Genomic DNA, 81,161 nt, shown 5'->3' with positions numbered 1-81,161 from the left:
TTTGCCAGTGTTGATCTGTCAGCATGGTACGAGGCATAGCGAATAGTAAAATTGGGTTTGGCGATTTGATTTTACTACTTCGCTATTTTTTTAAGCTAAAAGTGTCAACACACCCTAAATAAAACGACATAAAATTAATATTTAGAGGATAAATAAATGCCTTCTATCGGGTTAAATGTAAACTATGTCACAAGTTTGTTAGGTTTTTTGTTAGCATAATTGCATAGTGTTACAAAGCAGCATAATAACAATGAAAATATATGCTATCCCTGTTTTTGCCTTAATGATCAGTTTATTAGGATTTTGTGTCCATAAACAGTCAGAAATCAGAAAATATGAAAAGATCCGTCATGTCTTGAACGATGGTCGTGATTCAAGCAAATTGCTGGAATCCAATCGGCATCGACATTAAGCAGATTATATATCTTCCTCCCGCTAATTGGGCTGAATTAATAAAATTAAACCAATAATAAATATAATAAAATTTTCTAAATATTCATCTGGAATATATTTATTTCTAATAAAGTGTAAAATCAAATAAGCAATAAGAAATCAATGTGTTATAATTTGCCAACGATCAGGATGAAGCAGAATTCATCTTGTTAAGCATTTGATTTAAATCAAGAAAATAAAGCTGCATAAATGTTATGCAGCTTTTTTGTTTAGATTTTTTTTGGGTTTTTATAGCATAGCCCTGGGGCTGTAAGCTGTTCCAACATTTTAACCCGTCAAATGGCTATGCTGGCATATTCGTTGCTAACACATCCTTAAAATTGATGAATTTTTTTATAAAATTTCATTTATTTGACGGCTTGCTTAAAGCATAAAGTTTACTCAATAGGGGCTAGGTCATGACGACTCCTAATCCATCTTCAGAAAGTATGCTTGAACGTCTGTTTAAACTGAGTGAAAACAAAACCAGTTTCCGTACAGAAGTTCTTGCCGGTGTAACTACATTCTTAACGATGTGTTACATCATTATTGTCAATCCAATGATTTTGTCCGAAACGGGGATGGATCATGGGGCTGTCTTTGTAGCAACCTGTCTTGCAGCCGCGATTGGCTGTTTAGTCATGGGCTTGATTGCAAATTATCCAATTGCACTTGCACCAGGCATGGGCTTGAATGCCTTCTTTACCTATTCCGTATGTTTGGGAATGGGTGTGCCTTGGCAAACAGCACTTGGGGCTGTGTTTATCTCGGGTCTTGTGTTTATTGCGATCAGCATGTTCAAAATCCGTGAAGCCATTGTCAATGCGATTCCAATGTCGCTGAAACTGGCCATCGGTGGTGGTATTGGCTTATTCCTGGCGCTGATTGCTTTGAAAAATGCCGGCCTGATTGTCGATAATCCCGCTACGTTGGTAGGTTTGGGTGATTTAAAGCAACCATCGGTTTTGCTTGCATTATTTGGTTTCCTTCTAGTCGTTGTAATGCATCACTTTAAAGTGCGTGGTGCGATCATCATCAGTATTTTGGTGTTAACCGGTATTTCAGCAGCATTGGGTCTGAGTGAATTTAAAGGTGTGGTTGGCGCAGTGCCATCGATTGCACCCACATTTATGCAAATGAGCTTTGAAGGTCTGTTCACTGCCAGTTTAATTGGCGTGATTTTTGTCTTCTTTCTGGTTGATCTGTTTGACTCAACCGGTACGCTCGTAGGTGTTTCACACCGTGCAGGCTTGTTGAAAGATGGCAAACTGCCGCGTTTGAAAAAAGCACTTTTTGCTGACTCTTCTGCAATTGTTGCAGGTGCAGCGCTGGGTACATCTTCAACTACGCCATACATTGAATCTTCTGCGGGCGTAGCAGCCGGTGGCCGTACAGGTCTAACTGCTGTTGTAGTCGGTATCCTGTTTGTTGCCTGTTTGTTCCTTGCACCATTGGCACAGTCTGTACCAAGCTTTGCAACAGCACCAGCGCTGTTATTTGTCGGTGTCTTAATGATTCAAGGTATCGTGCATATTGACTGGGAAGATATTACAGAAGCAGTTCCTGCATTTTTAACCATTGTATTTATGCCATTTACCTATTCGATTGCGGATGGTATTGCGATGGGCTTCATTAGCTATGCACTGATCAAATTGTTAACCGGTAAAGCATCAACTGTACCGTATATGGTCTGGATTATTGCAGTACTATGGACGCTTAAATTCGCACTATTTGGCGGCTAATTTTTCTAGATTTGGAAAGGGTGTAAACTCAGTTTGCACCCTTTTTTTATTATTTTAGGTTTCATGAGGAGAAGCGATGAACCGTCTTGAGTTGATTCGAGCTTTGCCAAAAGCCGAGCTTCATGTTCATATTGAGGGCACTTTTGAGCCTGAGCTAATGTTTGCGATCGCTCAGCGTAATAAAATTGCCATCCCGTATAAATCTGTTGAAGAAGTTAAACAGGCCTATAACTTTCATAATCTTCAGTCCTTCCTGGATATTTATTATGCTGGTGCTACTGTATTGATTCATGAACAGGATTTTTATGATCTGGCCTGGGCGTATTTTGAGAAATGTGCTGAAGACCGGGTCGTGCATACTGAAATGTTCTTTGATCCACAGACCCATACCGATCGTGGCGTTGCTTTTTCAACCGTGATCAACGGCTTGCAAAAAGCCTGTGATGATGCCAAAACTAAACTTGGTATCAGTTCACATCTGATTATGTGTTTCTTGCGTCATTTAAGTGAAGATGCTGCATTTGCAACACTGGAACAGGCCTTACCTTATAAAGACCAGATTATTGCGGTCGGTCTGGATTCAAGTGAAGTCGGGCATCCACCTTCAAAGTTTGAACGTGTCTTTGCTAAAGCGCGTGAAGCAGGTTTCTTGGTTGTAGCACATGCAGGTGAGGAAGGTCCGGCAGCTTATGTCTGGGAAGCTTTAGATTTGCTGAAAGTGAATCGTATTGATCATGGGGTTCGTTCGGAAGAAGATCCGGAGTTAATGCAGCGCCTGATCGCAGAAAAGATGCCACTGACAGTTTGCCCATTGTCAAACCTGAAACTCTGCGTCGTGGATGATATGCAGCAGCATAATATCCGTCGCCTCTTGCAACAAGGCGTGCACGTTACAGTCAATTCAGATGATCCATCTTATTTTGGTGGTTATATGAATGACAATTTTATTGCCATTGCTGAAGCACTGGATTTAAGCAATGAGGAACTCAAGCAGTTGGCCATTAACTCATTTGAAGCCTCTTTTATTACCGATACTGAAAAAGAGCAATGGATCAACCAGATCCGTGCCCTGGTTTAAGTTTTTAAATAAAAGGCAGGGTTCGCTCTGCCTTTGTTTTTATAGATGGATATGAAATTGAAAAATATAATTCTGCTCATCAGTAGCGTGTTGATATCTGCCTGCTCAAATGCAGATATGACTTTGACACAGCGTACTTTAAAACCCGTGATTGAATACCAATGTGCAAAAGAATTGAAAGCATCTAAATTCTGGACTGCCTCGACCTATTTTATGCAGGACAAAAATAAAGCTGAACTTGAGCAAAATGTCTGTTCATGTGTAGGTGAGCATGCACTCAAGGATATTCCGGCAAGCACTTTACTGAAAGCGACTCTGGATGAAGAAGTAAAGTCAAAACTCACGCAACAGGCTATTGCAAACAGTCTGAAAGGCTGCATGACCGAGTTCTTAAAATAAAATCAGCTTTGCAATGAAAGCTGATTGAGTGTGGTTTTGCAGATTATTTTTTAGAAGATTTGGATTGTCGGGTCATGCTGTTGAGTACATGATCTTTATCGATAAAATGATGTTTCAGTGCTGCGAAAATATGTCCAACTAAAAGTAAGCCAACTGCCCAGGAAAGCCAGATATGCAGGGGTTTTACGATCGCGGTTACAGCCGGATTTTCTGAAATCAGTGCCGGCAGGTTAAATAAATATAGCACTGGTGCTGGATAGCCCAGACTCCAGCTATATAAACAGCCGGTGACAGGTAGGGCAATCAGCATAAAATACAAAGCCAGATGACCTGCATGTGCCAAAGTTTTCATCCGGGGTGACATAGTGTCCGGTAGTTCAGGGGCAGGGTGGGTATAACGCCAGAAAATTCGCACAACCAACAGGAAAATAATGGTGGTGGCGATATTTTTATGCAGGATGATGACATCGCCTTTAAAGCTGCCATCGACTTCATAACTTAAAAAATTCCCACTATAAAAACCAATCAGCCAGGCCGCAATAAAGATAACTGCCATGATCCAGTGCAACCATTGTGCCGTGCGCGTCTAATATTGTACTTTTTCCATGTGATTTTCGATTGCCCTCAAAGATGGATGCACCTTAGCAAAGGGCGAATCAGCCCAGCAATTCCAAATCTGCAACGCTATGGTGGCTTTCATGCAACATCCATTGAAATGGCTGGGTGCAGATTAAACATTCAGGATGATTTATAGATTTCTTATTCAGGTGAATTTCGGCACAATAGCGTCACGCTTCATATATGAATAAACAAGGAACAGATCTGTGAAAAAATTATTGGCTGCACTTGCTCCGCTTACTTTGGTTTTATCGGCTTGTGCAACAACAGGCAGCCCTGAAACGCAAACCACGACTCAACAGTTGGGTGGGGCTGCGCTTAAAATCGCGATCAATGCAAAATGTACGGCTGAGCTGAATAATATTCCAGCATGGCAAACAGCTACACGTCTAATGACTACGACCCAAAAGCAGAATATCCAGACTGAAATTTGTGGCTGTGTCAGCGAAAAAGCACCCCAAAGCGTAACAGCAGTAGATTTGGCGACTGCAGCGATTGACCCGGCAGCACGTGCGACGATTGTCGGCAATGTGGTTGCAAAAACCATTAACGCTTGTGTAGCTGAAGCTGTAAACTAAGCCAAGATTAAATTGAAATAGGCTGACTGGTTCAGCCTATTTTTTATGGAAAAATAGACATGAAGATTGCTGGTGTAGATGAAGCAGGGCGTGGGCCATTAGTGGGTTCGGTGGTCGCTGCGGCAGTTATTTTGGATCCGAACAACCCGATTGAGGGTTTAAATGATTCTAAAAAACTCACTGAAAAGAAGCGTGAAAAACTTTTTATCGAGATTCAGGAAAAAGCGCTGGCATGGGCCATTGCTGAGGCTTCTGCGGCAGAGATTGATGAACATAATATTTTGCAAGCTTCTTTGCTGGCCATGCGTCGTGCTGTAGAAGCTTTGCCAGTTCAACCAGAGCATGTACTAGTCGATGGCAATAAAGTCCCTCAAGGCCTTCGCATGAGCTGTGATGCCGTGGTGGGTGGTGATGCACTGCATGCTGAAATTTCAGCAGCCAGTATTCTGGCGAAAGTAACCCGTGACCATCAGATGATCGAGATGGATCAGAAGCATCCGCAATTTGGTTTTGCCAAGCACAAGGGTTATCCGACCAAAGCACATTTTGAAGCAATTGCCTTGCATGGTGTCATTGATGAGCATCGTCGCAGTTTTGGGCCGGTAAAAAAGGTGATTGCAGCATTACAGCAGGGTGCAGAACTTTAAGTTTTATTTTAAATTATCTAAGTATTTAATATTTTTGTATAAAATTTAGACAAATTTAAAGCGGCTCAAAAGCCGCTTTATTCTTCGCACAAACATTAACGGTTAAAGTTATTTTGTGTCTGGCTATCGTCTTCATAAGAAGGTTGGTAATCTTGATCGATATGTTGAAGATGTTCATGCATTGCACGTTCATGCTGGATACGCTGGTAAATCTCTTCACGGTGCACAGAGACTTCTTTCGGAGCATTTACCCCGATACGAACCTGGTTACCTTTTACACCAAGCACAGTCACACTGACTTGATCACCAATCATTAAAGTTTCCCCGACGCGTCGAGTCAGAATCAGCATGTTTTTCTCCTTGCAAAATGCAAAACCTGCAATCTATTGAATGTAAAACAAAAAGCACAACCAAAAATTACAAAATAAGATCTGGATAGAAATTCTGTCATCTGGGTGAAAGATTTTAATCTATCTCAGCTGGTTAAAAATCCTCAGGCTTAATATAACAGAGCCACTATAAAAAAAACTATAGTGGCTCTGCATTTTTGTAGACTTTTATAAAATACTGTCAAACAATGACAATATTCTGTCTTAACGATTAAGCGCGTACGCTAGATTCGCCTTGTTCACGGTCTAAACCGAATGCGGTATGCAATGAACGAACAGCAAGTTCAAGATAATTTTCTTCAATGATCACAGAAATCTTGATTTCAGACGTCGAGATCATCAGGATGTTGATGCCTTCATCTGCCAATGCTGTAAACATTTTGCTCGCTACACCTGCATGAGAACGCATACCTACACCCACAATCGATACTTTTACGATATCTGAACGGGTCGCAACTTCACGCGCACCAATTTCTTGAGCAGTCGCTTCAAGAATGGCTTTGGCTTTATTTAATTCGCCACGGTTCACAGTAAAAGTGAAATCAGTTGTACCATCTTCTTCAACGTTCTGGATAATCATATCCACTTCAACATTGGCATCACCAATCGGGCACAAAATTTTAGAAGCAATACCTGGTTCGTCAGGCACACCTAAAATAGTTAATTTTGCTTCGTCACGGTTAAATGCGATACCGGAGATAATTGGCTGTTCCATGTTGTCTTCCAATTCAGTCGTAATAAGTGTACCAACGTTTTGCTTAAACTCTTCGTCGAATGCGCCATCGTTGTCATTGTCGAAGCTTGATAATACGCGTAAAGGCACCTGGTATTTACCAGCAAATTCAACTGAACGAATTTGCAGGACTTTCGAACCGAGTGACGCCATCTCAAGCATTTCTTCAAATGAAATACGATCAACTTTTTTTGCTTTTGGTGCAACACGTGGATCGGTGGTATATACACCGTCAACGTCGGTATAAATCTGGCATTCATCTGCTTTGAGTGCGGCAGCAATTGCAACACCTGAAGTGTCAGAACCGCCACGCCCTAAAGTGGTGGTATTACCATGTTCATCAAAACCCTGGAAACCAGCAACGACAAGTACGCGGCCTGCATCCAGATTTGAGTTCAGGACTGCAGTATCAATGGATTCGATACGTGCCTTATTGAATGAGCTGTCGGTTTTCATGCCAACCTGGCGACCTGTTAGTGATTTTGCTTCAACTCCAATTGAGTTCAGCGCCATTGCTAACATAGAAATCGTAACCTGTTCACCCGTAGATACCATTTGGTCTAGTTCACGTGGGTCAGGGGTTTCGGTAATGGCCTTCGCTAAAGCAAGTAGACGATTGGTTTCGCCACTCATTGCTGATACCACTACCACTACCTTGTGGCCGTGGTCATGCCAGCGCTTTACACGACGAGCAACATTTAAAATGCGCTCGGGAGTACCCATAGAGGTACCGCCATATTTTTGAACGATTAATGCCATAGTTGTTCCATATAAGCCATGACCCTGATGTACCTATCAGGGTCAGTTACACAAAATTGAAGTTTTATTTTGCTGCAAGCCAGGCAGTTAAATCTGCCATCACTGGAGCAAACTTCTCGTTAAGTGGCGCGCCACCTTGTGCCAAGTCAGGTTTACCACCACCTTTACCACCTAGCTCAGTTGCCAAATGTTTGATGATGTCACCTGCTTTAATAGAAGCAGTAAAGTCTTTTGCTACAGATGCGATCAAGCTCACCTTGTCACCCTCTACACCTGCCAGAACAATCACTGCATTTTCTAATTTTGATTTCACACCGTCGTGCAGGTTGCGTAGTGCTTTTGCATCCATGTTTTCAACAGTTGTAATCAAGGTTGCACGACCTGCAATGCTTTGAACTTGGCTTAGAAGTTCACCAGCTTGCAGGCTAGCAAGTTTTTGATTGAGTTGTTCGATCTGTTTCTGCAAGCTCGATGCAGTATCAACCAGTGCTTCAACTTTTTCTAAAGTCTGGTCTTTTTGCGCTTTGAGCAAACCGTTAATCGTATTGATATCGCGATCGGCTTTTTGCGCAACTTCAACTGCTTTAGTGCCTGTTACTGCTTCAATACGACGTACACCGGCTGCCACACCACCTTCAGAGGTGATTTTGAACAGACCGATATCACCGGTACGTTTTACGTGAATACCACCGCAAAGTTCGATTGAGAAGTTTTTCTCTTCAATCACTGAACCCATAGACAGTACACGTACTTCGTCACCATATTTCTCACCAAACAGCATCATCGCGCCTTTAGCCTTCGCAGACTCGATATCCAGAAGTTCAGTAGACACCGCAGTATTGGCAATCACTTCAGCATTGACCAAGCGTTCAATTTCTTGCAGCTGTTCAAAGCTTACAGGCTGGTCGTTGGCAAAGTCAAAACGTAACACGTCAGATGCAACCAATGAACCTTTTTGCTGTACATGTGAACCTAAAATTTGACGTAATGCAGCATGTAGCAGGTGAGTCGCAGAGTGGTTACGTGCCGTTGCTGCACGAATGTCTGCTTTAACCGTTGCTTCTACATTTTGAGTAACTTTCAAGTTACCCATAGTCACGATACCTTGGTGTACAAATGCACCACCAGATTTCTTGGTATCTTGAACTTCGAAAATACCAGTATCGTTTTTGAAGAGTCCTGTATCACCGATTTGACCACCGCTTTCTGCGTAGAAAGGTGTTTGGTTAAGTACGATCAGTGCTTCGTCGCCTTCAACCACTTCGTCAACTTGCTCGCCATCTTTGTAGATTGCGATGATTTGACCTTGACCCGCAGTTGCATCGTAACCTTCAAACTGAGTTTCACCTTCGACTTTCACAACAGAATTATAGTCGATTGCGAATTTGCCTGCATCACGTGCGCGTTGACGCTGTGCAGCCATTTCAGTTTCGAAACCAGCTTCATCAATGGTTAAGTCACGTTCACGTGCGATGTCAGCAGTCAAGTCAGTCGGGAAACCGTAAGTGTCATACAGTTTGAACACCACTTCGCCCGGAATTACAGAACCTTTTAACTGCGCCAATTCGCCTTCAAGCAATTTCAGACCTTGCTCAAGTGTTTTAGCAAATTGCTCTTCTTCTTTCAGAAGTTGCGCTTCGATACGTGCCTGGTTGGCTGCAAGTTCAGGATATGCTGCACCCATCACTTCAATCAGTGGTTTCAACATTTTGTGGAAGAACGAACCAGTCGCACCTAGTTTGTTACCGTGACGTACTGCACGACGAATGATACGACGCAATACATAGCCACGACCTTCGTTCGATGGGTTTACGCCATCAGCAATCAGGAAGCAGCATGAACGTGCATGGTCAGCAACAACTTTAAGTGAAGCAGGGTATTCAACTGGTTTGTTTTCTGCTTGTGCTTTTGCTTCAAGTTCAGACGTATCTAAACCAATAATTTCAGCAGCAGCTTTTAGCAAGTGCTGGAACAGGTCGATTTCGTAGTTTGAGTTAACGTGCTGAAGAACAGCTGAAATACGCTCCAAGCCCATACCTGTATCCACAGAAGGCGCTGGAAGAGGGTGTAATACGCCATCCGCAGTACGGTTGAACTGCATGAAAACGTTGTTCCAGATTTCAATGAAACGGTCGCCATCTTCTTCAGGAGAACCCGGTAAGCCACCCCAGATATGATCGCCATGGTCAAAGAAGATTTCAGAACATGGACCACAAGGACCGGTGTCACCCATTGCCCAGAAGTTATCAGATGCGTATTGACCGCCTTTGTTGTCACCAATACGAATAATGCGTGAAGCGTCTAGACCGATTTCTTTGTTCCAGATGTCAAAGGCTTCATCATCGGTGTGGTAAACGGTTGCATAGAGTTTATCTTTAGGAAGACCAAGCCATTCTTCGTTAGTCAAAAAGTCCCAGGCAAATTTGATCGCATCACGTTTGAAGTAATCACCAAATGAAAAGTTACCTAACATTTCAAAGAAAGTGTGGTGACGTGCTGTATAACCCACATTGTCCAAGTCGTTGTGCTTACCACCTGCGCGCACGCATTTTTGTGATGACACTGCACGTACATAATCGCGTTTTTCTAGACCTAAGAAGCAATCTTTAAACTGGTTCATACCAGCATTGGTGAACAGCAAAGTTGGGTCATTGGCAGGTACTAGAGAACTCGACGCGACACGTGTATGCCCTTGCGATTCAAAGTAACGCAAAAATGCTTCACGAATTTCAGCTGATGTCATAAAATGAGTACTCACAACCAAGTCACTCCATAATTTCCGATTTGGCTAAAACACCACAGTCTGACAAGCATACAAGAGCTCTGCTGCAATGCGGGGCTTAAAAATTTAAAACGCCAAATTATAACGGAAAAAGCAGTAGGCACCAATCATTTTAAAACCAATTGCGAAGGATTTATTTACTCAGGTTTTTTGCTGAATAATTAAAATGAATATTCCCGAAGTAGAATCTGTGGATATCCATCACATTAAAAAATAACTGGAATTTTAAATGACTCAAATACAGACGGATGGATCAGAAATAAAATAATCGAAAATCAGTATTTTCACTGAAGTTTTTTAATGTACGGCGCCAGAAATCCTTTAACATAGAAGAGTTTTAAAATAGGCATATAAAAGGTTGAGTCATGCAACGAGTGGCAATCAATGGATTTGGGCGTATTGGACGGAATGTACTGCGCGCATGGTTTGAAAATCCGAAAGATTTTAATTTTGAAATCGTTGCCATTAACGATATTGCCGATGTTGAAACCCTGATTCATCTATTTAAATATGACTCGACCCATGGCCGTTTTCCGGGGCAGGTAGATCTCAGTTATGATGCTGAACATATCTATATGCATATCAGCTATCAAGATGCCGCTTTAAAAGTGCAGGTTTTGTGTGAGCCGCAGCCGGCTAAGTTGTCTTGGCAAAACCTGGCGGTAGATGTGGTACTTGAATGTACCGGACTGTTCCGTTCCCGTGAAGCTGCGACCCAGCATATTGGCGCAGGGGCAAAACGTGTGATTATCGGCGCGGCACCTTTTGATACGGTCGATGCCGCGATTGTCTATGGTGTCAATCATCATGAAGTCAAAGCATCGGACCAGATCATTTCCAGTGTTTCTTGTACTACCCAGGCTTTGGTGCCACTGGTCAAAATTGTCGATGATGCTTTTGGCATCAGCAGTGCGTTAATGACCGAAATCCATGCGGTGACCGCAGATCAATCTGTGCTGGATCAGGCGCATCGCGATCTGCGTCGTGCACGGGCAGCAGGACACAATATTATTCCCACCACATCCAGTGCGCTGGGTGCATTAAAGCGGGTTATGCCAAAAATGGAAGATCGGATTGACGGTTATTCAATTCGGGTGCCGACCATTAATGTCGCAGCAATTGACCTGACCTTTGTTTCCCAGTCACCGATTACCGATCATAAACTGAATGAAGTGTTAATTAAGGCGGCGCGACAGGATTTTGCCGAAATCATGTCAGTGACGGATGAACCTTTGGTGTCGAGTGATTTTAATCATTCCCCTTATTCCTTGATCGTTGATCTGACCCAAACCCTAGTGGTGGGGCAACAGGCCAAGGTCTTTGCCTGGTATGACAATGAATGGGGTTATGCCAACCGCTTGCTGGATTTATGTGAATCTTTTCATTAAGTTTGACTTTGCTAAGCCTAAAAAGTGCCGATATACGGTGCTTTTTTTGCTTTAAACATTCTTGATATGCGTTGTTTTAATAGAATTTGCGCGTAATTGATCGAAAAGCAGCGTGAGTGCTTGAATTATTTGCATCATCTGCATGATTTTTCGTTAAGATAAAGTCAATAAAATGAAATAAGAGCAAGCATATGATGTTGGTTTGGGGATTTATTATACTGCTCACATTGGCAGTGATTTTTCTAATCTGGCTGCAGTTCAATCAGAATGATGGTTCAGGTGTCGTGGAGGGCGTGCCGGTAGAAGAGAAAGTCGCGCATCTGGAAGAAAATTTAAAAAAGACCCTGGAAATCATGCAGGATTTGGCTAAAAAAATGCATGTACAGCAGGAAGTGCTGGATCAGACTACAACCAAACTGCAGCAGGTCGAGTTGCAAAATGCAGAGCTGGTCAGCCTGCTCACCAAGGTCGTAGACCCACAGAAATAAACAGAATCCCTTTAGAAATCATATAAAGGATTCTGTTTGAGGGCTAGACAAGAAAAGTTCTTAAGACGGCTGCAGACACCATGCTGATGGCAACTGTGGGGAGCAAGCCAAAACGCGTAGCGGCAAACAGAGTTAAAGCCAAAGCGATCAGATCTGCAGGGTTGTCGCGTACAAAATACGGTGCAATGACTGAAATCAGGACACAGCCGGGCACAACGTCCATGATTTTACGCTGACGTTGTGTCAGCGTTTTATTTTTTAATAAGACATAGCCCAGAATCCGGGTCAGATAGGTGGTTGCCGCAATCAGCAGGATGGCCAGCAATGTACTCATCTCAATCATGCTTCCTCCTCACCAATCAAGAAAAAAGCAGACACAATGCCGGCTAGGGCACCTATCGGCACATACCAGCCAGCAGGCAAATATAAATAAGCCAGAGCAGCACAGATCAGGCTCACTAGCCATGGCCGGGCTGCATTCAAGCCTTTCCACATGCTTCGCATCAACACCAGAAATACAGCAGGAAAGGCCATATCAAAGCCCCAGCGGTTGATATCGCCTAAAACAGGTCCAAGCATCGCGCCCAGTGTGGTAAAACCGACCCACATCAGATAAAGACAGAAACATAAACCGGCATAGTAGGGCATGCTAAAAGCAGCCCGATAGCCCTGCTGGGCCTGCTTTCTTTGCGCATCCGCCAGACTTAAGGCCCAGCTTTCATCAACCATAAAAAACAGGGCCGGCAATACTTTGCGATTCGGGAGATGTTTTAAATACGGAACTAGGCTTGCACCCATCAGCAAATGCCGGCTATTCACCAAAAAGGTAATAAACAGCAGCATGAACAAATTGGGTGGACTGGTCCAGACTTCCAGAATGGCAAATTCAGAACCGCCGGCAAAATTGAGTCCAGTCAGCAAAGGCACTTCCAGCACACTGAAATTTTTCTGAATCGCAGTCGCACCTAGCACCAAAGCAAAGGGAATAATTCCTAAAAGCATAGGAATAGAATCTTTCATGCCGCGCTGAGATTCGCTGAAATCTGTATGTGCGAGCGCGGGCGTACTGCTTTGTCTGAGCAAAAGCATGTCAGTGGCCTGAGGACTTTAATATTGAGCCGTATTTTATAGCGATAATCGGGCTATTTGCTGTTGTAGTGCATGCAATTTAAATTTGATTTGGAATTAAATTGCGCTAAATTGGCTTCAAGGGGTTTTAAATACTAAAGTAACAAGATGGATCAAATTGATAAACGCATTTTGCATGAACTGCAAAAGAACGGAAAATTGCAAAATAATGAACTGGCACAACTGATTGGCCTGTCTGCATCTCCATGTTTAAGAAGAGTCAAGCAACTGGAAGATGATGGGGTCATTGAACAGTATGTCGCCTTACTCAATCCGCAAAAAGTCAATCTGGCAATGAGTGTATTTGCACGGGTTTGGCTTAAATCTCAAGAAGCCGCCGTGGTCGATCAATTTGTTGAAGCCATCAAGGAGATGCCGGAAGTGGTGGAATGCCAGTTAATGGCGGGGGATTGTGATTTCTTTTTAAGAATTGTAGTGGCCGATCTGGATGCCTATCGTAAATTTCAGATTCATCATTTGACTCAAATTCCCTGCATCCAAAGTGTAAAAACCGAAATTCCATTGCAAACGGTAAAAAGCACCACCGCATTGCCATTGGTCTAAAATGATTTTTTGTTTATAGCGCGTGCTGGTCATACACGATAAAACGCTGATAGTTGACGCAATTGTGGCTCATTGCATAAGAGAGTAAAAATTATAAAATTTTGCGATGCACAGCCAAAACTATCGTGTTAGACTAGGAGAAATCGGGTGTGCTCCCGATTTTTTTATGCGGATTCGTTCCGCGCTGACAAGAATTTAGGTTTACAACATGCCCATTTCAGAGACATGGTTATTACCTGATGGTGTAGCTGATGTATTACCAGAACAAGCGCAAGTCATTGAAAGTTTGCGCCGTAAATCACTGGATTTCCTTGCATCTCGAGGTTATCAGTTGGTGTACACGCCATTCATTGAATACATCGAATCTCTCTCTTCTCTCTCAGAATCGAATCAAGATTTAGACTTAGCCACTTTTAAAGTCATCGATCAGCTTTCTGGTCGTTTGCTTGGTGTGCGTGCCGATATGACACCACAAGTGGCGCGTATTGATGCACATGTACATCCAGTGGAAGGTGTGGCGCGTTACTGCTATGCAGGTACCGTTCTGCATACCAAACCACGCGGTTTTAATACCTCGCGTGCGCCTTTGCAGTTAGGCGCCGAACTGTTTGGTTCAGACAGCATCGATGCCGATGTAGAAATGGTCGATTTAATGATCAGTCTGATTCAGGAAACAGGTCTGGCAGACGGAATCCATCTGGACTTGGGTCATGTCGGCTTATTTCGCAGTCTGGTGGCTCAAGCAGGTTTGAACAAAGTTGCTGAACGTAAACTGTCTGATTTATATCAACGTAAGGCCTTGCCAGAGTTGGAAGAATTTACGGCAGAACTAAAATTTGGTCAGGACTTTTATGCATTGGGCCGCTATGCCAGCGATCTGGACGCATTACAGGCGAATTTAAGTGCTGAAGTGTTGACGAATCCAGCCTTCAAGCAAGCTTTTGATGCCTTACAAATTACCAAAGATCAGGTTCAAGCCCGTTGGCCAAACTTGAGTATTGGGATTGATGTGGTTGAATTGCGTTCATACCATTATCATACTGGTCTGATGTATGCAGTCTATGCACCGAATCGTGCAGCAGCACTGGCACAAGGCGGTCGTTATGATGGCATTGGTGAACATTTCGGTCGTGCGCGTCCTGCCACAGGTTTCTCTTGTGACTTATATGCGTTAAGCGCAGGTCAGTTTGACGCTGTACACGTGGTAGTTGCACCTAAAGGTGTCGATGCAGAACTTCTGAATGCGATTCAGAGTATTCGAGCACAAGGCTTAAGTGTAATTCAGTTACTCGGTAATGATGATTTAAACTCAATTCCATATGCGACGCACCAGCTGGTGAACGTAGATGGTGAGTGGACAGTCAAAACGATTTAAATTGCTTGGCTCAGTGTTCATGTCACTGAGCGGGGCTTTCAACTTTAACAGCATGATGCAATGAGGCTATTATGGGCAAGAATGTTGTGGTACTTGGTACCCAATGGGGCGACGAAGGTAAAGGTAAAATCGTCGACCTGCTCACAGATCAAGCGGCAGCGGTCGTTCGTTATCAAGGCGGACATAACGCAGGTCACACTCTGGTGGTGGGTGGTAAGAAAACTGTCTTACACCTCATTCCATCTGGTATTTTACGTGAAAACGTATTGTGCTTAATTGGTAACGGTGTTGTTCTTTCTCCTGAAGCGCTCATCAAAGAGATGGACATTCTTGAAAAAGAAGGCGTTCCTGTTAAAGAGCGTTTACGTATTTCTCCAAACTGTCCACTGATCCTTCCAAACCACATCGCACTGGACCAAGCACGTGAGAAAAAACGTGGTAATGCGAAGATTGGTACAACAGGTCGTGGTATCGGTCCTGCATACGAAGACAAAGTGGCGCGTCGTGCAGTTCGTGTTGCTGATCTGGTACGTGGCGGTGAACATCTTACTGCCCAGTTAACTGAGCTTCTGGATTACCATAACTTCCAGCTTACTCAATACTACGGTGTTGAAGCAGTTAAGCTAGAAGACGTACTGGCACTTTGCGACGAATGGCGTAAGGTTGTTGCGCCACTGGTTGTGGACGTAACAACTGAACTGCATAACTACCGTAAAAACGGTGACAACATCATGTTTGAAGGCGCGCAAGGTTCACTTCTTGACGTTGACCATGGTACATACCCGTATGTGACATCTTCAAACACCACTGCTGGTGGCGTAAGCTCTGGTTCAGGTCTGGGTCCTTTGCACCTTGATTATGTACTGGGTATCACCAAAGCCTATACCACTCGTGTCGGTGCAGGCCCATTCCCAACGGAATTGGTTTATGACGCTGCAAACGATGTGGGTGATGCGGTTGGTAAACACCTTGGTACCATTGGTAATGAATTTGGTGCGTCTACTGGCCGTCAACGTCGTTGTGGCTGGTTCGATGCTGAAATTCTACGTCGTTCAGTAGATGTAAACTCACTGTCTGGTATTTGCCTGACTAAACTTGATGTTCTTGATGGTTTAGAAGAAGTGAAAATCTGTGTCGGTTATGAAGCTGCAGATTCTGGTTGTGTCGGTTCTTCTGATGCGCTTGCATTCGAAACTTTAAAACCAATTTACGAAACAATGCCAGGTTGGTCTGAGTCAACTTTCGGTGCAAAATCGCTGGATCAGTTGCCACAAGCTGCATTGAACTATGTAAAACGTCTTGAGCAACTGATTGAATGTCCAATCGACATCATTTCAACAGGTCCAGACCGTGAAGAAACCATTGTTCTTCGTCACCCGTTTGATGCTTAATCTTGATTTGATTAAAGCTTAAATGATAAAAACCCATCTCCGGATGGGTTTTTTTATATGCTGAATTTATGCAGGTATTTCAAGACTAAAGTTGCATCGGTAATACCACGTGATGTGCTTTAACATAGCGGTATATAAAGAAAGAAAAATGAGCAGCAGGATGCAAAAAAATATATCGGCGACCATGTTTTATTCATTGTTATTCGCGATGGGCGGGGCGCCAACAATTGCCATGATGATTATTCGTGCGCAAACCCAAAATCCCGAGGTGATTTATGCGGCACTGATTGGTCTGAGTGTCATTATTGCCTGTGTTTTAGTGCCTATTATTTTATTGCAAAATGCTTTTTTATATTTCAAACGTAAAGATGAAATACTTGAACAGAAAATAAAACCACTGAGTCAGATTTATTTGGGTCTCAATATTATTTGTCTGATTTATTGGTTGGCGATACAGTATTTGGCTTAAAAATTACATAATTTATAAGAAGATGAATGAATTAAGCGTTTAGCTGCTGCGCGCTTTCACTTATAATTTTTACAATGTAAATTGCCCTTGAGCCAAGGCGGAGTAAATTATAATGAAGAATAAACTTTTATTGAGTATGGCGGCTGCTACAGTCGTCACATTATCAGGTTGTACCACCATTGCCGATATGGCAGGGGCAGATACTGCGACCTTAAATGCATCTGCGAGCCAAAGCTATAATGCCATGGTCAATGATGCGAAAAACAAAGGTCAACTGGATACCAGTTCAGCGACCTATAAACGGATTAATAATGTATTTAACCGTTTGAAACCGGTTGCTAACCAGATGAATCAAACCGGTACGGCATTCCAGTGGCAATTGGCTGTGCTCAAATCTGACCAGGTTAACGCCTTTGTTGCGCCAGGTGGTAAGGTTGTATTCTATACGGGTATCGTGAATAAACTGAATCTGACCGATGCTGAAATTGCAGCGATTATGGGTCATGAAATGGTGCATGCTTTAGAAGAGCATTCTAAGCAGAAAATCGGTGCTCAGGCCCTGACTGATCTGGCCTTGGGTATTGGCTTAAATGCAGCAGGTGTGGGTCAAGGTGGTGCTGCAGCCGCACAATTGGGTAGTCAGATCGGGATTGGCTTGCCATACTCGCGTAATCTGGAAAGCCGTGCTGACCAAGGCGGTTTAATGCTGATGGCGCGCGCAGGTTATAACCCAAATGCAGCCATTACCTTGTGGGAAAAAATGAACAAACTCGGTGGCGGCAGTGGTGCAACCTTCCTGTCTACGCATCCATCGAATAGCCAGCGTATTGGGCAAATGCGTCAACAGTTGCCAGCAGCCATGCAGATTTATAACCAAAACAAATAATCTAGTGATCATCCTGTAAAAGGGGATCTTGATCGGATTGAAAAGGCAGGGCAATGGCTCTGCTTTTTTTATAGTTAATTGGATGGTTAATATTTTACGGGCTATTTTCAGACAATAAAAAAGGCAAAGTCAGACTTTGCCTTTTTTCACTCAAGATCAGAAGATCTTAGTGTTGGTGACCGCCTACACCGTGTACGTGGCCGTGATCTAATTCTTCTTGAGAAGCTTCACGAACAGATACGATTTCAACTTCGAAAGTCAGGTCTTGACCAGCAAGTGGGAAGTTAGCATCAACAACAACATTGTCGCCTTCAACTGCTTTAACAGTTACGATTTGCACGCCGTCATCAGTTTGAGCTTGGAACTGCATACCTGCCTGAATGTTGTCTACGCCTTGGAACATTTGCGCAGGAACTTCTTGAACTAGGTCAGGGTTGTATTCGCCATAACCTTCAGCAGCAGGAACGTTTACAGTGAATTTTTCACCTACAGTTTTGCCTTCTAACGCATTTTCTAAACCTGGGATGATGTTACCTGCACCGTGCAAATAGGCAAGTGGTTCACCTTGAGATTGGTCGAGAGTTTCACCCTCTGCGTTAGTCAATGTGTAGTGGAAAGAAACCACGAGGTTATTTGCAATAGCAGTCATGTTAATTGATCCATTCAATTTTTTAAGGGTACATCATAAAGTGAAATTGCATTTTTGTAGACTAAAATTAGCAAAAAAACGCAATTTGACAATTTTGTTGACGATTTTTTCATTGATTGGGCCAAATTCTGGAATTTCAATGCAATTTCAGCTTTGGAGAAATTTTTCGTGTAACAAAATCTTTTGCAGTCAGAATGCCGGCATGCGCATAACCATGAATGGTCGCCTGATGAATTCGGTATAAAGAAACGTACATTGACTTGGCAACAAAGCCTTGAACATTCACCTGACCGAGCAACTCGCCGACGGCTTTATTCTGGCTTAAGGAAATCAGTGAACCTTTGTCAGAAAATTTAAACATCGGTAAATAGTTTTCTTCATTGACACGCGCTTTCAAGGCATTCGCCAGAAAATTGGCCTGTTGGCTAGCCACTTGTGCACGTGGACCCAAGACTGGTTCATCTGCAGCAGGCTGGCAGTGTGCACAGTCACCAAAAGCAAAAATGTCTGGATCAGATTTGGTTTGCAGGGTGGAGTAGACTTTCAACCGGTGAATATTGTCTTTTTCCATATCTTGCAGTTGTGCCAAGACTTCAGGTGCTTTGATGCCTGCAGCCCAGACTTTAATCTCGGCATCCAGACTTGAGCCATCTGCAAAATAAATCTTGTCTTCATCAACCTTGGCCACGCGGTGACTGGTCAAAACCTCAATGCCAAATTTTTCCAGCTGTTGCATGGTATGTTCAGCAACTTTCGGCGAGAGTGCAGTCAGAATACGATCCGCCGCTTCAATCAGGGTAATTTTGACTTTATTTGGGTCGACCTTGTTTAAGCCATATTTAAAGAAATTGTGTTTGGCTTCCACCAGTTCAGCTGCCAGTTCTACTCCGGTTGCACCGGCGCCAATAATCGCGATATTCAGTTCACGGCTCGAAGCTTCATGTTGAGCATTCAAGTAGAGATGCAACAGATCCTGCTGAAAGATATCAGCTTGTGGACGGCTGTCGAGAAAATGACAGAACTGTTTGACGCCTTCGGTATTAAAGTCATTCGAGGTAGAACCCAAGGCCAGTACCAGGGTGTCATAGTCGATGCGCTGGTTCTTCTTGGCTTGGGCTTTTTTGGAGAAATATTCTGTTTCTACCACAATCTGTTTCGCTTCACGATCCAGACCGGTAAATGTCCCCAAGACAAATTCATAATGATGTGCGGCTGAATGGGCAAAATAATTAGTTTCTTCTTCATGTGGATTTAAGGTGCCTGCGGCAACTTCATGCAGCAGCGGTTTCCAAATGTGTGTCAGTTTTTGATCGACCAGAATAATCTGGGCTTTACCGCTTTTACCCAAGCTCTCACCCAGCTGAGTCGCCAGTTCCAGACCACCGGCACCACCACCCACAATCACGATTTTATGTGCTGTCATATATGATTAACCTGTTTATTTTTTTAATAAAAATAAGAGAAATAGAGAGAAAATATACTATGGCATGCACTAAAACGCGTCTTGATTAAAATTGTTATACAAATTACAAAACGTAGCAATTCTGTGAGAGCAGGTAAGTATCGCTGCTTTGAGGAAGCAAGGGGAGAGCGAGATTGATAAAGGGAATCTGCTAGAAGATCAGAGAGGAGATCTTCTAGCTTAAAGAAAAGTGACTTGAGATGTAGCGCTATTATCTATCTAAAGGATAAAGCTTTACGCTTGGCGTATTGTCTGAAAATAAACCGAATAAGCTTTGTAGCCAGCTAAAGAATTTCTGAAATAGATTGGCTTCTTCAATTTCGACATGATCTTCAATTTGAATGGTGCGAATCAACTGATTATTCTGATAAACCTGAATGGTCGCCAAAGGCATCATGGTCGCCAAAGGTGCAATGAGTTCAGACGCTTTCACTTCAACATTGATATGAGTCTGAGTTTCCTGTAATGGCTCGATACTTTTTAAAACGCCATCACCAGTATTCAGCATGACACGCTGATTTGTCTGGTCAAACTGATTCAGGTCAATACTGTAGCCCTGATCATATAAAGAAGTGGTAATAATCTGCGGTTGCTTGGTTTGCACCTTAAACATTTTTAAGGTGGATTTAATTACAGGCAACTCAGCCAGTAGCTGTTGATCTTTGATCGCTACTTCATTGCGAGTATAGGTATAAGCCAGATTCATCAGCTTATGTGATACTTCAGCGCGTTTTGCTGCACTTTTAGTACCCAGCACCACCACAATCAGACGGCGATTTGGCATTTCAAAATCTGCGGTGACGCGATTGGCGGTTAGTGCCAGATTATAGCCCGCTGCACGGGTAAAACCGGTTTTTAAACCATCTACTGTAGGATCGACCTGAAGCACACGGTTGGTCGCACGATGAAAATGCTGGTTATAAGTAAAGCTTGGCTGTTTGGAATAATACAGATAATCCGGGGTTTCATTCACCACCGCCATAGACAGTCTGGCCAAATCGGCGGCAGTCGAATAATGCTCAGGCATGGTAATACCGGCCGGATTCTGGAAATTGGTATGCTGCATGCCCAGCGCTTTGGCTTCCTGATTCATACGTTCAACAAACTGCGGAATACCACCCGAAATTTTCTCAGCCAGCGTGACTGCGGCATCATTAGCAGACATGATAATTAAGCCCGCCAGAAGCTGATCGACTGAAATCAGATCACCTTCTTTCAGGTACATCTGTGACTCATCCCACATCACGGTTTTAACCACAGAGGTCGCGGTTAACACTTCATTTTTATTTAATTTTCCGGCCTCAATTTCCTTTAAGGCAATATAAGCCACCATCATTTTGGTCAGCGAAGCCGGAGCACGCTGAACGTCGGCATTGTGCTCTGCAATGACTTGACCAGACTGTGAATCCAGAATGGTCCAGGCTTCAGCTTCAACGCTTTCAGGCACAATATTGAGTAGGGCAGCATGTGAAAATGCAGAAATAAATAAACTGAAAACCGTAATCAGTGAGATGATGTATTTCAATGGTGTTCCTTGATAACCCGGCGGGTGTTGAACGATTTAATTTTCACGCATGCTATGCCTTTTTTATACAGATAGCTAGTCGTAAATGTAGACAAATAAGACAGCTAAACCATACTGGCTTAAAAAATGCTAAGCTAAGCTATATCTCATTTATTTTAATTTTATATCGTTCATTATGTTGCATTATCAAATTGAATTTGACGATTATCGTCAGCATCTTATTCACGTGACTGTTCGTTTTCTTGCGGACCCCACCCAAGTCCTGTCATTGCCGACCTGGATTCCAGGAAGCTATCTGATTCGAGAGTTTTCCAAGCACATTGAAGCGGTCAAAGCCTATGATGAAGATGGGCGCCAGTTACAGATCCAGAAATTTGAAAAGAACAAATGGCGTCTATTTAATACCGATCATGAACTGATTACAGTGGAATATGATGTCTATGCCTATGACCTGTCCGTTCGTGGTGCATACGTGGATCAAAATCGTCTCTACGTGAACCCGGCTTGTGCATGTTTAGGTCTGGAAGGTCAGGAAAATAAAGAAATTGAACTAGAAATATTTTTACCAGATGAATTAAAGCATTTCCAATTGGCAACCGGCATGCAGGCCAAAAGTCTGGTCAAAGGCCGTTTCACGCTCAAAGCCAAAAACTATGCCGAATTGATTGATGCGCCATTTGAGCTGGCAGAGCAAACCCGTTTCCGTTTTGAAGCAAATGGTATTCCGCATGAATTTGTGGTGTCAGGCAAACATGCCATGAATGCGGCGCGTATGCAGCAGGACATTGAAAAAATTTGTGCCACAGAAATTTCAATGTTTGGTTCGGCGCCGTTTACAGACTATACCTTTATGACCATGGCAACCGGTAATAGCTATGGTGGTCTGGAGCATCCGAACTCGACTAGCCTGATTTCACCACGTGATGACTTGCCTAAGGCCAATGAACCTGAAGAACCTTCAAAAGATTATCAGCGTTTCCTCGGCTTATGTAGCCACGAATATTTCCATTCATGGTTGGTGAAGTTTATTCGCCCTGAAAACTTCGTTAACTATGATTTAAACAGAGAAGGTTATACCTCTCTGTTATGGATCTTTGAAGGTTTCACCTCTTATTACGATGATTTGATTTTGCTGCGTAGCGGCGTGATTAATCAGGAATCGTATATTGCTTTGTTAAAAGCACAGATTGACCGTTATTTGCAAAATCCGGGACGTGTGATTCAGTCAGTGTCTGAATCCAGTTTTGATGCCTGGGTGAAATTCTATCGTCAGGATGAAAACTCGAATAATGCGGGTACCAGCTATTACAACAAAGGTTGTTTAGTTGCACTGTGCCTGGATTTGGGTCTGCGTTTACGTGGTTCAAGTCTGGATGCTTTGATGCGCCGTTTGTATGAAAATGCCCAGAAAGGCGTTCAGGTGCATGAACGGACGATCTTTGAATTGTGTAAAGAATTGACAGGAGATGATTGGTCAGAACAGATTAATCACTTGATCAATACCACAGATGAATTGCCGCTCGATCAGCTATTCCCTGAGTTTGGTATGGCTTATAGCCTGAAAAATGACAAGTCTTTGCCATTCGGTTTAAAACTGGTAGATAAGCCGGAAGGTGTTCTAGTTCAATCTGCGCGTCGTGATGGGGTTGCTGTACTCGCTGGCCTTTCTGCCAATGATGTCATTATTGCAATTGATGGCTTAAAAGCAACGACCAAACTTGTTGAAAGCTATGCAAAACAGCAAGGTACTTTTACAGTGTATGCATTCCGTCGTGATGAGCTGATGAGTTTTGAAGTTCAAGCCGCGGGTTCTGAACTGACCGAAGTTGAACTGAAAGTAGAAGATCAGGCTAAAGCCGAGAAATGGCTTAAAGTTTAAATCCGAAATTATTCTTAATTTAAAAAAACCGGTGCATCGTCACCGGTTTTTTTATTGAAGTGCATGTTGAAAGAAAATCTATTTAATGATCAGTCGTGATGTACCACGGAATTCTGCCACGATTTGATTATGTTGATTCATCACTTGAATGTCATAAATGCCACTACGGCCACTGCTGGTTTTGTGTTCGGCTACAGCAGTCAGCGTGTCGCCAAGCAATCCCGGTTTTAAATAATGAATACCGCAATGTTGACCAACTGCCGGATGTTCACCAGTATTGCAGGCAATGGCAAAAGCTGCATCTGCCAGTGCGAAAATCACGGCACCGTTACAGGTCTGATGACCCTGTAAATGCTGTTCAGTCACCTTTAATTCGATCTTTGCATAATTATGGTTATAAGAAACTAGATGAGCACCTAGATGCTGAATTAACCGGTCCTGATTAAACATCTGGCTGACTTGCTGATCCATTGCAAAACTCCCTTTTAAGATACGTTTTATTTTAAAAAATAAATTATATGAATCATAAATAGCATTCCAGCAGGAGAATAACAAGGAAAAACTAAAAAAGTAGCTAAAAGCTTAATTTGCATACATAAGACAAGTCATGTAAAAAGTGCTTAGATATCAGTATTTATTAGAAGAACATGAATCAGAAAAGTTTAAATTGTGGCATTGGAATTACAGTAATTTGGCTTGCTGTAATTACTTCTTTTTGGATGTTTGGTGGATTGAGTTCGCCTACTTCATTAAATGAACTTGGAGATTTTCTAGCGGGAATATTTGCGCCAATTGCTTTTCTCTGGCTGATTTTAGGTTATGTTCAGCAAGGTAAACAGTTAGAGCAAAATACAAAAGCATTAGAGCAACAGGAAAAAGCATTACAACTTCAGATTGATGAGATGCGGGAAAGTGTTAAACAACAGACGATTTAGTTTCTTTACAAGAACAACAGCTAAAATCAGCAAGAAAAGCAGTGCGACCTCAGTTAAATTTAAGTAGAACTACTTTTTTTGAACACGAAGATAGGTACGAAGATCGTGATAATGATGGAAATATTATTGATGTTTTTGATATTTATATTGTTTGTATTTATTTAAATTTAAAAAATTATGGTGAAGAAGCTAAAAATATATATTTTTTTGATGAGGATTTTAAAAGATATGAATCACTTTTAATAAGTCTTAGTAAAAATGAAGAACAGAGAGTTCAAATTAATTTGCTCAAAGAACAATATACAAAGTTATTTGCAGACAAGGAGTTAATGATAAGGGGTAAAATAGGCTACGAAGATAAATATGGGAATTTATATGATTTTAAAGTCAAATTCACCATCACTACACCTAGAAAAAATCCTCGTGTAGGATTTCAAATATCTCAAGAGTCGATATAGAAGTTTAATTCCCCCGATACGTTGAATAGCCATAAGAACTTAATAACAGTGGAATATGGTAATGCTCCAACGTGCCATCAATCACAAAAACTACCGGCACTTCAGGGAAGAACGTCCGTTGATTATTGGCCTTAAACCAATCACTCGTTTTAAACGTTACTTTATAAACGCCTTTTTGTAACGCGGTGTCTTTAGGATAAAATTCTTTAATACGACCATTACTGTCTGTCTTGGCTTCATTGAGCTTGACCCATTTCTCACCTTGTTGAGCTTCTAGGGTGACCGTGACATTAGCAGAGGGTAGGCCGGTTTCCTGATTAAGTACATGCACACTCAGCGGATTGGCAAAGCCAAAAGTTGAAAGGGAAGTCGCAGCTAAAGCGAAAATTATTTTTTTCATGAGACTCACATTAAAATGAATACTTTAATTAATTCTAATAGATTGAAAAATAAAAAATATTTAAGTTATGTAATAAAAAAAGCCCACCGAAGTGAGCTTGATTGAATCTATTCAAACTTAGCCACGACCGCGGCCGCGACCACGTGGTGCTTTGGTATTTGGACGAGTTGTGCCATTGGTCTTACGACGCGGCTTTTCACTTTCATCCATTTGCCAGATACGTTTGGTGCCAGACTTTTTCACAGAACCATCTTTGTTCTTGCGAACCATTGGCTTACCACCCGTACCACCCGGCTTTTTCACATAAGAACGTGAACGGTATGGTTCTTCCGCAGGAACATTCTGGAAGTCCGGATATAATAATGGTTCAATTTCTCTGGTTTCGCCCGGTTGCAATCCCATACGAACCAAATCAATCTCACCAATTTTGGTACGGATCAAACGCAATGTAGGGAAGCCGACAGCAGATGTCATACGACGAACCTGACGGTTACGACCTTCACAGATCGAAATCTCAACCCAAGACGTTGGAACAGAGGCACGGAAACGTACAGGAGGATTACGCTCCCACAGCCATTCCGGTTCAGACACTTTTTCAGCACGTGCAGGAAGCGTTATGCCATCTTTAAGTTCAACGCCTTTACGAAGCTGTTCAAGTGCTTCTTCGGTCACATCACCTTCCACTTGCACCATATAAGTTTTAAACTTTTTATTGGCAGGATTGGTGATATATTGGTTGAGACCACCGTGATCGGTGAGGAAAACCAGACCTTCTGAGTCCATGTCCAAACGACCCGCAAGACGTAAATCTTTGTCGTTGACAAAATCAGCCATGGTTGGGTGCTTTTCATCCGCACGGAATTGGGAGAGGACGTCATAAGGTTTGTTTAGAATGACGATTTTCATAGGAAATAACTTCTATAATTACATTAATTTAAAAAATGTAGAGGTTTATTTAAAAGGGAAATTTAGTTATTTCCCGTATAAATCTCAAAAACAACAAATCTGGATTAGAATATTATGCGTTAAGAACAGTTGAAAGTATTGCCTAATCGGCAATTATTTTAGATTTGTCAGCGGCATCCGGGAGAATACTAATAATGGGATATCAAAAAATCGTAGTACCTGTGGATGGTACCAAAATTACCGTTAATGCAGACCTGTCACTCAACGTACCAAATAATCCAATTATCCCATTTATCGAAGGGGATGGAATTGGTGCAGATATTACACCAACAATGCGAACTGTGGTAGATGCTGCTGTGCAAAAAGCATACGCCGGGAAGCGTTCCATCGAATGGATGGAAGTCTACTGCGGTGAAAAAGCTGACAAAATTTACGGCACCTATATGCCTGAAGAAACTCTCGAAGCGCTGCGCGATTATGTAATATCGATCAAAGGCCCACTGACCACGCCAGTCGGTGGTGGTATTCGTTCCTTGAATGTGGCCCTACGCCAGGAACTGGATTTATATGTTTGTGTACGTCCGGTGCGCTGGTTCGAGGGCGTGCCTTCGCCGGTACATAATCCTGAACTGACCGATATGGTGATTTTCCGTGAGAATTCAGAAGATATTTATGCCGGTATTGAATGGAAAGCAGATTCTCCGGAAGCGAAAAAGGTTATCAAGTTTCTGAAAGAAGAAATGGGTGTAACCAACATCCGCTTTGAAGACAATTGTGGGATCGGGATCAAGCCTGTTTCCAAAGAAGGTAGCCAGCGTCTGGTGCGTAAAGCCATCCAGTTCGCCATTGAAAATGACAAGCCTAGTGTGACGTTAGTGCACAAAGGCAATATCATGAAATATACCGAAGGGGCGTTTAAAGAGTGGGGTTATGAAGTTGCGCTGGAACGTTTTGGCGGTGAGCTTTTAGATGGTGGTCCGTGGGTTAAAATCAAAAATCCAAGAACGGGTAAAGACATTATTATTAAAGATGTCATTGCAGATGCCTTCTTGCAGCAAATCCTGATGCGTCCAGCAGAATATTCTGTGATTGCGACACTCAACTTAAATGGTGACTATATTTCTGATGCGCTGGCCGCGGAAGTCGGTGGAATCGGAATTGCACCAGGTGCCAATATTGGCGGTTCGATTGCAGTCTATGAGGCAACCCACGGCACAGCGCCTAAATATGCCGGACAAGATAAAGTAAATCCGGGTTCGATTATTTTGTCTGCTGAAATGATGTTGCGTGATATGGGCTGGACAGAAGCTGCCGACCTGATCATCAAGGGGATTTCGGGTGCGATTGCGGCAAAAACGGTGACCTATGATTTCGAGCGTCTGATGCCAGGGGCGACCTTACTTCGTTGTTCCGAGTTTGGTGAGGCGATTATTGCTAATATGGATACCTGAAATTGCGATGCAATTTATGAATAAAAAAACCCGCAATTACGGCGGGTTTTTTTATCACTTTATTGGGAAGCAAAGGCTGAACGGTTTAAGGTTAAACGTTAAAATAAGTATCAGGCTGCAAGATCATGTAAGAAGTGTAATGAGCCTAGAAATGATTCGTTCTAAGCTGAATAACTTAGTAAACACTGTATTACATTGACGTATTTGGATACAGCTCAGCGATTGGCTTATTTTGTATAAACGTTACAGTGATGAATGGAACTTCCAGTGATATAGAGACGTTTCTCCAAAGGAGTAAATCATGGCTAAAGCTAAAGCGAGACATAAGCAGGTCCAACAAAAAGACAAGCAGGACAATGCTCAGAATGAAGAGCAGCAACAGCAACAACAGCAACAACCATCGAAACCATCTCGTGCTAAAAAACGTAGATAATCTCCTATCCACCTAAAATAACAAAACCCTCATTTGAGGGTTTTGTTATTTGAACGCTTGTATAAAATCATCACTAAAAATAACAGGATTGTGACTTTAAATTAGGCGGTTGTGATTAAGATAAAAGTCATCTATTTAATTTAATGCGAATATTGGTGAAATTTCTTCGGATTATAAGCTTACTGTTATCTATAGGTTTTCTACTAACTGCCTGTCAGCCACCGCCTTCAGGTGAAGCAGCAGGTTGGAAAAGCCCTTATCTGTATTGGCAATTACAGAGAGCCCAGTTAGAAGCTCCGCTACAGATTCCGGTTGAAGGCGTCAGAGTTGGTCAGATTAATGATACTTGGGGAGCAGCGCGTAGTGACGGTCGTAAACACGAAGGTACGGATATTTTTGCCAAACGCGGTACGCCAGTATTTAGCGCGACCCCAGGTATTGTGCGTAGGATTGGCACCAACAATCTGGGTGGAAAAATCATCTGGGTGACCGGTCCAAATATGAGCCAACATTATTATGCACATCTGGATGACTATGCAGAACATATTCAGGAAGGCGACTGGGTCGAAGCGGGTGAAGTCATCGCTTACGTGGGTAATACGGGCAATGCCAAAAACACCCCACCGCATTTACATTATGGGATTTATTTGGGTGGGCAAGGAGCAACCAATCCTTATCCTTATTTAGTTCCTTCTCCATGAGCAGACGCCGGCTGAGTTTGTTGTTCAGGCTTGAGTTTGGCAGGACGTGTACACCAGGATAATTGCAATGTTCCTAACAGAAGAACGAATGTAGCTAGTACGAACTGTTGATGATAGCTCAATCCAAAATATTGTAGCGTACTAAAACTGAGGCCACCGATCAGCTGAACCGAGGCGAAACACAAGGTGGCAATACTCCAGAGTTTTTTATAAGCCAGTCCATACAGTTGCAAAATGGTATAGGAGGTCAGGAACACCACAGCCGGATTTAACATCCCAGTGAAAAAGGAAGAGCTAAAAGTGAGCAATGGACTGGCATCTAGAGTCGCAATAAAAATAGCCATAATATAAAGACTATAAAGAATTTTCAGGGCAGCAAAATTACCCCATTTTCTGGCCAGTGCATAAGCACTCAAGGCACCTAAAGCACTACCTAGTCCATACAGAATCCAGTTGAAATTAATCCAGAACAAGCTCAATCCCAACTGCTGGCTTAAATAATCAATCCAGAAGAGTGAATGTGGTATATAGGCGAAAGCACTACAGGCGTAAACCGTCAATAAACTATAAAAGACGCTATTCAAAGATAGAGTAGAGATAACCGAAGGGGCTTGTGCGGACAAATACGGCTTAAATTTCTGAATCAGTAAACTTAAAACGATACAGATAAGCAAAGCAAAACCACATAAGATTAGCCAGGCCGTCTGTATGGAAATTTGATCCAGATAAGGCAGAAACAGGGTCGCAATTAAAACGCCTAGTCCAATTCCGCTAAAACCAATAAAGTTGATTTTAAGACGGTCTTGAAGTTCACAGCACTGTGCAACCACACTCGGCGATAAGATCATCATCAGTCCACCGCTGATCCCGGAAATAATCCGCCAAGCGATATACCATACTTCAGAAAAACCAGAAAATGCACAGCACATCAGGCTGAGCATACCGGCAAAGGCTGAAATTTGAATATAGGTACTCATGCTGCGGTCTTGAGGCAGACGCATGGCCGTAAATGCACCGATTAAATAACCCAGCAAATTGGCACTGCCCAAGAGGCTGGCAAAATCTGTACTCCAGCCAAAGGCTTCGCGTGTACCAGGTAACAACGCGGTGTAAGAGAAACGAAGAATGCCAATGCCCAAGCACATACTAAGACAGAGAAACAGGCTGAGCTTGATTGTGTTTGAGGACATCCGTGTACTCATAGAATTTTATATTTGATCAAAAAATAACATGAATCTTCATGATTGAGGGGAAATTGCCTGAGAAGAAACCATTGAGTGCAGAAATTTGCTCAAAGAAACCGGTATGATTTTTAAGATTTCATCAGTCAAAAGCCTGAATTTTTTCAGAGAAATAAAAAACCGCGTATCAACGCGGTTTTTTATATTGTCTATTTCAAGAATTAACGCATCTTGGCCAGGAAACGGCCAACACGGGTAATGGCTTCACGCAGTTCATTTTCAGCCGGCAGGAACACTACACGGAAATGATCCGGTGTTGGCCAGTTAAAGCCTGTCCCTTGAACCAGAAGTACTTTCTCTGCACGTAACAAATCCAGCATCAGTTTTTCATCGTCCTGAATTGGATACACATTCGGATCCAGTTTCGGGAAGCAATACATTGCGCCTTCAGGTTTGACACAAGACACACCTGGAATCTCGTTCAGCATTTCCCAGGCAATATTGCGCTGTTCATATAAACGCCCACCCGGACGAATCAGGTCGTTAATTGACTGATAACCGCCCAGTGCAGTCTGAATTGCATATTGTGCCTGATGGTTGGCACACAGACGCATCGATGCAAGCATATCCAGACCTTCGATATAGTCTGCTGCACGTGCTTTATTGCCGGTAATGGCCATCCAGCCGGAACGGAAACCAGCAATACGATAGGCTTTAGATAAACCGTTAAACGAAACACAGAGCTGATCGCCAGCCAGAGCTGCTACAGCAACATGCTCAATCCCATCGTAAATAATTTTGTCGTAGATTTCGTCAGCAAATAAAATCAGGTCATATTTCTTCGCCAAGTCGACGATTTGTTGCAACACATGACGTGGGTAAACCGAACCGGTCGGGTTATTCGGGTTGATAATCACAATACCACGCGTATTCGGCGTGATTTTGCTTTCCATATCAGCAATATCTGGATACCAGTGATTTTCTTCATCACATTTATAGTGAATCGCTGTACCGCCAGATAGATTCACTGCCGCCGTCCAGAGTGGATAATCTGGCATTGGAATCAGCATTTCATCGCCATCATCCAGCAGACCCTGCATGGCCATCACGATCAGTTCAGACACACCATTACCGATATAGACGTCATTGACGTGCATATCTAGAATGCCTTTTTGCTGATAATACTGACAGATCGCCTTACGCGCCGGGAAAATCCCTTTGGAATCCGTGTAGCCAATCGCATTCGGCAGGTTTAAAGCCACATCGTTGATAATTTCTTGTGGTGCTTCAAACCCAAATGGGGCAGGGTTGCCAATATTTAATTTGATAATTTTGTGACCGGCTTCTTCCATCTCGATGGCCGCTCGTAACACAGGTCCGCGAATGTCGTAGCACACATGCTCGAGCTTAGATGATTTCTTGATCTCGCGAGGGGTTTGGAAAGTGTTCGGCATTTTGATGTTCTCGGAAGGAGTGGAGGTCACTTTTGCATAACGATATAAATAACTTTTAAATGTCTCAGTTGTGACTAGATCGAGATCATGTTCATCTCGAAGTAGTGCAACAATTTTTTCATGCGTAAATCCAAGCTGCTGATATTGTTTGATCACAGGCAGCAGATTTTTAAAAATTACGCTCTTTTTTTGCGACATTTTTTAATCCTGAGCAAATTTAGAGCTAAGAATACCATTAAATTTGCTCACTAAAAAACATTTAATGTAAAAATTGCTTACTTTTATTTTTATATTTGCTTTCTTTTTGCTTTTTTAGGCATTATATGTCTTTTGTAAAATGTTGAATAAAGACTAGAATTTTTAAAATGAATCACGTAAATATAGGATTATCCTATTTTAAATAGCAAGATAAAAAGGTATGTGATCATGGGAAAACTCAATAAATCAGACCGGGAATGGCAAAGAGAGTTATCACCTGAGGAGTTTCGCATTACGCGCGAGAAGGGAACCGAGCCGGCATTTACTGGAAAATACTGGAATACCAAGCAAGATGGCACCTATGTATGCCGTTGCTGCGGCACGCCACTGTTCTCGTCTGAGACCAAGTATGACAGCGGCTGTGGCTGGCCAAGTTTCTACCGTCCCGTCAGCAGTTCGGTGGTAGAAGAATTACCTGATACTTCACACGGAATGGTCAGAACTGAGATTGTTTGTCATCATTGTGACGCACATTTAGGGCATGTTTTCCCGGATGGTCCAGAGCCGACGGGCTTACGTTATTGTGTCAACTCGGCTTCTTTGGACTTAGAAACACAAGAAAAAAATGATGAGGAAACCTATCCATGACTAACATTTATCAGTTTGAAGCTGAATTGTTAGATGGCAAAAGCAAGCCACTTGCAGATTACGAAGGCAAGGTACTTTTGATCGTCAATACAGCGAGTAAGTGTGGTTTTACCCCACAGTTTTCAGGATTAGAAAAACTTTACGAAAAATATAAAGATCAAGGTCTGGAAATTTTGGGATTTCCATGCAATCAGTTTGGTGGTCAAGATCCAGGTTCCAATGAACAGATTGGTGAATTTTGCCAGAAGAATTACGGGGTATCTTTCCCGATGTTTTCTAAGGTGGATGTCAAAGGCCCTGAAGCGCACGCCATTTTTCGCTATTTAACCAATAATTCCAAAGGTATTTTAGGCAATGGAATTAAATGGAATTTTACCAAGTTTCTGATTGGTCGTGATGGCAAGGTGTTGAACCGTTTTGCACCAACCACCAAGCCTGAAGATCTTGAAGATGAAATTGCCAAAGTGTTGTAAGAGTCAGCGTCATTTTCTCAGTATGAGATAAAAGTAGAGCTCATCTAATGTTAATTAAAAAACCCACTGATCTACAGTGGGTTTTCTAATCATGATTAAAACTTAGAGAATGGTTTTCAGTCGTTGAATAACTTCTTCACATTGCGCCAGATCGGCTACGAGTGCCAGACGTACATGATTTTCACCCGGATTACCTTGTTCGGTATTGCGAGATAAATAACGACCCGGAAGAACTTTAATATGTGCTTCTTCCATCAGGCGTTTGGCAAAGGCTTCATCATTGTCAACTTTTAACCAGTAGTAGAAACCGGCATCCGGTTTTTTGAGTGGCAATAAATGTCCGAGTTCCTGTTGAAATAAATCAAACTTGGCACGATATTGCACCCGGTTTTCTTCCACATGCGCTTCATCATCCCAGGCAGCGATTGAAGCCAGTTGATGTTGTACCGGCATTGCTGCGCCGTGGTATGTACGATATTGCAAATAAGGTTTTAACAGGTTCGCATCACCGGCGACAAAACCTGAACGCATGCCTGGGAGGTTAGAACGTTTAGATAGTGAATGAAACACCACACAGTTTTTATAGTCATCCCGGCCGATTTCAGCACAAACTTCCAGTAAACCTACAGGTGCTTGGTCAAACCACAGTTCCGAATAGCATTCGTCTGAAGCAATCACAAAGTTGTATTGATCCGACAGGGCAATCAGTTTTTTAAACTGTTCTTTCGACAGCACTGCACCGGTTGGATTGCCCGGGGTACAGACAAATAGCAGTGCAGTTTTTTCCCAGACTTCTGCCGGAACAGCATCAAAATCACCAAGGTAATTATTTTCCTCAGTACAGTTGATGAAATAAGGTTTTGCCCCTGCAAGCAGTGTTGCACCTTCGTAAATCTGGTAAAACGGATTCGGCATCACCACATAAGGTGCATCTTCACGATTCACCAAAGCCTGTACAAACGAGAAAATCGCTTCACGTGTACCAGAAACAGGCAGGATATTGCTGTCTGCACTGATGCTATTTAGCTGAAAACGGTGCGTCAGCCATTGGGCAATACTTTCACGTAGCTCCGGCAGGCCTTTACTGTTTGGATACGTCGACAAATGTTTGAAGTTATCGATAATTGCTTGTTTCACAAACTCTGGTGCAGGATGCTTTGGTTCACCAATCGATAGGGGAATTAACGGCATATTTGCAGGCTGGATATCCGCAAAAAGCTGATTTAACTTTTCAAACGGATAAGGATGCAGTAGAGACAAGCTAGAGTTCATGAATAAGTAACCGCGTTTTAATGTGAGTGTTGACTACAAACCTGATGAGAGGCTTCATCCAGCGCAGTTTTAAGTGCAGCTGCAAATTCAGCAGATTCTCCAGGTGTCATAGGGTTGCCATCTTTTTTGGTGACAAAGAATATATCTTCGGCACGTTCGCCCAGTGTGGCAATTTTGGCAGAGTGGATATCCAGCCCTTGCATCATAAATAAACCACCGATTTTGGCAAGTAAACCGGGATGATCGAGAGTGGCAATTTCGACCATATTCTGATTCAAGGCCGCATTCATCGTAATATCGACTGTATTTTCAATATCGAAATGACGTAATTGACGCGGAATCCGGCGTTGCATCAAGCCCGGATATTCATCTGAATGGCTCAAGGCATCTTTCAGGGCTTCAATCACTGTGGCTTCGCGTTCCGGATCGGTCAATAAGGTACCAAAACGGTCCAGTACCACATAGGTATCCAGACTGAACGCTTTAGTGGCAGTAATAATTCGTGCATCTTGTACATCCAGATTCATGCGATCCAGAATAGCCACCGTGGTAGCAAACAGGTTGGGTTGATCCTGCGTATAAATAAAGATCTGTACCGCATCCTGGGCATATTTACGGTGTGCCCGCATTAACACCAGTGGGGCAGGATTGTCGCCGTGCTGTAAAATGGCACGAGTATGCCAAGCAATTTCATCTGCTGTTTCTTTCAGGAAATAGTCATCACCAAGTTCCTGCCAGACTTTTTCTACTTCATCCAGTGAAAAATCCTGAACCAGAAGTTCGCTGGCCACAAATTTGGTATCTTCAATCAGCATTTGATAATCAACCGGACGACCCAGACCGGAACGGATCACGTCGCGTGCCTGAGTATATAGTTGACGCATCAGCGAGGCACGCCAGGTATTCCACAGCTTCGGATTGGTGGCGTTAATATCGGCGACTGTCAGGGTGTACAAATAGTCCAGATGTTCCATATCACCCATTTTTTCTGCGAATTCTTTGACCACATCCGGATCGGAGATGTCTTTTTTCTGGGCGGTGACAGACATTACCAGATGATTCTGGATCAGCCAGGCTACCAGATTACTTTCGCGTTCAGTAAAGCCATGGCTACGGCAAAATTTAATCGCATCACTGGCGCCAAGTTCACTGTGATCACCACCACGGCCTTTGGCAATATCATGGAAAATTGCTGCCAGATAGACTATGTCACGACGGGTCAGACGCTGAAACACTGAACTGACCACCGGAAATTCCTTGGCAAATTCAGGTTCTTTAAAGCGGTTTAAATTACGCAGCAGCAATAAGGTATGTGCATCGACCGTATAGATATGGAACAGGTCATATTGCATCAGTCCCAGAATCTGTCCAAAGGCCGGGATGTAATTTCCAAGCACACCATAACGCTTCATCGCGACCATAGTATCGTAGAGTCGATGCGGTGAACGGATAATCGCCATAAATAGCGCCTGATGCACCGGATTATCACGAAAATCCTGATCAATGCGTTTTCCAGCCAGGGTCAGCAGGCGTAAAGTACGCGCACGAATACCTTCGATCTCAGGACGATTGGCCAGCAGATAGAAAATTTCCAGAATCGCGCTTGGATTTTCCGAGAAAATCTTGTGATGCTGCACAGCCAGTTTGCCGTCAACCAGTTTAAAGTTCTGGTTGATTTCCTCGATCTGGCGTTCATATTGCGGTAAACGTGGCGTAATGACCGATTCATTAAAATAGGCCAGCAGCATTTCGTTCAGCGTGGATACTTGCTGCGCACTGCGATAATAGCGCTTCATGAATTGTTCAATTGGATAGTTCGGATGATGCGCCTCTTCACGTACATAGCCGAATTTGGCGGCAATATCACGTTGATAATCGAACAATAAGCGGTTTTCATCGCGTTTGGTCAGGCGGTGCAGGTGATGACGGATTTCCCAGAGAAAACTTTCAGCTTCCTCAAGCACACCGAGTTCAAATTCTGAAATAAAACCGAGATGTACCAGATCATAAATCCGGTTCACACGGAAATGCCGTTTAGCAATCCAGCCAATCTGATTAATATCACGGATGCCACCCGGCGCATTTTTAATATCTGGTTCCAGATTGCTTTCGGTATTGTTGTGCTGAGCATAGCGTTTATGCTGCTCATCCATCTTGGCATCAAAAAAGGTTTTGTCGGTCCAGGTACGTGACACGATGCGACGTGGCCATTTGCACAGGTTTTCATTGCCAATAATCAGGCGGGCTTCAATCAGGGTGGTGGCAACGGTCAGATCACTGCTGGCCTGATTAACACATTCATTGATGGTGCGGACACTGATACCGGGTTTGAAATTCCCTACATCCCAAAGCGATGAAATAAATGTAGAAATCAGTTGTTCCTGTTCCGGGTTAATCTCGTCTTCTGACAAGATCATGATATCGACATCAGAATAAGGCAGCATTTCACGACGGCCATAACCCCCGACAGCAAACAGGGCCAAATCGGTTTGATCCAGTTCGGCATGCTGCCAGAGAAACTGCAGGGCTTCATCGATCAGATTGGAACGCGCCAGAATAATATCCCGAATCGACTGGCCATTTTCAAAACTCTCCTGAAGCTGATTTTCGACATCACTGCGCCATTGATTGATGGCTTTAATGTCATGGTTGCTTTTAGCGTAATTCAGCAGTGGATGGGTGTTGATCATATACAGTCGTCCGTTGGTATTTCAGCTTAGTTTTGGTTGACGCTAACTTGGTTGGCGACCTGGAGGGCCAGTTCACGTGCCTGTTCAATGTTTTCCGCACGTGCTGTGGCAACGCCCATACGACGACGTTTAAAACCTTCAGGTTTGCCAAACAGGCGCAAATCGGTATTGCCGTCTGCTAAAGCAAGATTCAGGCCAGAAAAGGAAAGATTGCGATCATCTACCCCAGCATAAATTACCGCACTGGCAGCCACACTATGTCGTGCAGTATTCACCGGCAAGCCTAAAATAGCACGTGCATGCAGCTCAAATTCACTTTGAAATTGGGAGGCTAAAGTCACCAGTCCAGTATCGTGTGGACGTGGGGAAACCTCACTAAACCATACTTTTTCGCCTTTTACAAAGAGTTCCACTCCAAAGATTCCGCAGCCACCAAGTGCTGTAGTGACCCTGTTGGCAATGCGCTTGGATTCTTCCAGCGCGGCTGGAGTCATCGGTTGAGGCTGCCAGCTTTCCACATAATCACCTGAGTCCTGACGATGTCCGATCGGGTCGCAATAAGACGTTTCGATTTCGCCGGTTTCTGGATTTTTTGCACGAACAGTCAATAAGGTAATTTCAAAATCAAAGTCAATTTGTGATTCTACAATCACAGTACCCTGATTGACCCGGCCACCGGTTTGCGCATATTCCCAGGCAGCATCGACTTCATCAAAACGGGTAACACGAGACTGACCTTTGCCTGAAGATGACATCACCGGTTTCACAAAGTTTGGATAGCCGACATCGTCACAGGCCGCGCGGAAGGATTCTAAACTGTCGGCAAAACGGTAAGCTGAAGTTGGCAGACCGAGTTCTTCCGCAGCCAGACGACGAATACCTTCACGGTTCATGGTCAGATTGACGGCTTTAGCAGAAGGAATGACTGTAGCAATGTTCTGGGCTTCTATTTCAAGCAGAACTTCGGTCGCAATCGCTTCAATTTCAGGAACAATTAAATGTGGCTGGATTTGATTGATGAGTTGTTTGAGTTCTACAGCATCTGCCATATTCAAGGTATAGGAATAATGCGCAACCTGCATGGCAGGGGCATGATCATAACGGTCAGCAGCATGAACTTCGACTCCAAGGCATTGTAGTGAAATCACCACTTCCTTGCCCAGTTCACCAGAACCCAATAATAGAACTTTATAGGCAGAAGATTGAAGGGGAGTACCAATAGTCACGCTCATGTGGATCATCCATGCTTGATTTTATGGACTTTTAGCATAGCAGAACTGAGCCGACAGTTAAGCCAAGATTCATACAAAATTGTGATATTGACCAACAGTTTTATTTATAAAGTTTTTCTAGATTTTAATAAGGAGGCGCTGTCATTTTCACATCGCTGTCAGACTGCGTTTGCAGAAGATAAATCCCGCTTTGAGACTTGAGCTTTTCTATTTGTGCAACTTGTTCAGTATTGATATTTAGCATCTTTAACAGACGTAATGTACGAACATGCAGGAAATACGCATAGGGCAATACAAAAGGCAGTACAAAGCACAGCAAAAATAACAGTAGCCCAAAAACTGTGAATTGAATGCGGTCTCGCAAGATGGTGGTGAGCTGGAACTGATCTGCTGAAAAGGCGGTAGCTGAAAAAAGAATAAAAAGGAGCGCAAATAAACCAGCAAAAATTTTTAGAGTATTCGGCAGGACACGATGTCTGAAGCTCCATTTACCCAAAATCAATGTCAAAGGATGAAGATGCAGCACGTATTGGCTCTGATTAAGCATAGCAATAATTTGATGGGTGCTATTCTTTTTAATATAAACCACCCGAACTTGATCTGCTGGTTGAGCATGTATTTCGACAAAATGTCCGGTAAAATTTTGAGCATTGATAAAACATTCAAAATATTGTGCCGGCACTTCATGTCGATGGAATACGGTTAACATTTCATCGCGCCGATGATGAATAAAGATTTTGCCTTCAATCACCTGTTTGACCTCAAACATGCGCATCCTTCCTTGTTTTTATTGTTATATAAAAAAGACCTATACTATGAGTTTAGCATAAGTCTTTGTTTCGATTGATCAACGAGTTAAAGCTTAAAAGGGTACTGGAACATAGGTGTAAACCAGGCCATAGGTGAGCGCTGCGGTCAGAGTCGCCATCACGATACGTTTAAACTTAAAATACAAAACCGTGAGCACAATAAAGCCAACCAGCATCGCAAAACTTTTATTCGGCGTTTCTAATAAAGGTGGCAGGGTAGCAACTACCAACATGGAGCTGATCGCAGCGATGCCAATTGAACCCAAGGCAATTTTTAGCCACAACGCTCCGCGTTTTTGCGAACCTTGCTGAAATTTTTGAATGACAAAAAAAGGACCAAAGCGCGAGGCAAAATTGGCAATCCCGACTAAAATCCCGACCAGAATAATCTCTAGATTCATGCTTGATCTCCTGCGTGTTCAGGATCTGGCTGTTTCAAAATATAGTGCTTGAACAGGCCTGCGAAAATACCAGAACTTATACCGATAAAGATCGCGGCAGACAGGTCGATAAAATAACAGGCAATCGCAGACACCAGAATTGTGACAGCTACAACAAAAGTATGTTTTTTCTCAAAAGCGGCTAACAAGAAGCTCAGGAACAGCGCAGGTAACAAGAAATCCAGCGCAGCCTGTACGAATTGCGGCAGGTTGCTGACCTGATCGGCAAACAATCCACCGAGGAAAGATCCGAGTGCCCAGGACATCCAGCTAAACAGGCTTAAACCGAGCATCCAGGATTCTGACCATTCCTGTCGCCGTTGCGAGAGCTTGATCATGCCGGAGGCAAAAACTTCATCGGTCAAACCCCAAGACCAGATTGCCGTTTTCTTTAAATTCAGCCGGTCTTGAATCAGATTTTGTAACGCAGGGCCATAAAGCAGATGACGAATGTCTAAGGCAATCACGGTTAATGCCGTCATCCAGATAGATGTTCCACTACCTAAGAGAGCGACCACCAGGAACTGGCTGGCACCTGCATACATCGAGCAGGACAGGAACAGTGCTTCCCAGGCGGTAAAGCCAAACTGAGTGGCTGAAACACCAAAAGCAAACGACACTGGTAAATAAGTGAAGATAATCGCTTGGCTATCTTTTGCACCTTGCCAGAAGCCAGCAGGTTGCGTAGCGAGTTGATTCGGTTCAGACACGACACACCTTGAAGGAGAGTTGAACGATGGGTCAAATGAAGATTGTGTATTCTACGTGAATTTAATAGCATAGTGCCGAAATGTTTAAATTGGCGAGCCTGATATGTGGATGTTCAAGACACGTGCGATGCTGACTGCTGCTTTAATAAGCACGGCAATATTGTTACAAGCGTGTGGGAATGACAGTCAATCGACTGATAAGCCAGAAATTAAACCGGCACCTAAACTGACTAATGATGCGACGACTTATGCCAATGCCGCATGGCAACTGATCAATGAAGTGGATCCTCTGGTCTATAATAAAGAAGTGGATCAGCTGGAAACACAGGTACGTCAACCAGCACGTAAATTGAGTACAGACTGGCGGATTAATGTCAAAATGACTGATTCGGTGACCGAAGGCAAATATGCCCTGTGTCGTAAAGCCTTGACCAGTCTGGAAATATGGGCGCGGACGACTATGGAAAATGGCAACAGCCTGCAACAAAAACAGGCAGATTATGAGCGGGATAAACTGCAATGTCAGAATGCCATTGCCCATCCTGCACTCGGAAATACTGATCCTAAGCAAAAAGGTACTGCAATTGCCAATATGCAATAAACCTTTGTCCATTTAAATGTACCTATAAAAAGCCAGTCTGAATGACTGGCTTTTTTAGCAAAATAAGCTTTAAAAATAGGGCATCCACATATGTTCTAATAAAAGTACCATTACACCGCAGATCAGGAGTGTGCTGCCAATCATGCGTTGAATCAATGTACGTGTAGACATGGTCGATTTCCTCAAAGATTTAAAGCGCGTTCAACGCTTCCAGATAACGACGATTTACTTCTTTCCAGTTCACGACATTGAAAAAAGCAGAGATATATTCCGGACGACGGTTTTGATATAGCAAATAATAGGCATGTTCCCAAACATCCAGACCTAACAGGGGAATATTGCCATGCATCATTGGAGAATCCTGATTAGCACTACTTTCCACAATAAGCGTTTGATCTGGCGCCATACTTAACCAGGCCCAACCACTACCAAAACGGCTAAGCGCTGCTTGGGTAAACGCTTCTTTAAATGCCTCGAATCCTCCTAATTCATGTTCGATCGCCTTGGCAATTTCACCTTCGGGATGACCACCGCCGTCTGGACTCATCACTGTCCAAAACAGGGAATGATTGGCATGTCCACCGGCATTGTTGATCACGTTCTGTCTGAGTTGCTTGGGCACTTCATTGAATTTGCTAATTAAGGCTTCGACCGATAAATCCTCCCATTCTGTGCCCGCGATTCCTGCATTGATATTATTGATATAGGTTCGATGATGCTTACTATGATGAATTTCCATAGTCTTGCTATCGATATGAGGCTCTAGCGCATCATAAGCATAAGGTAGTGCAGGCAAGGTGTAGCTCATTGGCAGGATTCCTTGGGAAGAATAGAGTTAGGTTATTTTTCATTAGATTTAAGATACGCTCTAATTTAATATTTATATATGAGAATAGTTATCATTATTGTTAATATGTGTTGATCTTATACGCTTCCAGGAAGCCTGTTATATGTATGAATCCTCTTTTTATAAGCAATAAAAAAAGCCCCCAAAAGGGGCTTTTTCAAACAGCAACGACTTAGACGTTAAAACGGAAGTGTAAAACATCGCCATCCTGAACGATGTAAGTTTTACCTTCTAGACGCCATTTGCCTGCTTCTTTTGCACCGGCTTCGCCGTTGTACTGCACGAAATCATCATAAGCGATACATTCTGCACGGATAAAGCCTTTTTCAAAATCGGTATGAATCACACCAGCGGCTTGTGGTGCAGTTGCACCAATTTTTACTGTCCAGGCACGAACTTCTTGTACGCCCGCGGTGAAGTAAGTTTGTAGGCCAAGCAGTGAATAACCTGCACGAATCACCACGTTTAAGCCAGGTTCTTCCATGCCCATTGCTTCCAGGAATTCAGCACGGTCTTCATCTTCAAGCAATGAAATTTCAGCTTCAATCTGATTGCAAAGTGGAACCACAATCGCATTTTCTTCAGCAGCTAATTTTCTCACTGCATCTAAATGCGGGTTGTTTTCAAAACCGTCTTCAGCAACGTTGGCAATATACATCGTTGGTTTAAGCGTCATTAAACCAAAGCCACGTACCAGCTTGCGCTCGTCATCATCTAGGTCCGCTGCGCGAGCCGGTTTACCTTCATCCAGTAAAGGCTGGATTTTTTCCAAAACTGCTTTAGTGGCCAGCGCTTCTTTGTCGCCACCTTTGGCAGATTTAGTCAAACGCGTAATCGCTTTGGCTACAGCGTCCAAGTCTGCAAGCGCAAGTTCGGTATTAATCGTAGCGATGTCATCTAGTGGATCAATACGACCATTCACATGAATGACGTTTTCATCTTCAAAACAACGCACAACGTGAGCAATTGCATCAGTTTCACGAATGTTGGCCAGAAACTGGTTACCCAAGCCTTCGCCCTTAGAAGCACCCGCTACCAGACCTGCGATGTCTACAAATTCCATAGAAGTCGGAATAACACGTTGCGGTTTAACAATTGCAGTCAATTTGTCTAAACGTGGATCAGGAACCGGTACAATCCCGGTGTTTGGTTCGATCGTACAGAAAGGGAAGTTTTCTGCAGCAATAGCAGCTTTGGTTAAGGCATTGAAAAGTGTAGATTTACCAACGTTCGGCAAGCCGACAATACCGCAATTAAAACCCATGAAATAACTCACAAAAGCGTTATATAAAAATTGCTCCCGATTTTACATGAAAGCACAGCTAAAGTCAGGTCATGCGCTTGTGGTTTATTGCAATCAAATGCTTCTGGCGACCTAAAATGACTCGCTGAGCTTTCCGGGATGTGTAGTGAGTCCACCAACCATAGAGGAATAATCAGCCAGTATTTTACTTTTGAATAAAAATCACATTGTTTTTCTAAAAGTGAGTGACTAAAGTATCTGAATAAAACAGCGGCCTACACGCCCTGATCCAATAACGATAAACATGGAGCATACATGCGAACTTTATACCAGTTTCCTTTATCTCACTTTTGCGAAAAAGCACGTTGGATGCTGGACCATAAAGAGCTGTATTATGTTGCTCACAATCTGATACCCGGGGTACACCGCGCTTTTGCTCGCCTGAAAACAGGACAGAATCGTCTGCCTATTTTGCGTGATCAGGACCGATGGATCGCAGATTCAACCCAGATTGCTTTATATCTGGATGATACTTATCCAGAACATCGTTTACTTCACGCAGAAGGATATTTTCGAAATAAAGCTTTAGAAATTAATGAAATTACTCTGGAATTGGGTCGTCATGTTCGTCGCTGGATGCTATCTCAAGCACTGACTTCTGATCATGAATCTCTGGATATTTTAATTGGTGAGCAGGGCTATCTGCGCCAGTTTGAAAAATTTTCTAAACCTTTATTGAAAGCGATGGTGGCCAAGGGTTATGCATTGAATGAGGAAACCGTGGCGGAATCTAAACAGCATATTGATGTTGCTGTACAGCAGCTCAATCAGATGCTGGTCAGCCAAGGTGGGCATTATTTTGTTGGAAATCGTTTAGGTCTGGCGGATATTGCGGTCTGTTCCATGTTGGCACCGCTTCTGGCGATTCCAGGTACGCCGTGGGAAAAAGAAAATTTTGAAACCTTGTCCGAAGAATATCGCGATTATCAGCAGTATTTGAATGAGCTACCCCTAGGTGAATATATTTGTCGTATTTACCGAACCGAACGCAATGCACGGGTAGACTGGCGTGGTGTATAAGTTTAAATGCTACTCTCAGAATTAAAAAACGCGCATGAAGCGCGTTTTTTCGATGAGATTATAATTAACCCCACGGATTAGTCTGGTCGATATCAATATTTTTAGTAAAATTATTGAGGAGTGAACCAAAATCAAAGCCAGATGAAGAACCACCACTGCCGATATTTTGAATCGTATCTTTAATGCCTGGCAGGATAGCAGACAGATCAATATTGGAATCAGTCGTACCCACACCTTGGATCAGATCACCGAGGTCAGGCAGTTCAATCGAAGAGCCACTACCAACCAACTGACCAACACCTTCGGCAATATTGCCTAAGTCAAAGCCGTTTGAAGCAGAGGAAATACCTTCGATCATACCACCCAGATCCAGATCGCTACCGAGATTCAGATTACCCAATAACCCACCCAAGTCTATGCCATTTGAACCATTCGCAATCAGACCGCTCAGTAAGTCAGTGAAGCCACCGACATCAAAACCACCCGTTGCATTTCCGCCTATAAAGCCGCTAATTAAATCGGTAATGGCATCAAGATCAAAATCACTGCCTGCATTACCGTCAATCAGGTTGCCAACCAGACCTGCAATGGCCCCAATATCTACGCCGCCTAAACCGCCAGAACCACCAATCAGGCCACCGACCAATTCAGCAATTTGCGCGATATCAATCTCACCATTTCCGCCAATCAGGTTGCCGACCAGCCCTGCAATCGCACCGATATCTACGCCACCTAAACCGCCAGACCCACCAATCAGACCACCAACGAGCTGAGCGATTTGTGCAATATCAATTTCGCCATTACCGCCAATCAGGTTACCGACCAGACCCGCGATCGCACCAATATCTACACCGCCCAATCCGCCAGAACCACCAATCAGGCCACCAACGAGCTGAGCGATTTGTGCAATATCAATCTCGCCATTGCTACCAATCAGGTTGCTGACCAGACCTGCGATTGCACCAATGTCCACGCCACCTAAACCGCCAGAACCACCAATCAGGCCACCAACGAGCTGAGCAATTTGTGCGATATCAATCTCGCCATTGCCGCCGATGAGGTTGCTGACTAGACTAGCAATCGCACCGATATCAATATTGCTTGAACCACCGATTAAGCCAATAACCAGTTGAGCAATTTTCGCGATATCGATATCACCATTACCACCGATGAGGTTGCTGACCAGACCCGCAATGGCACCAATATCAATATTACTTGAACCGCCGATCAGGCCACCGACCAGTTGAGAAATTTTACCAATATCAATATTGCCCGTACTGCCGCCCAATAAGCCGCCCACCAGTTTAGAAATAGCCTCAAGATCCAGGCTGCTGCTATTGCTCCCCATTAAGCTCTTTAATAAGTTGGTGACCTGGGTAATATTAAAGCTACCGCCATTGGATTGGTTTAAGCTACTGATCAGGCTTTGAATATTTAAACTTGAGGCATTCGAACCAGAAAATTGAGTTAATAAATTGCTGAGATTTGTCGTACTCAGGCTGCTTCCAGAAAGGAGATTATTTAATAATGAGCTGACTGAAGGTTGAGTATTGGATCCGGTGAGATTGCCAATAAGATTGGTGAGGGTACCTGATGTCGTTCCACCGAATAAGCCGCCCAATAAGCTCTTCGTTTTGGGTTTCGACGGTTAAAACAGGACTCACTTTTGTTTTTATCAAGCTTAAAAGTTTAGAAGCCATGACCGTTCCTTGTGTAATATTTTTGAAATGCGCTATTTTTGTTTTTAAAGCGCCTTTGTTTTAATCTATTTCTATACACTTGTAAAAGATGGACGGCTAAGTCGTGTAGGGGCTGACAGGAATAGCCTATCTGTTGCCATGTTTACCCAATTTAAATAATTTAAAAATAAAGATTTAATCAAAAATACCATTGGTCATGTTTTTAATTTATGCGATTAACGGTCATTTAAACCCTCCTGAAAACCGTATTTATAAAATGAAATCCCATTTGGAAAAAAATTTCAGAATATGAAAATTTTGTGAAAAATAAATAAATATTGTATAACAGAGATGGCGCAAAATTTTCTGCATCTATTGATTATTGATATAAGAGTATAAAAATGGAACTGGATCGTTTCGATAAACATATTCTAGAAATATTGACCCATGAAGATGTCAATCTGAATGAACTGTCCGAGCGGGTGAATTTATCTGTCAGTTCGGTGCATCGTAGGATCAAACACTTAATCGATCATAATATTATCAGTGGCTTAAAACGTGAAATCAATTACCAAAAATTAGGTTTCAGTCTGCATGTGCTGTTGCAGGTATCCTTAAGCAAACATGATAGCGATACTTTTGCCAAATTTCTGGAAGAACTGGAAAGTATTCCCGAAGTAATTAATGCTTTTTTGGTCACCGGTCAGTCGGCAGACTTTATTGTTGAAGTCGTGGCAAGAGATATGGAAAATTATAGTGAAATCCTGCTTAAGCGGATTGGAAAAATTGAGCATGTGGTGGCACTGCATTCCAGCTTTGTGATTAAAGAATATAATGTCTTTAACTGTAGCGGATTACTCAATAAAGTTTAATCAAAGCTAGGTTGGTGGACAGCCATAAAAAAACGCACCCTAAGGTGCGTTTTTTGAATCAGACATATTTAAGCATCAAGTTCTGCTAAAACTGCGTCTGAGAATTCAACGTTGGTATAAACGTTTTGTACATCATCCAGATCTTCAAGCATATCAATCATTTTCATGATTTTTTTCGCTTGATCGATGTCTGTGATTTCTGCTTTGGTTGAAGGACTCATCACTACTTCAGCATTGTCAGATTTTAAACCTGCAGCAGTTAAAGCATCTTGAACTTCACCGAAGGCTTCAGGTGTGGTAATGACCAAGATATCATCTTCAGTGACTTCGATGTCTTCAGCACCTGCTTCTAATGCCACTTCCATGATTTGATCTTCCAAAGACACATCTTCAAAAGTGATCTCACCACGTTTCGTGAACAGGAATGCCACCGAACCATTGGTGCCTAAGTTACCATCAGTTTTAGAGAAGCAATGACGTACGTCAGGCACAGTACGGTTCAAGTTGTCAGTCATGGTTTCAACAATAACCGCAACACCACCTACACCATAACCTTCGTAGGTCACTTCTTTCAGGTCATCGTTATCTTCGCCACCAGCACCACGTTGAATGGCACGGTTGATCACGTCACGTGTCATATTCACTGATAATGCTTTTTCAACCACAGCACGTAGACGAGGGTTGCTTGCAGTATCTGGACCACCAAGCTTTGCAGCAGTGGTTAATTCACGAATGTATTTGGTAAAAACTTTACCACGACTCGCATCTTGTTTTGCTTTGCGATGCTTAATATTGGCCCACTTGGAATGACCCGCCATGCGAACTATGCTCCTTGTAGATTGGCTGTATGCCTATCAGAATGCCGAAATTCTACCATAAGCGTTTTTTTAAAAAAAAGTGTCTGGATTTGAGATTTCAGGATAAAAGCAAAAAAAAGCGCTAAATTAAGAAAGAGTGGAAATAGGATGGGGCATTTCTGATTTTGTTTTTATACATTTATATAAGTAGATGAACAAGACATGAACAGCAGGATTTCTGTTCATGTCAGTGCTTTTAGAGAAGCTTATTCTGGAATAACGATATCCAGACCAACCTTGTCTTTATACAGTTGTTTGATCAAAGCCAGGTCATGCGCAAGGTCTGTCGGATAGATCTTGCCAAGAATGCCACCTTGCTTGGTTTTGGAATTGGCGTATAACAACACGATCGGTACATTGGCAGCCTTGGCAATATGCCAGAAACCGGTACGGATCGGTTTGCGTGCTTCACCCTGTTTGGCTCGTGTCGCTTCGGGTGCAATCACCAGATTGAACTTTTCATTCTTCTGAAAATGTTCCACCATCTGGGTCACGATATCTTTACTGGCCTTGCGGTCAACCGGAATACCACCCACAGCGTTCAAGAGCGGTTTGAACGGTCCTTTAAATAATTCTTTTTTGATCAAGGTATGAACCTTGAGGTCGTAAATCTGGAACAAAGCAATTGACAGTACTGCATCCATCATTGAGGTATGTTCAAACCCGATAATGACCTGTTTATCTTCAAGTACATCTGGTTCGACATGATATTGCCAACCTGCAAGTTTAAATGCAGATTCGCCAAGGAATTTATTTAGCATAAGTACGGAGAAGTAAAAGCTGTATGTAGAGAACTGCATAATTTCATCTTGTTCGTCTATACAGTCAATAGGCTTTTAAATAAAATCAGCAAATAATGTAAAAATCTATAATTTATTCATCTTTTTAAGCTGCAAGATTAAGAGTTAAAATATATAAATAAAATAATATTAAGATCTTAAAAATATCAGTATATACAAAAAAAGTCTTAAAATGATGAAAAAATGACTATTCAGAGCATACTTTGGTTATTAGACTTTTGTCGAAGAAGAAGACTGATCTAGGTCTTTTCTATTTTCTTACTCTTTCTACTCTGAGATTGAAAAGTATGACGTACATGACAGCCTTCGTAGTCTCCCTATTGATTTTTGCGCTTATAATTGTATGGTCTTTGATCGAAATTAAGCAGGATTTACATAAAGACGAAGAAATGAAGTCTGAATTCTAGTCATTCTATCTTCTTTAGTTCTAGGCTATTCCTTTAACATTGCTGCCTGAGTAATAAAGAATTTTGATACCTTATAGATATACTAAGACCTTAAATCTATCAGTTTTACGCTTAGTAGACCGGATTAAATTCAAGATACAGGCTCATTTATCTTAAATGATGCAGCATGTATCTCATTTTTCTATATGCCTCCTATACTGAAGTCTTAAGTAACTGAATTTTGACTAAGACAAGTCGCCCATGATTGCTGCCTAAATGTTCAAGCAGTTATAAAAGCACTTGTCTTTCCAAAAAATCTTAGCTAGTATTCATGACGCCTGAACTTATTGATAATTAAAGTTTTCAGCATATAGGGCCTATAGCTCAGTTGGTTAGAGCAGCGGACTCATAATCCGTTGGTCGACAGTTCAAGTCTGTCTGGGCCCACCAAATTTTATAATCATATGCACTCATATGATACTTAAACCCTTAATTCTAAAAGAGTTAAGGGTTTTTTATTGCTTTGTTTAAACTTATATAACTTCGTATGGGAACACGCTCTGTGTATCCTTGTTTGTATCCTAAATTTAAAATATAACTCAGGGATACACCAAGGAAAAAATCACTGGAGATTCCATAAGTTATGAATGTTTTTGATGTTAATACTCACGATGATATTCGTCTAAGATCTGTATCGCAGAATACAAAGGTTCGCCGAAAAAAAAGTGTTGAAGAAATTTATAAAACACTTAAACCCAAAGCGAAAGAATATCGTGAGCCTACTGATATTCCAGGTTTGTATTGTAGGGTTAAACCGAATGGCAAAAAACATTGGCAATATCGATATAAGAATGATCAAGGAAAATGGGCATGGATAGGATTAGGTAGTTATCCATCTGTAAGTTATGCGCAAGCACGTGAAAAAGCAGAGGCCATGACGCTAGGTGAAATACTAATTCAAACACAGGTTGAGATTAAGAAAATTCAGCTTGAGGAGGAAAAGGCTTTATTCTCGCATCTTATTTATGAGTGGTTAGAGCGAAAAAAGCAGACTTGGGCTGCTGATACTTATAAAAAGGAAAAACAATCGGTTGAACGACATTTAATTCCTGTCTTTGGACATCGACCATATAAATCAATTACACCAGCAGAATGGTTGGAGTTTTTTACTAACAAGCAAATGAATGAAGGAATTTATAACAGAATTGAAAAGCTTATTTCATGTTGCTCAGGTGCTTATGGTTTAGCAAAATTTAAAAAAGGTATTTTATATAATCCATTGGAAGGGATTGGTGATTATTTAGCGAAAGGGGAATCTCAAAGTATGAAGCATGTAGCTATTCAACAGCTTCCAGAAATGATTTCATTAATTCGAAATTCCTCATCCAGACCGATTGCAATAGGCTTAGAACTTTTAATACATATGTTTCCTCGTCCAGGGGAATTGCGACAGGCGAAATGGGAGCAATTTGATTTTGATGAGGCGGTGTGGATACGTCCCTCAAATATAATGAAAAAAGGTATCGAACATGGGATTCCTTTGTCCAAGCATGTCATTAAATTATTGATGGAGCTAAAGAAAATTTCACCTGAAAGTGAATACTTATTCCCAAGTCGCGATAGCATTAATAAGCCAATTTCGAATTTAACATTTAATGCGGCATTGAATCGATTAGGTTATCGAGGAAAACAAAATCCACATGGATTTAGACATATTGCATCCTCCAATTTGAATAAACGCTATAGTGACAAATGGCAGGTGATCGAATCAGCATTGGCTCATTTAAAAACTGGGGTCAAGGGAGCATATGATAAAGAGGCACACTTAGAAGAACGATATGAAATCATGGAGTGGTGGAGTGGTTATATTGAGTCTTTACTTAAGCATTAACACAAAAACGTGATCACTTTTTTTGTGTTTTAGGACGGATGGGATTTGAATTATTTTTTTTTGATAGCATGGTTTCTCTATTATTAAACGAGGATCCTCAATTGGATCATTTTAGAGCACATACATCACATACTCGTCGTAGTATTGTACGTACTGTTAAAAATTTTGATGATTTAGATATACCAGTGGTTTGTCACAATATGAAGCCATTTCGCTTAAAATACAACCAAGTTTGTGAGTTGCTTAATGTAACACGAGATTGCTTACGTAAAATCATCGAAAATGATCTTTCATTTCCAAGACCATTGAAAGAATGTAGTACTCGTCAAGCAGCAGTATATTTTGATACAGCTGAAATTGAAGAGTGGTATAAAACTTACAAAGCTAAATGTAGGAGTGAATAATCACTATTTAAACAACCATCTAGGCAATACTAGATCATCAATTCCACATAGCAAACACACAATGTGTTTATATCCATTTCGGGGCTATGCAAAAAAACCACGTTAGGTGGTTTTTTAATTTTCAAGTCGTCAGATTTTATATGCTGGGTCGAATCTAATTATGACCTAAAGAAATAACGAATTTCTCAATCATTCTCCGCTCTACCTCAGGTAATTTTTGCAGGGTGCTCACAAGGGGATCAACACCTAACGCACTCATATCTTCACTTCGTCCTAGGATGTAGTCTGCTGATATATTAAGTACGACAATGAGCTTATAAAAATTTTCTAAAGAAGGTTTACGTGAGCCCGACTCAAAATGCGCAATAGAGGTTACGGGTATTCCCGTTTTTTCCGCCAGTTCTTGCTGTGTCAGCTTTCGTAGCTTTCTGACTTCTTTCAATCGAATCTTAAATTCATTCGAGTCTAATTCAAGTGTCATTATTACCGCCAAATAGACAATAAAAACTTGACGTTTTAGTCATGTTTTTATATAAATATAGATATAGTTTAGATGTTTACTTGTTAAACGAGAAGCAACTAAATCATTACTTGATAAAAATCTAAATCAATTGAAGGCCAAACGATCATGATGGATTATTCTTCGAGTCGAATTGTGACATCGATGCATCCTAGTATTCGCCATCTCAATATTCGCAATGTAGCTAAAATTGTAGCCTCAAAAATTATTTGTAATACGCAATTACAGTTGCAATATAATCCTGACTTTTGTCGGCAACTGGGCGTATCAACCTATCTCAACACGCACATAGGATTAGCTTATTTCATTGATGATCGCTATTTTGACCATTATGGTTTACAACCAGAAAACTTAATAAATTTTTCAGATGTCTATGCTCAATTGTTGCATGACTTTTATGAGTTTTCAGGTTATCAGCCAGATCAGCTATGATCTAGGTTGCGACGGCGTACACAGGATCAGTAAAACCAACATGCAATAGCGTAAGACGGTTAGTGCTTTTCCATTGTTTTGGGATACTAGCTCAAACTTAAAAGAATTATTTAGACTGCTGTTCATGCTGCAAGATAGAAATTTAAACTGCAGTCGTTCCATGAGCTTTTCCTCAGAGATTTCAGAAGATATAGCAATCTGCCAATATTTTTCTGGAAATAAAGAATAAATTCCTGTCAAAAATCGATTTGCTAGCCTTATATCAGCACTATTAAAGATTAATCCAGCATGTGAAATGTTGGCTTTCATTTCAAAAATATGTAGTGCATTTAAGATGTTTGCATCATCACTTTTCAATTTATTAAGCCGTTTAAAAAAATACTCTAAGACTATTTTTTCTTCCTTGGTTTCAATATGTGGAAGTATGCGTTGTGATTTATCAGCATCAATAATGAAGCGAGGTCGGTTCTTGCGATTTTTGAGTTGTTTGAGCTTAAGTATATTTTGTTGCCACAGCATGAGTGTCTTAATTGGAAAGTCATACTTTTGAGACAGAAGCTCAGGTGTATAAGATTGATCTAATGCTTTGAGTATTTTTATGATCAGTGCAGACGGATATTCTGATCGAGCAGTACCATAGATGCAATCATCAGTAGGTTTTTGCTGAATTTCTTTTTTATTGATTGGCATACTTGATTGTTTATCTATGCCTAATGGTATTACATGAGTCGCTTGAAGCATTTGAGTGTCAAAACTGCTGAGGTGGATCTCTTGAGCATGTTTCAACGGCGTTATTAAAGTTGGACAGATTTTTTGAATAATTTGGGTGGAAAGCATCAGATCAAATTGACGTAATTGAAAACCTGCCATCACATAGCTGAGATGGATATAGCTTCGGAAGGTCTCGTTTGGTTCAATATGACCGAGCAGGTGCGCAATTAAATACCAGCTGTCTTGTGGTGCTTTAGAGCGTAATAGATGACTTCTGATGAGGTTGTAATGATCGTTTGAATAGTCCGTGAATGCAACTACAAACTCGTAGTCCATAGTCAAAATTATAGCGAGGTTATTCGCTGCAGTATGCCGTAAAGAATGAAAAGAATAACGATGACCAGGCAATATTGCATCTAGGATGCGTTGAAAAGGAAGTGTCACCATATTAGGTTTAAGGCGTTCAGTACTGTTCCACATCGTGAACAAGTATTGACTGGGCCTATAAGCACGGCGCCGTACTTGACAGTAATGTTGAAATTTAAGATGCTCCTCTTGAGTTAGTAGAATTTGAACGTTGAGATTGCGTTCAGCACTATCTGTTTTAAGTAAATGTTGTTGATGCTTTGCACGATATGGACGTATCCAAATTGAACTGGCTTGAATACCTTCAACATCCTTGATTCGCATGCCGAGTATTTCATTAATCCGCATGCCCGTACGAAACGCTATCGTATATACGATACTGAGCATTTCTAAATCATGGGCTGTATAGCTTGGGCTTTTATAGTATTCAAGTCGCGCAAGCATCTGTTGGAATATTTTTGCAGAGATGATTTCGGCTTTCGGTGAGCTTAAATGAAACCTTTCATTCTGCATTGGGAACACATCAGCATCAAATATGACACGCTGAAAGTGATGAAAACGTTTTAAGAGATCAAATTTTTGTGATTTAGATTTACCGACGCCGTTTAACATACGCTTGTAGATCACTTCTAGGTGATCATTGAGATTGCATTCTTCTATAAAATCGGTGCTATGTAATAACCATGACTCGGCAAGTTTAGTGTAATAACTATAGATTGAAGAATGACGAATCTTCTGCTGATGATTGATATAGAGTAAGTACTTGTTTTGATCGAGCTGATAAAGCTCTGTGATTTGCTTAATATCTTCTGTAGTCGGACGAAATAAGCTAAATAGCCAAAGCCCAAGCCGTTTCGCATTTTCTGGAAGATAGGCATGTTGGCTGTGCAGCAGGTTACATAGATCCGAGGTAGTCTTATGCCTATTTTTAAAGAACGTCAAAATTTGTTTATGCAAAGCAGTAAGTGCCTCAAGAGGATCTTCAGTGTGTAATTTTTCCTCTTTTACTCTGTTGTTGATATTTTGGGGCTGTGGTTCTTCAGTTTGATCGGAGTGGTCAAGTATTAGCTGAGGTGAGAGATAGCGTTTAAAAGCACTTGGACTTAAGCCACAGCTTTCTATTTCTTCAGTTAAACACTGTGCAAGCGCAGGGCTTAATTTGACCTTGTCTAGTTGCATAAATGAATGACTGGAGGTTTGTAAAAGCTGATTAAATTTCTTCTGGTTAAAAGAAAGCTCTAAGGCATTAAAAACGTAACGGATATAAGTGTAACAATCGTGTTGGATATCTATTAATTGTGTCTTAAATCGAGTAATCCAGAGCTGTGTTAGCCGGTCTGGTACAAAATTTCGAGATTTCCTTAAGGTTTGTTTAGGATCATATAAATCACCATATTGCGGCGATTGAGGTTCTAAGAATAGAAGCGGAAGTTGTAAGGTCTGAAGATGGTAGATTGCTTCATCAGATTTGAGATGTTCAAGTAAAGCATTCAAGCTTGAATGATGTGAAAGTCCGCCGTACAGGATTGCACTTATAAGAAGATTGCCAACAATTTCATCATCCGAAAAATATTCTACAGTATGCCAATAACGCCAGAGTCGCTCTTTTAAATATGTGAGATATTTCGAATTCTCTAACCAAGATTCATTAAAGAGTAAAGAGGCTCGTTGAATAGAAGCGAGGTGCTGCGTAGGCAGTGGTAAGTCTGCATCATTGGTGCGATTGTATTGAATGATGTGTTTGCGGAAGTGCTGATAAAAGCTCTTTTTTAAAGAAAAGCTTACTTTTTGTTGCTCTAAGTGCTGAATCACTTGGTTATAGAGATCTGGGAAATTTTGTGATTGTTGTGCCTGTTGTAATTTTTCTTGGGAGAGAAACTCCTCAATAATCAATTGAATATGTAAGCGCTCTTTCATTTGTTTTTTATTTCTATCTTTAGCACGGCGCTCATGTGCATAATGTTTTTGTTTAAGCATGTTCATACATCCCATCAATTTGGTAAGCGTGCTGCATATCGTTGAGGCAGTTGGCGAGTTCTTTATATTGTTGAAGCGAAAGACTTGAGAATTTTTGCCCCATTTCTTGTTGGTTTTGCTCATGCCCAAACAAAGCCAGAATGAAGTTTTCATCTGCTTTTTCGGTGAGATATGCACGAGCTGTGTGCCTAAGCCAATTGGCATGATCAAGTTGCATAATACGAGTGAAACTGTTGACTAAATGAGGGCTGAGGGCTTGCCATTGACCATGTTGATAGACACTGAGAAGGGGTCTTTTACTGCTTAAAATTTCTTGAATATACGGTTGATGCTCTGGGTGTAGTTGTTTAAATTCATTTAAGTAGGTAATGAATAAGCGGATTTCCTTCACAACAAAATCACATAATGGGATTAAACGCCCATCATCCGTTCTTGAGTGAATTTCTTTATCAGAAATCCAAAGCCACTGTTGTTTTAAATCGAAATTTTTTAAGAAACCCGGGAACTCGCTGACAGGTCGAGCAGCACTGAACAATAATAAAATATGCCACAGCCAGACATTGTAATGATTGAACATCTCAAGCATTTGCCCATGGTGTTTAGCTTGAATAATCTGATGTTGTAAATATGCAAATATCGCCGTCACTGTTGCAGGTTTCGGCGCTTTACAGCTACCAAATCTTTCTCGATCATCATCAATGACATGGATTTCTTTTGCTAAATCATTTGATAGTTGTTGTACTGTACCCTGATAGCTTTGCTGCAAACGGTAGATTGGATACGAACAATATGAAATAGAAACTGATCGATTTGCATCGATGCCTGTAAGAATGTCGGCTAGTTGTTCATTTTGAGTGTAATGGTAAATACAGTGATGTAATAAAACACTTATTTTTTTAGTTGATAACGACGGAATGAAGAGTTCTTCACGGCATTTTTTTAATGCATGTGCGACCTGTTCTTGCTTCACTGTTGGCGGTTGTCTTAAACCCTCTACCAGCTCTTTTACTAAAGGCAAATCGAAATGGGTCACCTGATTAAGCAATTGGTCTTTGTATTCAAAAGCAGAGTCCTCAAACAGTGTGAATTTGGAACGTAGAAAATATTGATCGTTTTCAAAAATGACCTTCTGTCGTTTATTGAGTGCATAGCGTTGTCTGGATTGTAGATATAGCCATTGCTCAATAGGAACACCACTCAAGAAACTGAGTAAGATAAAAAGATATGCTTTGTTTTTTTCTGGATGATTTAAATAGAGTTGATGACAATGTTGTACAAGTAAGCTCAGGCTATTGAAGTCTGGATAATGCTTGCTACACATAAAATCATGCTGCTGTCTAATAATGTGTTGTTGTGTGAGCTGGCTAATTTTATGTTGTAAAAAACTAGATTGGCTTGTTAATGGCGATACCTGTGCTGTATTGATGGAGTATTGCTGATTTGGCTGTTCATCCTGTAATTTCTCGTAATATAGAGCAGGATCTTCCTTTTGTAGTATGTCTTGTGGGCAGCATAAAATTGCGCCGTACTCATCTAGATAATGTGGTTCATCTATGTGTTTGGGCGGTGCTGAATAATTTTTTTTAGGTTTCAGTGCCAACACATAATCATAAAAACGCCGTAGATCAAGAATCAATAAATATTGAAAACGGTTCAGATTAGAATTGGTTTCTAAGCTGCGTAAGCTCTTTACAAACTCAGCTAATGGTGTTTTATCGCTAGGAAGTTGTTGCCATAGCCATAAATATTTTTGTTGAGACTTACTGAGCTGTGTTGCTTGCTGCGATGCAGCATAAGCTTCATTTGCTAACCTAAATCGATCAAGTACTTTAATAATCGTTGTTTGATGGTCTTTTTTACCTGCATTTGGAATAGATTTAAGAATGCAGACAGCATGTAAATTGTGGACTGACCATCGCTGTATAACAGAATGCTGGGAGTGCTGTTGTACTGAATAAATATACGCACAAATAGGATGTGCTGAAACAGAAGGTGGAGCAGGTAGAAACAGTGATTGGTGATTCTGCTCTATCTCATTATCGAGCTTTAATAACTGCTTCAGTTCAGGAATATCAACTGTGCGATTTAGGTATTGCTCAAGTACTTCAGCATAATGATCGTGTATGAACTCTTGCTCTAAAAGGCGCTGAATTAATTGCTTAGCCTGCATGTTGCGCTCTCCAAAAAAGGTTTGGGCTCGGTTCAGAATGTTTGAGTGCTTCGCATTTTTCAGTGAGTTGCTGGATTTTTTCGGTGTAACTAGAATGGATTTTTTTTTGTTGATACAAGAGCTGATTACGACTACAGTCGATAAGTTTTGCGAGCAAATCGAGCGATAACTCACACCGTGGTTTTTCATGATGAAGAGCGTTTAAATCGTAAATTGCTTGTTTTGAGAGTGATGTATTGAGTGCACTTAATAAGCTATTTGGTTGGATAAGGTTAATCTTAATTTTAAGCTCAGTGATTAATTTGAATAAGTGCCAGCTCAATTGATATTCAAGCTTGGGTAAATCAATGTCGGTGAGCACAACGTAGCTTGCGTCTATACGCAGATTTTGCTTTTTGGAGGCGTATACAAGCAGAAAGTTATCTAATACACAGAATTCACTCCCTGAAATTGTTGAGAGACAAAGTAACTTGATATCTGGCTGAATAATTGAAGGCAGCCGTGCCGCCCTAAATATTTGTGCATAGCAATTGTAAATTCCACTTAAAGGTGGATATGGAGCAAGGATGACCTGATGTGAGTCAAACTTTGCTTTAGCGTTTTTCTTCTGACCTGATTGTTTAGATGCCATATTCATGCTCCTTATTTTTTTAATGTATATAGAGACATGCTTAAAAAGTTAATTTCAAAAAAAAGATCAAGAAAATGGTTATAAATGTGGGTGGTTTTTGATGAATTTGAATTTTTTTTAAAACTAGGCTAAGGGTTACTTAGATAGATTTTTTTATTTAAGTTATTGATTCTTTGTTTTTGAATGTGGCTGGTTTAACTGTGTTTTGTATTTTTCTTATTTTATTTATACGGAAGAACAGCCAAGATTGCGTCCACCGGAAACTGATGATAGGACGTTTATTATGTTCAATTTTAGCTAGGGGTAAATGCTCATTTAGTTAGGCATAGATATTAACAAAGAACTGGCAACTAACATGAGAGCTGTGCCATATTTGGATCTAAAGATTTTGGTGTTTGACCTGATTTTTATATGACGGTGGGCACAACACATAGCTAGATGAGGATAATGAATAATGAATTATTCCGAAAATGATAGTCCGCTATATATTGCGTCAGTTATCGGTGAGCGCTTAAAACGCATCCGATTGAATCAAGATATGACACAAGCGGAGATTGCTAGTAAAGCTTGGGTTAGTCGAAGAGCTGTCCTCCAAGCGGAAAAAGGTGATGTTCGACTAGCCGAGCTGATCGCTATTTTAGGTGCGCTCAATATGTTGGGTAATCTAGATCAATTGATACCTGAAGTATCATTTTCACCGATACAGTTGCTTAAGCTCAAAGGTAAAGTTCGCAAAAAAGCCTCAGGTAATAATAAGCGAACTCAAAAACTGGTTATAAAGACCGCAAAGCCAGAATTAGATTGGTGATATACCTTCACGATAAAGAGCTTGATAAGTTTGAGGGAGTACCAAAATGGTATGGACAGACGTGAAGGGCTTACTAGAACAAACTTTTAATGATCGGTGTATTTTATATCAACCTTCAATCTGGCCCATTGCTCATTATTGAGCATAAAGCTAAAAATTTCTTTATTTTCAATAATACTTAAAAAACTCATAGGCATACTAATTAATATTCTTTTGTACAGTCTATCTCTAGCAAAACATGTTGTAAATCAGGCACAATGAAACTATAAATTTCAAGTTTTTATAGCCTGAGTGCTAGCGGTATTTTTTAATGACAAATAATAATTTTTCACAAGTAGCAGCTTTTATCTGGTCGGTTGCCGATCTCCTGCGTGGTGACTTCAAACAATCGCAATACGGTCGTGTGATTCTCCCATTTACGCTGTTGCGCCGTTTAGAGTGTGTACTTGAAGCCAGTAAAGCAGATGTATTGGCAGCCAATGAAAAAGTGAAACTCATGCCACTGCCAGAGGAAGCTAAAGAAAAGATATTGCTCAGAGCCACAGGTGGTTTGTCATTTTTCAATACCTCAGAACTGGATTTAGGCAGCCTGGGTCAAAAGGACATCCGTTCAAACCTCAATACTTATATTCAAAACTTCTCCAAAGACGCACGTGAAATCTTTGAACACTTCAAGTTCGACGAATTTATTGGTCTTCTGGATGATGCCAACTTGCTTTATAAAGTCGTTCAATATTTTTCAGATCCTAAAATTGATCTCAGTCCAAAAAATATATCTAACCATGAAATGGGCTTGGTGTTTGAAGAGCTGATCCGCCGTTTTGCCGAAGGTTCAAATGAAACTGCAGGGGAACACTTTACCCCGCGTGACATCGTTCGCTTAACCACAGGTCTGGTATTTAGCAAGGATGATGATGTGCTGAGTGGTGACGGTATTATTCGGACCATTTACGATCCTACGGCGGGTACGGGTGGATTTTTATCCTCAGGTTCAGAATATGTGTATGAGCATAATCCAGATGCGGTGATGCGCGTTTTTGGTCAGGAGTTAAACCCTGAGTCTTATGCGATCTGTAAAGCAGACATGCTGATTAAAGGTCAGGACGTGCGTAATATCAAACTGGGTAATACGCTGTCCAATGACCAGTTGGCCTATGAGAAGTTTGACTACATGCTATCGAATCCGCCATTTGGGGTGGACTGGAAGAAGATCGAATCAGATATTAAAGACGAGCATGAGCAAAAAGGCTTTGAAGGTCGTTTTGGTGCAGGCTTGCCACGTGTATCTGATGGTTCATTGCTGTTCCTGATGCATCTGATTAGCAAGATGCGTAATAAAGACGACAGCACGGCGCAAGGCAGTCGTATTGGTATTATTTTGAATGGTTCGCCGTTGTTTACAGGTAGTGCGGGCAGTGGTGAAAGTGAAATCCGCCGTTATATTTTAGAAGCAGATTTGTTGGAAGCGATTATCGCGCTACCCACCGATATGTTCTATAACACCGGTATTGCGACGTATGTTTGGGTACTCAGCAATAAAAAAGAGACTCAACGTAAGGGCAAAGTACAGCTGATTGATGGTAGTAACCTGTACAGCAAAATGCGTAAGTCGCTTGGCTCTAAGCGTAATGAAATGGGCGAAGATGATATCGCAATGATTACCCGCAGTTATGGTGACTTTGAAGTGACGGATGCACGTGAACTGGATAAACCTACAGAGGTTAAATCTAATCGTGGTCGTCAATCGGCTAATCCTAAAAATGAAGCTGCTAAAACCTTTTCTAGCAAAATCTTTAATAGCTACGAGTTTGGCTACCGCCGTGTGACCATTGAGCGTCCATTGCGTTTATCTGCTCAGGTAAGTGATGACGCCGTGGCATCCTTACGTTTTGCCCCGAAGCCGTTTAATGCAGTGATGCAAAAGGTTCATGAGCAATACGCTACGAACTGGACAGAAGACAGCTATGGTCAGCTTGATGAGTTTGATGTGGAAATCCGTGCGCTGATTAAAGCGGAATTTAGCGAGCTGAAAGAAAAAGATATCAAGACCGTGCTTGAATCAAAATTGTGGTTAGAACAGCGTTCATTAATGCGCAAAGCTGAAAACCTACAAGCGAAGCTTGGCACGGCGCAGTTTGATGACTTTAATGCCTTTGATGATGTCCTCAAACAAGCACTCAAAGATGCCAATGTGAAGCTTGAGACCAAAGAGAAGAAGCAATTTATTGATGCGATCACCTGGAAGAATGCCGAAGCTGAACCTTTCATCAATAAAGTGGTGAAAGGCTCAGAAAATCCGCTTTATGGTCAGTTTGCTTATAAAGGCAAAGTGGTTGAGTTTGTGCAGGATGGTGATTTGCGTGATGCAGAAAATATTGCCTTAAATCCAAATGTCAGCACCACCGATTTAATCGAGTCTTACTTTAAGCGTGAGGTGCAACCTCATGTGCCTGATGCGTGGATTAATGCCGATAAGCGTGATGCTCAGGATGGTGAAATTGGCATTGTGGGTTATGAAATTCCGTTTAACCGTCATTTTTATGTGTATGAACCGCCACGTGATTTAAGAGAGATTGATGCGGATTTGGATGCGGTCAGCCGTGAAATTATGGCACTTCTGCAAGAGGTACATTCTTAATGGCGAAGTATCAGAAATACGCGGAATATAAGGACTCAGGAGTTGAGTGGTTGGGGGCGATTCCTGGTCATTGGGGAGTTACTCAATTAAAGCGGCTAGGGAAATTTATTACTGGAATGACTCCATCAACTGCGGTGGAAGCTTATTATTCTGATGAAATAACAGAATATGGATGGATAAGACCTGAAGATATTTTGGAAGAGTCTGAAAAAGTGGAACCTACGAAGTTTTTAACAAAGCTTGGATGGGAAACACAGCGTACTATTCCTGCTCAATCAACGCTAATTTGTTGTATAGGAACTATTGGAAAATTAGGTTTTTTAGGAAAGAGAGCAGTTACGAATCAACAGATCACAGCACTTGTTCCTAATGTTAGGGGCTTTTCTAAATATTATTACTATTTATTAACTGCTAGTCGGAATCAACTAGAGCACTTGGCTACAGGGAATGTGGTTAAGATTCTGAATTCTGAACGTTTAGGTTCTTTATGGTTACCTTTACTTAGTAGTCAAAATGAGGCAAGACAAATAGTACATTTCCTCGACCACGAAACTGCAAAAATTGATACTTTAATTGCTAAACAAGAAAAGCTGATTGAACTGCTTAAAGAAAAACGTCAAGCGGTCATTAGTCATGCAGTGACCAAAGGTTTAAATCCAAATGTACCGATGAAAGATTCAGGTGTGGAATGGTTAGGGCAAGTGCCTAAGCATTGGGATGTTATAGCCATATCCAAGGTCACACAAAAAATTACGAATGGTTATGTTGGACCTACTAGAGATATTTTAGTGGAGGAAGGTATTCCATATGTACAAGCAACGCATATTAAAAAAGGTAAAGTGAATTTTGATAATGCCTATTTTGTACGAGAAAAATGGAGTAATGACCACGCTAAATCAATCTTGAAAAAAGATGATGTATTGATTGTTCAAACTGGTGCGGGCACTGGAGATGTTGGGTTAGTATCAGAATCTGAGGAAGGTTTTAATTGTCATGCTTTGATTATCCTACAACCAAAGAAACAACAATTATCAGGTAGTTATTTAGCTTATTGCCTTCAATCAGATTATGGATATGCAACTTTATATTCAATACGTACAGGTGGTATGCATCCACACTTAAATTGTGGAGAAGTGCAATTTGTAAAAATATCAGTACCTCCTTTAGATGAACAGGTAGCGATTTCTAAATTTATTGAGAAAAATATTCAAGACTTTGATCAACTGATTGAAAAGGCTAAATTAGCTATTCAACTCATGCAAGAACGCCGTACAGCCCTTATTTCCTCTGCCGTGACAGGTAAAATAGACGTTCGGCATCATGCCTCACGCCCTTCGGGCAACGACAAAAAACAAAAGGAGGGTATCTAAATGACACCATCACGTTTTTGTCGTTGTCCAAATCGGCTATCCCTGCCGATTTGTGACGTACGTGATTGGCAACATCCCAATGAGGCGAAAATGGGGTTAAGCTCATGAGTATGTTGAGCTGCCTCAAACCAATGCGTACTCCAGCAGATACAAAAAATCATTGCATAAATAATTGCAATGATTCACTATATGCTCAACAACACCCGACAAGGCTAGGCAAGCAATTGCATCCTCAAACTGTCGGGTTACTTGTTTCTGGAGCCCTAAAAAATATAACAATCCGGGCAGGCCATCTATGAAATCTTTTAACAAGCCTGCCAAAACCTTTGCTGAACAAATTGAGCTATTAAAAGCGCGTGGTATGCAATTTGCCAATGAGCAAGATGCACAATTTTACCTAGAGCAAATCAATTATTATCGCTTAGGTGCCTACTGGCTTCCGTTTGAATACACCCATTCACCACATTGCTTTAAACCAGATACCAGTTTTGAACAGGTGTTAGCGCTGTATGTATTTGACCGTGAATTAAGGTTACTTATCCTGGATGCCATAGAACGCCTGGAAGTTGCCGTTCGTACCCGTTTTGCCTATGAATTGGCACATCGGCATGGCTGTCATGCCTATCTGCAAGGGCAATATTTTAAACCCGCCTTTAGATGGCACAAATTATTAGAATCACTTGAAGGTGAAGTAGACCGAGCAGACGAAGTCTTTATCGAACACTATAAACGTACCTATGATGATCCTGAATTACCACCGATTTGGGCAACCTGCGAAGTCATGAGTTTTGGGCAACTGTCCAAATGGTATCAGCTCTTGGCACCGATTCAGACACGTAAAGCCATTTCCAGTCATTTTGATTGCGATGAAAAACAGTTTGAAGGCTTATTGCAGCATTTTGTCTACTTAAGAAATACCTGTGCTCATCATTCAAGACTATGGAACCGCAAATTTACCAAAACCATCGCCAAGCCGCGCAGTAAGCCGATGGGGCTTCGGGTGCAATGCAATTTTGAAAATACCAACGCATCAGATCGAAAAATTTATAATAGTCTGGTATTTCTACTCTATTTCATGGACAAAATCGCCCCGCAGCATACATGGCGTAAACGTCTGGTTGATCTGCTTTTGATACATCACAACATATCAAAAACAGCGATGGGCTTCCCTGAAGATTGGCAAAGCTATCCAGTTTGGCAAATAGAACAGTAATAAAGAAATTTGAGTATTTAGGGGGAGGGGAAACATGAGATCGGATGCAACTTTAGAAACTATCTTCCAGCAAGATATTATTGCGCAAATGCAATCGCATGGCTGGATTGTGGGTTCTGGGCAAGGCTACAATTGTGAAAAAGCCCTGTATGAACAAGACGTAATCGACTTTGTACAAAAGACCCAACAGGCCGAGTGGCAGAAATTTAAAAACATCTTCCCCAATGATACCGAGCGCCATTTTTTAGATACCGTGGTGGCTCAGCTTAAAAAAGCCGATATCAATGCCACCGATGTTGAATCCCGCAGTTATGGCACATTGGGCATACTACGTCATGGCATCAAAACCCGCGGCACACGCTTCTCATTCTGTCAGTTTAAACCTGAACATGGCTTAAACCCCGAACTGAATCAACGCTACCAACAAAATATCTGCCGTGTCGTGCCTGAACTGGTGTATAGCCCATACACATCCAAAGCTGAATTAGAGGCAACTGGCAAACAAGCCAAAAAATGGCGCATCGACCTGGTGCTGTTTATCAACGGCTTTCCTGTGGCAACTCTGGAGCTCAAGTCCGAATTTAAACAGGCTGTGCAAAATGCCATGACACAGTACCGAAAAACCCGACTGCCCAAAGACCCTGAAACCAATAAGCCTGAACCCTTGCTGATGTTTAAGCGTGGGGCATTGGTGCATTTTGCCGTCAGTCAGTATGAAGTCTATATGGCGACGCATTTGAATGGTGACAGCACCTACTTCCTGCCATTTAACAAAGGCACCAAAGATCAAGGTGCAGGCAATGATGTGCCTGAAGATGTGAACGAATACGCCACAGGCTATTTATGGAATGAAGTCTTAACCCCAGATAGCTTGCTGAATATTTTGGGTAACTTTATTCATTTACAGATTGAAGAAAAGGAAGACTGGGAAGGGCGTAAATATAAAAAAGAAAGCCTGATCTTCCCCCGTTATCACCAATGGAAAGTGGTGAATAACCTGGTTCAAGATTCATTGGCAGAAGGCACAGGGCAAAAATACCTCATTCAGCACAGTGCCGGTTCGGGTAAATCCAACTCGATTGCATGGACGGCGCATCAGCTTTCTAGTCTCTACGATGCCAATAATAAAAAGATGTTTGATTCGGTGATTGTGGTGACAGACCGAACCATTCTGGATGCACAGCTTCAGGATACTATCTACCAGTTTGAACATGCCGATGGCGTGGTGGGGCGGATTAACAATAAAGAAGGTGATGGCTCTAAATCCGAGAAACTGGCCAAAGCCTTGGAAATGGCCCAGCCGATTATCATCGTCACCATTCAGACCTTCCCGTTTGTACTGCGTGCGATTGAAAACAGCACCAGTTTAAAAGAACGTAAATACGCCGTCATTGCCGATGAAGCCCATTCATCCCAAAGCGGTTCCACGGCGCGTCAGCTCAAAGAAACTTTGATGATTGAAGAGCGTGATGAAGATGAACAGCTTTCTTCTGAAGATGTACTCGATGCAGTGATGGCATCACGTAAGGGCAGTGCAAACCTAAGCTTCTATGCCTTTACCGCAACCCCAAAGGATAAAACCTTACAACTGTTTGGACGTTTGCCCGATCCAAGCATGCCGCCGTCTAAAACCAATATTCCTGTGGCATATCATGTCTATTCAATGCGCCAAGCGATTGAAGAAGGCTTTATTCTGGATGTGCTGAAGAATTACACCAACTATAAAGTGATCTATAAGCTCAAGCAGAAGATCGAAGAAAAAGATGCTCAGGTCGATGCCAAGAAAGCCAAGACCAAGCTGAATCAGTGGGTACGCTTACACGACCATAATATCTCGCAAAAAGTGCATATCATCATTGAGCATTTCAAGAAGAATATTATGGGCTTGCTCGGTGGACAAGCCAAAGCCATGGTGGTGACCAGTTCTCGTAAAGAAGCGGTACGCTATAAACAAGCCTTTGATAAATACATTGCTGAACAGAACTATGCCAACATTCAAGCCATGGTGGCATTCTCAGGCGATGTAGAATTTAATGCCAATGATGCAGACAGTAGTCATCTGTTAGGTCAGAAATTTACTGAAAGCAATATGAACCCGAATATGAAAGGTCGTGAGATGCGTAAGGCATTTGATAGCGATGACTTTCAGGTGATGATTGTGGCGAATAAATTCCAGACCGGCTTTGACCAGCCAAAACTGTGTGCAATGTATGTCGATAAGAAATTGGGTGGCGTGGAATGCGTACAGACCTTATCGCGTTTAAACCGGACCTATCCTGCGAAAGCTGAAACAGGCACCTTTGTGCTCGACTTCTTTAACGATCCACAAGACATTCTCGATGCTTTCCAACCGTATTATCAAACGGCAGAACTGGCGGATGTATCCAATCCCGATCAGGTTTATGATCTGTTTGAAAAGCTGAAAGCCGCAGGTATTTTCCTCTGGACTGAGGTAGAACAGTTCGTTGAGGCCTTCTACAGCAAAAATAAATCCAGTGCAGCCCTCGCGAACATCTGTAAGCCCGCTTTACAACGCTGGCAGCACCGTTATAAACAAGCCATCAATGATTATGACGTTACCAAGAACCGTTTAGAGCGCTGTAAGCAGACAGGTGACGCCGTATTGATTGCCAATGCTGAAAATGAATTTGCAGAAGCGAAGAAAGCGCGTGATGCTCTGGAAATCTTCAAAAAGGATTTAGGCAGTTTCACCCGTTTCTATGAATTTATGTCTCAAATCGTGGAATATGATGATCAAGAACTTGAGAAGCTCAGTCTTTTTGCGCGTAACTTACGCCCGATGCTGCGTGAACAAGCTGCGGACGAAGATGAAATTGATCTGAGTAATGTAGCAATGAGCCATTACCGCTTGTCTAAGCTTCGTCAGCAGGATATTCAGCTTAAAGCAGACAGTACTGAGCATAAATTGGAGCCTGGGAATGATTTGGGTACAGCCAAGGCGAAAGACAAGAAAGAAGACTTCCTGTCGGTGATTTTAAGCCGTGTGAATGAGATCTTTATCACGGATAAGCTGACCGATAAAGACATGATTAATTATGTGCATACCGTCGCAGATAAGATGTCTGAGAACACACGCATGATGAAGCAGATCCAAAACAATACCCGTGAACAGGCGATGCTGGGAGAGTTTGATACGGCGCTTGATGACGCCGTATTGGATAGTAATGCAGCGCATATGGAGCAAATGACACAGTTGATGAGTGATCCTGCGAAGATGAAGCAATTTGCGCATATTATTTATGATGTGTTGGTGAGTAGACAACGTTAGGTTTTTTAACAACAAATTTTTTATAAAGATTGAATGAAATATAAAGAGGGTAATGTGAATACAGCTTCTAAGATTAATCATGAAGAAAGAGAAACTCTAGTACAACAAAGAGAAATATTACTAAAAAGGCTTAAAGACCTGCAATTTAAGCTTTTTGATGAAAGTTCTCCAGAAGTCGTTGAACATCTTAATCAGCTTCAATTAGAAAAAGTAAAACAACAATCATTGTTAAAACAGGCTCAATTTAAACTCGAGCAACTGGAGCCGCAATTAAAAAATTTTAATGGGGGTGCTGAGAAAACTTTGTTGGAAGCAATTAGTAAACAGGGATGGTATAGTTTTAAAAATAAACCAGAAATACTATTGGACAGTAAAACAGGGTTATTGTTTCCAAATTTTGAATATGTTCCACATATTCAATACAACAATTGGAGAAAAGAAAAGCTTAACTATGCTCCAGGAAATATTGGGCTCGGTAAATGGACTTCATTAGATAAGATTAATTATAAGGATTCAGATTTTTATCCATTGTTATGGGAGCGTTATTATAGGTTAGATAAGTCTATCATAAATAGATATCCTTTTAAATTTGCAGGAAATAAAGCAGTTAATATTTATGTGTATGATGATAAAGATTCACCATCATATGGTTGTTATAAAGAGTTTAGCAATAAGAGCAAAAAGTATAACACAGGGTATTTCCCTACGCAGCCCGAAGCTTTAATGACTTTCCCTACGTTATCAATTTTCTCTACGCCAGCGCTTGCTTTAAATTATTTGCGCTTTTCTCCAAATGAAAAGGCAAAAGGTATTTTAAATTTTTTTATTGAGCAAGACTGGATACCTAATTTTGAGCCTTTTATAGAGGCATTACATGATGATGCTAATTTTCAACACCGTTTTGATGAAGCTCAAAAGCAATGTGATGAATATAACCGTATCTTTGATGCCTATTACCAACGGATACAAATACAAAAACAGCTAGTTAGCTTGGAATCACAACTTGCAGATATACCTGCTCCAGCACCTATTAAGGTAATTACATCAGACTTTAACTATCGCCTAGATCTAAATAATTACGACTTAGATATAGTTCAAAAATCTGTCTGGCAGTATAGCCAAGCGAGCCAGAAATGGATTAATACTTTATTAAACCGTATTGATGAGTGGGAAAATGGGCATCTCAACCTCGTTAAAAATACAGTTGAACTCAATCAAGAGTTAGATAAAAAGCTACCTGTAAGTATTAATGTGACCCCTGAAGAAAAGCAGTTGCTTGAAGCACAACTACAACACCTTAAAAAACGTCTTGATCTAGGTTTAACGCCGTTGCGCTCTCATTTAATTAACCTTTTATCAGAAGCTAAGCAGATATCTTCTAATTTAGAACAGACGAATACCTTGATTGGACTAGCTCAGCTTGAACAACAAATACGTCCAAGCTTTGAATTGCTTGCAGAACACACCGCAACACTTTGCACCAAGACATTGAAAGAAATGGAATGGCTGGATCAGTCACTTGATTTTGTAAAGGTAGTTGTAGGTGTTCTGCGCAAATCAGCAGAAGACTATTTCATTCTCATTGATAAATATCAGCAAGACCTAATGCAGATTGGTCTAGACAATAGCATTGAAGCTGAAGAAATCACGAAGTGGTTTGCTGAATGGCGTAGTGAACGGTTATCCCTTTTAAAACAGATTCAGCCTTTGTTGGATGCTGGCTTAAATAAAATCATAGATGAACAAACTGTTCTTGATGTATTGCCATGTATTGAACAGTATCAATCAGGATTGGACCAGTTCTATCTACAAAAACGTTTAGGTATTCATACGACGTATGCATTCCAAGCGAATGGGCACCGTCAAGAGAAGCTTGAAAAAGAACAAGAGCTAACAAAATTAGTTCACCAGTTCATGCAACAGTTGGAAAAGATCATCTTTAATACTAAAACAACGGCGCAAAAGATTTGGCTTATACGATTCAGTGAGGTTTGGCAACAAGGCGTAGTAAATGAAATTACAGAATTTGTAGCTAAAGAACAGCTAATTGAACGTGATGATATTGTTCAAATCATGAGTGAAGAATTACGTAAAGTGCAACAACAGAACTTAGCAGCATGTTTGCAGGATGCGCAAAGCTATAGCGAAGCATTGGCACAACGAGAAAAAGACGTAAATACATTGATATTTAAAATGCGTAAAGCATTAATGAAATAAGAGGGGAATTATAATGGGGTTGTTTAGTTCTATTGGTGGCTTTGTTAGTAAGGCTGCAAGTGCAGTAGGAAGCTTTTTGGGGGGTGCTGCATCAGGTAGTGGTAATGGAGGGAGGGATCGTGATTATGGTGGTGGTTCATATTCCACATCTACATCTACGAGTTCGACAGTAACTAACTATGATCCAGATAAAATTGAAGCTGCTAAACTTGCAAATGAACGTGTTGAGCTCGTCAAAAATGCTCAGCTTGAGTTGATGGAAGTAAATGCACGTCTTGAAGCAGTGATGATTGAAGCACGATGTAAAGGTTTTCAAGCGATGCAAGGTTCAATGATGCAAATGCTTAAAGAGGTGAATCATTTAGCGGAAGAGCGCTTGGTTCTATTGGAGAACGGTAGCCAAGAGCAAATTCAGAAAGTTGAATCGATGTATGCTGATTTAAGTAAAGACATGGATAATGATGATTTCATGTTTGCTAAAGTTCCACAGATGCTAGAACTAGCGGATAAATTCCCAGAGGGGTCGGATAGTCGAAAGCTTTATATGAGTGGGATTGATCGTGAAATGGCAAAGCATTTTGACTTCAAAACCGAACAGCTTAAGAACTTAAATACACGTTGTCAGATTGTGGTTGCATCAGTGGTTGCCAGTAAAGAGAAAATGCAACATCACATTGATACTGTTATTTCAAAGCGTATTGAGCATATCGAGCAAGTGATGCAGGTGAATTCACAGCTTCCTTATAATGCTACGGCACAGATTGGTGGTGGTGATTCATTAAAACTTGAACAGAAGTCTTAAATCAATGGTTAGCAACAAAAAGCTAGGTGATGTACCTGGCTTTTTGTGCATTGTTGAAGGTTTTAATTAAATCAGGGGTAAAAACTTGGCTATAAAGAGATAAAAACTATGAATCAAAATGGGATTAAAACTGTCAGAGCACAGTAATTCACAGATAAACATCATGTACTTGCAGAAAGAATTTTAGATGTGGTGGGTCGTATATACGATGGATACATTAGGCTTTACGGTATCTTAAAAGAAACAGACCAGTAATTTTATGACCTGACGGAGTTTTGCAGACGTATTTGGGTAAAAGAAAGTAAAGCTTGGGTAGCATTGGCTGGGGCTTGGCGGAAGCTATAAAGTAATATTCTGATCAGTATTCATTTCATTAAAAGATATTTGGGGCATAACGTGTCAGTAGAGCAACAGCAACTATTACTTTGGGATCAATTTTTAGCACTTTGGCCAGTCGAAAGAGTTAGGAACATGACACTCGAAGCATATTCTCAAGCTGGAAATAAAGACAATTTCACCTATTGGCTGGAACGTGAGACTAAACCAATTGCTAATATTTTAGGCGGTTCGGCATTTAAATTTGGTATTTATCACCGCAGCGCGACTGAAGATAAGCAAGATGGCAAAGGAAAAATCTATCAAGATGGTTATGCATGGTTAGAAAAATATGGTTCAACCAAAGAACAAGCTTTTTTAGAGGTAAAGAAGCGAGTTATTGAAACCATTGAATATGCACAAGCTGGTAATTTAGAAGCAATTGATGCACTAGATTTTTCACCTGTCGTTAAGTGGAAGATTGCCTTCTTATATCAAAATCAACAGCAACCAAAAATTATTTCAATTTTTTCAAAAACAATGCTGGATTTTCTGACTGAGAATAAGAAATTTAACTATGCTGAAGCCTATCAGCATTTGATAAATGCCAAAGGGGAAATGTCTTTACTCGAATATGGCAATCAATTGGTTCAAGAGTATATAGAGGCTCATCCTAAGCAGACCTATCTGACACCAACAGAAGCAGATGAAATTTTAAATGCAAAATATCCTGATCAATATATCAGTCGTCAAAAGATGACTGTTGTTACCAATGAGGTTGGACGTGAAATTGCATTGGTGCTGACGGGTTCAAAAGCAAGTTTCTTTATTGAAATAGATCCTGAAGGTTGTACGGATTATAGATTTCAATTCAAATCCACGAAAGAAGTTCCTAACGGAAAATACTCTGAGCATGATGGGCGGCATAGTGGATTAAAATCACAAAGTAAAAACTTGTGGTTAGGTAATAGAGCTTATTATATCGAGATAGAATCGGCTCAAGAACTTGAGGAATTCTGTGATTGGTATGAACAAGAAATACATCAATCTCACGCTACGGTGCTTGAGCGCAAAGTAAAGGAATTTTTAAAGTTTTGGCCAATAGACCGTTTAAAAGACCTTACACTTGAGCACTACCACCAAGCTAAAAATAAAGAATGTTTTATTACGCAAATTGACAGCTTTGATCCAACACAAGGCGATCCTACCTTTGCTTGTTATTTTGATATTTGGGAGCCTATAGGCCTAGGAAATAACGACAAATATCATAATGAAAAGCCGTATTCATGGAATAAACGGCTTGGGGATGATGCAAGTCTCGCATTTGAAACACTCAAGCAAGAAATACTTGAGATTGTAGATGCAGCTCAGCGCCGTGACTTAAAGGCAATTGACCAAATTCAGTTTACTAAAGGACTGAAGTGGACGATTGCATTTTTATATCAGGATTTTAACGATCCTTTCATCATTCCAATTGTGAGTAAAGTGAATACAAAACGTATTGGCTATGATCATCTATACCCTAAATTACCACTTCCAGAGTTTTTACCTCTTTTATTGGCTGATAAGGGAGAACAGCAATTTTTCCCTTATGTAGAAAAGCTTTTTGCGATGGTAAGAAAAGGCTACCTGGATAACAAACAAAAGAAACAGCAAACTGAAGAATTAATGGATGAAGTCATGACTCAACAACCTTTAAACCGTATCTTATTTGGCGCTGCAGGTACAGGTAAGACATTTCATACAATCAACCATGCACTATCCATTATTGAAAATAAAACCCTTGAATCATTAGAGGATGAAGATCGCACGGTGCTCAAAAAACGGTTTGATGAATATAAATCTCAAGGGCAAATCAAATTTGTCACCTTTCATCAAAGCTTTAGCTATGAAGATTTTGTAGAAGGGATTCGTGCTGAAACGGATGATAAAGGAAATTTAAAATATCCGGTTAAAGCAGGGGTATTTAAAGAAATCGTTGAGTTGGCTAAAGGAAATGTTCAATCCAATATTGAAGATGAAATTGACCTATCAAATAAAAAAGTCTGGAAGATGTCTTTGGGGAAAGCAGGGATTGAAGATGACCTGTACCGCTCTTGTTTAGACAATAATGTCATTCTGCTAGGATGGGGGGATGCAGTTAATTTTAGTAAGTGCGAAAATATACAGTTCATCAAGAGTAAATTAGCTGAAGTTAATTATCCTAAAGACAGTGAAGATACAGCTGCTGGTTATGTGAATACTTTCAAGAATAAAATTCAGAATGGTGATTTAGTCGTTATTACTGATGGGAATTTGAAGTTTAGAGCAATTGCTGAGGTTACAGGGAATTATGAGTATGATGAAAATCAGGAGTTTGGATATCATCAGCTCAGAAAGGTCAATTGGCTAAAAACTTTTTCACCAAGTTTGAAAAATGAGGATTACTTTAAGAAAATTTTCTCTCAATCAACAGTCTATAACTTAGAAAATGCTGTTGATAAATCGAAGCTATCAGCTTTGTTACAGCCAGAAGCTAAGCATTCAAGTAACTTAGAAAATAAATATGTATTGATTGTTGATGAAATCAACCGAGGTAATATTTCACGTATCTTTGGTGAATTGATTACTTTAATTGAAGATTCAAAACGTGAAGGAGCAGATGAAGCTTTATCTGTAACTTTGCCATATTCTAAAAAAGAATTTTGTGTGCCTGATAATGTTTATCTGATTGGGACGATGAACTCATCTGATCGCTCTTTAACAGGTTTAGATATTGCCTTGCGCCGTCGCTTTACCTTTATTGAAATGCCTCCAAAGCCAGAATTACTAAATGATGTGAATGTCGAAGACGTAGATGTTCAACAGTTACTAACGGTCATTAATCAACGTATTGAAGTCCTGCTGGATCGTGATCATTGCATTGGTCATGCTAATTTCATGTCATTGAAAGATCAGCCAACCTTGCAAAATCTCGCAGATATTTTTAAGCAGAGGATTATTCCACAGCTTCAAGAATACTTTTTTGATGATTGGTCAAAGATCAATATGGTCTTAAATGCCAATGGCATGCTTAAACCAAAAGTAGTGGAAAAATCAGCTTTATTCCCTAATGTCGATACTGGTTCAGAAGGCTTCTTTGAAGATCAAAAAACCTGGGAATTAGTTGATTCCACATTTGATTCACTTGAAAGTTTTACTAAGATCATTAAGCATTAATCGGGGATATCTATGCCTGATTTTACAGTTCGAGAATATGCCTTCATCAGTATCGCTTATGAAGGCTGTCCTAAGTCGACACTAGACCATGCTTATATTTCTGAGTCTGCCTTTGAGCATTTGTGTGAGTTGGCTGCATCCTTTTCAAAGCACGGCGCGAAAGTATTTGAATTGGCAGGTCGAAGAAAGATCAAGCTAGATCAGTATGTGGGTGTCATTGAAACCAAATGTGGCACACGTATTGAAATACTGCCGAAGCATGTGGAAATGAGTGGGACTGATGATCAAAGTATCATTCAGCAAGAACGTAGACTGCTTCAGAAAATGCTCAGTGTTTCTTTGCATTTACCCTACCGTGAAGCGGGTGCGGCGAACCTAAATCGCTTTAAACAGTCACTGCATGAGTGGATTATCAGCCAGTTTTTAGCCTCTTTTGAACGATTGGTTCAACGTGGCTTACGTTTTGACTACAATCGAGTTCAGGAAGAGCAGAAATTCTTAAGAGGGCAGTTGCAGCATGTAAAATACATGCGCCAGCCTCCTTCTAAAAGGCATATTTTCCCAATCGAACATGATGTATATGAGGTCAATCGCCCTGAAAATAGGCTGATTCGTACCGCATTGGAAATCGTCTGTAAAAAGGCTAAAGATGCGAGTAATTGGAAATTAGCGCAAGAACTCCGCCTGATGACGGGTGAAATACCACGAAGTCAGAACATAAGGCAGGATTTGAGACAATGGCAATCAGGACGCTTACTTGCGCTCTATGATGAGATTAAGCCTTGGACTGAGCTAATCCTTGGCGAATATATGCCTGTATCAACGTCCGGTGAGTGGCGTGGTATGAGCCTGCTGTTCCCAATGGAAAAGTTGTTCGAGCACTACGTGGCCTATCATCTGCGCCGTAACTTGCCTGAATCTAAGGTCAAGACACAGCATGCGATGGAACATATCTGTAAACATCAAAATAGCAATATCTTCAAACTCAAGCCAGATATTTTTATTGAGCGATCTGATGATAAAAATATTGTCATGGATACCAAATGGAAGTTGATTGATCAAAGTGATCGTAGTGGACGATACGGTTTAAAAGACAGTGATATTCAGCAGATGTTTGCTTACAGTCACTTTTACTTAGAACATGAGAGCGAAGTAATATTGATTTATCCTTATAGAGTTGAAAAGTTTAATCGGTCTTTAGATGAGTTTGAGTTTAGGCAAACGGATGGTGCAAAGCTGCGAGTCGTACCATTTAATCTGGATGAGCCAGAAAATTTTAAAATTATTTAGTCTTTTATCTTGTGAGGTTAGTACCATATTTGGGACTTAAAGCTACTTTTTAGCTAGATAGGTCCCAATTTAAGTACTTATCATTTGTCGTGATTAGGCAAATATTTATGGGTAATATGCCTTTATTCATTGAGTTCTTTGAGTCTTTGTAAAACCTGTTCCGAAAATGGGAGCCAGTAGTTCCAAGATTTATATGTAGGATTGTATGAGCCGCGTCCTTCACGTTTCCATTGTTTTAGCATCGCAGTGATTGCAGGGTTGTATGCACTATTTACTGAAATCATACCACTCGCAAAATGGCGAACATTAAGGTGCATGCCTTTAACTTTAAATTTATAGTCCTGCCAATTCGGACTGGTGTTCTGTAGTTCAGGCGTTACTGGTAGTGTGGTGGTTACTTTGAAGGAAGTAGAAGCTATTTGTTGCTGAGTGGATTGTTCTTGCGGAAGGGGGTAAATCCATTTTCTATTGTCTAGGTTCTCGAGGATTTGCTGTTTGGCTTCTGTACTTGGAATTGCAATATCATTTTTAAGAAGTGATGATAAATCGACTTCAATACATTTTGATTTAAAAACCTCAATGCGTTTTAGTTTTTCAGCATCAATAAAATGAGTGACTGCGATCTCAATTAAAATAGGTTCGCCATCAAAATAACCAATAAGGTCAGGGCGAATTAAACCGAGAGAAAATTCAGGTAATAATTTTTCGAAGGTCCACCATGCAGCTTCACTATCTGAGTCAGGTAGAGCAGGAAGCATAAGTCCCATAGATTCAAGAATAACCTCTTTGGCATATTTATGTAGTACGGATTCAGGGTTAATCGTACAGCTTACTTTATTACTTGCATGAGCAAAATGATGTTCCTTAATCTCACCTTTACGAGCGATAACAGCTTCACCACATTCAAAGCAAGTGCATTCGCATGCGAGCCCACGTTCAACCTGCTTAATATTAACCAATTTATTATTTTCGTTTAATGCAATATACATCGTCATGATTAAAATCCTTTAGGAAGTTGATTTACTCATTCACTATGCTTGTGATCTAATTGTCCAAACACCGTATAAAGGGGAAATACGGGTAAAATGGGGGTTTAAGTGTCTGAATTAAAATTAAAAGTTTTTATTGTGTTAGATGAGATTTTAAAGAAGGACTTAGCAGATAACAGGGCATACGATTGCTTAAAAGTAATCTGTAGAGCATCGATTGATGCTTTAAATGCTCAAAATGAAGAACCAATAACGTATACCAGGTATCAACTAAAACTTATTCTTGATGGTCAGCAATCTGTTGTATCGATGGATTCTAAAGATCTAGGGAAGTGGATGAGTTACAAAAAATTAAGTGCATACCTTGATCGTGTCATCACAAAACATACTAAAAAATTTGAAGAGATTGGTTATATTCCAGTTGTAAAAACCAACGATACAATTGGAGGAAAAGGGAATGAGCGCCGTTATTGGTTAGATATTACAGAATATGCTCAGATCCAAAATGAAGAGGATCAAAAGCTTGATGAAGATGAAATTTCTTATGAACGGGTAAATCCTTCAGAAATTAAATTGTCCTGGTTTTACCGATTTATTTTTAAAAATGGTGAAATGAAAAATAAAAGTATAAGAGGACTGTTTATGTTAATCGTTCTTTTTGGCGGTTTTATTTCATGGGCTATATATGTTTGTGCATTTTCATTAGTTTTAGTACGTGAAGGACAAAATTTCACGACTCTTGATTTGTTGCTTATAGTCTGTCTAATTGGATTTTCTTACCTATCATTCAAATATTGGTACATTCCGTTATGGAATTTACCAGAGCATCGTGTCATTAAGGCACCTATGACTTTTATTTCACTTAATGAAGATCATGCTGATATTGAGATGTATCGTGATAGAGAGCGTAATAAATTAACACGTGTAACTCGGTTTAGAGGGATATGTCCGATTTGTTCAGCAGAGGTTGTACTTAGAACTGGTCAACCTGATCATAATTTGCCGTTAGTTGGACGTTGTGTAGAAAGTCCTTTTGCGCATGTGTATAGCTTTGATCGAGTACTAATGATTGGGAAGCTGTTAAGTCGTTAATCATATTGAAATTAAGGGTGATCATTTAAGTCAATGAATTATTCTCCTATTTTGACAATCAATACAAATCAAAGGGATCATATATATGTGGTTGGTGATTTGCATGGCTGTTATAGCCTTTTGATGCAAGAACTCCAAAAAATTCATTTTGATTTTCAGAATGATGTGCTCATTTGTACGGGTGATCTTGTAGATCGAGGTGAAGAAAACTTAGCGTGTATTTCATTACTAGACCAACCTTGGTTCTATACGGTGCGTGGTAATCATGAAGAAATGTGTCTCAAGTCACCTCATGATCCTAAAATAAAAGATATTCATGCACGTAATGGAGGTGAATGGTTTTATCAGTTATCTCAAACACAGCGGCTAGAAATTATCGAGCGTTTTAAGCAGTTACCTTTAGTCATAGAAGTTCAATTGGAACATAAAAAGATTGGTGTGGTGCACGCAGACATTGACATACATAATTGGAATGCCTTTAAGCAAGATATTAGTCAAGGCGACTATAAGATCTCTGGTGTAACTTCTGCTTATAGCAATGCACTTTGGGGGAGAGGACGTATCCGTAATCATTCAGAACATTACGATATTGTGGAAAATATTGATGAAATTTATCTGGGACACACCATTGTAAAAGAGCATACTAAAATCGATAATTGTCATTATATTGATGTTGGTTCCTTTTTTACCAAAAAACTTTGTATTGTAAAAATCCAATGAATCTGACGATGTGGTAGGGGAGTTTGGTGGTGAAAAAAGTTCGATTGATCAAAAAATAAACACTTGAATCATGTATCCTAGCTTGTATCCTGTAATTTTTTAATATTAATTAGTGTAATAAAAACAATAGGGTAGGAGAGTGTTGTTGTCCGTCTGGGCCCACCATATAAAACAACCACTTACGTGTACTAATCGTAAGTGGTTTTTTTGTTTTTGGATATTATGAAATCTGAAGTAAGCAATTCACTTAATTGATCGTCGTTCTTATCTCGAAGGACTTAAAATGGGTTGCCTCCACTGATAATGAACTTTTCTAGTTTGCCTTTCAATAAAGATTCTTCGTTACCAGCTTAATAAAAAAGCATCTCCCTCAGATATTACTTTTGTTATCTAAATTCCATAAACATCCTCTTTAATCAAAAAAAAAGTTCATATTTATGAAAGAACTGTGAAGTAATTCAAAAAATATCAGCAAAAAAAGTGAAAAGTAGATGAAATGCATTTTACAACTGAAAAAATTATGCTAATTAATATGAGATGGTTTTTTAGTCAAAAATCATGATGTTTCAGGACGGAATATCTTAAGAAGCGTATTAAAAAAATGATTAAACAGGAGTTTCAATGATGCTTCAGCTTTTAAGAAAATTGTTTTGTTTGCATATTTATGAATATGAGCAAATGCAAGAAATCGGGGAACACAGGGAGTGTCGTAAGTGCGGTACGAATAAGGACTAAAGTTTTTGCAAGAAAAGTGAGCAATGGCTCACTTTTTTATGCTTGTTATGGGCTAATTTCCGTTAAAATTAAAGGGAAATTTCATCACGATGAACAGGCATATGAGTAAAGATTTTCATGCAGATACCTATATCGTCGACAGCAACCTGGCAGATACGCTGCACTGGCTCAGCCTGCATCAAGACAGCTATGACTCCTTTAGCTATGATGCAGTCACGCAAGCGCTGATGGTGCATCATGCCAATGGAGTAGATCAAATCCGAGTCGGAGATTATCTGAATGCCCGTTATGGCATTTTAATTACTGCACATAACTTTTCTGCGAGTTCATCAACTTAAACAGTGATTAGCTTGCCATTGCATCTGTAGCCAGACTGCGAACACTTGGTTTTGGCTGTTCTGCAACTAAACCTAATTTTGCAAAAAGTTGCTGATCCCGGCCTTGGGATGTATTAGGGGTCGTCAGCAGTTTTTCACCAGAAAAAATAGAATTGGCACCAGCCATAAATGCCAAAGCCTGATCCGAATCGCTTAAGGATTCACGCCCTGCAGAAAGGCGAATATAGCTTTTAGGCATCAACAAGCGTGCTACGGCAATGGTACGAATCCACTCAATCACATCCAGTTTTTCTACATCTGCCATCGGTGTGCCTTCAATCGGGACCAACATATTGATCGGCACAGATTCCGGATGAATCGCCAGAGTTGCAAGCTCATATAACAAACCAATCCGGTCATCACGACTTTCGCCCAGACCCACAATACCGCCACTACAGACTTTCATACCAGCTTGACGCACATGATCCAGAGTATCCAGACGATCATCAAAGCTACGCGTGCTGATGATATGTGAATAGTATTCACGAGAAGTGTCCAGATTATGGTTGTAATAATCCAGTCCTGCATCTTTCAAGCGTTCAGCCTGAGATCCATTTAGCATCCCCAGTGTCATGCAGGTTTCCAGACCGAGTGCTTTAACTTCACGCACCATTTCCAGCACATAAGGCATATCGCGTTCATGTGGGTTGCGCCATGCAGCCCCCATACAAAAGCGTGAACTGCCTGATGCCAGCGCCTGTTTGGCTTCCTGAATCACTTTATCGACTGCAATACGTTTTTCAGCTTCCAGTTTGGAATCATAATGCGCTGATTGTGAACAGTATTTACAGTCTTCAGGACATTTACCGGTTTTAATCGAAAGCAGGGTGCTCACCTGAACGGTATTCGCAGTGAAATGTTCACGATGAACCTGTTGCGCCTGGAACACTAAATCCATTAAAGGCTGTTGATATAGAGCTTGTATTTCTTCACGTGACCAATCATTACGTACCGCATCACTACTGTTCATCTCTTTCCCTATCTGTGCTTATTTATCATTCGGTCCATCTTAATAAAAATAAGCTTTTGCTTCACTAGCAAAATATGACCTTATATAAATGACAAAGCCCACACGAGGTGAGCTTTGTTTTTCAGTTGCCAGATTATTTATTACTGTTTATTTATTACTGTGATTTCCATGAATATCCTGGCCATGCAGATCACTACGGTGCTGCTTGTTAAACACGCGCTGATCCTGTTCATGCTGATTATTTTTTGGGGAATTAATCGGGCCATGTTGCGGCTGCTGCTGTTGTTGCTTCTGCTGGTCATGCTGAAGCTGCTCCAGCAGTTCTTGATTTGGATTTTTTGATGACATCATCTTTCCTCCACTTCATTTCTGACTATTTTTATTTATGCCATAGTCTGAAACATGGGTGTGTAAGGCTTTTAAGTGAAACTGTGAATCTAGGTAAAGTTGAAATGTATTTTAATAGTGATGGAAATTAGCTGGATTTTGCCAGTTGTTCTTGAACGGCCCAATCGATATGTACCTGCACAATTTCATCATGTTGATCACGCTGTTGCTGAAGGGCCTGAATAATCTGCCCATCAAAAGGCGCATTGCCCAAACCAATGGCGATATTGCGCATAAAACTTTGGTAACCTGTACGACGCATAGGGCTGCCTTCAGTCGTACTTAAAAAGGTGGCTTCATCCCATTGCCATAAGTCCAGTAAACTGACCTGATCCAGACCATGCCGCGGATGAAAATCCTCTACCAAAGTGACTTGGGCAAAACTGTTCCATGGGCAAATCAACTGGCAGTCATCACAACCAAAAACCCGATTACCAATTCCGTGTCGCAAATCTTCTGGAATAATGCCTTTATATTCGATGGTCAGATAGGCGATACAGCGGCGAGCATCTAACATATAAGGCTCGACAATGGCTTGAGTCGGACAGATGTCGATACACGCAGTACAGGAGCCACAATGTTTGGTCGCGGGTTCATCAAAGGGCAGTTCCAGTGAAGTAAACAGTTCACCCAGTACAAAGAATGAGCCTGATGTTTTATGAATCAGCAGGGTGTGTTTACCTGTCCAGCCCATGCCGGCACTTTCAGCCAGCGATTTTTCAAAAATGGGTGCAGAATCCGCAAAAGGACGTGATTCAAAATCTCCGATTTTTCCCCGGATTTTTGTCGCCAAGGTTTTCAGGCGACCGCGCATGGTTTTATGATAATCCCGGCCACGAGCATAACGCGCGATAATGGCAGAGTTGGGTGCATAAGGGATATAACGTGGTTCTGGTGCGTCGACCAGATAATCCATACGCACACATATAATGCTACGTGTGCCGGGAACCAGTAAGGCGGGATTGGCACGTTTTTCCAGATTCTCTTCCAGAAACTTCATGTCACCATGATAACCACGATCCAGATATTCCTGTAAGCGTGCTAATTCTGCTTGAGCATCTGGTTTGGCAATGACACAATCAGAAAAACCCAATTCTAAAGCCTGCGCTTTAATCCATGCTTTTAGCTCGGCTGGATCTTGTTGATAAACTTTAATTTGCGCTTGAGAATCGGGAGTTGCCATAAACCAAAGACAGGGAATAAGAAATGCAGCAACAAGTTTACCATAGCCGTGATCTACAAGCATGGGAGCAGCGCTGGTTTCAACAGCAAAATAGTTCCTACGGTTTAATGCAACAAGTCGCCTGGGGGATTAGTCAGCGGCTGATCACTTTATTTTCCCAGCAAAAAATAAAAAAAATCGCTGTCTGCTGTGGTCAGGGTAATAATGCCGGCGATGGCTATCTTGTGGCCAAATATCTCAAACAGGCGGGCTTCAGTGTTGGGTGGTGTTTCAAAAAGTATGCTGAAACAAAGCAGGTTGAATTTTGATAAAATAGAGAAATGCGAATAACTCTAGAAATCAAATGTCC

68 protein-coding genes, 1 tRNA gene and 3 pseudogenes are annotated in these 81,161 nt (G+C 41.1%); 39 read left to right on the top strand and 33 right to left on the bottom strand.

What is annotated here, in order from left to right:
* Positions 1–851: 851 nt before the first annotated feature.
* From NI469_RS03665 to NI469_RS03655, 3 genes are all read left to right on the top strand, one after another.
* The gene (locus NI469_RS03665) at positions 852–2,174 is read left to right on the top strand and encodes an NCS2 family permease (RefSeq protein ID WP_004645563.1); all 1,323 of its coding nucleotides are present in this window, start codon (positions 852–854) and stop codon (positions 2,172–2,174) included.
* 76 nt (positions 2,175–2,250) lie between these two features.
* Positions 2,251–3,252, top strand: a complete 1,002-nt coding sequence (locus NI469_RS03660; RefSeq protein ID WP_253174441.1) for an adenosine deaminase — start codon at positions 2,251–2,253, stop codon at positions 3,250–3,252.
* 45 nt (positions 3,253–3,297) lie between these two features.
* Positions 3,298–3,651, top strand: coding sequence for a hypothetical protein (locus NI469_RS03655; RefSeq protein WP_004645560.1), 354 nt, complete (start codon positions 3,298–3,300; stop codon positions 3,649–3,651).
* Positions 3,652–3,694: 43 nt separating this feature from the next.
* Here NI469_RS03655 and NI469_RS03650 read toward each other — a convergent pair whose 3' ends face one another.
* Entirely contained in the window at positions 3,695–4,219 is a 525-nt protein-coding gene (locus NI469_RS03650) for a cytochrome b (protein ID WP_276534058.1), read from the bottom strand.
* A 256-nt stretch (positions 4,220–4,475) separates the two neighbouring features.
* On the opposite strand from NI469_RS03650, the gene NI469_RS03645 reads away from it, so the two are divergent.
* Positions 4,476–4,847, top strand: a complete 372-nt coding sequence (locus NI469_RS03645) for a hypothetical protein (RefSeq protein ID WP_253174439.1) — start codon at positions 4,476–4,478, stop codon at positions 4,845–4,847.
* 59 nt (positions 4,848–4,906) lie between these two features.
* A complete protein-coding gene (gene rnhB, locus NI469_RS03640; RefSeq protein ID WP_005247416.1) occupies positions 4,907–5,494 on the top strand; it encodes a ribonuclease HII in 588 nt (195 codons plus the stop codon).
* Between the two features lie 95 nt (positions 5,495–5,589).
* On the opposite strand, the gene csrA is transcribed toward rnhB, so the two are convergent.
* The 3 genes from csrA to alaS all read right to left on the bottom strand — a co-directional run bounded on the left by csrA (position 5,590) and on the right by alaS (position 10,133).
* Positions 5,590–5,844: a carbon storage regulator CsrA gene (gene csrA / locus NI469_RS03635; protein WP_004278972.1), complete on the bottom strand. Its 255-nt coding sequence runs from the start codon at positions 5,842–5,844 to the stop codon at positions 5,590–5,592.
* 250 nt (positions 5,845–6,094) lie between these two features.
* A complete protein-coding gene (locus NI469_RS03630; RefSeq protein WP_253174438.1) occupies positions 6,095–7,375 on the bottom strand; it encodes an aspartate kinase in 1,281 nt (426 codons plus the stop codon).
* Positions 7,376–7,439: 64 nt separating this feature from the next.
* Positions 7,440–10,133, bottom strand: a complete 2,694-nt coding sequence (gene alaS, locus NI469_RS03625; protein ID WP_253174437.1) for an alanine--tRNA ligase — start codon at positions 10,131–10,133, stop codon at positions 7,440–7,442.
* A 389-nt stretch (positions 10,134–10,522) separates the two neighbouring features.
* Here alaS and NI469_RS03620 point away from each other — a divergent pair, with 389 nt between their 5' ends.
* Together NI469_RS03620 and NI469_RS03615 are read left to right on the top strand one after the other, a co-directional pair.
* Positions 10,523–11,545 (top strand): type I glyceraldehyde-3-phosphate dehydrogenase, encoded by a 1,023-nt coding sequence (locus NI469_RS03620; RefSeq protein WP_253174436.1) that lies wholly within the window; start codon positions 10,523–10,525, stop codon positions 11,543–11,545.
* A 191-nt stretch (positions 11,546–11,736) separates the two neighbouring features.
* The gene (locus NI469_RS03615; protein WP_005170248.1) at positions 11,737–12,033 is read left to right on the top strand and encodes a hypothetical protein; all 297 of its coding nucleotides are present in this window, start codon (positions 11,737–11,739) and stop codon (positions 12,031–12,033) included.
* A gap of 43 nt (positions 12,034–12,076) precedes the next feature.
* Here NI469_RS03615 and NI469_RS03610 read toward each other — a convergent pair whose 3' ends face one another.
* Together NI469_RS03610 and NI469_RS03605 are read right to left on the bottom strand one after the other, a co-directional pair.
* A complete protein-coding gene (locus NI469_RS03610; RefSeq protein WP_005170250.1) occupies positions 12,077–12,376 on the bottom strand; it encodes an AzlD family protein in 300 nt (99 codons plus the stop codon).
* Positions 12,373–13,122 carry an AzlC family ABC transporter permease gene (locus NI469_RS03605; protein ID WP_253174435.1) on the bottom strand — a complete coding sequence of 250 codons (750 nt, stop codon included), beginning with the start codon at positions 13,120–13,122 and terminating at the stop codon, positions 12,373–12,375. The genes NI469_RS03610 and NI469_RS03605 overlap by 4 nt, the downstream gene beginning before the upstream one ends.
* 147 nt (positions 13,123–13,269) lie before the next feature.
* On the opposite strand from NI469_RS03605, the gene NI469_RS03600 reads away from it, so the two are divergent.
* The 5 genes from NI469_RS03600 (at position 13,270) to NI469_RS03580 (ending at position 17,846) form a co-directional block, all read left to right on the top strand.
* Positions 13,270–13,725, top strand: coding sequence for an Lrp/AsnC family transcriptional regulator (locus tag NI469_RS03600; protein ID WP_005097437.1), 456 nt, complete (start codon positions 13,270–13,272; stop codon positions 13,723–13,725).
* A gap of 208 nt (positions 13,726–13,933) precedes the next feature.
* Positions 13,934–15,100, top strand: a complete 1,167-nt coding sequence (locus NI469_RS03595) for an ATP phosphoribosyltransferase regulatory subunit (protein WP_253174434.1) — start codon at positions 13,934–13,936, stop codon at positions 15,098–15,100.
* A gap of 71 nt (positions 15,101–15,171) precedes the next feature.
* Complete coding sequence (locus NI469_RS03590; RefSeq protein ID WP_005170258.1) at positions 15,172–16,491, top strand: adenylosuccinate synthase; 1,320 nt, start codon at positions 15,172–15,174, stop codon at positions 16,489–16,491.
* Between the two features lie 160 nt (positions 16,492–16,651).
* Positions 16,652–16,960, top strand: coding sequence for a hypothetical protein (locus tag NI469_RS03585; protein ID WP_004731567.1), 309 nt, complete (start codon positions 16,652–16,654; stop codon positions 16,958–16,960).
* A 112-nt stretch (positions 16,961–17,072) separates the two neighbouring features.
* On the top strand, positions 17,073–17,846 hold the full coding sequence (locus tag NI469_RS03580) for a M48 family metallopeptidase (RefSeq protein ID WP_004278961.1): 774 nt from the start codon (positions 17,073–17,075) through the stop codon (positions 17,844–17,846).
* 166 nt (positions 17,847–18,012) lie between these two features.
* On the opposite strand, the gene slyD is transcribed toward NI469_RS03580, so the two are convergent.
* The 3 genes from slyD to NI469_RS03565 all read right to left on the bottom strand — a co-directional run bounded on the left by slyD (position 18,013) and on the right by NI469_RS03565 (position 21,482).
* On the bottom strand, positions 18,013–18,495 hold the full coding sequence (gene slyD, locus NI469_RS03575) for a peptidylprolyl isomerase (RefSeq protein WP_004278960.1): 483 nt from the start codon (positions 18,493–18,495) through the stop codon (positions 18,013–18,015).
* Positions 18,496–18,631: 136 nt separating this feature from the next.
* Entirely contained in the window at positions 18,632–19,918 is a 1,287-nt protein-coding gene (locus tag NI469_RS03570; protein ID WP_005263416.1) for an NAD(P)/FAD-dependent oxidoreductase, read from the bottom strand.
* A gap of 250 nt (positions 19,919–20,168) precedes the next feature.
* A complete protein-coding gene (locus NI469_RS03565; protein WP_253174433.1) occupies positions 20,169–21,482 on the bottom strand; it encodes a D-alanyl-D-alanine carboxypeptidase PBP6B in 1,314 nt (437 codons plus the stop codon).
* Between the two features lie 175 nt (positions 21,483–21,657).
* Between NI469_RS03565 and NI469_RS03560 the strand changes: the two genes are divergently transcribed.
* Positions 21,658–23,361, top strand: a complete 1,704-nt coding sequence (locus NI469_RS03560; protein WP_253174432.1) for a M61 family metallopeptidase — start codon at positions 21,658–21,660, stop codon at positions 23,359–23,361.
* A gap of 78 nt (positions 23,362–23,439) precedes the next feature.
* Here the strand turns inward: NI469_RS03560 and paaI are convergent, their stop codons facing one another.
* Complete coding sequence (gene paaI / locus NI469_RS03555; protein WP_004731557.1) at positions 23,440–23,832, bottom strand: hydroxyphenylacetyl-CoA thioesterase PaaI; 393 nt, start codon at positions 23,830–23,832, stop codon at positions 23,440–23,442.
* Between the two features lie 176 nt (positions 23,833–24,008).
* Here paaI and NI469_RS03550 point away from each other — a divergent pair.
* Positions 24,009–24,754: pseudogene (locus NI469_RS03550) on the top strand (hypothetical protein).
* A gap of 4 nt (positions 24,755–24,758) precedes the next feature.
* Here NI469_RS03550 and uraH read toward each other — a convergent pair.
* Both uraH and NI469_RS03540 read right to left on the bottom strand, forming a co-directional pair.
* Positions 24,759–25,154 (bottom strand): hydroxyisourate hydrolase, encoded by a 396-nt coding sequence (gene uraH, locus NI469_RS03545; RefSeq protein WP_044113019.1) that lies wholly within the window; start codon positions 25,152–25,154, stop codon positions 24,759–24,761.
* 117 nt (positions 25,155–25,271) lie between these two features.
* Positions 25,272–26,060: an rRNA large subunit pseudouridine synthase E gene (locus NI469_RS03540; RefSeq protein WP_004278952.1), complete on the bottom strand. Its 789-nt coding sequence runs from the start codon at positions 26,058–26,060 to the stop codon at positions 25,272–25,274.
* 194 nt (positions 26,061–26,254) lie between these two features.
* On the opposite strand from NI469_RS03540, the gene icd reads away from it, so the two are divergent.
* The 3 genes from icd (at position 26,255) to NI469_RS03530 (ending at position 28,645) form a co-directional block, all read left to right on the top strand.
* Complete coding sequence (gene icd / locus NI469_RS03535; protein ID WP_216986191.1) at positions 26,255–27,511, top strand: NADP-dependent isocitrate dehydrogenase; 1,257 nt, start codon at positions 26,255–26,257, stop codon at positions 27,509–27,511.
* A gap of 301 nt (positions 27,512–27,812) precedes the next feature.
* Positions 27,813–27,944, top strand: coding sequence for a hypothetical protein (locus tag NI469_RS15830; RefSeq protein ID WP_004645538.1), 132 nt, complete (start codon positions 27,813–27,815; stop codon positions 27,942–27,944).
* A gap of 143 nt (positions 27,945–28,087) precedes the next feature.
* Entirely contained in the window at positions 28,088–28,645 is a 558-nt protein-coding gene (locus NI469_RS03530; RefSeq protein ID WP_004278950.1) for a M23 family metallopeptidase, read from the top strand.
* Here NI469_RS03530 and NI469_RS03525 read toward each other — a convergent pair.
* Positions 28,624–29,835 carry a YbfB/YjiJ family MFS transporter gene (locus NI469_RS03525; protein WP_253174431.1) on the bottom strand — a complete coding sequence of 404 codons (1,212 nt, stop codon included), beginning with the start codon at positions 29,833–29,835 and terminating at the stop codon, positions 28,624–28,626. The two genes, NI469_RS03530 and NI469_RS03525, sit on opposite strands and share 22 nt — an antisense overlap.
* A gap of 212 nt (positions 29,836–30,047) precedes the next feature.
* Positions 30,048–31,478, bottom strand: coding sequence for a pyridoxal phosphate-dependent aminotransferase (locus NI469_RS03520; protein WP_004278948.1), 1,431 nt, complete (start codon positions 31,476–31,478; stop codon positions 30,048–30,050).
* Positions 31,479–31,706: 228 nt separating this feature from the next.
* On the opposite strand from NI469_RS03520, the gene msrB reads away from it, so the two are divergent.
* Both msrB and NI469_RS03510 read left to right on the top strand, forming a co-directional pair.
* Positions 31,707–32,126 (top strand): peptide-methionine (R)-S-oxide reductase MsrB, encoded by a 420-nt coding sequence (msrB, locus tag NI469_RS03515; RefSeq protein WP_004645533.1) that lies wholly within the window; start codon positions 31,707–31,709, stop codon positions 32,124–32,126.
* Positions 32,123–32,599, top strand: a complete 477-nt coding sequence (locus tag NI469_RS03510) for a glutathione peroxidase (RefSeq protein ID WP_004278946.1) — start codon at positions 32,123–32,125, stop codon at positions 32,597–32,599. The genes msrB and NI469_RS03510 overlap by 4 nt, the downstream gene beginning before the upstream one ends.
* A gap of 102 nt (positions 32,600–32,701) precedes the next feature.
* Here NI469_RS03510 and dapC read toward each other — a convergent pair whose 3' ends face one another.
* From dapC to NI469_RS03480, 6 genes are all read right to left on the bottom strand, one after another.
* On the bottom strand, positions 32,702–33,871 hold the full coding sequence (gene dapC, locus NI469_RS03505) for a succinyldiaminopimelate transaminase (RefSeq protein ID WP_253174430.1): 1,170 nt from the start codon (positions 33,869–33,871) through the stop codon (positions 32,702–32,704).
* A gap of 17 nt (positions 33,872–33,888) precedes the next feature.
* Positions 33,889–36,561, bottom strand: coding sequence for a [protein-PII] uridylyltransferase (gene glnD, locus NI469_RS03500; protein ID WP_253174429.1), 2,673 nt, complete (start codon positions 36,559–36,561; stop codon positions 33,889–33,891).
* A 26-nt stretch (positions 36,562–36,587) separates the two neighbouring features.
* Positions 36,588–37,802 (bottom strand): formate-dependent phosphoribosylglycinamide formyltransferase, encoded by a 1,215-nt coding sequence (purT, locus tag NI469_RS03495; protein WP_253174428.1) that lies wholly within the window; start codon positions 37,800–37,802, stop codon positions 36,588–36,590.
* Positions 37,803–37,917: 115 nt separating this feature from the next.
* Entirely contained in the window at positions 37,918–38,562 is a 645-nt protein-coding gene (locus NI469_RS03490; protein ID WP_338149850.1) for a hypothetical protein, read from the bottom strand.
* A gap of 93 nt (positions 38,563–38,655) precedes the next feature.
* Complete coding sequence (gene ygaH / locus NI469_RS03485; RefSeq protein WP_004278941.1) at positions 38,656–39,003, bottom strand: L-valine transporter subunit YgaH; 348 nt, start codon at positions 39,001–39,003, stop codon at positions 38,656–38,658.
* A complete protein-coding gene (locus NI469_RS03480) occupies positions 39,000–39,752 on the bottom strand; it encodes an AzlC family ABC transporter permease (protein ID WP_253174426.1) in 753 nt (250 codons plus the stop codon). Before NI469_RS03480 ends, ygaH begins: the two co-directional genes overlap by 4 nt.
* A gap of 103 nt (positions 39,753–39,855) precedes the next feature.
* On the opposite strand from NI469_RS03480, the gene NI469_RS03475 reads away from it, so the two are divergent.
* Positions 39,856–40,353, top strand: coding sequence for a hypothetical protein (locus NI469_RS03475; RefSeq protein ID WP_005106524.1), 498 nt, complete (start codon positions 39,856–39,858; stop codon positions 40,351–40,353).
* Positions 40,354–40,543: 190 nt separating this feature from the next.
* On the opposite strand, the gene NI469_RS03470 is transcribed toward NI469_RS03475, so the two are convergent.
* Positions 40,544–41,161 carry a superoxide dismutase gene (locus tag NI469_RS03470; protein WP_253174425.1) on the bottom strand — a complete coding sequence of 206 codons (618 nt, stop codon included), beginning with the start codon at positions 41,159–41,161 and terminating at the stop codon, positions 40,544–40,546.
* A gap of 211 nt (positions 41,162–41,372) precedes the next feature.
* The gene (gene ychF / locus NI469_RS03465) at positions 41,373–42,464 is read right to left on the bottom strand and encodes a redox-regulated ATPase YchF (RefSeq protein WP_253174424.1); all 1,092 of its coding nucleotides are present in this window, start codon (positions 42,462–42,464) and stop codon (positions 41,373–41,375) included.
* Between the two features lie 294 nt (positions 42,465–42,758).
* Here ychF and NI469_RS03460 point away from each other — a divergent pair, with 294 nt between their 5' ends.
* Positions 42,759–43,523, top strand: a complete 765-nt coding sequence (locus NI469_RS03460) for a glutathione S-transferase family protein (protein WP_004645522.1) — start codon at positions 42,759–42,761, stop codon at positions 43,521–43,523.
* A 64-nt stretch (positions 43,524–43,587) separates the two neighbouring features.
* On the opposite strand, the pseudogene NI469_RS03455 reads toward NI469_RS03460, so the two are convergent.
* A pseudogene (locus NI469_RS03455) lies at positions 43,588–45,223 on the bottom strand (beta strand repeat-containing protein).
* Between the two features lie 380 nt (positions 45,224–45,603).
* On the opposite strand from NI469_RS03455, the gene NI469_RS03450 reads away from it, so the two are divergent.
* Positions 45,604–46,074, top strand: a complete 471-nt coding sequence (locus NI469_RS03450; protein WP_004645518.1) for an Lrp/AsnC family transcriptional regulator — start codon at positions 45,604–45,606, stop codon at positions 46,072–46,074.
* 68 nt (positions 46,075–46,142) lie between these two features.
* On the opposite strand, the gene NI469_RS03445 is transcribed toward NI469_RS03450, so the two are convergent.
* A complete protein-coding gene (locus tag NI469_RS03445) occupies positions 46,143–46,892 on the bottom strand; it encodes a YebC/PmpR family DNA-binding transcriptional regulator (RefSeq protein WP_004645516.1) in 750 nt (249 codons plus the stop codon).
* 245 nt (positions 46,893–47,137) lie between these two features.
* On the bottom strand, positions 47,138–47,692 hold the full coding sequence (locus tag NI469_RS03440) for a 1-acyl-sn-glycerol-3-phosphate acyltransferase (protein ID WP_253174443.1): 555 nt from the start codon (positions 47,690–47,692) through the stop codon (positions 47,138–47,140).
* 798 nt (positions 47,693–48,490) lie between these two features.
* Here NI469_RS03440 and NI469_RS03435 point away from each other — a divergent pair.
* From NI469_RS03435 to NI469_RS03425, 3 genes are all read left to right on the top strand, one after another.
* Positions 48,491–48,567, top strand: a tRNA-Ile gene (locus NI469_RS03435).
* A 193-nt stretch (positions 48,568–48,760) separates the two neighbouring features.
* The gene (locus NI469_RS03430) at positions 48,761–50,008 is read left to right on the top strand and encodes a tyrosine-type recombinase/integrase (RefSeq protein ID WP_004637174.1); all 1,248 of its coding nucleotides are present in this window, start codon (positions 48,761–48,763) and stop codon (positions 50,006–50,008) included.
* Between the two features lie 38 nt (positions 50,009–50,046).
* Positions 50,047–50,412 (top strand): helix-turn-helix transcriptional regulator, encoded by a 366-nt coding sequence (locus tag NI469_RS03425; RefSeq protein WP_005265731.1) that lies wholly within the window; start codon positions 50,047–50,049, stop codon positions 50,410–50,412.
* 154 nt (positions 50,413–50,566) lie between these two features.
* Here the strand turns inward: NI469_RS03425 and NI469_RS03420 are convergent, their stop codons facing one another.
* A complete protein-coding gene (locus tag NI469_RS03420; RefSeq protein ID WP_071851762.1) occupies positions 50,567–50,893 on the bottom strand; it encodes a helix-turn-helix domain-containing protein in 327 nt (108 codons plus the stop codon).
* A gap of 147 nt (positions 50,894–51,040) precedes the next feature.
* Between NI469_RS03420 and NI469_RS03415 the strand changes: the two genes are divergently transcribed.
* A complete protein-coding gene (locus tag NI469_RS03415) occupies positions 51,041–51,364 on the top strand; it encodes a hypothetical protein (RefSeq protein WP_082180568.1) in 324 nt (107 codons plus the stop codon).
* Here NI469_RS03415 and NI469_RS03410 read toward each other — a convergent pair.
* The 3 genes from NI469_RS03410 to NI469_RS03400 are packed head-to-tail and all read right to left on the bottom strand — an operon-like array spanning position 51,359 to position 57,219.
* Positions 51,359–54,418, bottom strand: coding sequence for a tyrosine-type recombinase/integrase (locus NI469_RS03410; protein ID WP_071851765.1), 3,060 nt, complete (start codon positions 54,416–54,418; stop codon positions 51,359–51,361). The genes NI469_RS03415 and NI469_RS03410 overlap by 6 nt on opposite strands.
* Positions 54,411–56,588, bottom strand: a complete 2,178-nt coding sequence (locus NI469_RS03405; protein WP_071851768.1) for a hypothetical protein — start codon at positions 56,586–56,588, stop codon at positions 54,411–54,413. Before NI469_RS03405 ends, NI469_RS03410 begins: the two co-directional genes overlap by 8 nt.
* A complete protein-coding gene (locus NI469_RS03400) occupies positions 56,578–57,219 on the bottom strand; it encodes a hypothetical protein (RefSeq protein ID WP_153566648.1) in 642 nt (213 codons plus the stop codon). The genes NI469_RS03405 and NI469_RS03400 overlap by 11 nt, the downstream gene beginning before the upstream one ends.
* Before the next feature lie 454 nt (positions 57,220–57,673).
* Between NI469_RS03400 and NI469_RS03395 the strand changes: the two genes are divergently transcribed.
* From NI469_RS03395 to NI469_RS03355, 9 genes are all read left to right on the top strand, one after another.
* Positions 57,674–58,027 carry a helix-turn-helix domain-containing protein gene (locus NI469_RS03395; RefSeq protein WP_086044667.1) on the top strand — a complete coding sequence of 118 codons (354 nt, stop codon included), beginning with the start codon at positions 57,674–57,676 and terminating at the stop codon, positions 58,025–58,027.
* A 310-nt stretch (positions 58,028–58,337) separates the two neighbouring features.
* Entirely contained in the window at positions 58,338–60,665 is a 2,328-nt protein-coding gene (locus tag NI469_RS03390) for a type I restriction-modification system subunit M (RefSeq protein ID WP_253174422.1), read from the top strand.
* Positions 60,665–62,035: a restriction endonuclease subunit S gene (locus NI469_RS03385; protein ID WP_253174421.1), complete on the top strand. Its 1,371-nt coding sequence runs from the start codon at positions 60,665–60,667 to the stop codon at positions 62,033–62,035. Before NI469_RS03390 ends, NI469_RS03385 begins: the two co-directional genes overlap by 1 nt.
* A 295-nt stretch (positions 62,036–62,330) precedes the next feature.
* Positions 62,331–63,248, top strand: coding sequence for an Abi family protein (locus NI469_RS03380; RefSeq protein ID WP_253174420.1), 918 nt, complete (start codon positions 62,331–62,333; stop codon positions 63,246–63,248).
* Positions 63,249–63,282: 34 nt separating this feature from the next.
* On the top strand, positions 63,283–66,537 hold the full coding sequence (locus NI469_RS03375; protein ID WP_253174419.1) for a type I restriction endonuclease subunit R: 3,255 nt from the start codon (positions 63,283–63,285) through the stop codon (positions 66,535–66,537).
* 54 nt (positions 66,538–66,591) lie between these two features.
* Entirely contained in the window at positions 66,592–68,754 is a 2,163-nt protein-coding gene (locus tag NI469_RS03370) for a hypothetical protein (protein ID WP_253174418.1), read from the top strand.
* A gap of 13 nt (positions 68,755–68,767) precedes the next feature.
* Entirely contained in the window at positions 68,768–69,556 is a 789-nt protein-coding gene (locus NI469_RS03365) for a hypothetical protein (RefSeq protein ID WP_253174417.1), read from the top strand.
* A gap of 396 nt (positions 69,557–69,952) precedes the next feature.
* A complete protein-coding gene (locus NI469_RS03360; RefSeq protein WP_420909160.1) occupies positions 69,953–73,069 on the top strand; it encodes an AAA family ATPase in 3,117 nt (1,038 codons plus the stop codon).
* A 12-nt stretch (positions 73,070–73,081) separates the two neighbouring features.
* On the top strand, positions 73,082–74,359 hold the full coding sequence (locus tag NI469_RS03355; RefSeq protein WP_071851784.1) for an McrC family protein: 1,278 nt from the start codon (positions 73,082–73,084) through the stop codon (positions 74,357–74,359).
* 122 nt (positions 74,360–74,481) lie between these two features.
* Here NI469_RS03355 and NI469_RS03350 read toward each other — a convergent pair whose 3' ends face one another.
* Positions 74,482–75,354: a competence protein CoiA family protein gene (locus NI469_RS03350; protein WP_071851786.1), complete on the bottom strand. Its 873-nt coding sequence runs from the start codon at positions 75,352–75,354 to the stop codon at positions 74,482–74,484.
* Positions 75,355–75,456: 102 nt separating this feature from the next.
* On the opposite strand from NI469_RS03350, the gene NI469_RS03345 reads away from it, so the two are divergent.
* The 3 genes from NI469_RS03345 to NI469_RS03335 all read left to right on the top strand — a co-directional run bounded on the left by NI469_RS03345 (position 75,457) and on the right by NI469_RS03335 (position 78,233).
* Positions 75,457–76,440, top strand: a complete 984-nt coding sequence (locus tag NI469_RS03345; RefSeq protein WP_071851788.1) for a hypothetical protein — start codon at positions 75,457–75,459, stop codon at positions 76,438–76,440.
* Between the two features lie 33 nt (positions 76,441–76,473).
* The gene (locus tag NI469_RS03340; protein WP_071851789.1) at positions 76,474–77,160 is read left to right on the top strand and encodes a metallophosphoesterase; all 687 of its coding nucleotides are present in this window, start codon (positions 76,474–76,476) and stop codon (positions 77,158–77,160) included.
* Between the two features lie 836 nt (positions 77,161–77,996).
* The gene (locus NI469_RS03335) at positions 77,997–78,233 is read left to right on the top strand and encodes a hypothetical protein (RefSeq protein WP_034438286.1); all 237 of its coding nucleotides are present in this window, start codon (positions 77,997–77,999) and stop codon (positions 78,231–78,233) included.
* 7 nt (positions 78,234–78,240) lie between these two features.
* On the opposite strand, the gene bioB is transcribed toward NI469_RS03335, so the two are convergent.
* The 3 genes from bioB to queG all read right to left on the bottom strand — a co-directional run bounded on the left by bioB (position 78,241) and on the right by queG (position 80,812).
* Complete coding sequence (bioB, locus tag NI469_RS03330) at positions 78,241–79,242, bottom strand: biotin synthase BioB (protein ID WP_004278930.1); 1,002 nt, start codon at positions 79,240–79,242, stop codon at positions 78,241–78,243.
* A gap of 147 nt (positions 79,243–79,389) precedes the next feature.
* A complete protein-coding gene (locus NI469_RS03325; protein WP_004278929.1) occupies positions 79,390–79,593 on the bottom strand; it encodes a hypothetical protein in 204 nt (67 codons plus the stop codon).
* A gap of 124 nt (positions 79,594–79,717) precedes the next feature.
* Positions 79,718–80,812 (bottom strand): tRNA epoxyqueuosine(34) reductase QueG, encoded by a 1,095-nt coding sequence (queG, locus tag NI469_RS03320; RefSeq protein ID WP_253174416.1) that lies wholly within the window; start codon positions 80,810–80,812, stop codon positions 79,718–79,720.
* A 23-nt stretch (positions 80,813–80,835) separates the two neighbouring features.
* On the opposite strand from queG, the pseudogene NI469_RS03315 reads away from it, so the two are divergent.
* Positions 80,836–81,114, top strand: a pseudogene (locus tag NI469_RS03315) (NAD(P)H-hydrate epimerase); the annotation flags it as partial.
* Positions 81,115–81,161: the final 47 nt, after the last annotated feature.

Origin of the sequence: Acinetobacter lwoffii, assembly GCF_024129735.1 — a bacterium.
Lineage (GTDB): Bacteria > Pseudomonadota > Gammaproteobacteria > Pseudomonadales > Moraxellaceae > Acinetobacter > Acinetobacter lwoffii_H.
Note: the sequence above shows the minus strand (reverse complement) of the source record. Positions and strands in the feature narration are given on the sequence as shown.

What these genes read in the sequence shown, in the direction of transcription:
- NI469_RS03665 (WP_004645563.1), top strand. Translation starts at nt 852, where the DNA reads ATGACGACTCCTAATCCATCTTCAGAAAGTATGCTTGAACGTCTGTTT.
- NI469_RS03660 (WP_253174441.1), top strand. Translation starts at nt 2,251, where the DNA reads ATGAACCGTCTTGAGTTGATTCGAGCTTTGCCAAAAGCCGAGCTTCAT.
- NI469_RS03655 (WP_004645560.1), top strand. Translation starts at nt 3,298, where the DNA reads ATGGATATGAAATTGAAAAATATAATTCTGCTCATCAGTAGCGTGTTG.
- rnhB (WP_005247416.1), top strand. Translation starts at nt 4,907, where the DNA reads ATGAAGATTGCTGGTGTAGATGAAGCAGGGCGTGGGCCATTAGTGGGT.
- csrA (WP_004278972.1), bottom strand. Translation starts at nt 5,844, where the DNA reads ATGCTGATTCTGACTCGACGCGTCGGGGAAACTTTAATGATTGGTGAT.
- NI469_RS03630 (WP_253174438.1), bottom strand. Translation starts at nt 7,375, where the DNA reads ATGGCATTAATCGTTCAAAAATATGGCGGTACCTCTATGGGTACTCCC.
- NI469_RS03620 (WP_253174436.1), top strand. Translation starts at nt 10,523, where the DNA reads ATGCAACGAGTGGCAATCAATGGATTTGGGCGTATTGGACGGAATGTA.
- NI469_RS03615 (WP_005170248.1), top strand. Translation starts at nt 11,737, where the DNA reads ATGATGTTGGTTTGGGGATTTATTATACTGCTCACATTGGCAGTGATT.
- NI469_RS03610 (WP_005170250.1), bottom strand. Translation starts at nt 12,376, where the DNA reads ATGATTGAGATGAGTACATTGCTGGCCATCCTGCTGATTGCGGCAACC.
- NI469_RS03605 (WP_253174435.1), bottom strand. Translation starts at nt 13,122, where the DNA reads ATGCTTTTGCTCAGACAAAGCAGTACGCCCGCGCTCGCACATACAGAT.
- NI469_RS03600 (WP_005097437.1), top strand. Translation starts at nt 13,270, where the DNA reads ATGGATCAAATTGATAAACGCATTTTGCATGAACTGCAAAAGAACGGA.
- NI469_RS03595 (WP_253174434.1), top strand. Translation starts at nt 13,934, where the DNA reads ATGCCCATTTCAGAGACATGGTTATTACCTGATGGTGTAGCTGATGTA.
- NI469_RS03590 (WP_005170258.1), top strand. Translation starts at nt 15,172, where the DNA reads ATGGGCAAGAATGTTGTGGTACTTGGTACCCAATGGGGCGACGAAGGT.
- NI469_RS03585 (WP_004731567.1), top strand. Translation starts at nt 16,652, where the DNA reads ATGCAAAAAAATATATCGGCGACCATGTTTTATTCATTGTTATTCGCG.
- NI469_RS03580 (WP_004278961.1), top strand. Translation starts at nt 17,073, where the DNA reads ATGAAGAATAAACTTTTATTGAGTATGGCGGCTGCTACAGTCGTCACA.
- slyD (WP_004278960.1), bottom strand. Translation starts at nt 18,495, where the DNA reads ATGACTGCTATTGCAAATAACCTCGTGGTTTCTTTCCACTACACATTG.
- NI469_RS03570 (WP_005263416.1), bottom strand. Translation starts at nt 19,918, where the DNA reads ATGACAGCACATAAAATCGTGATTGTGGGTGGTGGTGCCGGTGGTCTG.
- NI469_RS03560 (WP_253174432.1), top strand. Translation starts at nt 21,658, where the DNA reads ATGTTGCATTATCAAATTGAATTTGACGATTATCGTCAGCATCTTATT.
- paaI (WP_004731557.1), bottom strand. Translation starts at nt 23,832, where the DNA reads ATGGATCAGCAAGTCAGCCAGATGTTTAATCAGGACCGGTTAATTCAG.
- uraH (WP_044113019.1), bottom strand. Translation starts at nt 25,154, where the DNA reads ATGAAAAAAATAATTTTCGCTTTAGCTGCGACTTCCCTTTCAACTTTT.
- NI469_RS03540 (WP_004278952.1), bottom strand. Translation starts at nt 26,060, where the DNA reads ATGAAAATCGTCATTCTAAACAAACCTTATGACGTCCTCTCCCAATTC.
- icd (WP_216986191.1), top strand. Translation starts at nt 26,255, where the DNA reads ATGGGATATCAAAAAATCGTAGTACCTGTGGATGGTACCAAAATTACC.
- NI469_RS15830 (WP_004645538.1), top strand. Translation starts at nt 27,813, where the DNA reads ATGGCTAAAGCTAAAGCGAGACATAAGCAGGTCCAACAAAAAGACAAG.
- NI469_RS03530 (WP_004278950.1), top strand. Translation starts at nt 28,088, where the DNA reads ATGCGAATATTGGTGAAATTTCTTCGGATTATAAGCTTACTGTTATCT.
- NI469_RS03525 (WP_253174431.1), bottom strand. Translation starts at nt 29,835, where the DNA reads ATGTCCTCAAACACAATCAAGCTCAGCCTGTTTCTCTGTCTTAGTATG.
- NI469_RS03520 (WP_004278948.1), bottom strand. Translation starts at nt 31,478, where the DNA reads ATGTCGCAAAAAAAGAGCGTAATTTTTAAAAATCTGCTGCCTGTGATC.
- msrB (WP_004645533.1), top strand. Translation starts at nt 31,707, where the DNA reads ATGGGAAAACTCAATAAATCAGACCGGGAATGGCAAAGAGAGTTATCA.
- NI469_RS03510 (WP_004278946.1), top strand. Translation starts at nt 32,123, where the DNA reads ATGACTAACATTTATCAGTTTGAAGCTGAATTGTTAGATGGCAAAAGC.
- dapC (WP_253174430.1), bottom strand. Translation starts at nt 33,871, where the DNA reads ATGAACTCTAGCTTGTCTCTACTGCATCCTTATCCGTTTGAAAAGTTA.
- glnD (WP_253174429.1), bottom strand. Translation starts at nt 36,561, where the DNA reads ATGATCAACACCCATCCACTGCTGAATTACGCTAAAAGCAACCATGAC.
- purT (WP_253174428.1), bottom strand. Translation starts at nt 37,802, where the DNA reads ATGATCCACATGAGCGTGACTATTGGTACTCCCCTTCAATCTTCTGCC.
- NI469_RS03490 (WP_338149850.1), bottom strand. Translation starts at nt 38,562, where the DNA reads ATGTTTGAGGTCAAACAGGTGATTGAAGGCAAAATCTTTATTCATCAT.
- ygaH (WP_004278941.1), bottom strand. Translation starts at nt 39,003, where the DNA reads ATGAATCTAGAGATTATTCTGGTCGGGATTTTAGTCGGGATTGCCAAT.
- NI469_RS03475 (WP_005106524.1), top strand. Translation starts at nt 39,856, where the DNA reads ATGTGGATGTTCAAGACACGTGCGATGCTGACTGCTGCTTTAATAAGC.
- NI469_RS03470 (WP_253174425.1), bottom strand. Translation starts at nt 41,161, where the DNA reads ATGAGCTACACCTTGCCTGCACTACCTTATGCTTATGATGCGCTAGAG.
- ychF (WP_253174424.1), bottom strand. Translation starts at nt 42,464, where the DNA reads ATGGGTTTTAATTGCGGTATTGTCGGCTTGCCGAACGTTGGTAAATCT.
- NI469_RS03460 (WP_004645522.1), top strand. Translation starts at nt 42,759, where the DNA reads ATGCGAACTTTATACCAGTTTCCTTTATCTCACTTTTGCGAAAAAGCA.
- NI469_RS03450 (WP_004645518.1), top strand. Translation starts at nt 45,604, where the DNA reads ATGGAACTGGATCGTTTCGATAAACATATTCTAGAAATATTGACCCAT.
- NI469_RS03445 (WP_004645516.1), bottom strand. Translation starts at nt 46,892, where the DNA reads ATGGCGGGTCATTCCAAGTGGGCCAATATTAAGCATCGCAAAGCAAAA.
- NI469_RS03440 (WP_253174443.1), bottom strand. Translation starts at nt 47,692, where the DNA reads ATGCTAAATAAATTCCTTGGCGAATCTGCATTTAAACTTGCAGGTTGG.
- NI469_RS03430 (WP_004637174.1), top strand. Translation starts at nt 48,761, where the DNA reads ATGAATGTTTTTGATGTTAATACTCACGATGATATTCGTCTAAGATCT.
- NI469_RS03425 (WP_005265731.1), top strand. Translation starts at nt 50,047, where the DNA reads ATGGGATTTGAATTATTTTTTTTTGATAGCATGGTTTCTCTATTATTA.
- NI469_RS03420 (WP_071851762.1), bottom strand. Translation starts at nt 50,893, where the DNA reads ATGACACTTGAATTAGACTCGAATGAATTTAAGATTCGATTGAAAGAA.
- NI469_RS03415 (WP_082180568.1), top strand. Translation starts at nt 51,041, where the DNA reads ATGATGGATTATTCTTCGAGTCGAATTGTGACATCGATGCATCCTAGT.
- NI469_RS03410 (WP_071851765.1), bottom strand. Translation starts at nt 54,418, where the DNA reads ATGCTTAAACAAAAACATTATGCACATGAGCGCCGTGCTAAAGATAGA.
- NI469_RS03405 (WP_071851768.1), bottom strand. Translation starts at nt 56,588, where the DNA reads ATGCAGGCTAAGCAATTAATTCAGCGCCTTTTAGAGCAAGAGTTCATA.
- NI469_RS03400 (WP_153566648.1), bottom strand. Translation starts at nt 57,219, where the DNA reads ATGGCATCTAAACAATCAGGTCAGAAGAAAAACGCTAAAGCAAAGTTT.
- NI469_RS03395 (WP_086044667.1), top strand. Translation starts at nt 57,674, where the DNA reads ATGAATTATTCCGAAAATGATAGTCCGCTATATATTGCGTCAGTTATC.
- NI469_RS03390 (WP_253174422.1), top strand. Translation starts at nt 58,338, where the DNA reads ATGACAAATAATAATTTTTCACAAGTAGCAGCTTTTATCTGGTCGGTT.
- NI469_RS03385 (WP_253174421.1), top strand. Translation starts at nt 60,665, where the DNA reads ATGGCGAAGTATCAGAAATACGCGGAATATAAGGACTCAGGAGTTGAG.
- NI469_RS03380 (WP_253174420.1), top strand. Translation starts at nt 62,331, where the DNA reads ATGAAATCTTTTAACAAGCCTGCCAAAACCTTTGCTGAACAAATTGAG.
- NI469_RS03375 (WP_253174419.1), top strand. Translation starts at nt 63,283, where the DNA reads ATGAGATCGGATGCAACTTTAGAAACTATCTTCCAGCAAGATATTATT.
- NI469_RS03365 (WP_253174417.1), top strand. Translation starts at nt 68,768, where the DNA reads ATGGGGTTGTTTAGTTCTATTGGTGGCTTTGTTAGTAAGGCTGCAAGT.
- NI469_RS03355 (WP_071851784.1), top strand. Translation starts at nt 73,082, where the DNA reads ATGCCTGATTTTACAGTTCGAGAATATGCCTTCATCAGTATCGCTTAT.
- NI469_RS03350 (WP_071851786.1), bottom strand. Translation starts at nt 75,354, where the DNA reads ATGACGATGTATATTGCATTAAACGAAAATAATAAATTGGTTAATATT.
- NI469_RS03340 (WP_071851789.1), top strand. Translation starts at nt 76,474, where the DNA reads ATGAATTATTCTCCTATTTTGACAATCAATACAAATCAAAGGGATCAT.
- NI469_RS03335 (WP_034438286.1), top strand. Translation starts at nt 77,997, where the DNA reads ATGAGTAAAGATTTTCATGCAGATACCTATATCGTCGACAGCAACCTG.
- bioB (WP_004278930.1), bottom strand. Translation starts at nt 79,242, where the DNA reads ATGAACAGTAGTGATGCGGTACGTAATGATTGGTCACGTGAAGAAATA.
- NI469_RS03325 (WP_004278929.1), bottom strand. Translation starts at nt 79,593, where the DNA reads ATGATGTCATCAAAAAATCCAAATCAAGAACTGCTGGAGCAGCTTCAG.
- queG (WP_253174416.1), bottom strand. Translation starts at nt 80,812, where the DNA reads ATGGCAACTCCCGATTCTCAAGCGCAAATTAAAGTTTATCAACAAGAT.